Annotated in this window: 90 protein-coding genes and 1 riboswitch (1 of these 91 running past the window's edge); of the genes, 37 read left to right on the top strand and 53 right to left on the bottom strand. The window is 66.4% G+C overall.

Features of this window, described 5'->3' with window-relative positions:
- Window positions 1-2257 (bottom strand): filamentous hemagglutinin N-terminal domain-containing protein (locus C8J45_RS05445; RefSeq protein ID WP_107962293.1); only part of this gene is annotated, 2257 nt, incomplete at its 3' end.
- Between the two features lie 56 nt (window positions 2258-2313).
- On the bottom strand, window positions 2314-3996 hold the full coding sequence (locus C8J45_RS05450; RefSeq protein ID WP_107962294.1) for a ShlB/FhaC/HecB family hemolysin secretion/activation protein: 1683 nt from the start codon (window positions 3994-3996) through the stop codon (window positions 2314-2316).
- Window positions 3997-4590: 594 nt separating this feature from the next.
- Between C8J45_RS05450 and C8J45_RS05455 the strand changes: the two genes are divergently transcribed.
- The 4 genes from C8J45_RS05455 (at window position 4591) to C8J45_RS05475 (ending at window position 10143) form a co-directional block, all read left to right on the top strand.
- Window positions 4591-5271 carry an NAD(P)H-dependent oxidoreductase gene (locus C8J45_RS05455; RefSeq protein ID WP_107962295.1) on the top strand — a complete coding sequence of 227 codons (681 nt, stop codon included), beginning with the start codon at window positions 4591-4593 and terminating at the stop codon, window positions 5269-5271.
- Window positions 5272-5297: 26 nt separating this feature from the next.
- On the top strand, window positions 5298-8714 hold the full coding sequence (locus tag C8J45_RS05465; protein ID WP_258191312.1) for a phosphoketolase: 3417 nt from the start codon (window positions 5298-5300) through the stop codon (window positions 8712-8714).
- A gap of 8 nt (window positions 8715-8722) precedes the next feature.
- On the top strand, window positions 8723-9730 hold the full coding sequence (locus tag C8J45_RS05470; RefSeq protein WP_258191313.1) for an acetate/propionate family kinase: 1008 nt from the start codon (window positions 8723-8725) through the stop codon (window positions 9728-9730).
- 128 nt (window positions 9731-9858) lie between these two features.
- Window positions 9859-10143, top strand: coding sequence for a hypothetical protein (locus tag C8J45_RS05475; RefSeq protein WP_107962298.1), 285 nt, complete (start codon window positions 9859-9861; stop codon window positions 10141-10143).
- Window positions 10144-10165: 22 nt separating this feature from the next.
- On the opposite strand, the gene C8J45_RS05480 is transcribed toward C8J45_RS05475, so the two are convergent.
- From C8J45_RS05480 to C8J45_RS05500, 6 genes are all read right to left on the bottom strand, one after another.
- Window positions 10166-11815, bottom strand: coding sequence for an oleate hydratase (locus tag C8J45_RS05480; RefSeq protein WP_107962299.1), 1650 nt, complete (start codon window positions 11813-11815; stop codon window positions 10166-10168).
- Window positions 11816-11858: 43 nt separating this feature from the next.
- Complete coding sequence (locus C8J45_RS05485) at window positions 11859-12290, bottom strand: response regulator (protein ID WP_107962300.1); 432 nt, start codon at window positions 12288-12290, stop codon at window positions 11859-11861.
- A 68-nt stretch (window positions 12291-12358) separates the two neighbouring features.
- The gene (locus C8J45_RS05490; protein WP_107962301.1) at window positions 12359-12991 is read right to left on the bottom strand and encodes a response regulator transcription factor; all 633 of its coding nucleotides are present in this window, start codon (window positions 12989-12991) and stop codon (window positions 12359-12361) included.
- An 8-nt stretch (window positions 12992-12999) separates the two neighbouring features.
- The gene (locus C8J45_RS05495; protein WP_258191314.1) at window positions 13000-14721 is read right to left on the bottom strand and encodes a PAS domain S-box protein; all 1722 of its coding nucleotides are present in this window, start codon (window positions 14719-14721) and stop codon (window positions 13000-13002) included.
- 1 nt (window position 14722) lies between these two features.
- Window positions 14723-14857 carry a hypothetical protein gene (locus tag C8J45_RS19530; protein ID WP_258191315.1) on the bottom strand — a complete coding sequence of 45 codons (135 nt, stop codon included), beginning with the start codon at window positions 14855-14857 and terminating at the stop codon, window positions 14723-14725.
- 3 nt (window positions 14858-14860) lie between these two features.
- The gene (locus C8J45_RS05500) at window positions 14861-15679 is read right to left on the bottom strand and encodes a universal stress protein (protein WP_107962302.1); all 819 of its coding nucleotides are present in this window, start codon (window positions 15677-15679) and stop codon (window positions 14861-14863) included.
- A 224-nt stretch (window positions 15680-15903) separates the two neighbouring features.
- On the opposite strand from C8J45_RS05500, the gene C8J45_RS05505 reads away from it, so the two are divergent.
- The 4 genes from C8J45_RS05505 (at window position 15904) to C8J45_RS05520 (ending at window position 21035) form a co-directional block, all read left to right on the top strand.
- The gene (locus tag C8J45_RS05505) at window positions 15904-16554 is read left to right on the top strand and encodes a BON domain-containing protein (protein WP_107962303.1); all 651 of its coding nucleotides are present in this window, start codon (window positions 15904-15906) and stop codon (window positions 16552-16554) included.
- Between the two features lie 2 nt (window positions 16555-16556).
- Window positions 16557-17258, top strand: coding sequence for a VIT family protein (locus C8J45_RS05510; protein WP_107962304.1), 702 nt, complete (start codon window positions 16557-16559; stop codon window positions 17256-17258).
- Window positions 17259-17424: 166 nt separating this feature from the next.
- Complete coding sequence (locus C8J45_RS05515) at window positions 17425-18414, top strand: L,D-transpeptidase (protein ID WP_107962598.1); 990 nt, start codon at window positions 17425-17427, stop codon at window positions 18412-18414.
- Complete coding sequence (locus C8J45_RS05520) at window positions 18411-21035, top strand: HAD-IC family P-type ATPase (protein ID WP_107962305.1); 2625 nt, start codon at window positions 18411-18413, stop codon at window positions 21033-21035. The genes C8J45_RS05515 and C8J45_RS05520 overlap by 4 nt, the downstream gene beginning before the upstream one ends.
- Here the strand turns inward: C8J45_RS05520 and lysA are convergent.
- The 12 genes from lysA to C8J45_RS05580 all read right to left on the bottom strand — a co-directional run bounded on the left by lysA (window position 21023) and on the right by C8J45_RS05580 (window position 36505).
- Window positions 21023-22312, bottom strand: a complete 1290-nt coding sequence (gene lysA / locus C8J45_RS05525) for a diaminopimelate decarboxylase (protein ID WP_107962306.1) — start codon at window positions 22310-22312, stop codon at window positions 21023-21025. The genes C8J45_RS05520 and lysA overlap by 13 nt on opposite strands.
- A gap of 93 nt (window positions 22313-22405) precedes the next feature.
- On the bottom strand, window positions 22406-22687 hold the full coding sequence (locus C8J45_RS05530; protein ID WP_107962307.1) for a hypothetical protein: 282 nt from the start codon (window positions 22685-22687) through the stop codon (window positions 22406-22408).
- Window positions 22684-23166, bottom strand: coding sequence for an SAM-dependent methyltransferase (locus tag C8J45_RS05535; protein WP_107962308.1), 483 nt, complete (start codon window positions 23164-23166; stop codon window positions 22684-22686). Before C8J45_RS05535 ends, C8J45_RS05530 begins: the two co-directional genes overlap by 4 nt.
- A gap of 33 nt (window positions 23167-23199) precedes the next feature.
- Window positions 23200-23466 (bottom strand): hypothetical protein, encoded by a 267-nt coding sequence (locus C8J45_RS05540; protein WP_107962309.1) that lies wholly within the window; start codon window positions 23464-23466, stop codon window positions 23200-23202.
- A gap of 98 nt (window positions 23467-23564) precedes the next feature.
- Window positions 23565-24971, bottom strand: coding sequence for a PepSY domain-containing protein (locus tag C8J45_RS05545; protein ID WP_107962310.1), 1407 nt, complete (start codon window positions 24969-24971; stop codon window positions 23565-23567).
- A 14-nt stretch (window positions 24972-24985) separates the two neighbouring features.
- The gene (locus C8J45_RS05550) at window positions 24986-27202 is read right to left on the bottom strand and encodes a TonB-dependent siderophore receptor (protein WP_107962311.1); all 2217 of its coding nucleotides are present in this window, start codon (window positions 27200-27202) and stop codon (window positions 24986-24988) included.
- A 143-nt stretch (window positions 27203-27345) separates the two neighbouring features.
- The gene (locus tag C8J45_RS05555) at window positions 27346-27777 is read right to left on the bottom strand and encodes a DUF2946 family protein (protein ID WP_258191316.1); all 432 of its coding nucleotides are present in this window, start codon (window positions 27775-27777) and stop codon (window positions 27346-27348) included.
- A 70-nt stretch (window positions 27778-27847) separates the two neighbouring features.
- Window positions 27848-29308 (bottom strand): PepSY domain-containing protein, encoded by a 1461-nt coding sequence (locus C8J45_RS05560; protein WP_258191317.1) that lies wholly within the window; start codon window positions 29306-29308, stop codon window positions 27848-27850.
- Entirely contained in the window at window positions 29295-31475 is a 2181-nt protein-coding gene (locus C8J45_RS05565; RefSeq protein ID WP_107962313.1) for a TonB-dependent siderophore receptor, read from the bottom strand. The genes C8J45_RS05560 and C8J45_RS05565 overlap by 14 nt, the downstream gene beginning before the upstream one ends.
- Before the next feature lie 234 nt (window positions 31476-31709).
- Window positions 31710-31944: riboswitch (cobalamin riboswitch) on the bottom strand.
- Window positions 31945-32022: 78 nt separating this feature from the next.
- A complete protein-coding gene (locus C8J45_RS05570; protein WP_107962314.1) occupies window positions 32023-33516 on the bottom strand; it encodes a tryptophan halogenase family protein in 1494 nt (497 codons plus the stop codon).
- Window positions 33513-34985 carry a tryptophan 7-halogenase gene (locus C8J45_RS05575; protein ID WP_107962315.1) on the bottom strand — a complete coding sequence of 491 codons (1473 nt, stop codon included), beginning with the start codon at window positions 34983-34985 and terminating at the stop codon, window positions 33513-33515. The genes C8J45_RS05570 and C8J45_RS05575 overlap by 4 nt, the downstream gene beginning before the upstream one ends.
- Complete coding sequence (locus tag C8J45_RS05580) at window positions 34982-36505, bottom strand: tryptophan halogenase family protein (protein WP_308811332.1); 1524 nt, start codon at window positions 36503-36505, stop codon at window positions 34982-34984. The genes C8J45_RS05575 and C8J45_RS05580 overlap by 4 nt, the downstream gene beginning before the upstream one ends.
- 302 nt (window positions 36506-36807) lie before the next feature.
- Here C8J45_RS05580 and C8J45_RS05585 point away from each other — a divergent pair, with 302 nt between their 5' ends.
- On the top strand, window positions 36808-40146 hold the full coding sequence (locus C8J45_RS05585; protein WP_181321119.1) for a TonB-dependent receptor: 3339 nt from the start codon (window positions 36808-36810) through the stop codon (window positions 40144-40146).
- Window positions 40147-40183: 37 nt separating this feature from the next.
- Window positions 40184-41200 (top strand): cupin-like domain-containing protein, encoded by a 1017-nt coding sequence (locus tag C8J45_RS05590; protein ID WP_107962318.1) that lies wholly within the window; start codon window positions 40184-40186, stop codon window positions 41198-41200.
- Here the strand turns inward: C8J45_RS05590 and C8J45_RS05595 are convergent.
- The 5 genes from C8J45_RS05595 to C8J45_RS05615 form a co-directional block, all read right to left on the bottom strand.
- The gene (locus tag C8J45_RS05595) at window positions 41197-43023 is read right to left on the bottom strand and encodes a glycoside hydrolase family 9 protein (RefSeq protein ID WP_107962319.1); all 1827 of its coding nucleotides are present in this window, start codon (window positions 43021-43023) and stop codon (window positions 41197-41199) included. The two genes, C8J45_RS05590 and C8J45_RS05595, sit on opposite strands and share 4 nt — an antisense overlap.
- On the bottom strand, window positions 43011-45539 hold the full coding sequence (locus tag C8J45_RS05600; protein ID WP_107962600.1) for an exo 1,3/1,4-beta-D-glucan glucohydrolase: 2529 nt from the start codon (window positions 45537-45539) through the stop codon (window positions 43011-43013). Before C8J45_RS05600 ends, C8J45_RS05595 begins: the two co-directional genes overlap by 13 nt.
- An 87-nt stretch (window positions 45540-45626) precedes the next feature.
- Complete coding sequence (locus C8J45_RS05605) at window positions 45627-46721, bottom strand: SGNH/GDSL hydrolase family protein (RefSeq protein ID WP_107962320.1); 1095 nt, start codon at window positions 46719-46721, stop codon at window positions 45627-45629.
- A gap of 13 nt (window positions 46722-46734) precedes the next feature.
- Window positions 46735-47742 carry a glycoside hydrolase family 26 protein gene (locus C8J45_RS05610; RefSeq protein ID WP_258191318.1) on the bottom strand — a complete coding sequence of 336 codons (1008 nt, stop codon included), beginning with the start codon at window positions 47740-47742 and terminating at the stop codon, window positions 46735-46737.
- Window positions 47742-49091 carry a cellulase family glycosylhydrolase gene (locus tag C8J45_RS05615; RefSeq protein ID WP_219907356.1) on the bottom strand — a complete coding sequence of 450 codons (1350 nt, stop codon included), beginning with the start codon at window positions 49089-49091 and terminating at the stop codon, window positions 47742-47744. The genes C8J45_RS05610 and C8J45_RS05615 overlap by 1 nt, the downstream gene beginning before the upstream one ends.
- A 268-nt stretch (window positions 49092-49359) precedes the next feature.
- Between C8J45_RS05615 and poxB the strand changes: the two genes are divergently transcribed.
- Entirely contained in the window at window positions 49360-51108 is a 1749-nt protein-coding gene (gene poxB, locus C8J45_RS05620) for a ubiquinone-dependent pyruvate dehydrogenase (RefSeq protein ID WP_107962321.1), read from the top strand.
- A gap of 30 nt (window positions 51109-51138) precedes the next feature.
- Here the strand turns inward: poxB and C8J45_RS05625 are convergent, their stop codons facing one another.
- Window positions 51139-52098, bottom strand: coding sequence for a nitronate monooxygenase family protein (locus C8J45_RS05625; protein WP_107962322.1), 960 nt, complete (start codon window positions 52096-52098; stop codon window positions 51139-51141).
- Window positions 52099-52213: 115 nt separating this feature from the next.
- Here C8J45_RS05625 and C8J45_RS05630 point away from each other — a divergent pair, with 115 nt between their 5' ends.
- The gene (locus tag C8J45_RS05630) at window positions 52214-52414 is read left to right on the top strand and encodes a hypothetical protein (protein WP_107962323.1); all 201 of its coding nucleotides are present in this window, start codon (window positions 52214-52216) and stop codon (window positions 52412-52414) included.
- Here the strand turns inward: C8J45_RS05630 and C8J45_RS05635 are convergent.
- Window positions 52411-53826, bottom strand: coding sequence for a dihydrolipoyl dehydrogenase (locus C8J45_RS05635; protein ID WP_107962324.1), 1416 nt, complete (start codon window positions 53824-53826; stop codon window positions 52411-52413). The genes C8J45_RS05630 and C8J45_RS05635 overlap by 4 nt on opposite strands.
- A gap of 102 nt (window positions 53827-53928) precedes the next feature.
- Between C8J45_RS05635 and C8J45_RS05640 the strand changes: the two genes are divergently transcribed.
- The gene (locus C8J45_RS05640; protein WP_107962325.1) at window positions 53929-54555 is read left to right on the top strand and encodes a glutathione S-transferase family protein; all 627 of its coding nucleotides are present in this window, start codon (window positions 53929-53931) and stop codon (window positions 54553-54555) included.
- A gap of 27 nt (window positions 54556-54582) precedes the next feature.
- On the opposite strand, the gene C8J45_RS05645 is transcribed toward C8J45_RS05640, so the two are convergent.
- The 3 genes from C8J45_RS05645 to C8J45_RS05655 are packed head-to-tail and all read right to left on the bottom strand — an operon-like array spanning window position 54583 to window position 56251.
- On the bottom strand, window positions 54583-55152 hold the full coding sequence (locus tag C8J45_RS05645) for a DUF1190 domain-containing protein (protein WP_056049223.1): 570 nt from the start codon (window positions 55150-55152) through the stop codon (window positions 54583-54585).
- An 11-nt stretch (window positions 55153-55163) separates the two neighbouring features.
- A complete protein-coding gene (locus C8J45_RS05650) occupies window positions 55164-55577 on the bottom strand; it encodes a DUF350 domain-containing protein (RefSeq protein WP_107962326.1) in 414 nt (137 codons plus the stop codon).
- A 32-nt stretch (window positions 55578-55609) separates the two neighbouring features.
- Complete coding sequence (locus C8J45_RS05655) at window positions 55610-56251, bottom strand: DUF2491 family protein (protein ID WP_056481639.1); 642 nt, start codon at window positions 56249-56251, stop codon at window positions 55610-55612.
- Window positions 56252-56379: 128 nt separating this feature from the next.
- Here C8J45_RS05655 and C8J45_RS05660 point away from each other — a divergent pair, with 128 nt between their 5' ends.
- From C8J45_RS05660 to C8J45_RS05675, 4 genes are read left to right on the top strand one after another with little or no spacing between them, the layout of a single operon-like run.
- A complete protein-coding gene (locus tag C8J45_RS05660) occupies window positions 56380-56814 on the top strand; it encodes a YjfI family protein (RefSeq protein ID WP_107962327.1) in 435 nt (144 codons plus the stop codon).
- A gap of 38 nt (window positions 56815-56852) precedes the next feature.
- The gene (locus C8J45_RS05665; protein WP_107962328.1) at window positions 56853-57602 is read left to right on the top strand and encodes a PspA/IM30 family protein; all 750 of its coding nucleotides are present in this window, start codon (window positions 56853-56855) and stop codon (window positions 57600-57602) included.
- On the top strand, window positions 57602-58771 hold the full coding sequence (locus C8J45_RS05670; protein ID WP_107962329.1) for a glutathionylspermidine synthase family protein: 1170 nt from the start codon (window positions 57602-57604) through the stop codon (window positions 58769-58771). Before C8J45_RS05665 ends, C8J45_RS05670 begins: the two co-directional genes overlap by 1 nt.
- Window positions 58764-59279, top strand: coding sequence for an ankyrin repeat domain-containing protein (locus C8J45_RS05675; protein WP_107962603.1), 516 nt, complete (start codon window positions 58764-58766; stop codon window positions 59277-59279). The genes C8J45_RS05670 and C8J45_RS05675 overlap by 8 nt, the downstream gene beginning before the upstream one ends.
- A 127-nt stretch (window positions 59280-59406) precedes the next feature.
- Here C8J45_RS05675 and C8J45_RS05680 read toward each other — a convergent pair whose 3' ends face one another.
- From C8J45_RS05680 to hppD, 5 genes are all read right to left on the bottom strand, one after another.
- Window positions 59407-60372 (bottom strand): rhodanese-related sulfurtransferase, encoded by a 966-nt coding sequence (locus C8J45_RS05680; RefSeq protein ID WP_107962330.1) that lies wholly within the window; start codon window positions 60370-60372, stop codon window positions 59407-59409.
- Between the two features lie 54 nt (window positions 60373-60426).
- Window positions 60427-60792: a Rieske (2Fe-2S) protein gene (locus C8J45_RS05685; protein WP_107962331.1), complete on the bottom strand. Its 366-nt coding sequence runs from the start codon at window positions 60790-60792 to the stop codon at window positions 60427-60429.
- Window positions 60789-61433, bottom strand: coding sequence for a maleylacetoacetate isomerase (gene maiA / locus C8J45_RS05690; protein WP_107962332.1), 645 nt, complete (start codon window positions 61431-61433; stop codon window positions 60789-60791). The genes C8J45_RS05685 and maiA overlap by 4 nt, the downstream gene beginning before the upstream one ends.
- Entirely contained in the window at window positions 61430-62764 is a 1335-nt protein-coding gene (gene hmgA / locus C8J45_RS05695; RefSeq protein WP_107962333.1) for a homogentisate 1,2-dioxygenase, read from the bottom strand. Before hmgA ends, maiA begins: the two co-directional genes overlap by 4 nt.
- Window positions 62765-62965: 201 nt before the next feature.
- Window positions 62966-64036, bottom strand: coding sequence for a 4-hydroxyphenylpyruvate dioxygenase (gene hppD, locus C8J45_RS05700; protein ID WP_107962334.1), 1071 nt, complete (start codon window positions 64034-64036; stop codon window positions 62966-62968).
- Between the two features lie 78 nt (window positions 64037-64114).
- Here hppD and C8J45_RS05705 point away from each other — a divergent pair, with 78 nt between their 5' ends.
- Window positions 64115-64615 (top strand): MarR family winged helix-turn-helix transcriptional regulator, encoded by a 501-nt coding sequence (locus C8J45_RS05705; protein WP_181321120.1) that lies wholly within the window; start codon window positions 64115-64117, stop codon window positions 64613-64615.
- Here the strand turns inward: C8J45_RS05705 and C8J45_RS05710 are convergent.
- Window positions 64570-65445 (bottom strand): LysR family transcriptional regulator, encoded by an 876-nt coding sequence (locus C8J45_RS05710; RefSeq protein WP_107962335.1) that lies wholly within the window; start codon window positions 65443-65445, stop codon window positions 64570-64572. The two genes, C8J45_RS05705 and C8J45_RS05710, sit on opposite strands and share 46 nt — an antisense overlap.
- A gap of 102 nt (window positions 65446-65547) precedes the next feature.
- Between C8J45_RS05710 and C8J45_RS05715 the strand changes: the two genes are divergently transcribed.
- Both C8J45_RS05715 and C8J45_RS05720 read left to right on the top strand, forming a co-directional pair.
- Window positions 65548-67647, top strand: coding sequence for a malate synthase G (locus C8J45_RS05715; protein ID WP_107962605.1), 2100 nt, complete (start codon window positions 65548-65550; stop codon window positions 67645-67647).
- Window positions 67647-68174, top strand: a complete 528-nt coding sequence (locus tag C8J45_RS05720; RefSeq protein ID WP_107962336.1) for a gamma carbonic anhydrase family protein — start codon at window positions 67647-67649, stop codon at window positions 68172-68174. Before C8J45_RS05715 ends, C8J45_RS05720 begins: the two co-directional genes overlap by 1 nt.
- A 38-nt stretch (window positions 68175-68212) precedes the next feature.
- On the opposite strand, the gene C8J45_RS05725 is transcribed toward C8J45_RS05720, so the two are convergent.
- From C8J45_RS05725 to C8J45_RS05740, 4 genes are all read right to left on the bottom strand, one after another.
- Window positions 68213-69517: an OmpP1/FadL family transporter gene (locus C8J45_RS05725; RefSeq protein ID WP_107962337.1), complete on the bottom strand. Its 1305-nt coding sequence runs from the start codon at window positions 69515-69517 to the stop codon at window positions 68213-68215.
- 50 nt (window positions 69518-69567) lie between these two features.
- Window positions 69568-69978 carry a DUF2147 domain-containing protein gene (locus C8J45_RS05730; RefSeq protein ID WP_107962338.1) on the bottom strand — a complete coding sequence of 137 codons (411 nt, stop codon included), beginning with the start codon at window positions 69976-69978 and terminating at the stop codon, window positions 69568-69570.
- A gap of 289 nt (window positions 69979-70267) precedes the next feature.
- Window positions 70268-72586, bottom strand: coding sequence for a 3-hydroxyacyl-CoA dehydrogenase/enoyl-CoA hydratase family protein (locus C8J45_RS05735; protein WP_107962339.1), 2319 nt, complete (start codon window positions 72584-72586; stop codon window positions 70268-70270).
- Entirely contained in the window at window positions 72586-73722 is a 1137-nt protein-coding gene (locus C8J45_RS05740; RefSeq protein WP_107962340.1) for a thiolase family protein, read from the bottom strand. Before C8J45_RS05740 ends, C8J45_RS05735 begins: the two co-directional genes overlap by 1 nt.
- A 131-nt stretch (window positions 73723-73853) precedes the next feature.
- Between C8J45_RS05740 and C8J45_RS05745 the strand changes: the two genes are divergently transcribed.
- Together C8J45_RS05745 and C8J45_RS05750 are read left to right on the top strand one after the other, a co-directional pair.
- Window positions 73854-75539 carry a long-chain fatty acid--CoA ligase gene (locus tag C8J45_RS05745; RefSeq protein WP_258191319.1) on the top strand — a complete coding sequence of 562 codons (1686 nt, stop codon included), beginning with the start codon at window positions 73854-73856 and terminating at the stop codon, window positions 75537-75539.
- Between the two features lie 44 nt (window positions 75540-75583).
- Window positions 75584-75928, top strand: coding sequence for a MerR family DNA-binding transcriptional regulator (locus C8J45_RS05750; protein WP_374956431.1), 345 nt, complete (start codon window positions 75584-75586; stop codon window positions 75926-75928).
- A gap of 192 nt (window positions 75929-76120) precedes the next feature.
- Here C8J45_RS05750 and C8J45_RS05755 read toward each other — a convergent pair whose 3' ends face one another.
- The gene (locus C8J45_RS05755) at window positions 76121-78595 is read right to left on the bottom strand and encodes a PhoX family phosphatase (protein ID WP_107962342.1); all 2475 of its coding nucleotides are present in this window, start codon (window positions 78593-78595) and stop codon (window positions 76121-76123) included.
- 49 nt (window positions 78596-78644) lie between these two features.
- On the bottom strand, window positions 78645-81032 hold the full coding sequence (locus tag C8J45_RS05760) for a TonB-dependent receptor (protein ID WP_107962343.1): 2388 nt from the start codon (window positions 81030-81032) through the stop codon (window positions 78645-78647).
- Between the two features lie 171 nt (window positions 81033-81203).
- Here C8J45_RS05760 and C8J45_RS05765 point away from each other — a divergent pair, with 171 nt between their 5' ends.
- From C8J45_RS05765 to C8J45_RS05795, 7 genes are all read left to right on the top strand, one after another.
- Entirely contained in the window at window positions 81204-82883 is a 1680-nt protein-coding gene (locus C8J45_RS05765) for an alkaline phosphatase (protein ID WP_107962344.1), read from the top strand.
- Window positions 82884-83131: 248 nt separating this feature from the next.
- Window positions 83132-84025: a fatty acid desaturase gene (locus C8J45_RS05770; RefSeq protein WP_107962345.1), complete on the top strand. Its 894-nt coding sequence runs from the start codon at window positions 83132-83134 to the stop codon at window positions 84023-84025.
- Window positions 84025-84819, top strand: coding sequence for a phosphate/phosphite/phosphonate ABC transporter substrate-binding protein (locus C8J45_RS05775; protein WP_107962346.1), 795 nt, complete (start codon window positions 84025-84027; stop codon window positions 84817-84819). The genes C8J45_RS05770 and C8J45_RS05775 overlap by 1 nt, the downstream gene beginning before the upstream one ends.
- Before the next feature lies 1 nt (window position 84820).
- Entirely contained in the window at window positions 84821-85783 is a 963-nt protein-coding gene (gene epsC / locus C8J45_RS05780) for a serine O-acetyltransferase EpsC (RefSeq protein ID WP_107962347.1), read from the top strand.
- Entirely contained in the window at window positions 85780-86550 is a 771-nt protein-coding gene (locus tag C8J45_RS05785) for a gamma-glutamyl-gamma-aminobutyrate hydrolase family protein (protein ID WP_181321122.1), read from the top strand. Before epsC ends, C8J45_RS05785 begins: the two co-directional genes overlap by 4 nt.
- Window positions 86551-86618: 68 nt before the next feature.
- Complete coding sequence (locus C8J45_RS05790; protein ID WP_107962348.1) at window positions 86619-89078, top strand: TonB-dependent siderophore receptor; 2460 nt, start codon at window positions 86619-86621, stop codon at window positions 89076-89078.
- Window positions 89079-89200: 122 nt separating this feature from the next.
- Window positions 89201-89419, top strand: coding sequence for a hypothetical protein (locus tag C8J45_RS05795; RefSeq protein WP_107962349.1), 219 nt, complete (start codon window positions 89201-89203; stop codon window positions 89417-89419).
- Between the two features lie 403 nt (window positions 89420-89822).
- On the opposite strand, the gene C8J45_RS05800 is transcribed toward C8J45_RS05795, so the two are convergent.
- From C8J45_RS05800 to C8J45_RS05810, 3 genes are read right to left on the bottom strand one after another with little or no spacing between them, the layout of a single operon-like run.
- Window positions 89823-90407, bottom strand: coding sequence for a DedA family protein (locus C8J45_RS05800; protein WP_107962350.1), 585 nt, complete (start codon window positions 90405-90407; stop codon window positions 89823-89825).
- A gap of 42 nt (window positions 90408-90449) precedes the next feature.
- Window positions 90450-90950, bottom strand: a complete 501-nt coding sequence (locus C8J45_RS05805) for a DUF1993 domain-containing protein (protein WP_107962351.1) — start codon at window positions 90948-90950, stop codon at window positions 90450-90452.
- A gap of 10 nt (window positions 90951-90960) precedes the next feature.
- Window positions 90961-91503 (bottom strand): DNA-deoxyinosine glycosylase, encoded by a 543-nt coding sequence (locus tag C8J45_RS05810; RefSeq protein ID WP_258191320.1) that lies wholly within the window; start codon window positions 91501-91503, stop codon window positions 90961-90963.
- 143 nt (window positions 91504-91646) lie between these two features.
- Between C8J45_RS05810 and C8J45_RS05815 the strand changes: the two genes are divergently transcribed.
- Together C8J45_RS05815 and C8J45_RS05820 are read left to right on the top strand one after the other, a co-directional pair.
- Complete coding sequence (locus tag C8J45_RS05815; RefSeq protein ID WP_258191321.1) at window positions 91647-93158, top strand: ATPase domain-containing protein; 1512 nt, start codon at window positions 91647-91649, stop codon at window positions 93156-93158.
- Window position 93159: 1 nt separating this feature from the next.
- On the top strand, window positions 93160-95139 hold the full coding sequence (locus tag C8J45_RS05820) for a hybrid sensor histidine kinase/response regulator (protein ID WP_107962354.1): 1980 nt from the start codon (window positions 93160-93162) through the stop codon (window positions 95137-95139).
- Window positions 95140-95183: 44 nt separating this feature from the next.
- Here C8J45_RS05820 and C8J45_RS05825 read toward each other — a convergent pair whose 3' ends face one another.
- The 7 genes from C8J45_RS05825 to C8J45_RS05855 form a co-directional block, all read right to left on the bottom strand.
- Complete coding sequence (locus C8J45_RS05825) at window positions 95184-97592, bottom strand: TonB-dependent receptor (RefSeq protein ID WP_107962355.1); 2409 nt, start codon at window positions 97590-97592, stop codon at window positions 95184-95186.
- A 142-nt stretch (window positions 97593-97734) separates the two neighbouring features.
- The gene (locus C8J45_RS05830) at window positions 97735-99150 is read right to left on the bottom strand and encodes a coniferyl aldehyde dehydrogenase (RefSeq protein ID WP_107962356.1); all 1416 of its coding nucleotides are present in this window, start codon (window positions 99148-99150) and stop codon (window positions 97735-97737) included.
- Between the two features lie 146 nt (window positions 99151-99296).
- Window positions 99297-99542, bottom strand: a complete 246-nt coding sequence (locus C8J45_RS05835; protein WP_107962357.1) for a hypothetical protein — start codon at window positions 99540-99542, stop codon at window positions 99297-99299.
- Between the two features lie 84 nt (window positions 99543-99626).
- Entirely contained in the window at window positions 99627-100832 is a 1206-nt protein-coding gene (locus C8J45_RS05840; protein ID WP_107962358.1) for an acyl-CoA dehydrogenase family protein, read from the bottom strand.
- A 10-nt stretch (window positions 100833-100842) separates the two neighbouring features.
- On the bottom strand, window positions 100843-101940 hold the full coding sequence (locus tag C8J45_RS05845; RefSeq protein WP_107962359.1) for an acyl-CoA dehydrogenase family protein: 1098 nt from the start codon (window positions 101938-101940) through the stop codon (window positions 100843-100845).
- Window positions 101937-103475: an acyl-CoA synthetase gene (locus tag C8J45_RS05850; RefSeq protein WP_107962360.1), complete on the bottom strand. Its 1539-nt coding sequence runs from the start codon at window positions 103473-103475 to the stop codon at window positions 101937-101939. The genes C8J45_RS05845 and C8J45_RS05850 overlap by 4 nt, the downstream gene beginning before the upstream one ends.
- Entirely contained in the window at window positions 103475-104728 is a 1254-nt protein-coding gene (locus tag C8J45_RS05855) for an acetyl-CoA C-acetyltransferase (RefSeq protein WP_107962608.1), read from the bottom strand. Before C8J45_RS05855 ends, C8J45_RS05850 begins: the two co-directional genes overlap by 1 nt.
- 112 nt (window positions 104729-104840) lie before the next feature.
- On the opposite strand from C8J45_RS05855, the gene C8J45_RS05860 reads away from it, so the two are divergent.
- Together C8J45_RS05860 and C8J45_RS05865 are read left to right on the top strand one after the other, a co-directional pair.
- Window positions 104841-105413 carry a TetR/AcrR family transcriptional regulator gene (locus C8J45_RS05860; protein ID WP_181321123.1) on the top strand — a complete coding sequence of 191 codons (573 nt, stop codon included), beginning with the start codon at window positions 104841-104843 and terminating at the stop codon, window positions 105411-105413.
- 51 nt (window positions 105414-105464) lie between these two features.
- Window positions 105465-107084, top strand: a complete 1620-nt coding sequence (locus C8J45_RS05865) for a choline dehydrogenase (protein ID WP_107962362.1) — start codon at window positions 105465-105467, stop codon at window positions 107082-107084.
- Between the two features lie 154 nt (window positions 107085-107238).
- On the opposite strand, the gene C8J45_RS05870 is transcribed toward C8J45_RS05865, so the two are convergent.
- A complete protein-coding gene (locus C8J45_RS05870) occupies window positions 107239-108018 on the bottom strand; it encodes an SDR family NAD(P)-dependent oxidoreductase (protein ID WP_107962363.1) in 780 nt (259 codons plus the stop codon).
- A gap of 103 nt (window positions 108019-108121) precedes the next feature.
- Between C8J45_RS05870 and C8J45_RS05875 the strand changes: the two genes are divergently transcribed.
- The 4 genes from C8J45_RS05875 to C8J45_RS05890 all read left to right on the top strand — a co-directional run.
- A complete protein-coding gene (locus C8J45_RS05875; protein WP_107962364.1) occupies window positions 108122-109492 on the top strand; it encodes a cytochrome P450 in 1371 nt (456 codons plus the stop codon).
- A 42-nt stretch (window positions 109493-109534) separates the two neighbouring features.
- Entirely contained in the window at window positions 109535-111598 is a 2064-nt protein-coding gene (locus C8J45_RS05880) for a S9 family peptidase (RefSeq protein ID WP_107962365.1), read from the top strand.
- Window positions 111595-113703: a S9 family peptidase gene (locus tag C8J45_RS05885; protein ID WP_219907357.1), complete on the top strand. Its 2109-nt coding sequence runs from the start codon at window positions 111595-111597 to the stop codon at window positions 113701-113703. Before C8J45_RS05880 ends, C8J45_RS05885 begins: the two co-directional genes overlap by 4 nt.
- Window positions 113704-114114: 411 nt before the next feature.
- Window positions 114115-115343 carry the 5' portion of an ROK family transcriptional regulator gene (locus C8J45_RS05890; RefSeq protein WP_107962366.1) on the top strand. The gene runs 16 nt beyond the window's last position, so the window shows 1229 of its 1245 coding nt (coding positions 1-1229); the start codon lies at window positions 114115-114117; the stop codon falls past the right edge of the window.

Below are 115343 nucleotides of genomic sequence, written 5' to 3' on the forward strand. Positions count from 1 at the left end.
GTGCTGGAGCCGGGGCGGGCGCTGGTGCCGGGGCGGGTGCTGGAGCCGGGGCGGGCGCTGGTGCCGGGGCGGGTGCCGGAGCCGGGGCGGGCGCGGGTGCCGGGGCAGGCGCCGGAGCTGGAGCCGGAGCTGGGGCGGGCGCTGGTGCCGGGGCGGGCGCTGGTGCCGGGGCAGGCGCCGGAGCGGGTGCTGGAGCCGGGGCGGGCGCTGGTGCCGGCGCTGGGGCGGGCGCCGGTGCGGGAGCAGGCGCTGGAGCAGGTGCCGCAGCCGTGATCGTCCCGGTCGTCCGGAACCCGGCGACGCAGCACGAGCTTGCCAGCGCGTATTGGTCCGCGTTCGCGCCGGTCAGCGTGTAGCCGCTGAAGCTGACGCCGATGCCGGTGCCTTCGCCGGTGCTGTCGAACGTCGCGGTCGCGTTCGGGCCGGCGACCAGCGATACACCGGTCGGCGTGCCCGAGGTGCCGTTGGTGTTGAACCCGCTCAAGACCGCCGCATTGGTGCCGTCGGCGACCTTCTGCGCGGTCGGGAACAGCAGCATGCGCTGGGTGATCGCTGCGCCTTCGGTCAGGACGAACTCGGTCGAGAAGTCGGTCGGCGTGGTGTACGACACCGGGTTGTAGTTGATCGATACCGGCGCCGCAGTGACCGTGGTCGGCGGCGACAGCGCGGAGAACACGATCGTGCCGCCGTTGACGCCCGGCCCGGTGCCGTCCGACCCCGCGATCAGCGTCAGGCCGACCGGCAGGCCCAGGCTCTGCGCCGGGATCGTCGTGCCGCGGGTCAGCGTGACCGCGGCGTCGATCATCACGTCATGGCCTGCGCACAAGGCGATGTTGCCGTCGGTCGTCGTGATCGCGTGGAACACCTGCACGTTGCGCCCGGCGTTGAGCAGGATGCTGCCGTTGGTCGTGGTCAGCGCCGCGTTGACGTTCACGTCGCGGCCGCAGCAGGCGACGATGTTGCCGTTGGTCGCGGTGATCGGCGCGTTGATGTTGACGTCGCGAAACGCGTTCATCGTCAGCGTCGTCGGCACGCCCGACGCGGTCCACGCGACCGCGTCGTTGACGAAGATGTCGCCGTTCCCTGTTGTCGTGTCGCCCGCCGCAGGGAGCGTGCTGATCGTGATGCTGGTCGTGACGAGCTGGGCCGACAGCGTCGCGCCCGAGATGTTGCCGCCCGCGCCGATCACGTAATCCTGCGGATCGATCAGCCACATGCCCGTCGCGCCGCCCGGTGCGAACGTCGACACCTTGGCACTGTCCGCGACGTTGACGGTCGCCGCCGAGGTCTCGACGAAGCCGCCATTGCCACCGACCGGCGCGCTCGCGTCGAGTTCGCCGCTGACGGTGACCGTGCCGGTCTTCATGTCGCCGAGCAGGAGAATGGTGCCGCCGCGGTTCTGCAACGTGCGCGCCTCGACGATGCCGGTGTTGTTGACAGCGGTGTGGAGCAGGTCGCCGGCCCCCTGCGCGGTCATCACGACCTTGCCGCCGTCGGCGCGGATCAGCCCGCCGTTGCGGACCAGCGCGCCGACCGCGCCCTTGTCGACCGCGACGTTGAGCAGCCCGTCACCGGCGACATCGAGCGTGATCGCCTCGCCGCCCGCGAGCACGACGGTACCGAAATTCGCCTTGATCGTCCCGCTGTTGCCGACGTTTGCGCCCAGCAACGCGACGTAGCCGCCCTTCGCGGTGATCTTGCCATCGTTCTGGACCGAAGCGCCGCTCGTGCCCGCGAAACTGTTCTTGCCCGCGAGGAAATCGGCGTCGGAAATGTTCAGCGTCGATGCCACGAGGCCGCCGACGTTAACGTTGGCGGTCTGGCCGAACAGGATGCCGTTCGCGTTGACCAGGAACACCTTTCCGTTCGCCGACAGATTGCCGAGGATGACCGACGGATCGGTGCCGAGCACGCGGTTCAGCGCGACCGAGCTGCTGGTCGGCTGCTCGAAGACGACGCTCTTGCCCTTGCCGATCGAGAAGGACTGCCAGTTGATCGCCGCGCGATCGCTGGTCTGCGTCACGGTCAGTGACTTGCTGCCGGTCGCGATGCTCGCCTGGCCAGCGACGACCTCACCGCCGGTCGGGAGCGTCTGCGCCTCGACCGGACGTGCCACCACGGTACCCGCAAGGCTGAACCCGATCAGCCACGCGAACCGCGCGAGCCCGGTCGTGCCGAACAAGCCGCCGCGCTTGATGCGCGTGACGGTGGGAGCGGGGCGACTGGTGTTTCTGATCGACGAAGGGATGGGGGTCATGTGCGGTATCCTCGGTGGCGGCGGATGGCCGCTGAATTTTGGGGGTGCTGGTGCGCTCAGAAGGTCTTCGAGAGCTGGAACCAGGCGCGGCCCGACTTGTCGGGGGCGGACGTTGCATCGGCATCGCCGAGTTTCCGCGCGTACGTCGCCCTGGCGGCGATCCCGTACGGTCCCGCCCAGCTCAGGCCGGCGCCGTACGCGCTGCGCTTCGCGTGGTTCGATCCGTCGAAATACGGGTGCTTGACGAAATCGACCTCACCGACGTCGACGAACCCGAACAGCTGGAGCGCACCCGGCACGACCTGCGGCAAGGCCAGCCGCGCCTCGGCGGTCACGACATAGCCCTGGTCGCCGTAAGCCTCGCCCTCTGGGTAGGCGCGGACGGCATAGGCGCCGCCCAGCTCCATCTTCTCGGAGATGTCGAGGTTGCTGAACGCGATCTGCCCGCGCGCGGAGGCGAACAGCGACAGCGGCCCGGCGATCGTCTGTAACCGCGCGAAGCTGAACTGGACCTTCCCATAGCTGCCATCGGTGCGTGCGGTCAGCGCATCGATCGAGCGTTCGAATGCGCCGCGAATGTCGAGATTGCCGACCGAGTAGCTCAGCGAATACGCGCTCCAGCCGCCCCCGAGCAGCGTGTCGTGCTCATCGCCACTGAGCCCTGCGGTGACGACCTGCGCACGGCGATAGGTCGTGACGTCGACGATGCCGATCTTGTCCTCGAACCATTTCACGTCGCCGCCGAGCGTCACGTACAGGTTGTTGTCGCGCGATCGGATCAGCGGATAGCTGGCATAGACGCTGGCCACGTCGGCGTTGCCGCTGCCGTCGAGGCTGTCGAATTCCTTGCCGAGCGAATAGTCGAGATGCGCGAACGCGACGCCGAGCGTGACCTGCCCGATCGGTGCCTGGTACGACGCGCGGCCGTAGGCGAGCCCGGAGAACGAGGTCAGCGCGCGCAGGCTCAGCACGTCGCCCGAGCCCGTCGGGTTGTTCCAGTTGACCACGCCGCCGACGCGGTAGGCGCCGGTGTAGCGATTGCCGGCATTGTCGGCCTCGACGCTGCCGGTGATGCTCTGGCCGGGGGTGATCGCGACCAGCAGGTCCGACGTGCCGACCGCGGTGCCGGGGCTAAGCGTCGATGACACGCGCACGCCGGGCAGGTCCGACAGCATCAGCAGGCGGCGTTCGAGCGGCGCGACCGCGACTGGATCGCCGACGTCGAGCCCGGTGAGGATGCCGTTTGCGACGCTATCCGACAGCCTCGACTCGTTCTTGAGCCCGATCGCGCCGAAACGCCCCTCGATCACCGCGATCGTGACCGCGCCGCTCTGTACGTCCTGCTCGGGGAGGTAGGCGTTCGCGACGAAATAGCCGCGGCTCGTGTAATAGGCGGTGATCCGCGCGGCGAGCGTCTTCAGCTCGGACAGGTCGAGCTCGCTGTTCGGCGTGAACTCGGACGCGGCGATCAGGTCGGCCTCGGGAAACAGCGTCGCACCGGTCACGCGGAGCGACCGGACGAGCGTCTTCGGGCCACCAGCGGCAGGAACGACCACCGGCGCTTTCCGATCGAAGCCGAAGTCGGGCGCGGGCGTCTCGTTCAACGGTACGGGCGGGATCTGCTGGAGCTGTCCACCGGCCCCGACGGGAACCTGCGCCTGCGCCGATTGCGTCGAAATCAGCAGGGCAGCCGGGCTCACAGCCGCAAGCGCGGCCGCCCAAAGGGTCGACTTGTACATGAACACCTCGAAAGTCACCGCGGATGGAAGGCACGGGTCTCCCATCCGCAGCAGCGGGAGCCGTTCGAGTAGAGGGTAGAGCGCCCGAAGCGAGGACGAAGCCTTCGTAAAGATCAGGGCCGCGACATGACCGCGTTGCACTGCATCTCACTACAGATGATGAGGCGTAAGAGCTTGGGACGTGGTCGGCCGCGAGAATCGCGGTGTATGGCTTACCCCAAAGCGTCCTTAACATATGTCTGGAAACTAAGTTTGACACAAGACAATTACGTCATTTGTGCATAAATAAATTACAATTTTTCAGACATGTAGAGAAAAGCCAAGTTTTTCGACAGATTCCCGTGAGTTTTGTCGAAGTTATCCGGATGCGACATCAGACGGTTTCGTGTCAGCGACACTAATTGGCTACCGGCCGAGATAGTCTCGTTAACCTTTCGCCAAGCGCGCCTCGATGCACGAGTGCGTAATTCCCGAGGGTCAACTGCAATCGCTCGATCGCGTAGTTCTGCCTTACCCGGACGCCTTGGATCACCGCGCTGCAAGCTCGTGCGCGATCCCGTGGAGTCCGCTGCGCACTGAAGGGAAAGGCCGACGATGTCCGACGAGCGATCTGCAGCGGGAGGCCGGCACGCGGTGATCCTGTGCCACCCCGATCCGTCGAGCTTCAATCACGCGATCGCGGGCGCCTATTGCGACGCGGTTCGTGCGGCCGGACAGGTGGTCGTACTGCGCGATCTCTACGCGATCGGGTTCGATCCGGTGCTGAAGGCGGCGGAGCGGCCGACGACTGTCGCAGCAGCCTACGGGCAGGATGTGCTCGACGAGGTGGATGCCATTTCCGGTTGCGACGTGTTCGTGCTGGTCTATCCGATCTGGTTCGGGACGCCGCCGGCGATGCTGAAGGGCTATGTCGAGCGCGTGTTCGGTGCGGGCGTGCAACCCGAGGCGCTGCAGGGCCGGGTGCGGACCGATCTGTTGGGAGGCAAGCGGTTGCTCAGCTTCTCGACGTCGGCCGCAAGCAAGATCTGGCTCGACGAACAGGGCCAGGGGCAAGGGCTGAACAGCGTCTTCGACCAGTATATCGTCCACGCGTTCGGGATGCGATCGCAGGAGCATCGCCGGTTCGCGCATATCACGCAGGATCTCCGCAAGCAGTTCGCCGACCAGTATCTCCGTGACGTCGCCGTCCAGGCGCAGCGGACCTGCGCGCAGATCGCATTCGGGGACGAGGCGCTGCTCGCCGATCCCGCGCTCGTCGCCCGGATGGCACGCTGATCCATCCGCATCTTCAAGGAAATTCCATGACCCGTATGATGCACGCCGCCGTCGTCGAGGCGTTCGGCAAACCCCTGACCTTGCGCGAATGGCCGGTACCGGTCGCAGGGCCCGGACAGATCGTCGTCAAGACCGAAGCGTGCGGGGTGTGTCACACCGACCTGCATGCCGCGCATGGTGACTGGCCGGTCAAGCCCACGCCGCCGTTCATTCCAGGGCATGAGGGGATCGGTATCGTCGTCGAAGTCGGCGCGGGGGTTACGATCGTGAAGCTCGGCGACCGGGTTGGTGTGCCGTGGCTGTATTCCGCGTGTGGGCATTGCGAATACTGCCTGTCCGCCTGGGAGACGGTGTGCGCCGAGGCGGAGTTCGGCGGCTACACGCGCAACGGCGGATTCGCGGAGTATATCCTCGCCGACCCGAACTATGTCGCGTATATTCCCGCCGGGCTGTCCGCGGTCGAGGCGGCGCCGATCATCTGCGCGGGCATCACCACCTACAAGGGCATCAAGGAAACGGGCGCTAAGCCGGGCGAGTGGGTCGCGATCTCGGGCGTCGGCGGTCTGGGGCATCTCGCCGTGCAGTACGCCAAGGCGATGGGGTTGCGCGTTGCCGCGGTCGATGTCGACGAAGGCAAGCTCGCCCATGCCAAGGCGCTGGGCGCGGAACTGTTGATCGACGCGCGCAAGCCGGATGCGATCGCGGCGCTGAAGGACGGGACGGGGGGCGGCGCGCACGGCGTGCTGATCACCGCGCCTTCCTTGACCGCGTTCAATCAGGGCGTGGCGATGACGCCTCAAAGGGACCTGCGTGCTCGTCGGACTGCCGCCGGGCGACTTTCCGATGCCGCTGTTCGACGTCGTGGCGCAGTGCATCACGGTGCGCGGGTCGTTCGTCGGGACGCGCAAGGACATGGCCGAGGCGCTCGCCTTTGCCGCGGATGGCAAGGTGAAGGCGGACATCGAAGTGCAGCCCTTGTCGGCGATCAACGACATCTTCGACCGGCTCCAGCACGGGCAGGTCGCGTCGCGCGTCGTCCTCGATTTCGGGAGCTGAACATGGCCGATACTGCAACGCTGGCGCCTGCGAAGACGCACCCGCTGTCCCACGACATGCTGCGCCGGATGGACGCCTATTGGCGGGCGGCGAATTACCTGTCGGTCGGTCAGATCTATCTGCGCGACAATGCGTCGCTCGATCGGCCACTGACGATCGCCGACGTGAAGCCGCGGCTGCTCGGGCATTGGGGGACGACGCCGGGGCTGAACTTCCTGTACGTCCATCTCAACCGCCTGATCGTCGAGCATGACCTCGACATGATCAACATCATCGGACCGGGGCATGGCGGGCCGGGGCTAGTGGCCAACACCTATCTGGAGGGCTCGTACACCGAACGCTATCCGGCGATCGAGCGTAGCCGCAGCGGCATGCACCGGCTGTTCCGGCAATTCTCGTGGCCGGGCGGCATCCCGAGCCATGTCGCACCCGAGACGCCGGGATCGATGCACGAAGGCGGCGAGCTCGGGTACTCGCTTGCGCACGCTTACGGCGCGGCGTTCGACAATCCGGACCTGATCGTCGCGTGCGTGGTCGGCGACGGTGAGGCGGAAACCGGCGCACTGGCGGCGAGCTGGCATTCGAACAAGTTCCTCAATCCCGCGCGCGATGGTGCGGTGCTGCCGATCCTGCACCTCAACGGCTTCAAGATCGCCAATCCGACGATCCTCGCGCGGATCGACGGGCATGAGCTCGACGCGTTGCTGCGCGGCTATGGGCATGAACCCTATTATGTCGGCGGGAGCGATCCGGCGGCGGTTCACCAGCAGCTTGCCGCCGCGCTCGACAAGGCGCTGGCGCGGATCCAGGCGATCCAGGCGGCGGCGCGGGTGGAGGGCGTGACGCCCGAACGACCGCGCTGGCCGATGATCGTGTTCCGTACGCCGAAGGGCTGGACCGGGCCGAAGTTCGTCGATGGCAAGCCGGTCGAGGGTACGTGGCGCGCGCATCAGGTGCCGATCGCGGACTTCAAGGATCCCGAGCATCTGCGCCAGCTCGAGGCGTGGATGCGGAGTTACCGGCCCGAAGAGCTGTTCGATGATACGGGCAAGTTCCTGGAGGAGTATGCGTCGCTCGCGCCGACCGGGCATCGGCGGATGGGATCGAATCCGCACACCAATGGTGGCGAACTGATGGTGCCGTTGTCGCTGCCTGATTTCCGTGAGTTCGCGGTGGCAGTGGACGCGCCGGGGACGGTGAAGGCCGAGGCCACGCGCGTGCTCGGGCGCTATCTGCGTGACGTGATGAAGCTTAATCTCGCGAGCGTGAACTTCCGCCTCTTCGGCCCGGACGAGACCGCGTCGAACCGGCTTGCCGACGTCTACGACGTGTCGGGAAAGGTCTGGATGGCGGAGATCGAGGCGGTCGACGAGCATCTCGGACCCGATGGGCGCGTGATGGAGGTGCTGAGCGAGCATCTCTGCCAGGGCTGGCTGGAGGGGTATCTGCTGACCGGGCGGCACGGGCTGTTCTCGTGCTACGAAGCGTTCGTCCACATCGTCGATTCGATGGTCAACCAGCATGCGAAGTGGCTGAAGACGACCAGGACGATCCCGTGGCGGCGGCCGATCGCGTCGCTCAATTACCTGCTGACGTCGCATGTCTGGCGGCAGGATCACAACGGGCTGTCGCATCAGGATCCGGGGTTCATCGACCACGTCGCGAACAAGACCGCGGACGTCGCGCGGATCTACCTGCCGCCCGATGCGAACTGCCTGTTGTCGGTCGGCGATCACTGCCTGCGCAGTCGCGGCTATGTGAACGTGATCGTCGCGGGGAAGCAGCCCGAGTGGCAATGGCTCGGGATCGACGCGGCGGTGCGGCACTGCACCGCGGGCGCGGGAGTCTGGGCTTGGGCGGGCGACGATGCCGACCCTGATGTGGTGATGGCGTGCGCGGGCGACGTACCGACGCTGGAGACGCTGGCGGCGGTGACGATGTTGCGTGCATACGTGCCCGATATCCGCATCCGGGTGGTCAACGTAGTCGACCTGATGGTGCTGCAACCACGCTCCGAACACTCGCACGGGCTCGACGAGCGCGAGTTCGACGCGATGTTCACGCGCGACAAGCCGGTAATCTTCGCGTTTCACGGCTATCCGGCAATGATCCACAAGCTGACCTATCGGCGCGCGAACCACGCCAATATCCACGTCCGTGGCTACAAGGAGATGGGGACCACGACGACGCCGTTCGACATGGTCGTGCTGAACGATCTCGACCGGTACCGGCTGGCGCTCGACGCGATCGAGCGCGTGCCTCGGCTTCGCGACTGCGTGCCGCGCGAGACCGCACGGTATTGGACGACGATGGAGCGGCACAAGCTCTACATCGCCGAGCAGGGCGACGATCTGCCGGAGGTGCGTGACTGGCAATGGGCACGGTAGAGGGGCGCGTGGTAGTTCTCGCGCTCAACAGCGGGTCGTCGTCACTGAAGTATGGGCTGTACGCGGTTGAGCGCGAACCGGTCGTGCTCGTTGGCGGTACGATCGAGACGGTCGACGACCATGGGCGCTTCTTTAACACGATCGAGACCGCGTTGAAGGGGTGGCCGACGCCTACAGTGATCGGTCACCGTATCGTCCACGGTGGCCCACACCGCAATGCGCATTGCCGGATCGACGATGCGGTGATGGCGGATCTGGAGGTGGCGTGTGCGTTCGCGCCGCTGCACGGACCGGCGTCGCTGGCGCTGATCCGGGCTGCGGAGGCGCGCTATCCGCGCGTGCCGCAGATCGCGTGCTTCGATACCGCGTTCCATGCGGACATGCCCGACATCGCCAGGACGCTGCCGATCCCGCGCGAATACCAGGCGACCGGCGTGCGGCGCTACGGTTTTCACGGCCTGTCCTGCGAGTCGATCGTCCGGCAACTCGCCGGCGATATGCCCGCACGGCTGGTGATCGCGCACCTCGGCAACGGCGCGAGCGTGACTGCCGTGCGCGATGGCCGATCGATCGACACCAGCATGGGGCTGACCCCGTCCGGCGGCGTGATGATGGCGACCCGGACGGGCGATATCGATCCCGGCGTGTTGCTGTACCTGCTGCGAGAAACCGAGCTGGACGCCAAGACGCTGGCGACGCTGGTCGATCATGCTTCCGGGATGACGGGTATCTCGGGGCTGTCCGGCGACATGCGCGTCCTGCGATCCGCGACGACCGGAGACGCCGACCTCGCCATCCGGATGTTCGAGCGATCGGTGTGCAAGCAGATCGCAGCGATGATTGCCTCGCTCGGCGGCGCAGACATACTCGTGCTGACGGGCGGCATCGGCGAGAACGACGGACTCACCGGCCGCGCCGTTCGCGACGGGCTGGCCTGGATACCGGATCTCGGCGTCCGTGTGATCGCGTCGCAGGAAGATGCGCAGATCGCCCTGCATGCCGCCGCGCTCGCGTGAGAACAGCGGCGAGTACGTGCTTTCCGAGTCCCGACGTCGGATACCTCCTGCGCTAAGCTCGGAACAGGATCAGCTCCATCGGAACCCGCATCATGCGGCGGCGATCGCGGGCCAGCGGGGAGTTCGCAATGAACGCTATCCACACCGAAATGCGCTATTTTCAGCGGCGGCTCGACGATACGCTGGCGATGGCGGACGCCGCGGCCGGCCCCTGCGCGCGCAAGGCCCATCAGTTGCTTGCGCGGCTGTACGGCGAGGCGCTGGACGCGCTTCTGGCGCAGGCGTCGACGATATCGGTTCAACGGCGACCGGCGTTCTCTGCTGGCATTCTGCGTGCGGATCGCAACGCGACGGCGCGTGGGCATCGGTCCTCGACACACCGGATGCAACGCACGCTGACGCTCGCCTCGTAGAGCGCCAGTCGCCTGACGGGACCTAGCTGGTCCCGTGGTCGCCGGTCGTCGCGAGATCGTGGAGCGCGACGAATGCCCTGAACAGCACGCGTGGATCGAACACGCCCTTGTACACCGCGGGGGGCGAACGGCGCAGGCCGAGTAACCCGTAGACCGCGGTCTGCGCCGAGCGGACCGAATATTCGACCGTGAACACGCAGTCGTCGGGCATCTCGCAATATTGGCCGATGATCGCGAGGTTGGCGGTGCCGGCGGGGATCACGTCGGGCCGGTCGCCATGCCTGCGCGGCATGAACTGGCTGGTGATGAACGGCATCATGCACGGGATGCAGATCGCGCTCGCGAGGATCGCCTCGGCCTTTGCAGCGAGACCGAGATGGCCGAGGATCTCGGTCATGATCTCGCGGCCGGTACAGTCGCCCATCGGCTTGCGGACGAAATCGCCGATCGCATCGACCGACAGGCCGTATCCCCAGAACACCGCGACGTCGTCAGGCTGGCCGAGAAAATGCGGCTGCGAGGGGATGACGATCGAGGCTAGCCAGCTCGACTCGGTGAACGTGATCAACCCGCCTTCACCGGGGACGTTGCCGGTCGCGTCGCGGATCAGCGTCAGCAGCGCGGCGTCGTGCAGCGTGGTCGTGAACGAGACCCATTTCGAGCGATCGACGTCCTCGGTGAACGCGGCCGGCTGGCCGAATTCCGGGCGATCCTTCGCGAGCCTTTCCCAGAGTTTCCACGCCCCGCCCATGCCTACGCCGTGCAATTCGGGCACGACGTCCATCGACCCGAGGCTGGAGCCTTCGGTCATCGAACCCAGCGTGAGCATCACGTAATCGTCGGTATCGATGCGGATTTCGCTGACCTTGTCGCCGCTCTCGATGCGGATGCCGCGGACGACGGTGATCCCGTCCTCTTCGGCCAGCCGGAGATCGGTGACGGTCGTGTTCATCCGGAACTGTACGCCGCGCGCAACCAGCCAGGCGTGGAGCGGGCGGACCATCGAGTCATACTGGTTCAGCGGCGTGCGCATGATCCCCTCCAGCCGGTTGAAGCCGCCGACCATGTGCGCGAAGCGGAGCAGGTATCGCTTGAACTCCACCGCGCTGTGCCAAGGCTGGAACGCGAAAGTGGTGCACCACATCATCCAGAAATTGGTCTTGAAGAACGCGTCGTCGAACTGATCGGCGATGGTGGAGCGATCGAGGATCGCCTCGGGCGTGATCGCAAGCCGTTCGAGACCGCGGATATGGTGTCCGGTCAGGCCGAATTCGGGCGCGACGTGGCGCTGTCCGCCGGAAAACGGGCGCGAATGCGACGACGTCTTCATCGTCGCGTTCCAGTCGAAGATCTCCTTCGTGACGGTCTTGTCGCCGTCCAGCGTCGGGACCGACGAGAAGAGATCGAACGTGCAGAGGTATTTCGACTCGAGCATCCGCCCGCCGCGCAGCGAATAGCCCTCCGCAGCGGAGCCGCCGCCGTCGAGGCTGCCACCGAGCAACGTGCCTTCGTCGATGATCGTGATATCCGTGCCGCGCATATCGCCGTCGCGGATGAGAAACAGTGCCGCGGCGAGCGAGGCGACCCCGCCGCCGACGAGGAATGCCCGGCCTTCGTCGCGGGGGACGGGGGCGGTGTCGGGGTCGTCCTGGAATGGATCGGTGGCGGTCATGGCAAAGTCCTTGGCGACAGAATGGGCTGATACGTGGGCGAGGTCATCCCGCGGCGTTCCAGCCGGACCAACTGCGATCGATCGACGCGGCGATCGCGGTGAGCAGGGAGGCGTCCCCGGTGCCGCGATCCAGGATGCGGTCGCCCTGGCGCTCGGCGGCATGGATCAGTGCGGGCGGCGGAGCGGTACCGTCGAGCAGGATCGCCTTGCCGCGCCAGCCGGATGCGCGCATCGCCCGCAGCATCTCGGTGCCGTCGTCGTCGGGATCGCGACCGCCATGTCCCTCGATATCGACGACGATGCAGGGAAAGTCCCGCGAGCGAGGGTCGGCAAGCAGCGCCGCACTGGTGGCGTAGGAGCGAACGTCGTAGCGCTCCGACAGCAGCATGATCTGGCGCGCGCGTCGGATCGCCGGATCGCCATCGACCAGCGATATGCCGATGCCGTCATGGGGGGTGGTCGAATGGTCGGTCATCGATGGTCCTTCGAGACATCGGATGACAGGGTCGAACCGCGCCGTCTGTACGTAGAAGACGAGGGGCGTCAGGCGGGTTCGGGCATCTCGCCCAGGCCGGCGGCGAACGCGATGCGCAGGACGTCGGACAGGCTGCGCGCGGACAGTTTCTCCATCAGGTTCGCGCGATGGACTTCGACGGTGCGCGTGGCGATGTCGAGGTCGTAGGCGATCAGCTTGTTCGGGCGCCCCAGCACCATGCCGTCGAGGACGTCGCGTTCGCGCGGCGTGAGCGCGGCGAGGCGGACGACCGCGTCGGCTGCGGCGAGATGCTCGCGGTCGGAGCGCGCCGCCTGCGCCAGCGCGGTCTCGATCGCGGCGAGCAACGCGGTGCGCTCGAACGGCTTTTCGAGGAATTCGACCGCCCCCGCCTTGATCGCGCGGACCGCCAGCGTCACGTCGCCGTGGCCGGTCAGCATGATCACCGGCAGCGCGATGCCGGACTGGGCCAGTCGCGCCTGCACGTCGAGACCGTCGATATCGGGCATGCGGACGTCGAGCAGCACGCAGCCCCGCGTCTCGCGCGTGACGGCCTTGAGGAAATGCGTGCCTGCCGGATACGTCTCGACCGCGTAGCCTGCCTTGCGCAACAGGAAGCCGACCGACTGGCGGATCGCCTCGTCGTCGTCGACGATGTGCACCGTTCGCCCTGGTTCAGTCATGGCTGGTGTCAGTCATCGGGTTCGCTTTCCAGGGGCGCTGCGAGCGGCACGGTGAAATGGAAGGCAGTGCCGCCCGCCGCGGTGCCGCCCGCCGCGATGCCGTCCGCCCAGATCCGGCCGCCATGCGCCTCGACGATCGTCCGGCAGATCGACAGGCCGAGGCCCATGCCGTCCTCCTTGGTGGTCGCGAACGCCTCGAACAGGCGGGCGCGGACCGCCGCGTCGATCCCCGTGCCCGTGTCGGTCACGCTGATTCGCATCCAGCCGTCGCGATCGGGCGCGGTCGCGATCGTGAGTTCCTTGCGCGGCGATGACGCCATCGACTGGATCGCGTTGCGGATCAGGTTGACGAGCACCTGCTGGATCTGGACGCGATCGACGCGAACCGTGGCGGCGTCGGTGTCGGCGTCTGTCGTGTCGGCGATCGTCTTGGTGACGGTGATGCCCGCTTCATGGGCGCCGAGCAGGCCGAGACTGGTCGCCTCCTCGACCAGCACGTCGAGCCGCTCGTCGCGAAACCCGGTATCGCCGCCATCGACGAACGCGCGCAGCCGTCGCACGATCGTTCCCGCACGCAGCGATTGCGCGGCCGCCAGATCCAGTGCCTCGGCGATATCGACGAGCAACGGCGTGTCGTCATCGCCGATCATCGCCCGCGTCGCCTCCAGGTAATTGGCGATCGCGGTCAGCGGCTGGTTGATCTCGTGCGCAAGCGTGGAGGCCATCGTCCCCATCGCGCTGACCCGCGACACATGGACGAGTTCGGACTGAAGCTCCTGCAGGCGCCGTTCGGTCGCGTGGCGGTTGGTGAGGTCGCGGATGAAGCCGGTGAAGATCCGTTCGCCCGCGATCGACGCCTCGCCGACCGCGAGTTCGATCGGAAACGTCTCGCCCCCCTTGCGCATGGCCCGTTCGAGACGGACGGCGCCGATGACATGGCGCTCCCCGGTGTGCCGATACGTCCTCAGATGCGCATCGTGATCGCGCGCCTCGGCCTGCGGCATCAGCATCGCGACGTTCTGGCCGATCACCTCACGGGCCGCATAGCCGAAGACAAGCTCCGCGGCGGCGCTGAACGAGGCGACGATGCCGTTCTCGTTCATCACGATCATCGCATCGGGGACGGTGTTGAGGATCGAGCGAAGGTGATGTTCGCGCCGCACGATCGCCGCCTCGGCAGCCTTTTCGCGCGTGATGTCGCGGATGACCTTGCCGAACCCGCGCAATGCGCCCGCATCGTCGTGCAGCGCCGTTATGGTCACCGCGGCGAGAAATTCGGAGCCGTCCTTGCGGACGCGCCAGCTCTCTTCCTCGATCCGTCCGCAGGCATGCGCCTGGGCGAGATCGGCCTCGGGCTTGCCCGTCGCGATATCGTCGGCCGGATAGAAGATCGCGAAGTCCCGGCCGATGATCTCCGCTTCGGCCCAGCCCTTGATGCGTTCGGCGCCGCGGTTCCAGATCGTCACCCGGCCTTTCGGATCTAACATGTAGATCGCGTAGTTGGTCGCGCCGTCGATCAGGAGCCCCAACTCTTCGGCGAGCGCGGCATCGCCGCGTGCCACCGCGTCGCCGGTCAGGCCGCCGTCCGGAGACTGCGCGGCGATCATGCGCGCGGCACAGACTGTCTTGGCAATGATCTGCAAGTCATTGAGACGAGGGCCTTGTTCGACGAACGGCTCCAGCGTGTCTTCCGCCGAGAGTTCGACGTGCAACGTTGGAACATGACCCATGTTAAGCTAGATATCCGCTATGTGCTAATAGTCCTTCGACGAGGATTATCACCGCCAAAATCGTCCCGCCGATGAATGGTCTTGGATTCATCGCGATCGACGCGGCCAGATACTTGCGGAGCGCCATCGCGATCATGCACTAATGCGATAGTAGCGTGCAGCGTCGGTCGCGCAGCAACAGATCTCGCGTGACCCCGCCGAACGCCCATTCGCGAATTCTGCTATGGCCGTAAGCGCCGGCCACGACGAGGTCGGCGTCGACGTCGTTGGCGATCGAGGCGAGCGTATCGATACTGGTGCCCTTCATCCGCACCACGATCTTGTCCACGTCGACGCTCTGCCGTGCGAGCCACGCGGCGACATCCTCGAGCGGCGCGCGAGCGTCGAGCGCATCGATCGCGACCGCGACGATGATCACGCGGTCTGCGGCGTGTAGTATCGGCAGCGCATCGCTCACCGCACGGCGACATTCGCGCGTGTCGGTCCAGGCGACCATGACCGTCCTGAAGCTTGCCGTGGCGGCACCGTCGGGCACCACCAGCACCGGACGGCCTGCGCGCAGGATAAGCTCGCCGGTATCGGCATGCGTCGACAGGTCGGCGTATCCCGGCCCGGCGCTGGTGATGACGAGATCGGCCGAGCGCGCATTCTCCGCGACGACATGCACGATGTTGATGAGCGTCGGGATCGAGCGCCATTCGAGGACGTGGCCAGCGAGCCGCTCATGCGCGTGGAACTCGGTCTCGGCGCGGGCGAGTTCGTCGGCGACGATATCGCGTTCGATCACGGCATATTCGCCGCCGAGATAGCCGTCGCACGCACCGATCTGGACCGGCTGGCAGGCGGCGATGCCGATCACCGACGCGCCGTGGCGATCGGCGAGCGTCGCCGCGACGTCGAGCAACGCGGCGTTCGGTCGTCCGCCGTCGAGATGCACCAACAGGGTGGAATAGGTCATTGTCGCGTTCCCCGATCCGGCTTCGATCCGGGCGCATATTCGGCGCCCCGATCCGATCAGCGGTTTCGTCGATGACGCGGGGTCGCGAAAGGATCGGGAACTACGCAGGCCGACTGCCAGGACGGTGTGCGTAGTTCCCGACGCTGTCGGCGCCGTGGCCCCTCGATAGGGTGACGCTCGCCGGTTCGGGGCTCTCGTGCCGCGCCATCCTTTAGGAGAGTGTCATGACAGCCGACGCCAGATTGCAGAAAGCCGTGCTCGCCGAACTGAACTGGGATCCAAGCGTACCCGCGGGGCATATCGGCGTCACCGCGAACGGCGGCGTCGTCACGCTCAGCGGCCATGCCGGCAGCTATGCCGCGAAATACGCCGCCGAGCGTGCCGCCGGGCGCGTCGAAGGCGTGAAGGCGGTTGCCGAAGAGATCGAAGTGCGGCTCGAGGAACGCTTCAAGCGCGGCGACGAGGCGATCGCCAGCGCCATCGTCGAGCGGCTGTCCTGGGATACTACCGTGCCGCACGACACGGTCCGGGCGCAGGTCGAGGATGGCTGGGTGAGCCTGCGCGGCGAAGTGCGCTGGCATTTCCAGAAGGACGCCGCTGAGGCCGCGGTACGGCCGCTTGCGGGGGTCATCGGCGTGATGAACCACATCGCGCTCACGCCGCGCGTCGACGTCACCGACGTCAGCAACGATATCCGGACGGCGCTGCACCGTTCCTGGTTCTTCGATGGCGACACGATCAAGGTCACGGTCGATGGCGGCACCGTCAGGCTGACCGGCTCGGTCGACTCGCCGCACGATCGCAAGGTCGCCGAGCGGACGGCCTGGGCAGCACCCGGCGCGGTCATGGTCGAGAACCTGCTCCAGGTCGTGTAATCGTGCGCCGCGTCGTCGTGCACCGCGAACATCATGTCGCGGACCGGATCGGCTGGCTGCGTGCGGCGGTGCTCGGCGCAAACGACGGGATCGTGTCGACCGCAAGCCTGATCCTCGGCGTCGCCGCCGCCGGCGCGCCGTCCGGCGCGATCGTCGTCGCGGGTATTGCGGGGCTGGTTGCAGGCGCGATGTCGATGGCGGCGGGCGAGTATGTCTCGGTCAGCGCCCAGGCCGATACCGAAACCGCCGAACTCGACCGCGAGCGCCACGAACTGGTCGAGGACCCGGTTGGCGAGCTCGCTGAGCTGGCAGGGATCTATGTCGAACGCGGCGTGGACCCCGATACCGCCGCGACGGTTGCGGCCCAGTTGATGGCGAAGGACGCACTTCGCGCGCATGCTCGCGATGAGCTCGCCATCACGGTCGGTGCAGGGGCCAGGCCGGTGCAGGCGGCGCTCGCGTCGGCGGCGAGCTTCATCGTCGGCGCGGCGATGCCGGTGCTGATCGTGTTCGTCGCGTCGCGTTCGTCCCTCATCGTGGCGGTCGCCGGCGGATCGCTGGTCGTCCTCGCACTGCTGGGCGGGATCGGGGCGAAGACTGGCGGCGCAAACATCTGGCGCGGGGTCGTCCGGGTCACGTTCTGGGGCGCGTTCGCCATGGCCGCGACCGCAGCGATCGGCCGGCTGGTCGGCACGGCCGTGTGATCTCCGCCGACGTTGTGGCGGTATAGCGTCGATCGACCTTCATCCCGGCGCTAGGGGACCTCGAAGCGAACCGTGATCCGTCCTGCTGCGTAGTTTCCGACGGTAATGCGCACGCCGATCGCCGGATAGCGACGGTTGGGTAATATTTTCCCGATCGGACCCCATGATGACGATCCGCCGCATGACGTGCAGCCTCGCGCTCGCCTTGAACGTTGCGACGATTTCCGCAGCGCAAATGCCGGCGCAATTACCCGCCCCAATGCCTACCAGCATCGATGGCCGGATCGAGCAGCTCAAGCCCGGCGAGTTCCTCTGGGCGCCGGCGATCGCGCCGGCCGGGCCCGTTACCATCATCGTGAGTCTCGCCACGCAAAAGGCCTATGCCTACCGGAACGGCGTGCCGATCGGTGTCTCGACCGTCTCCACCGGCAGCGACGGCCATGCGACGCCGACGGGAGTGTTCACCGTGTTGCAGAAGGACGCGGACCACGTCTCCAACCTCTACAAGGACGCCGCGATGCCGTTCATGCAGCGGCTGACCTGGGGCGGGATCGCGATGCATGCGGGCAACCTGCCGGGCTATCCCGCGTCGCACGGCTGCATCCGCCTACCACCCGCGTTCGCCAAGCTGCTGTTCGGGATCACGCGTCTGGGGATCACCGTCGTCACCACGCAGGACGCGCGCGTTCCGGTGGTGGCGGCGACGCCGGGCATTCTGGGTGCAGGACGGTCGGGTCGCGAAGACTTCGCGTGGAATCCCGCGCTGTCGCGGACGGGCCCGGTGTCGATCGTCGTCAGCGGCCGCGACAGGCGTGTCGTCGAGCTGCGCAACGGTATCGAGATCGGTTCCAGCGCGATAACGGCCGATGCTCCGATCGAACGGACGTCGGCCTTCACGCTGCAATCGGTCGATGCGTCGGGTGAACACTGGCTGCGGTTGCCGCTGCCGGGCGATACGCGAACCGGCGAGCTGACCGCAGAGGATCGCGCCAAGGGGCAGTTGCCGGACAAGTTCCGCGCTGCGCTGGCGACGGTGCTGACGCCGGGCACGACCCTGTTGGTGACGCGCGAGACGCTGGCGAATGCCGGAACGGGAACGCCGGTGACGATTATCGAAACGGGTGCCCCGGCCGGTGCCGAAGCGGGCGGCCGATGATCGTCGATCGACCGATCGACGCGCCGGTACCCTCGGCAACGATCTGGCACGCGACATCGACCGATCACGTCATGGCGGTGCTGGGAACGCGCGACGCGGGCCTGACCGCGGCAGAAGCCGCCGGGCGGTTGATCCGCGACGGTCTCAACGAGCTCGCGCCGCCGCCGGTGCCGTCGACGCTGCTGCTGTTCCTGCGGCAGTTCAACAGTCCGCTGATCTATCTGCTGGTCGCGGCGGCGTCGATCTCGCTCTCGCTTGGCCATCGGACCGATGCGGGGTTCATCGGCGTCGTCCTGCTCGTCAACGCGGCGATCGGCACGTTTCAGGAGAGCAAGGCGGCGGACAGTCTGGCGGCGCTCGGGCGGATGATCGGCCAGACCGCGATGGTGCGGCGTGGCGGGATGGTATCGGTGATCGATGCCCGCGCGCTGGTCGTCGGGGACGTGGTCGAGCTGGAGAGCGGCATGGCGGTGCCTGCCGACATCCGCCTGTCCTCGAGCAGCGCGCTGCGCGTCGACCAGTCGACGTTCAGCGGGGAATCGATCGCGGTCGCGAAGGATCAGGCGGTCGTCCTGCCCATCCGAACGGCACCTGGCGAACGCGCGACGATGGTCCTGGCGGGGACGATGATCGAGCAGGGACGCGGCGTCGGGATCGTCGTCGCGACCGGGGCGAACACTGCGCTCGGCGCGATCGACGAGTCGTTGCGCGCGACGAAGCCGACCCCGCCGCCGCTCGTGATCCGGCTCGACAGACTGGCGCGCCAGATCAGCATCGCGACGATCGCCCTGATCGTCCCGTTTGCGCTGGTGCTGTGGGTGCAGGGCCGGCCGGGCGATCAGATACTTTTGCTCGCGGTCGCGCTCGCGGTGTCGGCGATCCCAGAGGGGTTGTCGATCGCGGTGACGGTCGCGCTGGCGGCAAGCACCAGGCGGATGGCCGCGCGCAACGTGATCGTTCGCTCGCTGCCCGCGGTCGAAGGGCTCGGCGCCTGCACGATCATCGCCAGCGACAAGACGGGGACGCTGACGCGAAACATCCTGTCGGTCGAGCGCATCCTGCTGGCCGACGGGCGGAGGTTCGTGCGGGCCGATTGGGCGGATGATAGTCTGGCGGCGATGCGGCGGGCGGCAGCGCTCTGCAACGAGGCTTCGGTCGGCCCTGACGGCATGCCGGTCGGGGATTCGGTCGACGTGGCGCTGTTGGGCTTCGCGCGTGACGGCGGCGAGGATCTGGCGGTGCAGCACGCGGTACCCCGGATCGCGGCGCTGCCGTACGAACCCGAGCGCAAGTTTTCGACGGTCTTGGTCGCCGAAGGTAGCGGGGCACGGATGTTCGCCAAGGGGGCGCCCGAAGTGGTCCGGCGGATGTGTCATGCGATCGACCCCGTGGCGCTGGAAGCCGCGACGGCGATGGCGGAAGACGGCTACCGCGTGATCGCGGTCGCTGCCTCGGACGGCCCGACCACGACCGATCCGGACGCGCCTATCGGGCTCGTGCTGCTTGGCTGGATCGGGCTGATCGATCCGGTCCGCCCTGAGGTGCCGGGAGCGATCGCGCGCTGTGCCGAGGCCGGGATCGGCGTGCGAATGGTGACCGGCGATCATCCCGGTACCGCGCTGACGATCGCGCGCGGGCTCGGGCTCGAGGTGGCCACTGATCAGGTGGTCACCGGCACGGAGATGGCCAGCCTGGCCGACCAGCCGGCGCGGCTGGCCGGGCTCGTCCTCGGCGGACGCGTATTCGCGCGGATCGAGCCGGTTCAGAAGCTGGAGATCGTCCGCATCCTTGCCGCCAGCGGTGAACTGGTCGCGGTGACGGGCGATGGCGTCAACGATGCGCCCGCGCTCCAGGCCGCTCATATCGGCGTGGCGATGGGTATCGCGGGCACCGACGTCGCTCGCGGCGCCGCCGATCTGGTGCTCGCCGACGACAATTTCGCCTCGATCGTCGCCGGCGTCGAGGAGGGCCGCGTGACCTACGCCAACGTGCGGCGGATCGTCATCATCCTGCTCGCGACCGGGATCGCCGAGATCGGCATGTTCATCGGCGCGGTGATGCTGGGCCTGCCGATGCCGCTGACCGCGGTGCAGCTGCTGTGGCTCAACCTCGTCACGAACGGCGCGCAGGACGTGATGCTCGGGTTCGGGCGCGGCGAGGGTGACGAACTGCGCCAGCCGCCCCGACCGCCGAGCGCGCCGATCCTCGACCGCAGTGCGATCGCGCTGATGATCCCGCCGGCGCTGTTGATGACCGGGCTGGCGTTGTACCTGGTATCGGGGATGCACCGCGACGGGCGGCCGCTCGCCGAAATCCAGAACGCGGTGCTGCTGATGACGGTGCTGTTCCAGAACGCCTATGTGCTGTGCATGCGCAGCGAGCGACGCTCGATCCTCCGCGAGCCGTTGCTGTCGAACGCGTGGCTGCTGGTCGGCGTCGGCATCGCGATCGCGTTGCAAGTGACCGCGATGCTGTGGCCGCCGCTGGGCCGGGTTCTGGGCACCGCGCCGGTGTCTGCGGCCATCCTGTGGTTCTGCGCGGCGGCAGTCGTCGCGACGATCGTCGTGACGGAGGCGACCAAGCACGGCGTTGCGATATGGCAGCGGCGTTACCGGCGCTGACGGGCGAGCGAAAGGATCGGCCGGCGCCAGGCCGCGACGGGCTGTACATCCAGCGTCGCTTGCGGCGAAATGCGGTCGGCCACCACCGTGAACCGATCGTCGTCGACCAGCACTTCGGGGATCAGTGGGCGACAATTATAGGTCGAGGCCATCGTCGCGCCGTATGCCCCGACGGTGCGGAACACCGCGAGATCGCCGCGGCGGACTTCGTCGATCGCGCGGCCCATCGCGAAGGTATCGCCGCTTTCGCAGACCGGACCGGCGATGTTGGCGACCATCCGGCGACCGTTCGGTTCGACCGCGATGAAATCATGGAACGCGTCGTACAGCGCGGGCCGCGCGAGATCGTTCATGGCTGCGTCGACGATGACATAGGGATGCTTCGCGCCGGGTTTCACCCAAAGTATCTCGGTCAGCAGCACGCCGGCCTCGCCCGCCACGAACCGGCCCGGCTCGAACATCAGCGTCGCGTCCCAGTCGCGCGTGACGCGCGCGACCATCGCGCCGTACGCTGCGGCGGTCGGGTAGATCTCCTCGGGGCGATAGGGGATGCCGAGCCCACCGCCGAGGTCGACATGCGTTATCCGATGCCCTGCCGCACGCAGGTCCGCGATCAGCGTGCCGATGCGCGAGATGGCGGCCTCCAGCGGTGCGAGATCGGCGATCTGGCTGCCGATATGGATCGCGACGCCGCGCAGATCGAGGCCGTCGAGGCGTGCCAGTCGTGCATAGATGCCCGGCGCATCGTCCAGGCCGACGCCGAACTTGTTGTCGCGCCGGCCGGTTGAGATTTTCGCGTGCGTGCCCGCATCGATGTCGGGATTGACGCGCAACACCGCCACCGCGCGCCGCCCGCGCGCCGCCGCCAGCCCCGCCAGCACGACGCCTTCCTCCTCGAACTCCACGTTGAACTGGCCAACCCCCGCATCAAGAGCAGCGATCATCTCCGCATCGGTCTTGCCGACGCCCGAAAAGACGATTGCCCGCGCGGGAATGCCGGCGGCGAGCGCGCGCAGCATCTCGCCGTGCGACACGATGTCGGCGCCATATCCCTCGGCCGCGAGCAATCGCAGTATGGCGAGATTGGGATTGGCCTTCACCGCGAAGGCGACGTGCTGGCGTGCGATCGGCGCGAGTCCGGCCCTGAAGGCGCGAGCGGAGGCGCGAAACGCGGCGGTCGAATAGACATAGGCAGGCGTGCCGATGCTCGCGGCGATCGCGGGCAGGGGCACGCGTTCGGCGTGGAGGACGCCGTCGCGGTAGTGGAAAGGGGACATGATGGATCCTGGAAAAGCCCATGTCGCGCGATCCCGCAGCGAGCGGGACCGCGCGTTACGATAAGGAGGGGTTGCCGGTCGAAAGGCGCGCGTTCAGCGGGTGGGGTGGGTCTTCACGCCCGAGCGCTGCCGTCGCTGGCCACGGATCGCGGCGACGAGGTTGCGGTGGCCGCTGCGTTCGACGCGGAAGGCCATCGGCACGCGCTTGCCCTGCACGATCAGCACGACTCCCGCGACGGCGAGCACGAACGCCGCCAGCCCGAGCAGCGTGTCGATTCCGTGCATCGATGGCAGGTCTCGGCGGCTGCCGATCGTGCAGGCAAGGCCGAAGACCGCGACGCCGGCGATACGCCAGGCGAGATCGCGCGTGGTCATGCCGCCACCGCCCGCGCGATCGTCGCGGGATGATCGATCACGACGCGTCCGGCGGCTGCGATCGCGACCGACAGACCGGCGCGGCCTGCACTGTTGTCGCACAGCAGGATATCGGCGGGAAATTCGGCTTCCTCGGTGAGCGCCGCGCGCAGGTCCGCCATTTCGAACGTCATACCGATGGCGGGATCGTCGAGCGTGGCGGCGGCGGCGCGGGCCAGGCCAATCAGCGCGGGCGCGCCGTCGATGCCGCGACCCTCGATCGCGGTGAACCCGAGCGAGCGCGCATGGCGTACCGCTCGCAAGAGCAGCGTGCCGACGCCGCAATCGGCATCGACGATGCGAACGCTGCGCCGTTTGGCGAGTCGTAGTTCGCCGAGCGCGGCGGCGATGGCGGGCCAGCGATCATCATGCTCGGGACGCGTCGCGGTCGCAGGGGCGTTCGGACGCCTGCGGGACTGAAGGCTATGCGAGACGGACATGTCTGGCGCTCCGGAAAACGAGGGACGGGACGGTCACGCGGCACGCGGCAGCGCGGTTTCCCAAGGGGCGACCGGTTCGAACGAAACCTGCGGCACCAGCGGTGTCGTCACGACCACCACCCTTGCGCCGGGAAAGCCGTGGCGCTCGGCACGCGCGAACGCCATCGCCGCGGGGAACGAGACGAACCGCCCTTCGAGCCGCCCGCCGCTTTCCTGGACCAGCCAATGGCCGGCGGCGTCCTGTCCTACGGTCAGGGTCGAGATGCCTTGGTCGGGCTCCGGATCGGTAACCAGCAACACTTTCGGGCTCCTTCATGCTGTGAGGAGCCGGTAATTATGCGCGCCGACATAGCATCACGAGCCCGATTTCGGCCTGCGCGCATAGGGTTTGCATAGCGTCAGGTCGGTGTCGACGACGTGCGCCCGAACCGGTCGCGGGCGAAGAGGATCGATCGGTCGAGCAGGAAGATCGCAAGTGTCGACACTCCGAGCATCGGGAAGGCGAGGCCGGCTGCGATCAGGATCGCGATCGCGCCCTTGATCCGGGCGGAGGGGACGCGGGCCGGGGCGGCGAGGCGGCCTGCCGGGCGTCGTTTCCACCACATGACGATGCCGCTGACGACGAGCACGACGATCGCGATGCAGATCGACAGCATCACGAGCTGGTTCACGAGGCCGAAATAATTGCCCATGTGAAGCTGGACGCCAAGCTCGATCGCCTTTGCCGCCCAGCCGTAATCGGGATAGCCGACCTCGCTGATCAGGCTACCGGTCCAGCGATCGAAATAGAGCGTGCGCTGGCCCTGCGGTCGGTCGGGGTAGGTGTAGGCGGTGTAGACACCGGTGGGGCCGCTCGGCAGGAACAGGCGGTAGGCGCCGGTCATGCCGTGTTGGCGGGCGACCGAGTTGGCGATCCGGTCTATCCCAGACACGGCCACGTCGTCGCGGACGGCCATCGCCATCTCGTGTCCGGCATGCCCTGCATGTTCGGACGAGGGCGCCGAGCTTGGCATCGGCGCGAGTTCCATCGTCCACGGAGCCTCGCCGAGCGCCGTCTTCATCGGCACGCTCGTCGGCGCGTTGTGCGTGCGGTTCGAGGCGGGGTAGCCGATGCCGATCGCCGCGGTGCCTCGGTTGAGGAGGTCGCCTTCGATCCCCGCCCAGGGGAGTCCGGTCAGCAGCAGGAAGGCGATGAACGCGACCGACCAGACACCGATCACCGCGTGCAGGTCTCGCCAGAACAGCCGTCCGCCGGCGCGCAGCCGGGGATAGAGGATGCCGGCGAACCCGCGCCGGTTGCGCGGCCACCAGAGGTAGAGGCCGGTGGCGATCAGGACCAGCGCCCAGCAGGCCGCCAGCTCGACAACGCGATCACCGATCGTCCCGAGCGTCAGCGACCCATGCATCGCGTCGGCGAACCCGACCAGCGTGCGGGCGTAGATCGTCGATCCCAGAACGCGACCGGTGCCGGGATCCACTGCCACGCGCCGTGGATCGCCTCGGTCGGGCGTTACGTAGACGACGGCCGACCGGTCGGCCGAGCCCGGAAGGTCGATCCGGGTCGCGGCGCCTGGATATGCGGTCAGCGCGGCGCGGATCATGCGGGACGGCGGCACGGTCGTCGTATGCAGCGCGACGAAGCGTTGCGAAGGATAGAGCGCGTCGTCGATCTCGTCGTTGAAGAGATAGATCGCACCGGTGATGCTGAGGATCAGCAGGAACGGCGCGACGATAAGGCCGGCGTAGAAATGCCACCGCCAGATCGCGCGGTAGGCCTTCGGATCGATCGAACTGGCGGACGCCATTGGGAAACCCCTGCTCAGAAATGCGTGGAAAGGGCGATTTCGACGCTGCGAGGCGCGCCGATATAGACGTTGGTCGTCGGGTAGCCCGAATACTCGCCGTAGAATGCGTTGGTCAGGTTGCGACCGCGGACCGAAACGGAGGCTTGCGGCGCGACCTGATAGCTGACCGACGCCTCGACAACGGTATGGCCGCGGACGAAATAGGTGTTGGCGGTGTCGGTGTAGAAACCCGAGACGTGGCGGACGAAACCGCCGAGCGTCACCGGGAGCGCCTTGATCGTGTAGAGTGCGGACCCGCTGACGGTGGTCGAAGGCGTGTTGATCGGGCGATTGCCGGCGCGATCGATGCGGGCGCCCGCGATGAGTTCGCTGAGCTGATCGTAATTGGCGTCGGTATATGCGGCGCCCGCCGACAGCGAGAGCGCGTCGGTGACGGCTGCACCGATGCTGAGTTCGACGCCCTGCGAGGACTGCTCGCCGCCCTGCACTGTCTGTTGCGGATTGGTCGGATCGCGGGTGAGGATGTTACTCTGCTCGATGCGGTAGGCGGCACCGGTCATCGTCAGCCGCTTGGCGAAGGCGGAGGCCTTGAAGCCGACTTCGTAGGCGCGGCCCTTGGTGAGCTTGTAGCCGGTGTTGACGATCGACTGGAGCAGGATCGAGGACACGGGCGTGACCGCGGTCGTGTATTGGCCGTAGACGGTGATGTCGGGCGTGAGGTCGTAGGTGGTGCCGATCCGCCACGAGAACGGATCGTAGGTCGGCGTACCGCGTGTGACGGCGCCGTTGGCGTTCAGGTTGACGATGACGCGGGTGAGATCGATGTGATCGTAGCGTGCGCCGCCGACCAGCAGCCATCCGGGGGTGAGGTTCAGCGCATCCTCGGCGAAGACGGAGGCGGTCTTCAGCTTCGACTGGTAGATGACGTTGGTGGTGGAATAGGCGGCGGCGTCGGTCGGGAAGATGCCGACGACAGGCGCGTACGGATCGACGTTGGTGATCCGTGCGGCTGCGTTACCGCCGATCGGGCCTTGCTGGCGCGGGTTGGTAAAGTTGGTGTCGTTATATTCGCCGCCGAGGCTGAAGCGGTTGCGCAGGCCCGCGATCTTGCCGTCGTTGGCAATCACTACACGTTCGTTCCAGAAGCGGTGATCATGGTAGATTCGCTGGATCGATCGCGCGAAGCTGCCGTTCGGGAATGTAGGCGTGGGGGCGGTGAAGACCTGATCGCCGCTCAGTACGAAATCGCGTTTGGCATGATACCAGGTGAAGTCGTTGGCGACCGACCAGCCGCTGCCGATCGCATAGTCGATCCGCGAGCGCAGCGTCGTGTCGCGCGCGCCGGAATAGGCGCCGGCAGGGTTGTAGTTGCGGCGGCGTAGCGCCTTGTCGAGGACCATGCCGTTGGGGCTGCGAAGCGCGTCGCTTGGGTCGCGCGCGACCGCGGCGGAAACGAACGGGAGGCCCTGATAGCTGCTGTCGTAGCGATCCTCGTAGTGATCGACCGCGAGCAGGACGGACAAATCGGGCGCGGGCTTGAGGAGGATGCTGGCGGTGAGACCGGTGGAACGCGTCGCGTTGTCGTCGACGTCGTAGAGGCTGTCGGAATGCAAATAGCTGGCGTCCGCGCGGATCGCGACGGTGTCGGACAGCTTGAGGTTGACGCCGCTCGCCGCGGTCACGGTGGCGAAGCTGCCGATGCTGAGCAGTCCGTCGAGATGGTCGCCGTCGAGGGTGGGTTTGCGCGTGATCTTGTTGATGACGCCGGCCAGCGCGCCTTCGCCGTAGAGGACCGAGGCGGGACCCTTGATGACGTCGATCCGGTCGTAATGCCAGACGTTGGTGTCGCGCTGGACGACGGTCGAGGTGGAGACGCGGACGCCGTCCTGAAGGATCGATACGGCGCCGCCCGAAAAGCCGCGCAACGTCACGACGGCAGGGTTGCCGGGGACGTTGCCGGCGATCGCGCCGACCACCGAATTGAACGCCTCGCGCGCGGTGCGCAGGCCCTGGACCTGCATGTCGGCCTGGGTCAGCGTCTCGACCGTGGCGGGCGTTTCGCGCACCGACAGGCCGAGGCGGCTGCCGGTGTCGGACGTGCGATCGAGCTTCAGCTTATCGCGCTGGCCGTTGACGACGATTTCGGTCTGCGGATCGTCCGTATCGGTTGCGTGGGCGGGGGAGGCGAGTGCGACGATGGACGCCGAGGCGGCCAGGAATGTTCTGAACATGCGAGTCCCTGTTCGTCATGGCGACGCACGAAGGCGCCGGCATGGATGCCGTGGTCCGCGCGGCGACATCGCGCGCGGAGGCTGTTCCGTCCGGTGTGCGGACGGTCGAAGCGGTGTGATCGGCGGGTTTTAAGGTCGTCAGATCACGCGGAGACGCGTGGGGGACCTCGCAAGGGTGGCCTGAGATAGGCGGGCGCGGCGACGGGGGTGGTCGATGTCCGACGAAACCCCATGGCGACGATGAACGCGATCGCGATCGCGAGCAGCAGCGGATCGACCGCGGCGAGCGAAGGTGCGGACAGCCCGGAGAACGCGCAGGGCATCTCGCGACCTTGGTGATCGCTCTTGTCCTGGTGATGCATCATGCCGGGCATTGTCTTGGCCATCGTCGTGGCCTTGGCCATCATCGTTGCCATCGTGGGCGCGGTGCCGCCGCAGATCTGGATCGTCACCGTGCCCCCGGAGACGACCGGCATGAAGCCTGCGGGGACGAGGATCTTCATCGCCAGCGCACACGTGATCAGCCACGCCGACAGCGTGCGGTGATCGAGGAAAAGGCGACGGAACCCGGCCAAGCGTACCGCCTACGCCGAGCGCGCGGCGGTGTCACTTGGGCAAACGGTCCGCTCCGCCGCGATATCGAAATCAGCCTCGCCGGAGCCGTTTCCAGCCGAGCCAGATGCCGCTGACCGACGTGACGAGACCGACGATCGAGAACAGCCAGAGCAGCAGATCCCAGAGCGGGCGATGCAGCGTCAGCACGTTCAGATCCCATTTGTGGAGCAGATCGAATGCCCAGCGATAGGCCCGGCGGCGGCGGTCGATAGTCGCGAGTACCTCGCCGGTCTGGGGGTCGATGTAGAGCCAGGTCGCTGGCGGGTCGTCGAACCGTAGCCGGAGGACCGGCAGGCGCGGCTTGCCACCCGGCTCGTACCAATAGGCATCGGGCGCGGTTAGCCGGTCGAGCGCGATCAGCGTCGCGCCGTGCTGGAGTCGCCGTGCGGCGGCGACGATTGCCGGCGTGCTGGGGCGGGCCGGTGCGAGGGTCGCTGCACCGAGGGTCGTCCGTTTTCCATCGGCGTATTCGAGCAGGACGAGCGGCTTATGCGCGTTGTCGATCAGCCGGGCGCGGACGGCGCCCGATCCGGCGGCGCGCAGTCGATCGAGATCGACGAGAGGCATCGCGTCGGACGCGGCATAGGCGCGTACGGCCGCGGCGTCGGGTTCGGCACTGCGGAACAGGTGCCAGGGATCGACCGACAGCCAGCCGCTGAAGATCCATGCGATCAGGAAGCCTCCGCCGACCAGACCGGCGACGTGATGCCACAGCATCCAGCCGCGATAGGGCGTCATCCGGCCGCCCTTGAACCGGCGGGATCCCGTCCGCGTGCGCAGGATGCCGATCCACATTCCTGCCACCGCTGCGGCGATGCAGGGGCCGGAAACCCACATCACGACCTGACGCCAGGCGGAATTGTCCTGCCGTAATATCGTCGGATACAGCCAGTGCGGCACCGAGCCGAGCCAGTTCCAGACGCGTTCGCTGCGTGTCGTCGACTGGACGATGCCGCCTGTCGAGGAGGACACGTACAACTGCGTGCCGCTCGGATCTGCGAGTGTCACTTTCGAGAGCGGACGATGCCGGTCGAAGCCGCCGGAGACCGTCCATTGATCGCGAACGATGCGCTCGACCTGCGCTGTAGGTGCCCGACCAAAGCGGCGTGCCACGCGCGTGGCGTAGGCGGCGTCGACTGGCGCAAGCAGGGCGCCAGCGTCAGCGGCAACGGTTCGCCGGTCGCCTTCCCAGCGTCCGATCCGCCAGACGGGGACGCCGTCGCGCATCTCGAGCAACAGCTCCTGCGGCAGGTGTCCGCCGTCGATGGGCGGCGGCACGTTCACAGCGCGCCAGTCGATCGGCTCAACTTGCGCGAGCGTCTCGGCCAGTGTGAGCGACGGATAGGGGACGTACAGCATCACCAGCCCCGACACGAACCACATCGCGAAGAACAGGCAGCTGGCGATGCCGACCCACCGATGGACGAGATACAGCCAGCGCCGGCCGACCCTGCCGAACGACGCTGCGCGGCGGACGTCAGAACCCGGCACGAAGCGACACGTCCACCGCGCGAGGCCGTCCGAGGATCCACTGCTGCACACCGTAGCTGTTGATCGCATAATCCTTGTCGAGCAGATTATAGACGTGGAGATCGACCGCGACCCGCGGCGTCAGTGCGTAGGACAGCGTGGCGTCGACGGTCACGTAACCGGGTATGCGGAAGTCGTTCGCGTTATCCGAATAGCGGCGTCCGACATACCGGAGTCCCGCGCGCGCCTGGAACGCCCGCGTCGCGGTCCAGCGCAGCCACAGGTTCGCCATCGTCTCGGGTACGTCGGGCGGCGTGTTGCCGGCGTAACTCCTGCCGCCCGAGACGAAATCGTCGAACCTCGCGTTCAATACGCTGCCGTTCGCGTCGACCCCGAACCCCTTGGGCAAGTCCAGCGAGACGGCAGCCTCGATACCCTTGGCGGATCGCTGGCCGACCTGCTCGATCGGACTGGTCGGCGTCAGCTGCGACAGCAGACCTTTCTTGACGATGCGATAGGCCGCGATCGTCGCGGTGCCGCGTCCGCCCAGGAACACCGCCTTGGCGCCGATCTCGACCTGATCGCCTTTTGCGTTGCTGAACTGCACCTGCCCGGTCGAATAGGTCGTCAGCGTGCCGAGCGGATCGACCCCGGTCGCGTATTGCGCATAGAGCGAGACGGTAGGAATTGGTTGATAGACGCTGCCGACGCGCCACGTCGTGTTGTCGAGTCGCTTGTCGAGCGCCAAGGTTTCCGTGGGGACGGCGACCGTGGAGTCGATCGTCCGGCGCTGGATCCGATCGCGTTCGTACCGGATGCCGCCGACGATCGAGACGTGATCGCCGAGCTTCAGCCGGTCCTCCGCGAAGATCGCATATTCGTTGGTCCGCGTACGATAGCGCGGTGCGATCCCCTGCGTGTCGACGATCAGGCCGGGGTCGAAGTCATACGGGTCGACTGGGGAAATCTGCGGGTCGGCGCCGAAATTATGCGAGTATGCGAGCTTGATCAGGTTCACGTCGAACCCCAGCACGACATCGTTCGAGATGCCGTCGGCGATCGGCGTTTTCAGCGTCATGCTGGCCTGATCGCCCCATTGCGTCTGTTCGTGGACGATCCCGGTCATGTCGGTGCGGTAGATTTGGCCGGGCGCGCCCGGATCGCCATTGGCACCGTTCGGGCAGAAACCGTCCGCCGCGATCCAGCAATAGCTTTCGAGATTGAGCCACGATCGCTTCGAGGTCAGGCGGTACGCCTGGTTGCTGAACGTGAGCGCGTCGGTCGGCGTCCAATCGACCTGCAGGCTGGTGCGGTTGTCGCGGTACCGGACATGCCCGTCGCGCGTGTTGTAGTTGCGATCGCGGTTGTCGTCGTCGAGACGTCCGTCGATCAGCGGCGTGCCGAAATAGCGCATCGGGTTCTGGTTGCCGTAATCGTCGCGCGCGGTGACGACGAGCGTGTCGGTCGGTGCCCAGCGCAGCGTGGCGGACAGCGCGTAACTGCGCGATTGCCCGCGATCGACATAGCCGTCGGACCGCCGATAGCTGCCGTCGACGCGGTACGACAGGCGGTTGCCGATCGGTCCGCCTGCGCCGGCCGCGACGTGGAAACTGTCCTGCGATCCATAGCCGATCTCGCCGTCGACCCGCGTCCGTACGGTATTCGGCTGGCGCATCAGCACGTTGACCGCGCCACCGAGCGCTCCCTGGCCGTAAAGTACGGAGGCGGGGCCGCTGAGGATGTCGATGCGGTCGATCATCCAGGGGTCGGTCGGGAAAGTGATCGTGCCGGCCGCGGGAAACAGCCGGACGCCGTCGACCAGCTGGAGCACCGAGCCCTGGCCGCTGAACCCGCGCGCGGCGAGCGCGGTGCCGCCATTGCCGAGATTGCCGACGCTGGTGATGCCGGGCGCGCGGCTGGTCGCGTCGATCACCGTCATGTGGCCGCGTGCCCGGATCGTGTCGCCGTCTATGACCGACAGCGTCGCTGGCGTTTCGAGCGGCGTCAGTTCGAGCCGGCTGCCGGTCGTGTTCGGGACGGTGAGGTCCGCTTGATGACGACCGGTGACGAGGATGTCGTCGGTCGTATCGCCGGATCGGTCCTCCGCGATCTGTGCGTAGGCTGTGGACGGCAGTATCGAAACAAGAAAGGACGCGGCGATCGTGGCGCGCGAAATCGAAAAGACCATTGGTGGTAACCCCCGGGGCGTCGGACGAACCGGCAGGGGACGCTCTCGAGCATGGCGCGCGAGCCCACGCCTCGGCCCGCGTCACGAGCGATCGGCCCGAGCACGCGCCTAAGCGAACGGGAGCAGTCGTACCTGCCGGACGCCGTCGCGGCCGGCACGTCTGCCCATGCGGTCCCCACCCCACACATCGTCGCTCAGACGGAGTACCGTGCCTCGGCCATCCCCTGGACCAGGCAAGAGCGACCACACGCCGGCAGGTCTCCTGGCTCACGGGTCACCGCTTGGTGCACAACCTTCCCAGACCGATCGGTCCAGTGGCTGGCGGCTCGGGGCATTCGCCCGGCCACGCACATGCATCACGCTCGCCGCTTACAGTTGCAGGGACAGCCTCGGCATCGGACGGCTGAAGCCACCCTCACCGCGTTCCCTTTTAAGCTCCTTGCGGAGCACCGGTGCGATCATGCCGGCCCGTCCGAAGAACGAGCCAACGGGGAAGGTGTAGCTCGGGCGGGAAGCGCGGGCAATCGGCGATCGTCTCGGACCCGTTCTAAACGCCGACGAAGGCTGCGTAGCGGGCGACGAAGTCCGCATGGGATGGCAGGGCTTCGGCGGCGCGCAGGGTGGCCGCCCGCGTCTGACGGAGGGCGTCCGCAACGCGGTCGGCATCGAGCGCATCGACAACCGGGTCGTAGCCTACCGGTATGACGTTCTGGCCGAGCAGAACCTGAACCCAGCTCGGAATGCCGAACAGTTCGTCGTCGTAGCGGAAGATGCGCCCCTTCTCGCGGAACAGCGCGAGCTTGCGCGTCAGGCTGTCGGGCACCGGCATGGTGCGGACGTGCTGCCAGAATGCGGAATCGTCGCGGCGGGTCGCGTGATAGTGCAGGATGATGAAATCGCGGATCGACGTGTAGGCGTCGCCCATCAGCCGGTTGTATTCGTCGCGCTCGACGGCGGAAAAGCCGCGGTCGGGGAACAGCGCGAACAGCTTCGAGATGCCGGTCTGGATCAGGTGGATGCTGGTCGATTCGAGTGGTTCGAGGAAGCCGCCGGCAAGGCCGAGCGCGACGACGTTGCCCTCCCACATCTTGGCGCGGCGGCCTGCCTTGAAGCGAAGCTGGCGCGGATCGGCGGTCGGGGCGCTGTCGAGGTTCGCGAGCAGCAGCGCGGTCGCCTCGTCGTCGGACATGTGCGTGCTGGCATAGACATGGCCGTTGCCCGTGCGGTGCTGAAGCGGGATCCGCCATTGCCAGCCCGCCGGGCGTGCGGTGGCACGGGTGTAGGGCAGTACAGGCGTGGTCGGTTCGGTCGGAACCGCGATCGCGCGGTCGCACGGGAGCCAGTGCGACCAGTCCTCGAATTCGACCCCCATCGTCTCGCCGAGCAACAGGCTGCGGAAGCCCGAGCAATCGATGAACAGGTCGCCGTCTACCGCGGTGCCATCCTCGAGCCGAACTGCGCGGACATGGCCGTTCTCCGGATCGCGGTCGGCGCCGATGATGCGGCCTTCGATGCGGGTGACACCGCCGGCCTCGGCGTGGCGACGCAGGAAGGCGGCGTAGAGGCTGGCGTCGAAATGATAGGCATAGGCGAGTGGCGCCGTTCCGCTCGGCTGGCCGAAGCGGCCGAGACGCGCGGCAACCGCGGACGGTGAATAGGCGTCGAGCCCGCCGATGCCCGGGCGATCCCGCAGCTTCAGCCAGAGCTGATGGAACGCCAGGCCCTGGATATCGCGGCCGTGCCCGCCGAATGCGTGCATGTAGCGATCGGCGCCAGTGTCCCAGCCGACGAACTCGATCCCGAGCTTGAACGTGGCGCCGGTCGCACGGACGAAATCGCGTTCGTCGACGCCGATCAACTGGTTGAAGCCCAGGATAGGCGGGATCGTCGCCTCGCCGACACCGACCGTGCCGATCGCATCGGACTCGACCAGCACGACCTGGCGTTGGCCGTCGTCGAGGAACCGTGCCGCGGCGGCTGCGGCCATCCAGCCGGCGGTGCCGCCCCCGACGATCACGACTTTGCGGATGGGATCGGTCATCGTCTGCGTTCCAGTTGCGCGAGATAGGCGGGGTAGGGCGGCAGGCGCGAGGGCAGGGCGGCATTGGCCTCTGCGATCCGGGTCAGCGCCGTGCGGACCGTCTCCAGCGGCGTCGTCGAAGCGATCGGATCGGGAGTGCGCGGGATCATGCCAAGGCTTAGAAGCAGGCCACGCCACTCGTCCGGCTCGAAGCTTTCGTCTTCGTAGAACGGCAGGCGACCGCGGTGGGCGAACTGATCGAGCGTGTGATCGAGGCTGTCCGGGCGAGGGAGGCGGCGGACGTGCTTCCAGAAGTCGCCGCCGGTTCGGGTCGCGGCGTGATAGTGCGCAGCCTGAAAATCGCGGATGCGCGATGCCTGGCGGTAGGCGCGGGCGTTGTACTCGGCGAGTTCGCCAGCCGCGCAGTCACGGCCGGGCAGGAGGTCGATCGCGCGCAGGATCCCTGCTTGCGCGAGGTGGAGATTGGCGTCGGCCAGCGGATCGAGCGTCACAGTGGCGTCACCGAGCGCGAGAACGTTGTGGAGCCAGGGTTCCGGGCGGACGCCGGGGGCGATGTCCACGACCTCTTCGCCTGCGGGGAGAATGCGGCGCGCGCTGGAGTCCGGTGTCTGGGCGGCGGCATAGGCAAGGCCGACCAGCGTGCGATCCCGCAAAGGCTTCTCGAACCGCCACCCCGCTGGGACCGCGATCAGATCGTCGGTCGGGGAGGGCGCGCGGGTCGGCCCCGTACCGAGGAGCAGGCGGTCGACAGGCAGGTATCTGCCCCAATCTTCCCACCGCGTGTCGATCGCCGAGCGAAGCGGGGCGGCGGGGCCGGCGCAATCGAGATACAGGTCCGCTACGATCCGACGACCATCCGCCAACATCAGCGCCTCGACGCCGCCATCCGCACGGCGTTCGACGCCCGCGAACGCACCTGGAACGGGCGCCAAGCCAAGATGCCGCGCCAACGCGCGAAGCAGGTCCCGGTAGCGCGGCGGATCGAGCCGGAGCGCGTAGGCGAGGCCTGAAAGCGGTGAAGCCGAATCGTCCGCTGGGTGCACGAACCGGTCTGCTGCCGCGAGAGCAGCGGCTGGCGAGAACGCGTCGAACGCAGCGACCTTGCCGGCGCGGCGGGCGTTCAGCCAGTGCTGGTGGAACGCCCCCGTCCCGATCGGACCGCCGCGGTCGCCTCGTGCCAGGACGACGCGCCCGCCGTCGGACCGCCAGTCGGACAACCGCGTGCCGATATGATGCAGCGTACCGGCCGCCAGGAGATCGCGTTCGCCGAGGCCTATGCGGTCGTGGAACGCGGCGATCGACGGCAGCGTGCTGGGCATGCGATCCGCCAGCGCGGCGGGGTCTGCCGGAGTTTTGATCAGCGTGATCGCGAGCCCCGGCAGCGCACGGGCGAAGGCAATCGCGGCAGACAGGCCGACGATGCCGGCGCCCAACACCGCAATGCTCCGAACGGGTGTGCGTTCGGTCATGCCGGGATCGTCGCGTTGCGCTGGGCGAGGAACGCGGCGTGGTCCGGCATCGCTCCGGCAGTGGCGGCGACCTGTGCGCGGAGGTTGGCGACGGCGCGGTCGAGTCCGTCGAGCGCGGGGCCGTTCGCGCGCTGGTCCCAGCCCCGGGGGACAATGCCTTGCCCGAGATATACGGCCAGCCAGCTCGGCTCGAGGAACAGGCCCTCGCTATACTGCGCGACGCGGCCGGCGCGGCGGAACAGGTCCATTTTCTCCGCGAGCGTGTCCGGCACGTCCATCGTCCGGACGTGGTTCCAGAAGTCGGAATCGTCGCGGATGGTGGCGTGGTAATGGAGGATCAGGAAATCGCGGATGCGGTCATATTCCATGTCGACCATGCGATTGAACTCGGTCCGGTCCGTCGGCGAGATGCCCTCCGATCCGGCGCGTTGCGGGAACAGTTCGATCAACTGCGTGATCGCCATCTGCGCGAGGTAAATGCTCGTCGATTCGAGCGGTTCGAGGAAGCCCGAGGCGAGCCCGATGCCCACGACGTTGCCCACCCAGCTATTGCGGCGGCGGCCTGCGCGGAACTTTAGGAAGCGCGGATCGGCGAGAGGCTTGCCCTCGACCGAGGCGACCAGCGAGTCCGCCGCGGCCTGGTCGTCCAGATGCGCGCTGGAATAGACATAGCCGTTGCCGACGCGGTGCTGGAGCGGAATGCGCCATTGCCAGCCGGCCGACTTCGCGGTGGCCCGGGTATAGGGCTCGATCGGCCCCTGGGGTGACGCGCAGGGCATTGCCACCGCGCGGTCGCAAGGTAGCCAATTTGACCAATCCTCCCACGGCTCCGCCATCGCATCGCCGAGCAGCAGGCTGCGGAATCCCGAGCAATCGACGAACAGGTCGCCTTCGATCGTCTCGCCCGAATCGAGACGTACGGCGCGGACGTTGCCGGTCTCGGCGTGCTGGTCGACGGCGACGATCCGGCCTTCGGTGCGTCGCGCACCCTGCGCCTCGGCAAAGCGGCGCAGATAGGGTCCGAAGAGCGTCGCATCGAACTGATAGGCATAGCCGAAGCTGGCCGCGAGATCGTCCGTGGGGCCGTCGGGGATGGCGAAGCGATCCGCGGTGGCGGCAGCGACCGCGACCGAATAGTCGCCGATCGGCCCTGTGCGTCCGGCAGCGGTCAACCGCAGCCAGTAATGATGGAAGCCGACGTCGCCGAGCGGACGCCCGAACGTGCCGAACGGGTGAATATAGCTGTCGCCGATCGCGCCGAAGTCTCGAAAGTCGATGCCGAGCTTGAACGTCGCATGCGTCGCCCGCATGAAATCCGCCTCGTCCAGCCCCAGCCGTTCGACGAACGCGCGGATGTGCGGCAGCGTCGCCTCGCCGACGCCGACGATGCCGATCTCCGCCGACTCGATCAGGTGCACGGTGCAGGCGCTCGGCAGCAGCCGGACGAGCGCCGCGGCCGTCATCCATCCCGCCGTGCCGCCGCCCACGATCACGACCCGCGTTCGCTCGATTTCCGTCATCATCCCCTCGCGTCGATTAGGACCGTTACGAGACTGTTACCCTGGGGCAACACTGGAACGGCATCCTTTCGAATCTGTCTACCAAATTTCATTATTCAACTTGTGACGGAAAACATAGCTGAGTAATGGTTGGTTCGGCGACCGATTTATCGTTCGTTCCTAGGGAGAAAGCGCGGTTTGTACGCCTGCTTCAGAAGCGGCGGCAAGGGTGCTGGTGGATGTATAAGGGGTCAATAATGCCAAGTGCTGGTGCGTCTGTGACGGTTCGTCTCGCTTCCCGTTTATTCGGTGGAAGCGTCTCCGTGCTTGCGATCGCGTTCGCTGCAACGCCGTCGTTCGCGCAGGTCGCCGATCCTGCCGCTGCGGATGCGCAAACCGTTCCAGCGCCTGCGGGTTCGGGTGTCGCAAGCACGACGTCGGGTGCGACCAGCCTCGATTCTGCGACCGCAGGGACAGCGCCGGGTTCGGCCAGCAACACGACCGGTACGTCGGGCGCGTCGCAGGATGCCGGTAACCCGACCCCCGATCCCGAGCGCGAAGAGATCGTCGTCACGGGCATCCGGCAGAGCCTGGCCAACGCACAGAACATCAAGCGCAATTCGGACACCGTGGTCGACGCGATCACCGCTGAAGACATTGGCGCACTGCCCGATCGTTCGGTCAACGAAGCGTTGCAGCGCGTTCCCGGCGTATCGATCAGCCGCTTTGCCGCCCCCAGCGACTCCGCCCATTACTCTGCGCAGGGCTCGGGTGTCGTGATCCGCGGGCTCAGCTATGTCCGCGGCGAATTCAACGGCCGCGACGCGTTCGCAGCCGGTGGCGGTCGCGAGATCGGCTTCAACGACATCCCGGCGGAAATCGTCGGCTCGGTCGAGGTGTTCAAGAACCTGACGGCCGACCTAGTCGAAGGCGGCATCGCCGGCACCGTCAACATCAACACGCGCAAGCCGTTCGATTCGAAGAAGGACCTGTTGTTCCTCTCGGCCGGCATGAACCTCGGCGATCTCGAAAAGCGTGGCGCGCCGCAGTTCGTCGGTCTCGTCTCGAAGCAGTTCGACCTGGGCAGCGCAGGCCGTTTCGGCATCCTCGCCAGCGGCACCTACCAGAAGCTCTACAGCCGCTCGGACTCGGTGTTCGTCTCGTCGATGCTGCCGCGTTACAATGATGACAAGAACGGCAACGGCGTCCAGGATGCCGGCGAAGGCCGCGTGCTGAACGCAGGTACGCCGTTCCAGTCGACACTGTTCGATACCTTCCCGCTGCCGGCCGGTCGCAACGTCGTATACGCACCGCTGGGAGCAGGCTCGCGTTCGCAGGATTTCAACCGCACGCGTATCGGCTATTCCGGCGCCGCGCAGTATGAGACTGCATCGGGCAATCTGCTGATCACCGGTCAGTTCGTACGGGCCGAGTCGACCGATGATTGGCTTGAGCATACGGTCGAACCGAACGTCTATTACGGCGATGCCAACACGGTCTTCCCGGTTGGTGGCTCGGACTTCACCTACGATGACAACGGCGTCTTCACGAGCGGCACGCTCGGCAAGCGCACCGGGCAGGTATTCGGCAACAATCCCGCCGGCTGCGGCAGAGACGCCAAAGGTGTGCTGATAACCTATTGCCCGTTGACGCAATTCTCGCCCAACGGCGTGTTCACGACCCAGTCGAACCGTCACTTCTTCTCCAAGTCGACGACGCAGGATCAGTCGCTCAACATCAAGTTCGAGCCGGTCGATCGCCTGCACCTCAACTTCGACGGTCAGTATGTGACGTCCAAGGTGAAGGTGCGCGACGATATCCTCGACACCGCAACCTTCAGTCAGACGTCGATCGACCTGCGCGGCAAGATTCCGCAGATCACCTCGCTGACGCCGGGCTTCGATACCGCCAGCTATTTCGCCAACCCGAACTCGGTCTATTTCCGCGACGCCTTCAACGGTCGTCAGGACAACAAGGGCCACGAATGGGCCTTCCGCGGGGACGCGCAGTTCGATGTCAGCGACGATGCGTTCCTGCGCAACGTCCGGGTTGGCGGTCGCTATACCGACCGCAAGCAGACGGTGAAGGCGGTCGACTACAACAACTGGGGCAATGTTTCCGAGACCTGGGCGGCTGCAGGGCCGGTCAGCTATACCGCGCTGAGCCAGCAGGAGCAGGGTCTCCACAACTTCACCAATTTCTTCCGCGGCGGGACGAACACGCCGCCGAGCACGACGTTCGTCTCCGACGATATTCTGCGCGATCACGACGCATTCACCGATCTGTTGCGCAAGGTGACCGCGCTCGGCGGCGGTAGTTATCAGCCAGCCGAGGATCGGTCCGGCGTAACGGTCGATGGCGCGTACCGGCCGAGCGAGGTTTATCGCAATCGCGAGCGTACCTTCGGAGCCTATGCCCGTGCCGATTTCGGCGTCGAGGATTTCGGCAACGGGATGAGCCTGACCGGTAACGTCGGTGTGCGTTTCGTCCGTACCAAGGATGATTCGGCTGGCGCGATCACGTTCGCGCAGCGGAACACGATCTTCGATCCCACCAACCTGGGCAATAACTCTGCCGGCGTACCGTATCCAGCAACGCTCGGCGGTTTCTGCCAGCGCGCGTTCGATCAGCCGAATGGGCAGGGCACCGTTCCCGTGATCTGTACGGTGTCGTCCGCGCAGCAAGCGGCGATCGTAGCCTACTCCAACGGCGCCTCGACGCCGGACATCGCCAAGCAAAAGTTCAACTTCTGGTTGCCGAGCGCGAACGTCAAGCTGCAGGTTACACCGACGCTGCTGTTCCGTGCGGCTGGATCCAAGGCTATCTCCCGCCCGAATTTCGGCGACCTTCGCAACTATGTCGGGGTCGGGGCATCGGGTGGTAACACGACGGGTAATTTCCAGTTCGCTGCGCAGTCGCGGAACCCGTTCCTTCGCCCCGTCGAGGCGTTGCAGTTCGACCTGACCAGCGAGTGGTATTTCTCGAAGGTCGGCTCGCTGACAGCAACGGTGTTCCACAAGACGCTGTCGAACATCATCGTCGACAACCTCGGCTACACGCGCACGCTGACCAACAACGGCCAGACGTTCGACGTGCAGGTGAGTGGTCCCGCCAACGTCAACGGCAAGTCGCGGATCAAGGGTGCGGAAATCGCGTACCAGCAGACCTTCGACTTCTTGCCCGGCGCGCTGAGCGGCCTTGGCATGCAGGCGAACTATACGTACGTGAAGGCTGGCAAGATCCCCAATCCGGTGCCCGCCAACGGCGCCGCGGATGGCAGCCGTCCGCCGCAGGACGTCGCCGGTCTCTACGACAATCTCCCGTTGCAGGGTTTGTCGAAGCATACCGTCAACGTCGCGGGCTTCTACGACAAGGGTCCCTTCTATGCCCGTGTCGCGTACAGCTGGCGCTCGAAGTTCCTGCTGACCAACCGCGATTGCTGCTTCCCGTTCCTGCCGGTCTACGCCCTGCCGACCGGACAGCTTGACGCATCGGCGTTCGTGACGGTGAACGAGCACTTCAAGCTTGGCGTGACCGCGTCGAACTTGCTCGACGAGACGACCAAGACCAACTTCCTGCTGAACGGCGCAGGGCTCGAGGCGCCGCGCAGCTTCTTCAAGAACGACCGCTCGTACACGCTGTCGGCGCGTATGACCTTCTGAGGTAGCGGGAGACAAGGCCAGGGATTACACGCGCGCGATGAGTGAGCTCCCTGGCCTTCCGGTTGCCGAAATCGGTGCGATCGACGCGACGCGGTTTGAAGCGGAGGTCGCACACGGATACCGTCCTGTCGTCATGCGTGGGCTTGCGGCGGATTGGCCTGCGGTTCGCGCCGGGCTGACCTCCGACCGCGCGATCGGCGATCATATCGTGTCGTTCGACGGGGGACGTTCGGCCGATGTCATGGTCGCGCCGAGCGACGTGCGTGGACGGTTCTTTTACAACGACGATCTGAGCGGCTTCAACTTCGAGCACGCCAAGGCACCGATCCCGACGCTGGTTGACCAGTTGATCGCGTTGCAGGGCGTGGCGGGTGCGCCTGCGATCTATGCCGGCGCCGCGGCAGCGGGCGAGTTCCTGCCGGGTTGGGCGGAAGCGAACGTCCTGCCGCTGCCGACGCCCGAAGCAGTGCCGCGGGTTTGGATCGGCAACGAGAGCCGCGTTTCGACGCATTACGACGTATCGAGCAACGTCGCGGTCGTGGTCGCGGGTCGGCGACGGTTCTGCCTGTTCCCGCCTGAGCAGGGCCCGAACCTGTATGTTGGCCCGCTTGACGTGACGATCGCCGGCCAACCGGTCAGCCTGGTCGATCTCGAAGCGCCCGATCTCGACCGCTTTCCCCGCTTTGCCGAGGCACGCGCCCAGATGCAGGTGACGGTGCTGGAGCCGGGCGATGCCATCTTCATCCCATCGCTGTGGTGGCATGACGTGAAGGCACTCGGGCGGTTCAACGTGCTGGTCAATTACTGGTGGGGCCAGGTGGGGGCGGCGTCTCCGTTCCCGGCACTGATCCACGCGATCCTGGCAATCCGCGACTTGCCCGCTGGCGAGCGTGCGGCCGTCCGCGGCTGGTTCGATCAATATGTGTTCGGTGACGACGCGGCGCAGGCGGCGGCGCACCTGCCGGAAGACGCGCACGGGGTGTTAGGCCCGCCTTCGCCGGAACGCACCGACGCGATCCGCGGGTATCTCGCGCGGACGCTGGAGCGGCTCTAGCGCGCTCGGGTCGCATCGAGGAACGCCGCGGTCCAGACCAGCGGCGCGTTCCAGTTGATCGTGACTTCGTTGACGGTGAAGGCGCGGTAGTCGTCGATCCAGCAGGTTTGCGGTGCGCAACCTTGCATCGGGCCGGGGTTTCGCGCTTCGTCCGAATTGGGTCCGCCGGACAGGACGCCCGATGGGGGCGCCGGATAGCGCTGGTCCGCAGCGGCTGCCCAGAAACGGTGGTGCGGGTGCTGCATCGGACGCGTGCCGAAGCCGGTGACGTAGGAGCGGTCGAGCGGGTTGCGGCCGAGGATGTAGTCGAGGCTGGCAACGACCGCGTCGCGGTAGGCGGGCTTCTGGTCGATCTGCCACGCGACGCCGAGTATGATCGCGCGGTTCAGGACGGCGCTGTTCGACCCCCAAGGGTAATTGATGCCGGCGAACGGGATGCCGTAGCCGCAGCGCTTGCCGTCCTCGACAAAGCCGTCGGCGAGTGCGGTGATGCTGGCTTGGAGCCTGGCGCGATCTGCAGCCGGGAGCGGACTGGGGACTGTGGCCAGCGTAAGCGCGGCAGGCAACCGCAACGAACCCCAGTCGATGCTGGTGCCGGGATCGACGAGAAGGCCAGCGCGGCGGACCCGGTCGAGGAACGCGGGCTCCCCCGTCGTGACGTAGAGTTGCGCGGCGGCGAAGGTGAATTCGTCACGGACGTCCGGGTCGCCGTAACCGCCGCTGCCGGTGAAGTCGGAGCTGGTGAGCAGGTTCGGGTGGCGGAGTGCGGCCGCCCAGCCGCGCCGTGCTGCGGTCAGGCAACGGGTTGCGAAGGCCGGCTCGATAGTGCGCCAGATCCGCGCGCATTGTGCCGCGACGCCGACCATGTTGAGCGTCGCCGCGGTCGAGGGTGGATACAGGAAGCGCGTCTGGTGGTCGTCAGCGGGCGCGGTCGGGATGCCCGTCCAGTTCTCGTCGGCGATCTTCGTGTGGACCAGGCCGCTTGCGTCGATCGTCTCGAACCGCGTGATCGCCTTGCCGGCGACCCCTGCGTCGGGGGCGATGGCGAGCGTCGTTCCGTCGGGGATCTGCATCGCGAGCAGGAAGGCGACTTCGACGCGGGCTTCGTCGAGCAGGTCGTCCTTGCCGTTGGCGCGTTCGGGCAGCGCGAGGCGACCGTCGGCGAAGGCGTTGGCGTCACCGAACCCGGCTAGTCGCTCGTAGAGGTCGAGCAACGTCCAGGTCGAGACGCCGCCGTTGACGACGTATTTGCCCTGGTCGCCGGCATCGTACCAGCCGCCGGTCGCGTCGAGCTCGTAGCTGCAGCCGGGCCATTTGACGCCCTTCTGGTCCCGCCCGGCAAAGCAGGTGGCGATGTCCGGGGCGTGGCCGGCGGGGCGGCCAAGGTCCTTGCGCTCGACGAACGCGGGAACGATCGGCACGCCGCTGCGCTGCTGATAGAAGAACGCCATCGCCGCGGTTGCGACCGGTGCGAACGGGCGGTCGGCGATCGCGAAGGCGTGGCTGGCGGTCGCGCCGACGTGGAGGCGGTAGCCGGTGCCGGGCGTCCGGAACGTGGCGAAGTCTATCCGGTGGACGCTTTCGCCCGAGGCTGCATCCGGCCCGACCGGTATCGTCTGACCCGACGCGACGGTCTTACCGCTCGCATCGACGAGTGTCCACGCGAGCGGCTTGGCCTGCGACGACGGCAGGACGGCGATCTTGGGACCGCTCGTCTCGAACCCCGCTTGGTCGATCCGGATCGGCGCGGGCGGGGGCTGCGTAGCGGCGGTCGTCAGCAGGACGGCCGCCGCGCCGAGCAGCACGGGGATCAGTCGCCGCATTTGGTCATTGGCACCGGGGCGGAGTCGATCTTCACGTCGGAGATCGACAGGCCGAGCTTGCCGTCGGTGGCGATCACGAACGGCGCGGTGACGTGCGCCATGTCGATGCCGCGCTTGGCGAAGCATTGCAGCGGCACGATCACCTGCTGCCAGTCGCCGGGCTTGCCCGTGGCGAGCATCTTGGTGATCGGCACCGTCACAGCCTTGCCGTCGTTGCTGACCATGCCGAGGTTTACCGGGCCGCTGCCGGCGCGGTCGACGCGAACGTCGACGACGAGGCTGAGCTCGCCGTTGCTCTCGCGCGTCAGGTCGAGCGGACCGGACGCCTCCACCCGCGCATCGGCAGGCCCGCCGGCCCACACCAGCGCACGCGCATCCTCCTGGCGGCGACGGTCGACCGCGGAGGCGGTGAGGCGCTTGGTCGCGGTCGTCGCGTTGACGCCGAGCAGGCGGACCTTCGACTGATCCTGTTCGACCAAGGTCAAAGACCAGCCCTCGGGAACGCGGCCCTTGCCGAAGATCGTCCCGTTCGCCGACGCAGCCATGCCGGCGGGGCGGGTTTCGTCGAGCTTGGGGACCGAACCGGGCTTGGCGTAGCTGAGGCCGTAGCCGAACGCGAACAGCGGATCGTAGCCGGGGTCGGAGCGGTTCAGGACATACTGGTTGGGACGCTTGGGCCAGGAGAAGCTCAACTTGCCGCGGAAATCGTTGGCGACGCTGCCGTCCTTCTTGCGTAGCAGCACGTCGGCCACGCCGCCGCCTTCGCTGCCCGGCAGGAACGCCGCGACGAACGCATCGGAAGCGTTCAGTTCGGCGTTCACCCAAAGCGGGCGGCCCGACAGGAACACCGCGACGACCGGCACGCCCGCCGCCTTCAGTTTCCGCAAGAGTTCGAGGTCGGACTTGTCCTCGGCGCTGTATTCGAGGTTCGGGCGATCGCCCTTGAACTCGGCATAGGGCTGTTCGCCGAACACGACGATCGCCGCGTCCGGCTTCTTGGCGAAGCTGCCGTCCGCGGACAGCGTCGCGGTGCCACCCGCAGCCTTGACGGCCGTGGCGATGCCCGACCAGATCGTCTGGGCATTGGGGAAGTTCGCGTTGGTGGTGCCGCCGCCCTGCCATGTCAGCGACCAGCCGCCGGCCTGCTGCGGAATGTTGTCCGCCCCGCCACCGGCGACGAGGATGTTGGCGGATGGCTTCAGCGGGAGCAGCCCGCCCTCGTTCTTGAGCAGCACCATCGATTCGGCCGCCGCCCGGCGCGCGATCGCGCGGTGATCCGCGGCACCGATGAGGTTCATCTTGCCGGCAAGCGCGCGCGACGAGGGACGACCTCGATCGAACGTGCCCGCGCGGATCTTCACGCGCAGGATGCGGCGGACTGCGTCGTCGACGCGTGCGGCGGGGATCTCGCCCGACTGCGCCTGCTTCAACGTGTTGTCGTAGAGCGTCTTCCACCCCGTGCCCGAATACATGAACATGTCGAGTCCGGCGTTGATCGCGGCGGCGCAGCTTTCGTTGCTGCACCCATCGACTTGGCCGTGGCCGTTCCAGTCGCCGACCACGAAGCCGTCGAAGTGGAGACGGTCCTTGAGCACACCGGTCAGCAAGCTCTTGTTGCCGTGCATCTTCGCGCCGTTCCAGCTCGAGAAACTCGCCATCACCGACTGCGTGCCCGCCTCGATCGCGGCGGGATAACCGCCGAGGTGGATGTCGCGCAACGCGGTTTCCGGGATCAGCGCATCACCCTGGTCGCGACCGCCGGTGCCGCCGTCACCGAGGAAATGCTTGGTCGTCGCGATCACGCGGTCGGGCGCGAGGAACTCCTTGGTGCCGACCTTGCCCTGGACGCCTTCGATCACCGCGCCGGCGTAATCGGCCTGGATCGTCGGCTCTTCGGAATAGCTCTCGTACGTCCGACCCCAGCGGTCGTCGCGGACGACGGCGAGCGTCGGCGCGAAGGTCCAGTCGATGCCGGCAGCCGCAGTCTCGATCGCGGTGACGTGGCCGATCTCGCGCATCAGGTCCCGGTCGCGCGCGGCGCCGAGTCCGATATTGTGCGGGAAGAGCGTGGCGCCGGGGATGTTGTTGTTGCCGTGGACCGCATCGGTGCCCCAGATCACGGGAATTGCGGGGCGACCGTCGGTACGCGCCATCGACGCGTCGTAGAACGCGTCGGCTAGCTTCAGCCATTCGACCGGGGGAGCGAGGTCGTTGCCGCCGGGGCCTGCATTGCCACCGTTGAGGATCGAACCGAGCTTGTAGGTGCGCAGATCCGAAGGTTCGATGCTGGCGATGTCGACCTGGATCAGCTGGCCGATCTTGTCCGCGACCGACATGCGCTTCATGATCGCGTCGATCCGTGCCTCGACCTTCGGATCGCGCAGGGGCCGCGCGTTGGCGGTCGGCCAGATTTCCGGATGCGCGACGGCGGACATCGGCGGGGTCGGTGCCGCTACGGGCGTGGCCGCCGATTGCAGCAGAAGCGCGATCGTGAAGGTTGAAAAACTCGCCGACATCATACTCTCCCTGGGTGGTACGCGACCGTGATCCGTACCTTTGCACGCGTGCTACCGGGTGACGGCAGCATTGCGCAAATCATTTGGTTATTTCCGCGCCCACATCTCGGCATGCGCGTCGATGTAGGTGGACAGCGCGGTGGTGATCCGGCCGTCGTCGGCCGTCGATGGGTGTGCGTGGCAGCCCGTGAAGGCGAGCCCGGTCACCGGAACGAACGTCACGTTGCGCTCGCCTGCTGCCTTTAGACGCGCAGCGACCTTCGCGACTTCCGAGGCGATCTCGCCATCGGCCATGTCGGTCGCCCAAAGGACGACATGTGCGTTCGGATCGCGCGCCCGCAGGCGTTTGACGAACGCGACATAATGCTGCTCGTAGTCGGCGTGGAGCGCGTCGCGCGTCTTCCAGGGCTCGTTCGGGTGAAGCGGCGTGGTGAAGTCGTTGGTGCCGAGCGCAATGACGTACAGGCTCGGGTGCCACGCCGGATCGGCGTAGCGCTTCGCCTTGTCGAACAGCGTGAACGGGTAGGCGGCGGGGACCGTATCGCCCGGCATGCCGTCATAGTTGCGGACGATGCCGCGACCCGAGATCGCGTTGACCTGGTAATCCGCGCCGTAGCGGCGGGCGGTCAGCGCGGGCATGGCCTGCGAGGTGTCGGTGGTCGCCCAGACTTCGTCCTGCGTGCAATCGCGCTTCGCCGAAATGTTGCCGTAGCCGACGGTGTGCGAGTCGCCGATGAATTCGATCTGACGGGTGCGGGCTGGGGAGGGCAGTGCGCGCGTGCCGGCGGTGGCGTAGAAGCCGCCGAATACCGTCGATGCCGCCTGACTTTCGCTGGCGACGTCGACGCGGATGGTATGGCGACCGTTCGCCAGACCGTCCACGCGGTAGAGGCCGGGCTTGGGCTTCACCAGCGTTGCGGCGGAGGTGGCATCTACGGAGATGCGCAGGATGACGTCGCCTTCGCCGATCTTGAGCAGAACGCCTTCGCCGCGAAAGCTCGCCTCGAAATACGTGCCGGGCCATTGGCGCCGATAGCCGTCCGCTGTCGGCTCGACACGGCCACCGATATGGATCGGGAGCGGTGCACCCGCCTTGGTCGATACCGGCGTGACGGTGAGCGGCGCGGAAAGGGCGGACGTCGACAGCCACGCGGCGCCGATCAGGCCCAATACCCTCTTCATGCCAAGACTCTCTTCATGCTTGTACCTTCAGCCATGCGGGAAGCTCGTCCCGGGTGACGTAGCGCTTCGACGTGAAATCGCGGCGGAGTTGATCGGGCGTGTTCTGGTCGGCGCCGGTGAGCCAGCGGGTGTGCCACGTCATGAACCACAGCCAGTCTGCCGAAGGGCCGAGCGAGGCAGGATCGGGGACCGGACCGTTCTCGTGCAGGCAGATCGGCAGCGTGTCGCCGACGATCGCCTTCACCTGCGCGAACATGGGCGCGAGGTTGCCGTGGTCGTTCGCGTAGATGTCCGCGCCGGCGACGTCGACGGTCGCACGGCCCGGATACCAGGCGGGATCGACGTTCTGCCCCGCCCAGCCGAGGACCCAGATCAGGTTGTCAAGGCCGTGGACGCGCGTGAACTGGTCGTACATCAGCGCCCAGAGCGCCTTGAACGCGTCGGGGCCGTGCTTGCCCCACCAAAACCAGTCGCCGGTGAATTCGTGGAAAGGGCGCCACAACACCGCGACGCCGCGGTCTTGCAGGACCTTCAGCAGCCGCGCCACCTCGGTCATGTCGCGCATCATCGCGACGTTCTGCGGCGTGCCGGGCTTTAGCGCGGCGGCGACGTCGAAATCCTTCTTGGAATTCTCGTAGCCGGTGCCGATGTCGGGGGCGCCCCAATGCCAGCACAGCGTGACGATCCCCCCGGACCGAGCCCAGGCGGTCGCCCGGTCGTTGACGGCATCGTTGTCGCGCGGATCGATGTAGTCGAGGCCGAGGATCGCGGGCAGCTTGCCGGTCACGCGCTGGAGATACTCGAGTTCGCCATTCGGGTTCGGCTGCGCGGAACCCTGCTCCTGCTGGCCGGTCAGCGTTTTCCGCCCGTACTGGCTCCACAGATACGCGTAGAGTTTTCGTGCGGCCGGAGATGCCTTCGGGTTGCTCAGCGTACGGTTCGGGACCGCCGCCAGCGCGGGCACGCCGTGAAGCAGGCCGAGCGCGGCGGTCATCCCCAGCGTTTCGCGACGGCTCAGCATCAGAGTGCGGCCATCGCCGATGCGTGCGCGCGGATCACGGCCTGCGTCGATGCGTCGCTGTCGAAGACGCCGTACCAGCCCTGCGGTTCGTGCGGGGGATCGCCCATGTAGCCGAGGTCGCCGCGCTGGAACCGGTGATCGGCATGCGGCGTCCGTGCCTCGCCGTTCCACGCCCAGAAGTTCGAGCCTGTGAGCGGCCCGCCGGCCTTCGCGTTCGCCTCGATCGCCGCGTAGATCTGGCGGTAGAAGCGATCCTTGTAGACCGTCGTGATGGTCGGATCATAGGCGGTCTTGCCATCGCGCGGATAGCCGAACTCCTCGATCACCAGCGGCTTGCCGAGCGTCGTTGCGAGCCGGATATGCGCGTCGATATACTCTGCGACCTTGGCCGCACCGGCGTCGTAGGTGCCGGCGAGATTGCCCGCGTCCATCCACGTCCAGTTGTTCGGCCAGATATGCGTCGTCAGATAGTCGATCGACGGCGAACGATGCGCGGCGAGCACGACGTCCTCGCGCTCGACCGAGCCCTTCAGCCCTTCGGAGCCGGTCGAGACGAGGTGGTTGGGATCGAGCGTCTTGATGTAGCGCGCGGCCTCATCGATCCAGCGATAGAAGTTCGGCAGGTTGGGAACGGCAACCGTAGCCCCGCCCGCCGGACGCGGTTCGTTCGCGAGCTGCCACGCCATGATCGTCGGGTCGGCGGCGTAGGCGACACCCGTCACGCTGTTGGTGCGCGAGACGACCGCGCGGATATAGTCGCGGTACATCGCCTGTGCCTGGCCGTTCGTATAGAATGCGGCGTTCCAGTCGGCGAACTCGGGCCACGGATGCGCGGGGTCGTTCATGTTGATGAACTTGCCGCCATTGACCCACGACAGATACGTCATCATCCCGCCCGACCATTCCCAGAAGTTGGTCAGGTAGATCACGCCGGTCATGTCGCGCTTCGCCATTTCTGCGAGCGTCCAGTCGAGCCCCTTGAGCAGATCCTCGTTGTACGTCGCGCTCTTGTCGCGGAACCCCGGCGTGATCGAGTTCTTGAGCGGCGACAGTTCGGCCGAGCCGAGGATGCGGAGGTTGCGGACGCCGAGCGCCTTCAGCCGGTCGAGTTCGCGTCCGAGCCTCGCACGGTTGCCATAGGCGGTGTCTGCGCCAAGCCATGCACCGTACCAGATGTTCGCGCCGGCATAGCGATACGGCTTGCCGCCACGCCGAAAGCCGGTGCCGTCGACGGTCACGAATCCCGAGGGAGCACGCGCTTCGCCAAGATGCCCACCAGCCGTACAGGCCGCGACGAGCCCGACGCCTCCCAACAGCGCCGCACGCCGACCGATCATCGCTTTGTCCACGTCATCCCCCTCTATCGATTGCCTCGCAGGGCGTTTCCGTCGGACACTCCGCCGATCGGTCACGGCCCGCCCGCTTCATGCCATCATCTCTAGATTTGCTTGCGGCGTCGCGCCACCGCGATTTGTCATACTTCGGTCGAAAGCCGCGGTTCGGGGCCGGCTGGCGACGAGCAACCTGCATTCCTTGCATCCCGAGCGTACCAGAATGCGTTTGTGCACTACCGCCTCGCTGGTCGAGGCAGGTCACCATCACTGCCGGAGTTGCCTCATGTCCAAGACCCTCATCGCCGATCTGTTCGCCGAGACGCTGCATCTGGCGGGCGTCGAGCGGATCTACGGCGTCGTCGGCGATAGCCTCAACGGCCTGACCGACAGTTTGCGGCGGCAGGGCAAGATCGAATGGATCCATGTCCGCAACGAGGAGGCCGCGGCGTTCGCGGCGGGCGCGGAGGCGCAACTGACCGGCAAGCTCGCGGTGTGTGCCGGGTCGTGCGGCCCCGGCAACATGCACCTGATCAATGGCCTGTACGACTGTAACCGGACGCGCGTACCGGTGCTGGCGATCGCCGCGCAGGTACCGAGCGGCGAGGTGGGTTCGAACTATTTCCAGGAGACCCGCCCGGAAGCGCTGTTCCGCGAATGCAGCGTGTATTGCGAGACGATCTCCGACGTCGACCAGATGCCGCGCACGCTGGAAACCGCGATCCGGGCGGCGGTCGGTCACCGCGGCGTCTCGGTCGTATCGATGCCCGGCGACGTGGCGTTGCGCTCGACCACGGGAACGCTGGCACGGTCGGCGGGCGCGCTCCTGCCGCCGCGTTCGGTGACGATCCCCGCAGAGGCGGACATCGCCGAACTTGCCGCCCTGCTGAACGGCGCGAAGAAGGTGACGATCCTGGCGGGACGTGGGTGCCGCACCGCGCATGCCGAACTCGTCACGCTCGCCGGCGTGCTCCAGGCGCCGATCGTCCACGCGCTCGGCGGCAAAGAGTTCGTCGAATACGACAACCCCTACGACGTCGGCATGACCGGCCTAATCGGCTTTTCGAGCGGCTACGACGCGATGATGGCGTGCGACGTGTTGCTGATGCTCGGCACGGATTTCCCCTATCGGCAATTTTACCCCGAGAAGGCGAAGGTCGCGCAGATCGACCTGATCCCCGAAAATCTCGGACGGCGGACGGCGATCGATATCGGGCTGGTCGGCGATGTCGGCGCTACGCTCGCGGCGTTGATCCCGCGGGTCACGACGGGGCGCGATGGCAGTTTCCTCAAGTCCGCGATCGAGAACTACGCCGGGTCCCGCAAGGGGCTCGATGATCTCGCCGACGGCAAGCCCGGCAGCGGCGTGATCCATCCCCAGCATGTCGCGCGCGTCCTCAGCGAGCAGGCGGCGGACGATGCGGTGTTCGCCTGCGACGTCGGGACGCCGACCGTGTGGGCGGCGCGCTATCTGAAGATGAACGGACGGCGGCGCCTGATCGGGTCGTTCAACCACGGATCGATGGCGAACGCCCTGCCACAGGCGATCGGCGTGCAGTCGACCTATCCGACGCGGCAGGTCGTGACGATGTCGGGCGACGGCGGGCTGGCGATGCTGATGGGCGAGTTGCTGACGGTGCGTCAGCTTGGCCTGCCGGTGAAGATCATCGTCTTCAACAACGGGACGCTCGGGTTCGTCGAGATGGAGATGAAGGCAGCCGGGCTGATCGAGACCGGCGTGACGCTCGACAACCCCGATTTCGCGGCGATGGCGCGCGCGATCGGGTTGCACGGCGTGCGGGTGACCGATCCAGGCGAACTCGAGGCAGGGATGCGCGACGTGCTGGCGCATCCCGGGCCTGCGCTGCTCGATGCGGTCACCGCACGGACCGAATTGTCGATGCCGCCGAAGATCACGCTGGAGCAGATGAAGGGCTTCACGCTCTACATGGCGAAGGCGATCATCAGCGGGCGTGGCGACGAGGTGGTCGAGCTTGGCAAGACCAATGTCGGCTTGCTCAAGCGTCTGTTCTGAGTCAGCCGAGATCGGTTGGTGTGGGGTCCGTCAGAGCGAAAGACGGACCCGCGCCGCGCGATATTCGCGTTCGAGGCGATCGACACGGTCGGCGACGCTTTCCACTTCGGTGACTGCCCCGATGCCTTGGCCGGAGCCCCAGATATCGCGCCAGGCCTTTGGCTTCGAACCGTTTCCGCCGCCGAAGTCCATCGTCTTCAAATCCCCTTCGGGCAGCGCGTCGGGGTCCATGCCCGCAGCGACGATCGACGCGCGCAGGTAGTTGCCGTGGACGCCGGTGAACAGGTTCGAATAGACGATGTCGGACGCCTTGCCGGCGACGATTCCGTCCTTGTACGCCTGGTCGGCATTCGCCTCGGTGGTGGCGATGAACGGCGAGCCGATATAGCCGAAATCAGCGCCCATTGCCTGCGCGGCGAGCACCGCGTCGCCGGTCGCGATCGAGCCCGACAGCGCGAGCGGGCCGTCGAACCATTGACGGATTTCCTGGATGATCGCGAACGGCGACAGGCGGCCCGCATGGCCACCGGCGCCGGCAGCGACCGCGATCAGCCCATCCGCGCCCTTCTCGACGGCTTTGCGCGCGAACCGGTCGTCGATCACGTCGTGCAGCGTGATGCCGCCCCAAGCGTGGACCGCCGTGTTCAGGTCTTCGCGGGCGCCGAGCGAGGTGATCACGATCGGCACCTGCCACTTCGCGCACGTCGCGAGGTCGCTCTCCAGACGATCGTTGGACTTGTGGACGATCTGGTTGACCGCGAACGGCGCCGCCGGACGGCCGGGGTTGGCACGGTTATGCGCGCTCAACTCCTCGGTGATCCGGTGCAGCCACTCGTCGAGCATCGCCTGCGGGCGGGCATTGAGGGCGGGGAATGATCCGACGATCCCCGCCTTGCACTGCGCGATCACCAGTTCGGGCCCGGAAATGATGAACAGCGGCGAGCCGATGACGGGCAGGCGCAGGTTTTTTAGAATAGCGGGTACGGTCATGTCGGTTTTCTAGCGCAACCTATTCGCGTGCGCCAGAGCCGGTTTTCGCAGGGGCATTCCGAGGAAATCCGTCAGGTCGATTGTCGTGCGGCGGCGCTTCGTTCAAAGCGTCTGAATGCGTACGATTTCTTCCAGCGTTTCGGTTCGGCTCTATCATCTCGACCACAGCGGCGAGGGCGGGGCGGCGACGACGTTGTTCTACGGGCCGCTCGGCGAGGCGATGATGCTCGCCGCACAGGAGCCGGAGGAGGTGCAGGCGGGGCTGTACCTTGCCACGGAGAACGACGTCGTCGCGTATCTCGATCTGGACGATTAGGTCCCCGGCGTGAAACCATCGTCGCGGTCGGGCGGCGTAGGGGCGTGGACTTCGCTGCAGATCGAACGAAGCGCACCCTTCATCCCTTCCTCGAAGGTCGGATGGTAGATCGGCAAGTCAAGCACTTCAGTCGCGGTCCAGCCGCTCTGGATCGCCCACGCGATCAAGTGCGAGCTATGCTCGACCGCCGGCCCCGCCATCGTCGCACCGGTCAGGCGCCCGTCGCGGCGATCCGCATAGAACCGCACCAGCCCGGCATTGCACGCCTCGACCTTCGCGCGGCCCTGGTCATCATACGATGCGGTGCCGATAACGCTCTCCGCATCGTCGTCCTTGGCGATCTTGCCGATCACGGCGACGTTGGGATGGGTGAAGGTGATCGCGAACGGCACGGTGCGCTTTCCCGGCGTCACTTCGGGGTAGCTCGCCGCGTTCCGCCCCGCGATCATGCCCTCTGCCGATGCCTCGTGCAGCACCGCGCGGTCATGGTCCGCGTCGCCGGCGATGAAGATCGGCGCGCTGCCGCACTGCATCGTCTCGGGGTCGTAATCCGGCATACCGTGGTCATCGAGCGCAAGTCCGGTCGTTTCCAGTCCGATGCCCTTGATCCGCGGCGGCCGCCCGGTGGCGACGAGCAGATAGTCGAAGCGCTGCTTGCCGGACGCCGAACCGGTCCACGCCAGTTCGACCCCATCGCCGTCGGGCTCCACTGTCAACTCGACACCTAGCAGGATCGGCATCTCGCGCGACAGGATCGCATGATAGGCCTCGGCGACGTGGGAGTCCTTCAACCCGCCGATCGTCTCGCCGGTGTCGAACACCATCGTCTCGACGCCGAGCCGCGCCATTGCCTGTGCCAGTTCCAGGCCCAGCGCGCCCGCGCCGATGACGCCGAGCGACTTCGGAAGGTCCTTTAGTTCGAAGATGCTCTCGTTGGTCAGCACGCGGTCGCGCACCGCGTCGAACATCTCGGGGATCGCAGGGCTCGAGCCGGTGGCGATCACCACGGACTTCGCGTGGACCTCGCGGCCGTCACTCAGTGAGAGGATCGTCGCACCCGCAAATTTCGCGCGTGCTTCGATCTTCACCTCCTCCGGGAGCTTGTCGATCGAGGTCTCGACGCCCGCGACGAACGCATCGCGCTCCTTCCGAACCCGCGCCATCACCGCGATGCCGTCGACCTTGCCCGACGCCTCGACCCCGAACACCGACGCGTGCTTCACCGCGTGCATCGCATTTCCGGCCGCGATCAACAGCTTGGAGGGCATACATCCTACACTAGCGCAGGTCGTACCGCCGAAGCCTTCGTCGATCAGCAGCGTCCTGGCGCCGTTGCGTCGTGCGCTGCGCTCGGCGGCGAGGCCGGCGGTTCCGGCACCGATAATCGCCACGTCGCAGGTCAGCTTGGTCATAAGTCTCTCCGTTGCCGGAGAATTCCGGGGCCGCGACCGAAGAAACCTTCCACGCCGCCCAGCCGTTCCGCGGTGCAGCACATTCCTAGTCGAAGGACGCTTATGTTAACGCTCCACCATCTGAACTACTCGCGCTCGATCCGCGTGCTCTGGCTGCTCGAAGAGCTCGGCATCGAATACGACCTCGTCAAATACGAGCGTGACGAGAATTTCCGCGCACCGTCCGCACTGAAAGCGATCCATCCGCTCGGCAAGGCGCCGGTGCTGGTCGACGATGCACTGACGCTCGCCGAGAGCGCGCCGATCCTGTCGTATATCGACGAGCGTTATGGCGACCGCCGATTCTCGCCGCCGATCGACAGCGATCCGGCCGCCGTGCACGACGAGTGGCTGCACTATGTCGAGAGCTCGGCGTCGTTGCCGATCATGATGACCTCGCTCGGCAAGCGGATGGGTGGCCTGCCCGACGCCCTCAGCAAGTTCACCGGGCCCGAGGTGACCAAGACGCTTGACTATATCGGCGCGGGCGTCGGCGATGGCCCTTATCTAATGGGCGAACAACTGATGCTCGCCGATATCCAGATGTGCTACATCCTCGCGATCGCCGAGAGCGCCGGATTGCTCAAGGAGCACCCCGACGTCGCGGCGTATCTGGATCGCCTACGCGCCCGTCCCGCGTTCATCGCCGCGACCGAAATCGGTGGGCCGCTGATGCCGGCCCGCCGCTAAGCCTGCCCCGAGGGGGTAACGGCCGCGTTACCCCCCGAAGCTGCGTCCGCCAAAGCCGCCGCCGAAGCCACCGCGCGAGATCACCGAACTGCGCGACTGGACGCGGGCAGGAGCACGCGCCGTGGTCGGCGTGAAGGCGTCGGAGCCCACGCGGGTGCGGCCGGTCACATAGTCCCGGTTGATCCGGCCGCCTGCGCCACCGTAATAATTGCCGTCGCGGTCGCGGTACATCGGCGCGCCGCGGTTGCCGAAGCCACCGTTGAGCGCCTGCCCAACGAGGAAGCCCGTCAGCAGGGGCGTGAAGAAGCTCCCGCCGCTGCCGTTGTTGCGCGGCTCGCACTGCGCGGCGCCGTATTGCTCTTCGCAAGTCTGTCGGTCCTGAAACCGCGGCGCGGTCTTCGCCGCATCGGCCTTGGCCTGCTCGAACGCGGTGTCGCACTGGACCGCCGACAACGCACCCGCCGCGCGGCACTCCTGCACCGACGCATAGCTCTGCGCCTCGACGGGCTTGCCGCCGACATCGCCGTCGCACGCGGTCAGCGAGATGCCCGAGCCTGCGATCAGGCTGGTGAGGACGATCGATCTGGAACGCTTCATCGCTATGCCCTTCAGTTCGTCATGCAGGCGGCGTTGAGGATGCCGACGCACAGCGAGATGCTGCCCATATAGGTCGCCGCGGCGACTTCACCGCGGACGATCCGATCGTTGAAGTCGCGCATCACGAAATGCTGAACCACCAGGAACGTCACGATCTGGATCACGCCCGCGAGCAACGCCCACACCGCGAATTCAAGCAGCGAGACGGTATGCGTCAGCGCGGATGCGAGTGGCAGGACATAGCCGAGCAGCGCTGCCCCCAGCGTGATCGCCGCGGCGGTATTGCCCTCCCGGATCAGCGACTTCTCATGATACGGCGTCGCGACCTGATAGACGATATTGAAGACGATCGTGAACGCCCCCGCCGCGACGAACGCGATCAGGAAGGCGAGCGCGCTGGCGCCGAAGCTGTATTGGTCGATCATGGCATTTCCCCCGGAGCCGTTCGTCGCGGATGCTAGGCCCTGAACTCGCCAAGTTCCAGTGCCACGCCCAGCATGATCTCGAACGAGACGTCGCCGGACTCGGTCTCCATGTCGATCGCGAGCAGCAATTCGCGCCCATCGTCGCCCGGCAGGTCGCGGCTGAACAGCATGCAGGTCTGGAAGATGCGGCGGTCGACGATCCCGTCACGGTCGTCGTGCAGTTCCTCCCAGAACGTCACGGGCTCCTGCTCGCTCGCTTCGGGGCCGAACCATGCGCGGCTGTATTCGGGCAGCCCTTCGGCGGTGAAGGTGCGCGCCTTGAGGCGGCTTTTCCAAGCCGGGCGCTCGGCGGCGCTCGACGGATAGCTGCTGTCCCACGGCGCGAACAGCGTGACATCCGTCACGTCCTGCCCGTCGCGGTCGTTCGACACCGCCTGGAACATGATGTCGTCGTCGGTGTAGAAGCGGTGGACGAAGCCGCCTTCGTTGAGGTCGATCAAGCCCTGCGCGACGATCACCAGCGTATCGCGGTCGAACGGAAACAGCAGCTCCGAGCCGAACCGGCGCCACGCCAGCGGATCAACCGTCACGGTGCGCCCCAGCGTGACGTTGCGGACGACGGGCAGGGCGTTACCGTCAAGCGCTGGCTTGCGGCCGAACAGGCGATCGAACATGCAATCCTCGCGTCTCTGTGGTTGGCCTGCCTCTTAGGCCAAAGCGCGAGCCGTCGCAAAGCGCCATTGGCGTGCCTCTCGCCTGCGCCTATGTGTCTGCGCGAGCGACAAGCACGGGAGTTCTTGCATTGACCGACATCTGGACCGTCCGCAGCCTCAAGGCCGCGCTCGACACGTCCGAGCCTGCGAAAGCCGGCGAGTTTTCCTCGCGCATCCTGGAGGGCGCGGACCCGGTGCTGCTAGTGACGATGCACCACCACGGCGACCTCGAACTGTTCGTCAACGTCAGCGAGGCGCAGATTGCGTGCTCGACGCTGCTGTGGCCGTGCGACGAGCAGGAGGACCAGCTGGCGTTCAACACCTTCCTGCTGAAGTCGCAGAAGCTTGTGCCGCTGTCGAACTTTGGCATCGGCACGGTCGATGGCCGCGATTATTACGAGCTGTTCGGCGAACTCGCGACGTCGAGCCGGCTCGATACCGTGATCATCGAACTGCGCACGCTTGCCGAGAATGCGATCGATGCGGCCACCGACCTGCGCCACGCGCAGATCCCGGCTGCCTGACATCATCGCCTGATTTAGATACAAACGGAGAGACTGGCATGGCCATCTGGAGCAAGCTTTTCACCCTCGGTCGCGCCGGTGCGCACGAAGCGGGCGCGGCGGTCGTCGACGCGAACGCGCTGCGTATCCTCGACCAGGAAATTCGCGATGCCGACAAGGCGCAGGGCAAGGCGCGCGACGATCTCGCCGGGCTGGTCGCGCGTCGCCGCATCCTCGAAACCGAGGTCGAGAGCTTCCGCGCTCAGGCAACCAAGTACGAGGCCTCCGCGCGCATCGCGGTCGAGAAGGGCAACATGGACCTCGCGCGCCAGGTCGCGCAGCGGATCGCCGACCTCGAGCAGGACATCGCGCTGAAGTCCCCTCAGGTCGAGGACATGCGCGCCGCCGAGGAGCAGATCCACACCGCCGTCGCGCAGACCGATCGGAAAATCGAACAGCTCCGCCGCGAGGTCGAGGTCGTCAAGGTCAACGAGTCGGTGCAGAAGGCGCAGGCTTCGGTCGCGTCGGGCAGCATGGGTGCGGGCAACAAGCTCGGCTCGGCGGCGGACAGCCTCGCGCGCATTCGCGAACGCCAGGCGATCCGCGGCGAGCGGATCAAGGCGGCGGGCGAACTGGAAGACCGTCGTACCGGCGCCGACCTCGATGAGAAGCTCCGGCTCGCTGGCATCGGACCGGGCCAGTCGTCCGCGGACGACGTGCTCGCGCGCCTGACCGCACCGAAGACGCCGCAAGTCGGCCAGACGCTGCAGATCGAGCAGCGCGACGACTCCAAGAATTCGGACTCCTGATGCGCCGGATCGCGGTCGACCCGCGCGGCGACTGGCGCGAGCGGGCCGACGCGATCGGGTTCGTCTATCATGACACGGATGGCGAGCCCTATTGGGACGAGGGCGCGGCCTACGCCTTCACGCTGGCGGAGATCGAGGACGACCTCGAACCCGCCGCGGAACAGCTGCACGCGATGTGCCTCGATCTGGTCGACGAGGTGGTCCGCGATCAGCAGCTGATGGAACGCCTCGCGATCCCGCGCGAGCAATGGAACTACGTCGCGGAGACGCGGCGGACGCGCCAGCCGTCGCTCTATGGGCGGTTCGATTTCGCCTATGACGGGACCGGGCCGGCCAAGCTCTACGAGTATAACGCGGACACGCCGACATCGGTGTTCGAATGCGCGACGTTCCAGTGGATGTGGCTTGAGGATCTGCTCGCGAGCGGTGCGTTGCCGGCCGGGACGGACCAGTTCAACAGCCTGTTCGACAAACTCCGTGAACGCTTCCGCGCGCTGTTCCCGAGCGGCGGCTTCGTCCACTTCGCGGCGGACGCGTCGGCGATCGAGGACCGCCAGACGGTGCGGTTCTTCGAGGACCTCGCGAGCCAGGTTGGGATCGAGCCGAAGTTCGTCGAGATGAAGGATATCGGCCTCGCTGCGGACGGGCACTTCATCGACACCGATGGTTTCGAGGTGCAGGCCGCGTTCAAGCTGTACCCGTGGGAGTTCATGCTCCGCGAGCCCTATGCGCCGAACCTGTCGCGCGCCGACGTGCGCTGGATCGAGCCGGCGTGGAAGTCGATCCTGTCGAACAAGGGCATCCTGCCGCTTTTGTGGGAACGCCACCCCGAGCATCCGAACCTGCTCCCCGCGTTCTTCGACGACGACCCCACGGCTAAGATCCTCGGGCCGAAATATGTGCGGAAGCCACTGTTCTCGCGTGAGGGCGCGAATGTCGAGGTGGTGGGCGAGAGCGGCCACGCAGTGCTCGACCAGGGTTACGGTGCCGAGGGCGCGATCCGCCAAGCTTACGCACCACCACCGGTGTTCGACGGCCGCCATCCCGTGATCGGTGCGTGGATGGTCGGCAACGAAGCCGCGGGGATCGGCGTTCGGGAAGATGAAACGGTCGTGACGCGCAATCTCGCGCGGTTCGTGCCGCATATCATCGAGGCGAATGATGACTGACGCGCGAGACCTGCCCCCGTTGCCGCCTATGGAGCGGCTGATCGAACTGATGTTCGACGCCGCACGGACGGGGCGGGACGAGATGATCCCGGCGCTATTGCAGGCTGGTGTCGACATCGAGGTGACTGACGCCAAGGGCTACACGCCGCTGGTGATCGCCAGCTACAACGGCCAGGCCGAGGCCACCGCGGCCCTCCTTGCGGCAGGCGCGAAGGTTGATGGCGCGGCGGACGCGCGCGGCAACACCGCCCTGATGGGTGTCTGCTTCAAAGGCTACGAGGAGATCGCGCAGATCCTGCTCGATGCCGGGGTCGACGTGAACCGGCGTAACGGCGTCGGCCAGACCGCGCTGATGATGGCCGCGCTGGTAAACAAGACGGCGATCATCGATCTGTTGTTAGAACACGGTGCGAACCCGGAGATCGTCGATGCGGCAGGGAACAGCGTTCACTCGCTCGCGCTGTCGCAGGGTAACACGGCGTTAGCGGCGCGGTTTTCAGGCTGGTAACCGAGTGTTCCCACCCCGGCGAAGGCCGGGGCCCAATTGGGAGGTCGCAGTAACGGAGGACGGCGCATTGTTATTGCCGTCCCCCAATTGGGCCCCGGCCTTCGCCGGGGTGGACGCCAACCGGTCGCTAGGGGGTGTCATCCACCCCATGCGTCTTCGGCAATACCGCCCCGACATGCGCCTCGCCCCGAGCCTCAGCCAGCCGAACCTGCCGCTCGCGCTCGGCATAACCCGCGCGCTGCACCTCGTCCCGCGCATCATGACACGCCGGGCAACTCACCCCCTCGACATACAGCGGCGAGCCACGGTCTTCGACACTCACCGGCATCCGGCACGCATGGCACAGCACATGGCTTCCCAGCGCTAGACCATGTCCAACCGCAACCCGCTGATCGAACACGAAACACTCCCCCTCCCAGAGACTCTCTGCCTCGGGCACGGTCTCCAGATACTTCAGAATGCCGCCCTTGAGGTGATACACCTCGTCCAGCCCCTCGGCCTTCAGGAACGCGGTCGACTTCTCGCACCGTATCCCCCCGGTGCAGAACATCGCGATCTTTGGCGGCGGGCCGTCCCCTACCAGTTCGTCACGATGCTCGCGAAACCACGCCGGAAAATCCCGGAACGTCCGCGTCTGCGGATCGACCGCGCCGGCAAACGTCCCGACCGCGACCTCGTAGTCGTTGCGCGTGTCGATCACGATCGTCCCCGGCTCGGCGATCAGCGCGTTCCAGTCTTCCGGCTCGACATAATGGCCAACGCCCTCCAGCGGATCGATCGTCGGTTCGCCCATCGTCACGATCTCGCGCTTCAGCCGAACCTTCATCCGATGAAACGGCATCGTTTCCGCGCGCGATTCCTTGACGTCGAGGTCGGCGCATCCCGGCAGAGCGCGGATATGCGCGAGCACCGCGTCGATCCCCTCTTCGGACCCGGCGATCGTCCCGTTGATCCCCTCGGCGGCAAGCAGCAGCGTCCCCTTCACTCCGTTCGAACAGCACGCGAGCGCGAGCGGCGGCTGGATCGCGGCGATGTCGGCGAACGGCGTGAAGCGGTACAGCGCCACGACGCGGATGGGCAGGGTTTCGGTCATCGGTCTATCATGCTGGGGTGGGGCGCCGCTCAATAGCGCAAGTCGCCTCCCACGTCAGCCTGCGGTGACGATCATCCCATCGACCACGGCGACCGGCCAAGGCGTCAGCCGCGTTCCCCCGCACGGTCCGCCAACGCAGGCGCCGCTGTCGATCTCGAACAGTGCGGAATGCCAGCTACACGCGATCAGGTCGCCGCGCGGCGTGAGATACTCGTCGAGCACCTGCGCGAGCGGCAGGCCCATATGCGGGCAGCGATCGACATAACCGAACACCGCGTCGTCCTTGCGCACGACGAACCCGTGGAAGCGACCCGCGCGCATCTGGAGCACAAAGTTCCGCGCCTTGCCGTCCGCGATCGCGTCGAGCGGCGCGAGCTTGATCCCGCCCGGTGTCGCGCTCAGCCGTTCGCCGTCGCTCATGCGCGGTCGGCGTCCGGCTGGCGATCCGGATGCGCGGCGGCGAAGGCGGGGAGGGCGCGGGCGTTCTCTGCCGCCGCCTTGAGCTTCGGGTAAGGTGAGAGATCGACCGCAAACCGTTCCGCGGAGTAGACCTGCGGGACGAGGTGACAATCGGCGATCGTCGGTGTCGCGCCGAACGCGAAGCCGTCACCATAGTGCGCGATCTGCGTCTCGAGCGCGGCGAAACCTTCACCGATCCAGCGCGCGATCCAGCGGTTCACCGCGGCCTCGTCCGCCCCGAACTCGGCACGCAAGGCGTTCAGGATGCGAAGGTTGTTCACCGGATGGATGTCGCAGGCAACCGTCGCCGCCATAGCGCGGACGATCGCCCGGCCCTTCGCGTCGGCAGGAAGCAGCGGTGGATTAGGATAGGTCTCTTCGATCCATTCGAGAATCGCGGGGCTCTGCGTCAGGACCGCGCCGTCGGTCTCCAGTGCGGGCACAAGTCCCTGCGGATTGAGCGCGCGATACCCCGCCTCGCGTTCGGCACTTTTGCGAAGGTCGTGCGTAACCTGCGCATACGCCACGCCCTTCAAGGCCAGCGCGATGCGGACGCGGTAGGCGGTGGTCGAGCGCCAATAGCCGTGCAGCGTCAGGCTCACTTCGGCAGGATCGCCTTGGGGAAATCCGACCAGACCGCGTCGTAATCGAGCTGCGAATGTTCCAGCGCATAGGCGGTCGGCTTGTACGGCCAGCAGCTCTCCAGCATGAACGCCATCGTCCCGTCGATCTTGTGCGGCTTCAGGTCCGCCGCACTCGCACCCTGCCAGCTCGCCAGATCCGGCCCGTGGCCCGACATGAGGTTGTGCAGCGAGATACCACCCGGCGCGAACCCCTCCGCCTTTGCATCATACGCGCCGGTGATCAGCCCCATCGCCTCCGACATCACGTTGCGGTGGAACCAAGGTGGGCGGAACGTCCCCTCGGCGACCATCCAGCGCGGCGGGAAGATCACGAAATCGGCGTTCGCGCGGCCGGGCACGTCGCTCGGCGAGGTAAGCAACGTGAAGATCGACGGATCGGGATGATCGAAGCTGACCGTGTTGATCGTGTTGAACCGCGACAAATCGTAGCGCCACGGCGCGATGTTGCCGTGCCATGCGACGACGTCGAGCGGCGAGTGATCGAGCGTAGTCGTCCACAACGAACCCATGAACTTCTGCACCACCTCGACCGGTTCGTCGCGATCTTCGAACCAAGCGACCGGCGTCTCGAAGTCGCGCGGGTTGGCAAGGCCATTGGCGCCGATCGGGCCGAGATCGGGCAGGCGGAACAGCGCGCCGTGGTTCTCCGCGACATAGCCGCGCGCTTCGCCATCGGGGAGTTCGGCGCGGAAGCGGACGCCGCGGGGGATCAGCGCAATCTGGCCGGGGGCGATGTCGATTAGGCCGAGTTCGGTCAGCAACCGGAGCCGTCCGGCCTGCGGCACGAAAAGCAGCTCGCCGTCCGCATCCATGAACACGCGGTCGGTCATGTCTGCGTTTGCGGCATAAACGTGCAGCGCGACGCCTTCGAGATCGGCGGGATCGCGGTTGGCGAGCATCGTCGTCATGCCGTCGATCAGGTCGGTATTCGGGGCGGGGGCGGCGATAGGATCCCAGCGCAGGCGGTTGGGCGAGAGCGGCGCGTCGGTGGTGCCGGGCGCGAACCGCTGAGCGCCGGTATAGCGCTCGAACGGCGGATGCTCCGCGGTCGGGCGCATCCGGTAGAGCCAGCTGCGGCGGTTCTCGTGGCGGGGCGCGGTGAACGCGGTACCGGAAAGCTGCTCGGTGTAGAGGCCGAACGCGGGGCGCTGCGGCGAATTGCGGCCGATCGGGAGCGCACCGGGGATCGCCTCGGTCGATACGTGGTTGCCGAAGCCGGGCTGATACGCCGTTTCTTCGGTCTGGCCGGCGATCTCGCCTGCGGCATTGGTCGGCTGGTGGATTGTCATGGCTTCCTCTCCGTCACCTGTTCCGATCAACGCCCGAACCGCCGGCCGTTCAAACTTTTTCCTTCCCCTCGCCCCTGGGGAGAGGGAGGGAGCCACGCGCTTGCGCGGCGGAAGGGTGAGGGCACGTGCTGGCGTCGCGCGTGCCCTCACCCTCGGCGCTGGCGCGCCTTTCCCTCTCCCCGAGGGAGAGGGTTTAAGAAATTATGCGTCGACCGTTATGACCCCGCGACGGATCTGGTCCAACTCGATGCTCTCATACAACGCCTGGAAATTGCCGTTGCCGAAGCCCTCGTTACCCTTGCGCTGGATGATCTCGAAGAAGATCGGCCCGAACATGTTCTCGGTAAAGATCTGCAGCAACAGCCCCTCTTCGCCGACATTGCCGTCGATCAGGATCCGGTTGCGGCGCAGGCGCTCCAGGTCGTGGCCGTGGTTCGGCACGCGCTTGTCGACCAGTTCGTAATAGGTCTCGATCGTGTCCTGCAGCTTGACGCCGCGCGCACGCAGCTTCTCGACCGTTTCGAAGATATCGTCGGTGGTCAGCGCGAGATGCTGGATGCCCTCGCCGTTGTAATCCTTGATGAATTCCTCGATCTGGCTCTTGTCGTCCTGGCTTTCGTTGAGCGGAATGCGGATCGCGCGGTCGGGCGCGATCATCGCCTGGCTGAACAGACCGGTCGCCTTGCCCTTGATGTCGAAATACTTCTGCTCCTCGAAGCCGAAGATCTGGCCGTAGAACTCGGCCCAGGTCCGCATTTGCCCCCGCTTCACATTGTGCGTGAGGTGATCGAGCAGGTCGAGGCCAACGTTGTTCTCGGCTTCCGCTTCGGCCGCGCCCGGAACCGCATTCCAGTCGTCGTACAGGCTGCCGGCAGCACCATGCTTGTCGACCAGATACAGCAGCGAACCGCCGATCCCTTCGAGCACATAGCTGTCCTCGCCGAGCGCGCCCATGCTGGCATCGGCTGCCTTGGCGCCGCGAGCGAGCGCCGCGTCGAACGCTTCCTTGGCGTCATGGACGCGGAACGCCATGCCGCTCGCCGACGGGCCATGATCCGCGCGGAATGCCGCCGCGTGGCCACCGTCTTCGCGGTTGAGCAGCAGGTTGATACGGCCCTGCTTGTAGCGTGTGACGGCCTTGGTGGGGTGGGTCGAGGCGGCGACGAACCCGAACTGCTCGAACTGCGCGGCCATCCGGTCGGGATCGGGCGAGGTGAATTCGGCGAACTCGAACCCGTCGAGACCCATCGGGTTTACGTCCATATGGTCCATGATCACATCCTGACAGTTGGTATCCGTTGTTACAATCTGGCGGGTTGAACAACTGGTGTCAATCGTTACGATTTTGACATGCCCAACTCCGATGCCACCCGCGCACTCGTCCTGGACGATTTCATCCCGTATCGCCTGTCGATCACCTCGAACCTTGTCAGCGAGGCGGTGGCGGACACGTACGAAGCGCTGTTCGGACTGACGATCCCGGAGTGGCGGCTGGTGGCGGTGGTAGCCGAAGCGGACGGAATTACGCAGCAGCAGGTCGGCCAGCAGACGCGGATGGACAAGGTCACGGTCAGTCGCGCGGCGATCGCCTTGGTCGAGCGCGGGCTGATGCAGCGGCATGCGAACCCGGAGGATCGTCGCTCGCACCTGCTGAGGCTGACCGACGACGGTCACACGCTCTATGCGTCAGTCGCACCGAAGGCGCTCGATCTGGAGCGCCGGATCTTCGCCGGGTTCTCAAGCGCGGAGGTCGAACAGTTCGTGGCGATGCTACGCCGGATCGACGCGGTGACGATCGACCTAGTTCAGGACACCCACGGCGGCGTTGGCGACCAGAGACCGCGCAGGTAATCGAGCAGCGCGGTGGTACCGGACGACACCGGCCCGCGCGCATGCACGACGTAAATCCCGACATCCGCCGAACCAGCCAGTTCCGGGAACAGACGCACGAGCCTGCCGCTCGCCAGATCCGCGCTGACGTCCCATAGCGAGCGTAGCGCGATGCCGACGCCGGCCAGCGTGAGTTCGCGCACGACCTCGCTCGAGTTAGTCGCGACATAGCTGGGGCGATCGATCGTGACGTCGCCACCGGGGCCGGTAAGCCGCCACGGCATCTGGCCCTTCGCTGCGAGCAGGCGGTGTTCCGCAAGATCGGCTGCGTCGCGCGGCGCACTGTAGGTTGGTGCGGCGCAGAGGACGCGACGGCTGTCGGCGAGGCGATGGCCGGTCAGGCTTGGCGGCACGGCTGGGGCGATCCGGATCGCGAGATCAAGCCGGTCCCCGATCACATCCGAGAAGCCGTCCGACAGATCGAGGTCGAGTTCGATCCCCGGATATGCGTCGAGGAACGGCTTCAGGTGCGGCGCGATGTGGAGGCGGCCGAACGACGTGGGCGCGCTGACCCGCAATGGCCCGGCCGGCGTATCCGTGCGGTCCGACACCCGCGCCTCAGCGTCGCGGATCGCCGCGAGGATCTCCACCATGTCGCGGTGATACGCGGCGCCGCGTGCGGTGAGGTCGAGGCGGCGCGTCGTTCTGTTGAGCAATCGCACACCGAGCCGTGCCTCCAGCCGCGCGATCCGCTTTGACACCATTGCCGGCGAGATACCCATCGAACGCCCCGCCGCACTGAGGCTGGCGGTGCGGACGACTTCGGCGAAGAGGACGACGTCGGGGTCCATTCGTTCTCCAGGCGATCAACAGCTTTCGGTTTATGATGTCTAGTGGCGAAGGTGGCGGGCGTCTATCGTCCCGACAGAGCATAGGAGAGCAGCATGGCCGAGATGATCGAAAAGGCAGGCCTGAAGGTCGCCGCATCGTTGGTGGACTTCATCGAAACGCAGGCGTTGCCGGGGACTGGTCTCGATGCCGCCGCGTTCTGGCAAGGCGTGTTCGATATCTACGCCCGGTTCGCGCCGGAGAACGCCGCGCTGCTAGAGGTTCGCGACGACCTTCAGGCAAAGATCGATGCCTGGCACGAAGCCCGCGCCGGCAAGCCGATCGACCAGGCCGAGTATCAGGCGTTCCTGCGCGAGATCGGCTATCTCGTCGACGAGCCTGCGCCGTTCTCGGTTGCACCGGCCAACGTCGATGCGGAAGTCGCCTCGCTCGCCGGCGCGCAGTTAGTGGTGCCGATCCTCAACGCCCGCTTCCTGCTGAACGCGGCGAACGCGCGGTGGGGGAGCCTGTACGACGCGCTCTACGGCACCGACGCGATCCCGGGTGCTGCTGCTGGCAAGGGGTATGACGCGGCACGAGGCGCACAAGTGATCGCGTGGGCGAAGGCCTTTCTCGACGATGCCGTGCCCTTGGCGAGCGGGTCGTGGACCGACTGGACGGGTGGTGCGCCCGAATTAGCCGATCCGAGCCAGCTGGTCGGACATGCAGGCGACAACATTCTGTTGCGTCACAATGGCCTGTACATCGAGCTTGTGATCGATCCTCAGCACCCGATCGGGCGTGAAGATCCCGCGAACCTCGCCGACGTCGTCCTCGAATCCGCACTCAGCACGATCGCCGATCTCGAGGACTCGATCGCCGCGGTCGACGCCGAGGACAAGGTCGCCGCCTACGCCAATTGGCTAGGGCTGATGAAGGGCGACCTTACCGCGAGCTTCGAAAAGGGCGGCCGCACGGTTACGCGCTCGCTCGATCCGGATCGCCGCTACACCGCACCCGACGGCAGCGCGTTCACGCTCCCCGGTCGCAGCCTGATGTTCGTCCGCAACGTCGGCCATCTCATGACGACGCCCGCAATCCTGCTCGCTGACGGCCAACAGGCGCCCGAAGGCATCCTCGACGGCATCGTCACGTCGCTGATCGCGCTCCACGACCTGAAGGGCACGGGCCCGATCCGCAACAGCCGCGCGGGCTCGATCTACATCGTCAAGCCGAAGATGCACGGTCCCGACGAAGCCGCCTTCACCAATCGCCTGTTCGATGCGATCGAGGATTTGCTCGGCCTCGCACGCCACACGATCAAGGTCGGCGTGATGGACGAGGAGCGGCGCACCTCGGCCAATCTCGCCTCCTGCATCGCCGCGGTGAAGGACCGGGTCGTATTCATCAACACCGGCTTCCTCGATCGCACTGGCGACGAGATGCACACCTCAATGCGCGCCGGGCCGATGATCCGCAAGGGCGAGATGAAGGCCTCGTCGTGGATCAAGGCGTATGAGGATCGCAACGTCCAGATCGGGCTCGCCTGCGGGCTCAGCGGCAAGGCGCAGATCGGCAAGGGAATGTGGGCCGCGCCCGACCGGATGGCGGATATGCTCGACCAGAAGATCGCGCATCCGATGACCGGCGCGAACACCGCCTGGGTGCCGTCACCGACCGCGGCCACGCTGCACGCGACGCATTACCACCGCGTCGACGTGTTCGTGCGGCAGGCGGAGCGGAAAGCCGAGCCGGTCGCCTCGCTCGATGCGCTGCTGACGATCCCGGTCGCGACCGGGCACAACTTGCAGCCCGACGAGGTGCGCGAGGAACTGGAGAACAACGCGCAGGGTATCCTCGGCTATGTCGTGCGCTGGGTCGACCAGGGGGTCGGCTGTTCGAAGGTGCCCGACATCCACGACATCGGCCTGATGGAGGATCGCGCGACGCTCCGGATCAGTTCGCAGCACATGGCGAACTGGCTGCTCCACGGTGTCGCAACGCCCGATGAGGCAGACGCCGCGCTGCGGCGGATGGCGGCGAAGGTCGATGCGCAGAATGCGGGCGATCCGCTGTATCGGCCGATGGCGGGGCATGAGGAGGACAGCCTCGCATTCCAGGCCGCCCGCGCGCTCGTGTTCGATGGCCTGACGCAGCCGAGCGGCTATACCGAGCCGCTGCTCCACGCGTTCCGCGCGCGGGCAAAGGAAAGGGACGCTGCCTGATGCCACTCTACGCGATCGAGGGTAAACGCCCGACGCTGGCCGACGACGTCTGGGTCGCGCCTTCCGCCGACGTGATCGGCGACGCGCGGCTGGGGGAGGGGGCAAGCGTCTGGTTCGGCGCAGTGATCCGCGCGGACAACACGCCGATACTGGTCGGTGCGCGGACCAATATCCAGGAAGGCGCGATGCTGCACTCCGATCCCGGCGCGCCGCTGACCGTCGGCCAAGGCTGCACGATCGGCCATCACGCGATCCTCCACGGCTGCACGATCGGCGACAATGTCTTGGTCGGGATGGGCGCGACGATCCTCAATAACGCGGTGATCGGTGAGAATTGCCTGATCGGCGCGAACGCTCTGGTGACGGAGGGAAAGGTGTTCCCGGCCGGCAGCCTGATCGTCGGTTCGCCGGCCAAGGCGGTCCGTGAACTGACTCCAGAAGCGATTGCCGGCCTGAAGATGTCCGCGGCCGGTTATGCAGCCAAGCAGCGCGTTTTCGCCGAGGCCTTGAGACTGGTCGAGGTATGAAATCCTCCCCCGCGAGGGGGAGGATCGTGACGGCGGTGTTAGAAGCTCACCCGCCCGCCGAGCGAGAGCACGACTGCCGACGCGTTGCGCAGCGCACCCGAGGTTAGGATGTTGGTCTGTGCGGCCGTGCCGACATAGGCCGCCGTGATACGGTCGATCGTCGTATTTTCGAAGTCGACATATTGCGCGGCAGCGTCGAGCGCGATGCGCGAGGACAGCTGGTACGAGCCACCGGCTGCGTAGGTCCAGCGATCGGCATCGGGCACGCGCGCGTCGCGCTGACCGTCCTGCGTCGGCGACTTGGTCCGCTGCAAGCCGGCGCGCACGGTCAGTTTCGGCGTGACGTCGTAATCGAACCCGCCGGCGAGGCTCCAGCTGTCCATATAGTTCTCGGGGATCGCGGTGTTCAGCGGTGCGCCGAGGTCGATCGTGTCGAACTTGCTCCAGCTGTACGCCACGACCTGCGCGTTCAGCGTCAGTTTGTCGGTGCCGCGGAAGCGCCCTGCGACGATGACCTGGCCCGGCGTGTTGAAGGCAGCCTTCGCACCCGACACGGTCGTGTTCGATCCGGCGAGCGGACCGACGAGACCGCTGACGGTCAGATCGCCCTTCAAATTGTGGCGGATGCTGGACTTGTAGCTGATGCCGACCGTCGCGAAGTCGTTATGGAGCTGTACGCCCGCGGTCCAGCCGAAGTCCCAGCCATCGCCCTTCAGTTCCTGCTGGCCATCGGGCAGCGCCGCGGACAGGTTGGGCAGCGCATTGCTGAGCGATGCGTCGGTATATTCGACGTTGAGCGCACCACCTACGCGGAGCCAGTCCGTCACGACGATACCAACCGAAGGCTGGATGTCGATCGTACGCAGCCGGGTCTTGTCGGCGCTGTACCGCGCCCAGCTGTTCGCGTCGTAGTTGGTCGTGAAGCTGAACGGCGAGGTCACCGCGAGGCCCACCGCGATCCGATCGGTCAGCGGATACGCGACCGCACCCGATGGCACGACGCCCTTGTTGATCGGATCGCGCGAGTTCGCCTGGCCGCTGATCCCCGTGCAGGGCTGGCCCGGGCGGCAGATGCGGGTGCCGGTATCGATGACATCGCCCTTTGGCAGGATCGCGGAGGCGGCGAGCGTCGCGCTGCCGTCACGGATGCCGGCGATCGCTGCGGGGTTCCACCACAGCGAGTCAGGACCGGTATCGGCGCCTTCGCCCGAGAATGCGCGACCAGCGCCACGCGCGGACTGCGCCTGGAGATAGAAGGCGTCGGCATACGCGGTGCTGGCGAATCCGAAAGCGGACACGAGCGCGGATACCGCGAGAAGTGGAGCCTTGGTGCGAAACATCATGGATAAAGTCCTGAAAGCTGTACTGATAATGAAGAGGCGGAGGCGTCGCCTCAGCGCACGCGCGTCCAGGTCTGGGTCTTGCAGAGCGGGAAGAAGACGCAGCCGCGCAGCTTCAGCTGGTTCGCACCGAGCGGCGTGATCTTGCCGCTATAGGTCTTGCCGTCCTCGGCATTGTAGACCTGACCGCTGCTCCAGACGCCGTTCGAATCGGGCTTGAACCCGCTCAGCATCTGCATCCCCTGGATCGGGCGGTTGCGCAATGCGGTGTTCGAGTTGTTCGCGTCCTTCATCGAAGGATTGGCGCGCAACGCGTCGGAGGTGAGGATCTTGCCGCAGATCGACGGGCCACAGCGGGCGATCTCGACGATGGCGTTGTGCGTCTCGGTCTTCCAGCGGCCGATAACGGTCTCGGGCGTGGCGGACGCGCCGGCGAGCAGGGCGGTGGCGATCAACAGGGACATCTTCTATCCTCTCCTAGTGTCGTTGGTGACGCCGCATGCGTGCGGTCATCGAATGTTTCGTCAGGCCGTCGACGTTATCGCGACCTTGTTGCCGTATACGGCAGCTATCGATCCCGACTAGAATTGTACGAAGACAAGTCAAGTCTTCTTACTGATTCCGGTCGGTGAAAAAGTGTTCACATGCCTTTCCTGTCATTCCCGCGGAGGCGGGAACCCATAAGGGCTAACGTTGCGATCATGCCGCGAAGTCAGCCAATATGGGTCCCCGCCTGCGCGGGGATGACGAAAGTTAGTTGCGCAGTGGCTTGCCGGTCTGGAGCATATGCACGACTCGCGCCTGAGTCCGCGGATCCTTGACACTCGCCATGAACGCCGCGCGTTCCAGGTCGAGCATCTGGTCCTCGGTCACCGTGTCGACCAGATCCGCCTCACCACCCGTCAGCACTTCCGCAAGACGATCCGCGACGACGAGGTCGTAGTCGGTCGCCATGCCCTTCTTGTGGAAGTCCGCCACCGCCATGTTCAGCCCTGTACGGCCACTCGCACCCGCCAGACGAAACGTCGGCTTCTCGGGCGGCGTGTAGCCCTCGACCAGCGAAAGCGCCTTGGCCTTCGCATCCGCCAGCAACCGATCGCGGTTCATCGTGATGCCGTCGTCCTTGCGCAGGATCATCATCTCCTTCGCCTCCGCCGCCGACTTGGCGACCTGTGCGGTGGAAACCGCCTGGAACACCTTGGTCAACACCGGCATCGGCCCGTTCGGCAGCGTGCGCGACTTGGTCCAGCGGTCGAGCATCTCGCCATTGCCGCCCCAGCCGGGAACGAGGCCGACGCCGCACTCGACAAGACCTGCATAGGTCTCGGCGTGCGCCTGCACCGCGTCCGAATGGAGCAGGATCTCGCATCCACCACCCAGCGCCAGCCCGGCCGGTGCGCTGACGACCGGGAAAGGCGCGTATTTGAGCGCTTTGTACGCCTGCTGCCCACCCGCGACGCTGGCCTCGACCATGTCCCAAAGGCCCGCGCCGACCGCGAACATCGCTGCGCCGAGGTTCGCACCCGCCGAGAAGTTCGACGCCTCGTTATACACCACCAGCGCCTTGAAGCGCTCGCGCACGACCGGGATAGTTTCGTTGATGAGCGCCACGACCTGATCGTCGAGCGCGTTCATCTTGGTGTGGAACTCGAGCGCCGCGACGCCGTCGCCGACGTCCCAGAGCGACGCCGACAGGTTTGTGAGGATCGGCTGCGAGCGGAGCTTGATGTCCTCCAGCAGTTCGACGCCGTCAGCGCGCGGCACGTCGGCATACGCGCCGCCAGCCGTGAGATACTGACGCTGGCCGTTCTCCACGCGGTAGAACGAACGATCGCCCGCGGTCGTCAGGATCGCAGGAACGTCGCGACCTTCCTCGGCAAGGCGCGCGGCGAGCACGCCGGGACCCATCCGGTCGATCAACTCGAACGGCCCGTATTTCCAATTGTAGCCGAGCTTCATCGCGTCATCGATCGCGACGATATCGTCCGCCGCCTCGCCGACGAGCATCGCCGCGTACGACAGCACGCTGCCGAGGATCGTCCAGGCATAGGTGCCAATCTTGCCCGGCTCCGCGATCAGCGCCGCGAGGTCCTTGCCGGTCTTGCCCGGCAACTCCGCGGGCTTGGCTTCAGCACGGTACTCGCCGGTCGCGAGGTCGAGAGACAGCTTGGTGCGCGTCGCCTTGTCGAAGCGATAGAACCCACCCTTGCCCTTGCGGCCGGTGAAGCCTTCCGCGATCATCTTGTCGACCAGCGGCAGCGGACGGACCGTATCGAAATACGGATCGCCGGCCGGCAGCGTGGACGACAGGCTCTTCGACAGCAACGGCATCAGATCGACGCCGACGAGATCGACGAGCCCGAAGATACCCGTCTTCGGCACGCCCATCGGACGGCCACCGATCTGATCGGCTTCCTCGACGGTCAGCCCCTGATCCATCGCCGCGTTGATCGCGATCGCCAGCCAGTAGGTGCCGATGCGGTTGGCGATGAAGCCCGGCGTGTCCTTCGCGCGGACGATGCGCTTGCCCATGAAACGGTCGACGAAATCCTCGACCTTCTCCGCGACCGCGACGTCGGTTGCCACGCCGCGGACGATCTCGACCAGCCGCATGTAGCGCGGCGGGTTGAAGAAGTGCGTGATGAGGAAGTCGGCCTTGAACTGATCCGAACGCCCCTCGACGAGATTGGCGAGCGGGATCGTCGAGGTGTTCGACGAGACCGCCGTGCCGGGACGCTTCAACGCCTCGAGCTTGGCGTAAAGCGCCTGCTTGATGTCGAGCCGTTCGACGATCGCCTCGACGATCCAGTCGCACTCGGCGACCCGACCCAGATGATCGTCGATGTTGCCCGTCTCGACCAGCTTGGCCGCGCGCTTCGACATGAAGGGGGCGGGGTCGGTCTTGAGCATCTTGGCGACCGCGCCCTTCGCCACTGCGTCGCGATCATCACCCTCGCGGGGGACGATGTCGAGCAGCAGCACCGGGATCCCGGCATTGGCGATCTGCGCGGCGATGCCCGCACCCATCACGCCCGCGCCGATGACGCAGACCTTTTTCACAGCGTCGACCATCATGCGCGCTCCAGCACCGTAGCGATGCCCTGACCGCCGCCGATGCACTGGGTCGCCAGCGCATAGCGGCCGCCCTCGCGCGCCAGCAGCGACGCCGCCTTGCCGACGATCCGCGCGCCGGTCGCGCCTAGCGGATGACCGATCGCGATCGCGCCGCCATCGAGGTTGATAGTCTCGTCCTTCAGCCCGAGGTCGCGAATGCAGGCGATCGCCTGGCTCGCGAACGCCTCGTTGATCTCGACCACGTCGAGGTCGGCAACGGTGATCCCGGCACGCTCCAACGCCTTCTTCGACGCACCGATCGGGCCGAGCCCCATCGTCTCGGGCGCGCAACCCGACACGCCGATCGACTTGATCCGCGCGAGGATCGTCAGGCCGTGCTTCTTCGCGAATTCCTCGGAAGTCACCAGCACCGCGGACGCGCCATCCGTCAGCGGCGACGACGTGCCGGCGGTCACCGAACCGTCCGCGCTGAACGCAGGCTTCAGGCCGGCGAGCGCTTCGGTGGTCGTGCCGGCGCGGATCGTGCCGTCCTGGCTGACCGGGCCCGCCTTGGTCTGGATCGTCACGATCTCGTCGGACAAGCGGCCATCGGCGCGCGCCGCGGCGGCTTTGTCCTGGCTCTTCACCGCGAAGGCGTCCTGCTCGGCGCGGGTGATCTGATACTGCCGCGCGACGTTCTCTGCGGTTTCGCCCATGCCCATGTACGCGCCAGCGCTCTTCTTCGCGAGCTCGGGGTTGGGGAGGGGGTTGTAGCCGCCCATCGGCACGCGGCTCATCGATTCGAGCCCCGCGCAGATGAACGCCTCGCCCGCGCCGACCGCGATCTGGCCGTAAGCGATATGGATCGCGCTCATCGACGAGCCGCAGAACCGGTTGACCGTCATGCCGCCGACCGAGATCGGCAGGTCGGCGATCTGCGCGATCAGCTTGGCGACGTTAAGGCCCTGCTCGCCCTCTGGGAAGGCGCAACCGAGGATGATGTCCTCGATCTCGGCCGGATCCACGCCGGTCTTGTCGAGCAACCCGCGAATCGTCTGCGCGGCGAGATCGTCCGGACGGACGCGCGCGAGCTCGCCCTTGCCGGCGAGGTGGAACGGCGAACGGGCGTACCCGGCGATGACGACGTTGGTCACGATGATCCTCTCATATTGCGGTCGACCCGGTTAACGCTTGCGGGTTACCCTTAAGGTGCGATACCTCCCCTTTACGTCAAGGTGAAGCGGCCGACAATATGGCTTACGCACACCATGTTATGGAGAGCGAGATGCAGGACACTTCCGTGGGCAAGGCGATCGGCGTACCGTTGCTGGGCGAGCCGCGGCTGCTGGGCGACATGCTCGACCTTTCGGTGCGTCGGTTCGGGTCGCGCAACGTGCTCGATTTCATGGGTCGGACGCTGACCTATGCCGAGCTCGGCGAGCAGGTCGACCGGGCAGCGCGGGGGCTCCAGGACATGGGCGTCGTGAAGGGCACGCGCGTCGCGCTCTGCCTACCGAACACGCCCTATTATCCGATCCTGTTCTTCGCGATCCTCAAGGCCGGCGGCGTCGTCGTCAACGTCAACCCGCTCTACGTCGAGCGCGAGCTGGCGCATTTGCTCGAGGATTCGGGCGCGACGATCATCGCGACCTGCGACATCGCCGAGATCCACGCGCGCGTGCTGAAGGTCGCGGGGCAGATGGGCGTGAAGCACGTCATCACCTGCCCGATCGCCGGCGCGTTGCCGACGCTGAAGTCGATTGCCTACCGGATCTTCAAGCGCGCCGAGATTGGCCATGCGCCGAGCGATGCGCGCCATTCCACGTTCGACGCACTGCTCAAGGCGAAGGGGGCGCCGTCCCCCGTTACCGTTTCCCCGGACGAGGTCGCGGTGCTGCAATATACCGGCGGGACGACCGGCGAGCCCAAGGCGGCGATGCTCAGCCACGCCAACCTCGTCGCGAACGCCGACGCGATGGTGGTGTTCGTCGGCGGCGAGCAACCGAACCAGGACCGCGTGCTCGGCGCGCTGCCGCTGTTCCACGTCTTCGCGCTGACCACCGTGCTGACCTACTCGATCCGCACCGGTGCGGAGATGATACTGCTGCCGCGCTTCGAACTGCAGCAACTACTCAAGACGATCGACCGCACCAAGCCGAGCTATTTCCCCGCAGTGCCGACGATCTATGCGGCGATCACCACGGCTGCCGAGACGCAGAAGATCGACCTCTCCTCGATCCACGCCTGCATCTCGGGCGGCGCACCGCTGCCAGCGGAGGTGCGGATCGCGTTCGAGGCAGCGACCGGCGCCAAATTGTGCGAAGGGTATGGCCTGTCGGAAGCCTCGCCGATCATCACCTGCAACCCGATCGATGGCCTCAACAAGCCAGGCTCCGCGGGGCTGCCCTTTCCCGGCACGACGATCGAGATCCGCGACCGTGAGGATCCGACCCGGTTGCTGCCCGTCGGCGAAAATGGCGAGATCTGCGCACGCGGGCCCCAGATCACGCAGGGCTATTGGCACAAGCCCGCCGCCACCGCCGAGCTGTTCGCGGACGGCGCGCTGCGCACGGGCGACGTAGGCCACCTCGACGCGGACGGCTATCTGTTCATCGTCGACCGGATCAAGGATTTGATCCTCGCCGGCGGCTACAACGTCTATCCGCGCGTGATCGAGGAGGCGCTGTACGAACACCCCGCGGTGCTCGAAGCGGTGGTGATCGGCGTACCCGACAAATATCGCGGCCAGGCTCCCAAGGCGTTCGTCGTGCTGGCCGAAGGTTTGGTCGCTACCCCGCTAGAACTGCGCGATTTTCTGCGCGACAAGATCAGCAAGATCGAGCTTCCCCGCGAAGTCGAAATCCGCGACACTCTTCCCAAGACGTTGATCGGCAAGCTATCCAAAAAGGAACTTGTCGCCGAAGAGAACGCGAAAGCGGCGGCGTCGGAGGCGAGGGGAGTGGACGCGTGAACGACCGACAGGACGATCTTACCGGTATACAAGAGGTCTCGCGCATGCTCGGCGTGAGCGCGCGGACGCTCCGCTTCTACGAGGACAAGGGCCTGATCGAGCCCTGCCGGATCGGCACGACGCGGGTCTACACGCGGCGCGAAGTGGCCCGGATGCAGCTGATCCTGCGCGGCAAACGCCTCGGTTTCACGCTACGCGACATCGAGGAGTTCCTCGACCTCTACGACGCCGACCCGCAGCATGTGGAGCAGATGCGCGCGCTGGCCGAACGCTGCCGCCAGCGGATCGACCTGCTCGACGCGCAACGCGAGGCGATCGTCCAGACGCGCGACGAGCTGGAGAAGATCGAGCAGGAGGCTCTCGCGCGGATTCCGAACGGGTCGATCTGACACCTGAGGTTGCTCGTGAGAAATGAGCGCCAACCAATTGAAAACGATACCGCCCGGGGGCACCACCCCGGCGAAGGCCGGGGCCTAATTGGCAAGGTCGAGGTAACGACGCGCAGCGCCAATCCGTGACGTCTCCCAATTGGACCCCGTCCTCCCCCCGGCGGGGGGAGGACCGCAAGTCCGCTGTGAAGCTTAAAGCCCCACCACACCCCCGTCGGTCTTCGTGATCACGATCGTCGAGGACCGCGGCCGCGACGGCGTCGTCACCGCGCCCGCCTGGTTGGCTGGCCAGCTGCTGGTGATGTTGGTCGGCCCGCCATTCTCGCCCGGATGCTGGATGTTGACGAACAGCGACCGGCCGTCCGGCGTCGTGTGGATACCGGTGATCTCGCACTCCTTCGGCCCGACCAGGAAGCGGCGCAGTGCCGTCCCCGGTGCCTTGCCGACCCGCGTCGTTACCGAGCCGGTTGCCGCACCGATCGTGTTGGTCACCGTCCGCGTGCCCCCATCGTTGACGATCCCCGGTACCGACGCGAGCAGCATGCAGTTGGTGACGTCGGTGTACGCGCCGTCATCCGTCTCGATCCACATCACCGGTGCGATCGTCCCCGACGCATTGCTCGGCAGACCGAACCACAGGCCGTCCGGCGACGAGAAGTCGTTGGTCGCATCGAGGCCCGACAGGTTGATGTTGGTCGCATCGAGATCGCTACCCGCACCGAACGCATAGATGTCCCAGGCGAATGTCAGCGCCTCGGACGTATCGCCGGTCTCGCGCAGGCGGATGATGTGCCCGTTGGCGTTACCCGTGGTCTGCCCGCCGGTGGTCTTCGGATCGACATAGGCGCGGGGGTTCGGCGCGTCGGCGGTAGCGACCGTCCGCGACGAGTTGTTGGTGAGCGTGCAATACATCTCGCCGGTCGCCGGGTTCACTGCCGTCCACTCCGGACGATCCATCCGCGTCGCACCCAGCGCATCGGCGGCCAGACGCGTGTTGATCAGCACATCGACCTGGCTCGAAAACGGATAGGCTGCGTTCGCCGAGGTCAGCGGGCCGACATTGTAGATCAGTGGGAGCCACTGGCCGCTGCCATCCGCTGCGAGTTTCGCCACGTAAAGCGTTCCGGCATCGAGATACTTGTCACCGATCGCGAGACGGTTCGCGGCCGTCGCATCCGCAGCCGACCACGGCGTGGCCGACACGAACTTGTAGATATACTCGTTCTGCGCGTCGTCGCCCATGTAGAAGGCCGGCTTCACGCCCGCGATCGTCCGGCCGATCTCGCAGCCTTCATGGTTCATGCGGCCAAGTGCGGTCCGCTTGCGCGGCGTCGAGGCTGCGTCGAACGGATCGATCTCGACAACCCAGCCGTACTGGAAGATCTCGTTGCGGAAATCGCCCGTGCCGTCGGCAGGCGCGCTGGCCTGTGCGGTGATGTTCCAGCGCGAATAGATCGTGCTGGTCGTGTCGGCTGGCGTGACCGTCGACCACCCATAGTTACCGCCGGTGTTGCTCTCGCCCTTGCCGTAACGGGTGAGTGAAGTGTTCGCCTTCACGCCGACGGGGCCGGAGGCCGCACGTCGTGCCGCGTCGCCGACCTCGCGGCGGAAATAGCCGACCCAGTTCTCTTCATTCGTCAGGTACGTGTGCCAAGGCATTGTACCATTTGCACAATTGTTGATCGTGCCGCGGCCCGTGGTGGCGTCCGGCGAGTAGCGCGTCTTGAGGCTGTCGGCCCCGCGCACCGGGCCCGAGAAGCTCATCGGCGTCAGCGGTGTGACGCGACGGTTGAAGGACGAGGCGGGCGCGTAGCTCCAGGCGGCGGCGCGGTTGACCTCGATGACCGAAACGCCGTGGCACTCCATCTCCTTCAGCGCCTCGGCCTCGGGACGGATGCCGCCGGTGGTGGTCGGGCCGTTCGCATGCAGATAGGCCTGGGTGATGTTCTCATGGTTGAGCACGAGCAGGCCGCGCGTGTTGCCGTTCGAATCCGGCGTTCCGGTGGCGGACATGCCGAAATAGCTCATGCCGTCATGATGATCGCCCGCGCGCTTCGAGAAGGTCGCGTCGGTGCCGTCATTGGCATAGGCGCCGACGCCGCTGCCGATCGGATCGCCGAGCCGGTACAGCACCGTCACCGCGTAACCCGCAGGTACGGCAACGACATCCGCAAGGCTCTTCGCAACGGCCGTGAAGCCGAGCGAGGCCGCGCCGACGGTCACGCTGGTGGTCGCGCTGACCGAACCGCTGGCCGATACCGCCGTAAACTGGAAGCTGAGCACGGTCCCGGCAGCAGCACCCGGTACGACGAAAGTCGCGGTGGCGGTCGAGGCACCGGCTAGCGTGACGGCGGGACCAGCGGTCTGCGTCCAGGTCACGCTGTCGACTTGGCCGATCGCTGCGCCGGTCAGCGTCGCGACGCGGCCCGCGGTCGAGCTGCCGCCGGCGGTCGCCGTCACCGTGACGGGGCTCGAGCCGTTGCCGTCATTGTCGTCGTCGCAGCCGGTCAGCAACATACCGCCGAACACTGCCGCGGCGGTTGCGGACATGCCGCCCATCAAGGTCTGGCGACGCGAATAGCGCGACTCGATCAGGTCGTTGAAGTGCGGGTTGGCGGTCGGGTTGGTATCGATATCGCCGTCGGTATAGATGGTCTCGAACGTCATGCTTGGTCCCCCCGGGGATGGTTGCGCGGTGTGTAACGATGCGTGAGAGTTAAAACTTCGCGCCCAGCTCGACGCCGTAGAAGCGTGGCTCGCCGGCGATGTAGGTCGGGATGCCGAAGCCGCCGCCGGTGTTGCCCGCATCGATCAGATAGCGCTTGTTGGTGACGTTCCGGGCGAACCCCCCGACGCTGTACCGACCTTGCGCGAACGCGACGCCAGCGCGCAGGTTGACCAGTGTGTAGCCTCCCTGACTGATCGCATCGTTGTTCGGCAGCTCGAAGAACACCTTCGAACGGTAGGTGACGCTGGGTGTCGCGTAGAGGCTGGTGCTGCCGACGGGAACGCGAAGCATCGCGCCCGCCGAGGCCGATGTCGACGGCTGCAGGCGGAACTTGTTGCCCGCGAACGAGCCGATCGGCTTGTCCGCGATGCCACCGTCGATATACGCGAATGCACCGAATACAGAGAGATAGTCGGCGAGCTTGAGATTTCCTTCGAGCTCCACGCCGATGTTCTTCGCGGACCCGGCGCTCTGTGTCAGCGCGGAGCCGTTCGGTTGCGTCACGGAGACCTGGAACCCGTCATAGACTTGATAGAAGACGGAGGCGGCGCCGGTGAACGGACCGACCCGCCCCTTTATGCCGCCCTCGTAGTTCCAGACGTTCTCCTCGGGCACGTTCTGGAGATTGGGGCCAACGCCGAACGGTGTGGACTGTGCCGTCAGTTGGACGACCGGCGAGCGGCGGCCTTTGCTGATTGTGCCGTAAAGATTGACGTCGTCGTTGAGCTTCAGCAGCGCGTTGAAGCGCGGCAGGATCGCGGTGAAGCTCTTCTCCGCGACGAACTTGTTGCCGTTGGTGTTGGCCGTTCCGAGCAGGCTCGACCGGATACCGAGCGCCGCCAGGATCACCGAGTTCGGCTGAACCGACGAATAGCCCGACTGGCGATCCTCGATCAGGATGCGCGCGCCCGCGGTCAGTTCGAGCGCGGGTACCGGAATGTACGTTGCGTCGGCGAACACCGAGTAGGTGTTGTTTCTGCCATAGTTCGTGAACTCCGCCGCGTAAGGTATTGCCGTCGCACGGCCACCGGTAAGCGCTGCGGTTGCGCGCGTCGCGGGAACCGTGCCGTTCGGTGCGACGCATCCGGTCCCGGTCGGGATGCCGGCGCCGTTCAGTGCCGCGCGGATCGGGGCGTAAGCGGCGGCAACCGAGCAGGAGAGGTACGTGCCTTCCTCGGTCGCGAACGGGACGCGCTGGAAGCCGTTCTCGAAGAACGCGTTCCAGCCTACCGAGGCGCGGTACTTGGGTCCCTCGAAGGCGAAACGGCTCTCATGGCTCCACTGGTCGCCCTTCGCGTCTTCGGCGAACTCCAGATACGCGGCGGGGCCACCATCGGCGTCGAACACTTCCAGCGCGTCGAACCGGCGATAGCCGTTGACGGTGGTGAAGGTGATCCCCGGTGACAGGTCCGCGGTGATCGTCAAATTGGCGTCATAGACGTTGCGGTCGAGACCGAGCTTGCGCGCGCCGAGAACCGCGGCGCTGTACGGGGAGCCGGAGAGTTCCGCATAGCCATAGTCGCCGGTCTGGCCGCCCGTCGGCGCATGCGCGCGGCTCTTGAATGCGGTGCCGGGGTTCCGCTGTCCGTCATAGGTGAGGACGAGGTCGGCGGTGATGCTGTCGCTCGGGCGATAGCGGAGCGAGCCGCGGATGCCGCGCTGGTCCTGGCCGTTCAGGTCGTCCTGGTCGACGCCGCCCTGGTTCTGGTTGGGGACGTTCGCATCGCCGGCGATGTTCCGGACATAGCCGTCACGGTATTTATAGGCGAACGCGATGCGTCCGGCGAGCACGTCGTTGCCGGCGTTGAGGAAGCCCGACACCTGCGTACGGTTGAAATTGCCATAGGTCCCGTTGATCGCCCCCGACACGCCCGGTTCGGGTTTGGCCGAAACCAGGCTGATCGCGCCGACTGCGGCGGCGGTGCCGAACAAGGTGGCCTGTGGACCCTTCACGACTTCGATCCGCTCGAGATCGTACAGATCCTGATACGCGCCACGTGACCGGCTGATGTCGATGCCGTTGTAATAGAGCGTGACGCGGGCGCCCTGCTGCGACGAGCCGTTGTCCGAGGTGATGCCACGGATCACGAAGCCGGGGTTGTTGGCGCTCTGTTCCTGGATCTGCAGGCCCGGAATGTAGGCGGCGACTTCGGAAAGCGAATTGACGCCGATCGAGGCCATCTTGGCGCCGGTTACCGCGGTGACGGTGACGGGAACGTCGGCGATCCGCTGCTCGCGCTTTTGCGCGGTGACCAGGATTTCGTCGTTATCGGTGCCCGCCTGGAGTTCGGTCTGGGTATCTGCCTGCGCGAGTGCCGCGGTCGAGCAGGTCGTGGCGAGCGTCGCAAGCGCGAGCCGCGTGAAGATACGTGTCATTAAGTCCCCCGTTTTCGTTGCCGTGGCATTACGGGGACGAGGTGACGTTTCGATGGCGTCTTCATGAAAGCAAAATGACTATTCCGTAACGACGCTGTCACATCGTTGCCGCCGGGGTGTCTTCGATCGTGGCTAGCAGGCGGGCAACACCCGTTACGAAAGCCTGAGCCGATGACGATCAACCGCCGCGATGCCCTGAAGAACGTCCTCAAACTTGCCGGGTCCGGCGCAACGCTCGCGCTCCCCGCAGCAGCGTCACACGCGGCAGGTACGGCGAAAGCTCGCTTCGATCACGGGGTAGCGAGCGGCGATCCTTCGGTCGACGGCGCCATCCTGTGGACGCGGGCGACGCCGGTCGATGCGGTGCAGGCCGGCGACATCGCGCTGACCTGGCACGTCGCGGAGACCGAAGGCGGCAAGCCGATCCGCTCGGGCACCGTCAAGGCCCGTGCGGCGCGCGACTTTACCGCGAAGGTGGAGGCGACCGGGCTCCAGCCGGGCCACGAATATCGCTATTGGTTCGATGCCGCGGACGGCACGCGCTCGCCGGTCGGCCGGCTCCGGACGCTGCCCAAGGGCAAGGTCGCCGATGTCGTCATGGCCGTCGTCTCGTGCCAGCTCTACGCGGGCGGGCTGTTCAATGCGTATGACGCGATCGCCAAGCTCGACCGGCTCGACGCCGTCCTGCACCTCGGCGACTATATCTACGAATACGGCGCCGACGGGTATGGCGCGGACATCGCCAAGAAGATCGGCCGCCTGGTCGAGCCGCGCCACGAGATCGTCAGCCTCGCCGACTACCGCATGCGCCACGCGCAGGTGAAGCGCGACGTCGACATGCAGGCCGCGCACGCCCGCGCCGCGTTCATCTGCGTGTGGGACGATCACGAGGTCGCTAACGACGACTGGATGCACGGTGCCGAGAACCACGATCCCAAGACCGAGGGCGACTGGGATGCGCGCAAGGCCGCCGCGATGCAGGCGTATTTCGAATGGATGCCGATCCGCGATCCCAAGCCCGGCCAGCCCTGGGCGGCGATCAACCGTAGTTTCGACTTCGGCGATCTCGCCACGCTGGTGATGGTCGAAACGCGGTTGCTCGCGCGCAGTCATCAGGTCGTGTCCAAGGGCGAGGCGATCACACCCGCCGAATACGCACCGATGCTGGCGGAGCGCGCGCGGTCCGACCGCGAACTGCTCGGGCCGGTACAGCTTGCCTGGGTCGAGAAGACGATGGCGGCATCGGTGACGGCGGGAAAGCCGTGGCAGGTGCTGGGCAACCAGATCGTGATGGCGAAGGTCGCGGGGCCCGACATGGAGCGGCAACTCGGACCGGTGAAATTCGGCGAGACGATGGCGAAGCTGCCGGCGATGTGGCGCGAGCGACTGGCGGCAGGCATCGCTTCGTACCGTGCCGGCATGCCGTTCGGCCTCGACAGCTGGGACGGCTATCCGCCCGCCCGCGAGCGCCTGTACGCGGCGTTCCGGCGTGCGAAGTCGCGGCCGATCGTGCTGTCGGGCGACAGTCATGCCGCCTGGGCGAACGATCTGCACGACGACGCGGGCAAGCTGGTCGCAGTCGAATTCGGCTGCACCGCGATCACCAGTCCGTCCTACGGTTCGTTGTTGCCGGGTATCGGCACGTTGATCGCCGACGCCAACAAGGGCGAAGTGCGGTTCTGCGATCAGGACGCCAAGGGCTTCACGCTACTGACGCTGACGCCCGAGCACGCGACCGCCGACTTCCGGACCGTGTCGACAGTATTCGCCAAGCCGTTCACGGAAGGAACGGCGAAGCGGTTTCGTGCGCTGGCGGCGCGGCCCGAACTGCCGCTGGAAGAGATCGCCTGAAACGATCTTCTCCCGCCAAGTGGAAGTGTCGCCGAAGGTGACGGGGGAGAAACACGGAACATCGGTTATCGCTTGCCGCCCCCTCCGTCAGGCAAACGCCTGCCACCTCCCCCTGGCGGGGGAGGATTGGATCGCCATCGATGCCTTGGGCTAGCGCCTGACAATCAAAGTTTTTCCGCCGCAAAGTTCAATCGACTGTCAATTCCCATTCGCTCGGGGGATATTCATTCCAGCTGACGGAGATGGGAATGCAGCGAGAGGCTTCGAGTTCGACGGTAGGATGGCCGACCGTCCTTCTGGCAGGTATCGTGTACGGCGGATGGATGGTCGCGACGGCGTGGCATGCGGTCATTCCGACGCCGTTGCTGGTGCTGATCGGCGGGTGGCTGCTCGCCTGGCAGGGATCGCTGCAGCACGAAGTCATTCACGGGCATCCGACGCGGATCCGGTGGATCAACGATGCGATCGGGTTTGCGCCGCTGTCGTTGTGGCTGCCGTACCGCCTATACCGCCGCAGCCATGTCGCGCATCACCGCGCGGAGGTCATCACCGATCCTCGGCATGACCCCGAGTCCCGCTACCGCGTGCAGGCGCGTGGTTTCGCCGCAGTCCTCGGCCAGCTTCAATCGACGCTTCTCGGTCAGATGGTCTTCGGACCTGCGATCTCGGTCGGCCGCTTCTTCCTGCAAGAGGCCCGACGACTGGCGCGCGAACCGGCGCGCGTCGCGCGCGACTGGGCGCCACACCTCATCGCGGTCGCGCTGGTGCTCTGGTGGCTCGATCATGTCGGTCTTGGCGTCGGCCGTTACGTGCTCTGCTTCGTCTATCCTGGCATGGCGCTGACCATGGTGCGCTCCTATGCCGAGCACCGCGCCGATCTTGCGAGCCCCGGTCGCGCCGCCAGCGTCGAGCATGGCGGGCTGCTCGGGCTGCTGTATCTCAACAACAATTTGCACGCCGCGCATCACGAGCGGCCGTCGCTCGCCTGGTATGACCTGCCAGCGTACCACCGACATAACAGAGCGCGGTTCGCGGAGGCGGGGGCGCCGATCTATCAGGGGTATGGCGAGATCGTGCGGCGCTTCGCCTTCAGCGCGCATGACGACATGGTCCACCCCCTCCACCGCGAGCCCGTGTCTTGATGAGCCGGATCGCCTCGCTTGGGATGTACGATCACCCCGCGCAGTATGATGCCAACGACCGGCTGTGGTTGGCGATTGCCGCCGTCCTGCGCGAACGCGGTGTCGCGCAGGTGCCCGATCGGCTCGATCGACCACGCGACGTCCATGCTATCTGGCGCGATCCGGCTCTGCTGTTCGGCCAGGCCTGTGGCTATCCGTTGATCGCCGATCCGACGCTGGATCTGCAAGTGATCGCGTTCCCGATCTACGCCGGGCGAGAAAGCGGCAGTGTGATCGTGGCGAGGGCGGACGATTCCCGCGGGTCGGTCGAGGCGTTTCGCGGTAGCCGCGCGGCCATCAACGATCGCCAGTCGAACACCGGCATGAACCTGTTCCGCGCGACGGTAGCGCCGTTTGCGGGGCAGGGGGCGTTTTTTGCCGAGGTGGTGGAAACCGGCGCGCATCGAGCCAGCATCGTCGCGGTCGGGACGGGCAAGGCGGATCTCGCGGCGATCGACCGCGTGACCTATGCGACCATCGCACGGTTCGAGCCGGCGTTGGTCGCGGACCTGAAGATCGTCGCGTCGAGCCCTGCATCGCCGAGCCTGCCGTTCGTGACCGCGGCCGGGACCGACGCCGAGACGGTGGCGGCATTGCGAAGTGCGCTCGATCATGTCGCCGCCGATCCCGCGCTCGCGGCGGTACGCGAGACGCTGTTCCTCGCCGGGATCATACCCGCCGAGCCAGACGCGCTGACGCCGATATCGACGCTGGAAGCCGAGGCCGTCCGGGCCGGCTATCCCACGCTCCGCTGACATGAAGGACAACGCCGTGTCATCAGCATCCGACCCGATCGACCTCGCCGCGACGATCGACGAACTCCGCAGCGCGCGTCGCGCCTGGCGGCAGGAGCAGGACGGCCGACATAGCGTCGCGCGGTTTCCGTCGCTGGACGAGACCGGTCGCGCGCTCGACGATCTCGTCGCGGCGCTGTTTCCCGGGCGGCTCGGCATGTTCACAGGTCCGGTCGAGCGCGAGGATGCGTTCGTCGAGACGCGGCTCCGACAGGCGCTGGAACGGCTGCAACGGCAGGTCGAACGCGAATTCGCCTATTGGCAGGAAGAGGCGGTGCTGTCGTTCGACGTCAGCCATGCGAGCATGATCATCGGCCTGTTCTGCGCCGAACTGGGGCCGATCCGCGAACTGGTGGACGACGACGTCCGCGCGGCATTCCTCGGCGATCCGGCGGCCCGCAGCGCGGACGAGATCCTGATCTGCTACCCCGGCATCGTCGCGATCCTGTATCACCGGATCGCGCACGCGCTCTACGGTCTCGGCGCGCCGATCGTCGCACGGATCATCTCCGAACTCGCCAACAACCGCACCGGCATCGACATCCACCCGGGCGCGACGATCGGCCGCAGCTTCTTCATCGATCACGGCACGGGAGTCGTGATCGGCGAGACCGCGATCATCGGCGACCGGGTGCAGATCTACCAGCACGTCACGCTCGGCGCGCGCAGTCCGCTCGGCGTGACCGACGTGTCGGCGCGCGAACGGCTGGCGCGGCATCCGATCGTCGAGGACGACGTGGTGATCTATGCCGGCGCGACGATCCTTGGTCGCGTGACGATCGGGCAGGGCGCGACGATCGGCGGCAATGTCTGGCTGCTCGAGGACGTTCCCGCCGGCAGCGTCGTCGCACAGCCGACCGCGGTGATCCTGGCGGGCGATGCCGCGGATCAGCTGCACGAGACGCTCAGGGGGCGGGGGGCATGAGGCGGTTCGCCTGCTGCCGCGACGAGGACGGCCCGGTCAAGCCGGTGATCGGCGTGCTGTGCTGCAACGAGATCGCCGATCGACCCATCCAGGCAGTCGCGACGCGCTTCGTCGAGCCGCTGGTCCGCTATGCCGGCGCCACCGTGCTGCTGGTGCCGGCGGTGGCGGACGCGATGGACACGCGCGCGTTGGCGGGGCGGCTCGACGGGCTGTTGCTGACCGGGTCGCGCTCGAACGTCGCGGGCGCGCGGTACGGCAAGACGGATGCCGCGGACGATGCGCTCGACCTCGACCGCGACATGGTCGCTCTCGAACTCGCCGGTCGGATGATCGAGGCGGGGCGACCGGTGTTCGGCATCTGTCGCGGCCTGCAGGAGCTGAACGTGCTGTTCGGGGGCACGCTGACCGAAACGCTGGAGGAGGGGCACCATCGCTGGACCGACGACGAGACGGCGTATGAATCGCTGTTCGATCATGTCCATGACGTCGCGTTGCAATCGGGTGGCCTGCTGGCGACGGCCACGGCTCGGGAGAGCATCTCGGTCACCTCGGTGCACCGGCAGGGGATCGATCGTCTCGGCGCCGGCCTTCAGGTCGAGGCGCATGCCGTCAGCGACGGTCTGGTCGAGGCGTTCTCGGCCCGGCCATGCGGCGGCGACGTGCTCGCGGTACAGTGGCATCCCGAATGGGACGTTGCGGCCAGCGCATCCAGCCGCGCATTCTTTTCACTTATCGGCCAGTCGCTCGGAACCTATCGGGACCATTGAACGCGTCTGATCGTTTCACGCCTACCGCAAAGATCGTCACAGAACGATCCACCTACAGGGACACTAGAATGACTGCTTATCGTACCGCGTTGGCGCTTGCCGCCTCGACTTTCGCCTTTGCGAGCGCGCATGCCGCATACGCCCAGGACGTGCCCGCCGATGCCCCGGCTCAGGCTGCGGCGGTGCCCGACACGCAGGACGACATCATCGTCACGGGCACGCGGACGGCGGGTCGGTCGCGGCTCGACAGCGCGGCGCCGGTCGACGTGCTGAGCTCGGCGGCACTCCAGCGGCAGGGGACGACCGAGCTTGGCGCAGCGCTGTCGGCGATCGCGCCGTCGATCGACTTCCCGCGGCCGTCCGCGGTCGACGGGACCGATGCGATCCGCCCGGCGACGCTGCGTGGCCTTTCGCCCGACCAGACTTTGGTCCTGATCAACGGCGTGCGCGGCCATACCGCGGCTTTGCTCAACCTCGGTGGCTCGGTCGGGCGCGGCTCGGCGGCGGTAGACCTGAACACGATCCCGACCGTCGCACTCGACCGGATCGAAGTGCTGCGTGACGGCGCGTCGGCGCAATATGGCTCGGACGCGATCGCCGGCGTCGTCAATCTCCGTCTGCGGGAAGCACGCTCGGGCGGCGCGGCATCGGTCACCTACGGCTTCTACAACACCGATATCGACACCGCGCGCGGCAGTCGCAGCAGGACGGGCGAGCCGACCGTGTCGGTATCCGGCTGGCAGGGGCTCGGTTTCGGCGAGGACGGGTTCCTGACCCTCTCGGGCGAATATCTGAACCGCCAGGCGACCAATCGCGCCGATTTCGACACCCGCGCCCTGGTCCGGGTTCCCGGCACACCCGCCCGGGTGACCGGTCGCTTCGGCGATCCCAAGGTCGAGCAGTACAGCATCTTCGCCAATGCCGGCACGACGCTGAGCGGCACGTGGAAGCTGTACGGCTGGCTCGGCTATCAGGACCGCGACACGCGCAGCGCGGCCTTCCCGCGGCTGCCGCTGGCGTCGGACCCGGTAGCCGTCGCGCGACTGGAACTCGCAGGGCTTTCCGACGGCTTCCTGCCGCTGATCAATACCAAGTCGCGCGACCTCAACTCGGCGCTCGGGATCAAGGGCGAACTCGCCGACTGGAACGTCGACCTGAACGTCAGCTATGGCCGCAACAAGATCGGTTTCCGCACGCTGGACTCGGCGAACTACGCCTATGGCCGAACTACCCAGAGGGATTTCTCGGACGGCGCGCTGATCTATGACCAGTACATCGTCGGGCTCGACGTCGATCGCAAGTTCGACGTGTTGCAGGGCGTCAACGTCGCGTTCGGGCTCGAAGGGCGCCGCGAAGGGTTCAAGATCCAGTCGGGCGAACTCGCATCCTATGGCTATCCCACCACCGGCACGGTGACCGGCGCATTGCCGACCGCACCCCCGGGTGCGCAGGGCTTTGGCGGTTTCTCGCCCGACAACGCGATCGAGCGGAGCCGCCGCAACGGCAGCGTCTATCTCGATATCGAAGCACAGGTGACGGACAAGTTCCTCGTCGGCCTGGCCGGCCGCGCCGAGGATTATTCGGATTTCGGCTCGACCGCGACCGGCAAGGTTTCCGCACGCTATGACTTTGCGCGTTGGTTCGCCTTGCGCGGTACGGCCTCGACCGGTTTCCGTGCGCCGGCGCTTCAGCAGCAATACTTCACCTCGGTCGCCACCGTGATCCAGAACGGAAACCCGATCCAGACCGGCACGTACCCATCGATCAGCCCCATCGCCAGCAGGCTCGGCGGCCTTCCGCTCGAGCCCGAGAAGTCGACCAACCTTTCGGTCGGCACGGTCTTCCGCTTTGGCGGGTTCGACCTGACCGTGGACGCCTACCGCATCCGCATCCGCAACCAGATCGGGCTGTCGGAGAACCTCGCCGCCGCCGGCAATGCACAGGTTGCGGCATTGCTGGCGCCGTTCAACGTTAGCGCCGCACGGTTCTTCATCAACGGGCTCGCCTCGACCACCAAGGGGATCGACGCCGTCGCGCATTACCGGCTGCCGACCGATGCCGTCGGCACATTCGACCTCACCATCGCGGGCAACGTCAACGACGTGAACGTGACGCGCGTGCCGACCTCGACCTCGGCGCTCAACCCCGCACCGACGCTGTTCGCGCGCAGCCGTATCGAGTCGCTCGAAAACGGCACGCCGGGCGAGAAGGTGACGGGTTCGATCGACTGGTCGCTGGCCGATTTCGGCGCGACTGCGCGCGTCACCTATTATGGCGACGTCAACCAGCCGGGTACGACCGAAGCAGGCGACGTGCACAGCGGCAAGCACGTCATCACCGATCTCGAACTCCGCTATCAGGCGAAGAGAGGCGCACAGTTCGGGCTGGGCGTCAGCAACCTGTTCGACGTCTATCCCGATGCGACGATCGCCGCGAACAATTCGACCGGCGTGATCGGCTTCCCCTATTACTCGCCGTTCGGGTTCAACGGCCGCTACATCTATGCGCGCGCCGGCTTGAGCTGGTGATTAAATCATAGCGTCATGATAGGGTATTGCGTTCGACCGCATCGCTCGGTAGCTTTCGGTTCCAGAATCGATGTTGCGCAATGCGGTCGTAATTCTGAATTAGTCATTACGGAGACCATTCGATGAAGAAGATCACGATCGTGCCGATGATTGCAGTCATGGCACTCAGCCTTGCCGCATGCTCCAAGCCGGCCGACACGTCGAATGTCACCGACATCGAGACGAACACGGTCGTCGAGGATACGGATTCGAACCTGTCGGCAGTCGACGGCATCGAAACCAGCAACTCGGCCGATCTCGAGAACTCCGCCGATCTGAACAGCAGCGGCAACGCTCTCTGATCGTCTGAGACCTGATCTGACGGCAGGCAGGGGCCGATCTTCAGCGATCGGTTTCTTGCCTGCAAACAACAAGGCGATGCGTTCCATTTCAGGATGGGGCGTGTCGCCTTTTTTTGTATTTAATCGTTTGTATTCGGATCGTTACGACTAAATTTAACTGGTCGCATTTAGTACTCGATCCGCCGCTGATACTGACGAATCCTATTCCCTATGCAATCGGTGTGTATTACGAGGGGATCACGTCAAGGCGAAGTGAAGCTCCCTAGACGGAACCTCGTGGTCCAGCAGAACCCCTCTGCTGGGCCACCGTTTTTTCGTGGCCCGATCGATCCGGCCACGCGCATGCCGTCGGCTCGCACCGGCCGACGGCATCGCTGCGACAGTCGAGACGTGGGGTGGATCGTCAGCGCGGCGACGCGACGGCGTTCGATCGTCGTCCGCGCCAGTACCGGATCACCGCCATCACCGATGCGATCACGATTGCCAGGATCGCGACTCCGACCAGCTTGTGCTTCGGCATGATGCTGTGGACCGCGTCCAGCAACGTGTCGCCGAACAGATAGCCGATCCCGGTGAACATTACGCCCCAGACCGCAGCCGAGATCGCGTTGAGCGCCATGAACGTGCGCGCCGGGACATGCGACGTGCCGATCGCGATCGGGCTGATCGTCCGCAGGCCGTAGAGGAAGCGGAAGCCGAGGATGAAGATCGTCGGATGCCGTTCGAGCGTGTCGAGTGCCTTGGCGAATGCGGGTTTCGCCGCGATCCTGCGGACCCGTGCCGTATCGCGGTAGCGCCGCCCGGCGAGGAAGAAGAGCTGGTCCGCGGCGAACGAGCCCGCGACCGCCGCTGCTGCGCTGCCCCAGAGCGGCAGCAGGTCCTGATGCGCGAGCAGACCGCCGGTAACGACGGCGGTCTCGCCCTCTATCCCTGCACCCAGGAAGATCGCGGCGAGGCCGTATTGGGCGATGAGCGTTTCGATCGACATCCACCGTCCTTGCCGCAGCGCCGCGCGGTTCGCCAGCGTTGCTTAGCGGCCGAGATAATCCATCTTGCCGATCGGTACGCCGCGCATCCTCAGCAGGGCATAGGCTGTCGTGATGTGGAAATAGAAATTGGGCAGCACGAACCCGAGCACATAGCTTTGCGCCGTGAATTCAAACGTCTGGCTGCGCGTGACGAGTGTGACGGGTGTGCTTTCCTTGCCGTCGATCGCATCGCGCGGCACGGTGTCGAGAAAGGCGAGCGTTGCCGCGATACGCTGCTGGAGCGCGGCGAAGGTCGTTTCGTCGTCGGCCATCGCCACCGTCGGGACGCCGCCGATCCGGACCATCGCGCCCTTCGCGGTGTCGCTCGCGCGCTGCACCTGCGCCGTCAGCGGCGCCATGTCCGCGATCAGGCGGGTATCGAGCATCTCGGACTCGGCGACGCCGGTGTCGCGCGCGAACGCCTCGCCGGTCGTGAGGATCGCCGAGAGGCTGGCGAACCCGCGCCGAAAGGCGGGGACGGTGAGATCATGGAGACTGGTCATGGACACTGGCCTAGGCGCGCGAACCCGGCGGGTCGAGCAGGAACGCGGCGAGCTGGCTCCAGGCGGGTTGCTTGGCGGCGAGCCCGATCGTGTGGAGCGGGCTGCTCGATGGCAGCGCGACGATCGCCGGCCCCTCATGGTGGGGGCCCAGCAGTTTCAGTCCCTGCTTGAGCGCGGTGCCACCATTGAATGCGATCGCGCAAAGTCGGGGCAGGCGGGCGACCAGCCCCGCGATATCGTTGCCTGCGATGTCGACGATCGCGGCATCGCTGCTGCCCGGCCGTCGCGCCGATCCGACCACGTCCCACAACGCGACGCCGCGCGCGCGCAGCGCGGCGAGCCGATCGTCATAGTCCATCGCGACCAGATCCACCCCGACGACCGGCCCCATCAACTGCCAGAATTGGTTCTGCGGATGCGCATAATAGCGCTGGGCCGCGAGCGATCGGTCGCCAGGCAGGCTGCCCAGTACCAGCACGCGCGCATCTGCCGCCGCAACGGGCGGGAACGAATGCTTCAGCGGCATGGAGAGCGGCATGGGGGTCTTTCGCATCACGGGCCCGTGCCGTGTCACGACTGGCACGGTAACCGCAAGCCCGGCGGTGCGAGACTAGTCGGTGACCGGGTTAGTCCCTATGATCGCAGTAATTCGTCGCGTCCGGCATGGGCGTCGATCGACAGGGGAGGATTGCCGGTTTGGCACAGGACGGACAATTGCCGGCGCTCGCGCGGACTGGGATCGCGGGTCTGGACGACATCCTCAACGGTGGATTGACGCCCGACCGGATGTATCTGATCGAAGGCACGCCGGGTACGGGCAAGACCACGCTGGGGCTGGGTTTTCTGCTGGCCGGCGCGGCGGTCGGCGAGACGGGGCTATATATCACGCTGGCGGAAACCGAGATCGAACTCCGCGCGGTCGCGACGACGCATGGCTGGTCGCTCGATTCGCTCAACCTGTTCGAGATGGTCCCGGCCGACGGCTTGGGCGAGGATCACGAACAGACGCTGCTGCATCCGAGCGAAGTCGAGCTGGGCGAGACGATCCGCGACGTGATGGCCAAGGTCGACGAGCTTCGCCCGAAGCGCGTGGTGATCGACAGCCTGTCCGAACTGCGGCTGCTCGCGCAGAGCCCGATCCGCTATCGTCGCCAGATCCTCGCGCTCAAGCACTTCTTCTCGACGCGCGCCTGCACGGTGCTGTTCCTCGACGACAAGAGCGGCTCGGGCAGCGACCTTCAGTTGCACAGCATCGCGCACGGCGTCGTCTCGCTCGAACAGACCCTGTCCGGGTTCGGCGCGCAACGTCGTCGCCTGCACGTCGTGAAGATGCGCGGTGTGCGGTATCGCGGCGGTTATCACGACTTCGAGATCGAGCGGGGCGGGCTGTGCGTCTATCCGCGTCTCGTCGCGTCCGAACACGTCATGAAATATTCGGACGAAGCCGTGTCGACCGGGTCGACCGAACTCGACACGCTGCTGGGCGGTGGCCTCATCCCCGGCACTGCGACGCTGCTGACGGGGCCGGCGGGTGTCGGCAAGACGACCGCATCGGTCCAGTCTATGGTCGCGGCGTTGAAACGGGGCGAGCGGGCGGCGTATTTCCTGTTCGACGAGCGGCTTCCGACGTTGCTGAAGCGCAGTGCATCGCTCGGCATGGACCTGTTGCCGTTCGTCGAGAACGGGCAGCTCGAGCTGCGCGCGATCGATCCGGCCGAAATGTCGCCCGGCGAGTTCTCCGGCGCGGTGCGGGCCGCGGTCGAGGAGCACGGCGCCAAGATCGTCGTGATCGACAGCCTCAACGCCTATTTGCAGGCGATGCCGAACGAGCAGTTCTTGATCCTGCAAATGCACGAGATGCTGACCTATCTCGGCCAGAAGGGGATCGTCAGCCTGCTGATCCTCGGCCTGCACGGGATCACCGGTGACGTCCGGTCCGATGTCGACCTGAGCTATCTCTCCGACACCATCGTCCAGCTTCGTTATTTCGAGGCACACGGTGAGGTACGCCAGGCGATTTCGGTCATCAAGACGCGTACCGCACGGCACGAACGGACGATCCGGGAGTTTCAGATCGGTAGCAACGGATTGCTGGTCGGCGAGCCCCTTCGCGAATTCCAGGGCGTGCTGACCGGTGTTCCGACATTCTCGGGCGAAGGAAAGACGTTGATGGCCAGCCGGTTAGGATTGCGTGACGGGCGCGGCTGACATGGATGACCGTGTCCTGATCCTGGCGCCGAGAGGGCGCGACGCCGTCATCGCGGCGGATCTGCTCGGTCGGAACGAGATCGTCGCCGTCGTTTGCGCGGATCAGGCCGTGTTGCTGTCCGAGCTGGATGCGGGTGCCGCGGTCGTGATGTTGACCGAGGAAGCGCTGACGATGGCGGACAATACGCTCCTCGCCGACTGGGTCGCGGCACAACCCAAATGGGCGGACATCCCGTTCGTCGTGCTGACGAACGGCAACAAGGCCCCGCGGACCGAACGCGCGACGCAACGCCTCGGCGATCTCGGCAACGTGATCTTGCTGGAACGTCCCCTGCATGCCGAGGCGATGCTGGGGGCGATCCGGTCCGCGCTGACCGCGCGCCGACGGCAATATGAGCTGCGCGACGTCGCCGTGACGCTCGAACGCGCGGTGCTGGACCGTACGAGCGAGCTGCGATCCGCGCGCGAAAGCCTCGAGATCGCGCTCGAGGCGGCGGGCATGGGTAGCTGGGACATCGATCTCCAGACCGGCGAATCCCGGCGGACGTTGCGACACGATGCGATCTACGGCTATCCCGAGGGGAGGCCCGACTGGAACATGGAAACGTTCCTGAGCCATGTCGATCCGAAGCAGCGCGGCACCGTCACGCGCGCGATGACCGAGGCTACGCGGACCGGCAACATCGACGTCGAATACCGGATCGATGCCGCCGACGGCCAGTCGCGGTGGCTCGTCGCCAAGGGCCGGGTCCGGTATGACGAGAACGGCAAGGCATCGCGGATGACCGGCGTCGTCTCGGATGTCACCGATCGCAAGGAAGCCGATCAGCAACTCGCGCAGGCGCAGAAGATGGACGCGATCGGCCAGCTCACGGGCGGCGTCGCGCATGATTTCAACAACCTCCTCACCCCGATCGTCGGCAGCCTCGACCTGCTGCGCCGGCGGCACAAGGACGACGAGCGTACGCAGCGGATGATCGGCGGGGCGTTGCAGGCCGCCGAGCGCGCGGCGACGTTGACACAGCGCTTGCTGGCGTTCGCGCGGCGACAGGCATTGCAGCCCAAGGCGGTCGATATCGGCGCACTGATCGACGGTCTGGTCGATCTGATGCGTCGCTCGCTCGGCCCGTCGATCGCGGTCACGATCGAGATCCCGCGGCATCTGTCGTCGGCGCGCGTCGATCCCAACCAGCTCGAACTCGCGCTGCTCAACCTCGCGATCAACGCGCGCGACGCGATGCCGGGGGGCGGCAAGCTGCTGCTGTCGGTCAGCGAGACGGTGGTCGACGACCGCAACACGGTCGGCCTCGCGCCCGATCGGTACGTCCGCATCGCCGCGATCGACACCGGCACCGGCATGGACCGCGCGACGCTGGCGCGCGCGACCGAACCGTTCTTCTCCACCAAGGGCGTCGGCAAGGGCACCGGGCTCGGCCTGTCGATGGTGCACGGGCTCGCGGCGCAATCGGGCGGCACGCTCCGCCTGACGAGCGAGCCGGGCGCCGGGACCACGGTCGAGCTGTGGCTCCCCGCGACCGACGAAGCCGCGGTCGACACCGTCGAGAATGCCGCCGAACCCGTCGCTGCGCGCCGCGCTGCCAAGGTGCTGCTGGTCGACGACGAGGATCTGGTCCGGACCGCCACCGCCGACATGCTGCGCGACATCGGGTATTCGGTGGTCGAAGTCTCGTCCGCCAGCCAGGCGCTGTCGGCGATCCGATCGGGCGTCGACGCCGATATCCTGGTCAGCGACTACCTCATGCCGGGCATGACCGGCGGGCAATTGATCACCGAACTGCGCGCATCCGGAAACCGTATTCCCGCGCTTCTCGTCACCGGATATGCGGCGGCCGGCGAAGACGTCCCCAGCGACGTCATCCGCCTCTCCAAGCCGTTCCGCCAGACCGACCTTGCGGCGCGGGTCGACGAACTGCTCCGGCAATCACCACCGGGACGTCCGAAACTCCGCGCGGTAGAATGAGTGGGTCCGGCGTTTTACCGCCGGACCCGCTTCAATAGCGAGGATCAGAAGCCCTTCTTCAACGAGACGAAGAACTGGCGTGGCGCGCCGGCCAGCAACGTCTGGTTGTCGCCGCTGGCCGTGAAGCCGTTCGACCCGATCGTCGCGATGTACTTCTTGTCGGTAAGGTTGGTGACGCTACCCTCGATCGCCACGCCGTGCAGCGCGTCGTCACCCTCGAAGCGGTAGCCGATGCTGGCGTCGACCAGCACGCGGCTCGGTACTGACTGGTCATTGAGGTAGGTGAAGTAGCGCTTGCTCATGTAGTCCGCGCCGACCCGGCCGGTGAAGCCCGACTGTTCGAGCACGATCTCGCCCTTGACCATGTGCTTGGGCGTATCGACGACGGTGTCGCCCTTGCGGACCTGGACCGAGCCGGAAGCGTCGGTGACCGTGTCCTGATATTCCGCGTTGGTGTAGGAATAGCTCGCGAACAGCGAGAGTGGACGGAACACGCGGTAATTGGCCGAGACTTCGGCGCCGTAGGTCCGCACGCTTCCCGCGTTGTTAAGCGTCGGGGCGTTGCCGAGGATGCCGACACCGTTCGCAAAGGCGAGCAGGCGGTTCGAGAAGTCGACATAATAGCCGACCGCCGATGCCTGGAACGGCCCGCTTTGCAGGCGAACGCCGCCCTCAGCGGTCTTGGAACGCTCGGGCTTGAGGCGGCCGCGGACGGCGTTGAAGCCGGCTTGCGTCGCCGCGAACGGTCCGGTGGTCGCCGACGAGACGAACGCACGCATGTTCTCGGTATAGTCCGCGAACACTTCCGCCGCGGGGGTCAGCTTGAACAGGATACCGGCCTGCGGCTGGAACCAGTCCTTGGCGGAGATACGGCCGACCGAGAGCGGCGAGCTCGTATCGGGCAGCATCGTCGCACTGTTGACGACATAGGCGCCCTTCCACCCGGCGTTGACGATCAGGCGGTCGTTGATGAGCTTCAGCGTGTCCTCGACATGATACTGCATCGTGTCGGTGCCGTATTTGCCGTCCCACTGCGTCGCGTACGAGTTCTTCTGGAATTTCAGCACGTCGCGGTTGGGCGTCGCGCTGTCGGTCATGCCGTAGAAGCGTCGTGCCTGCGTGAAGGTGTTGGTCTCGAGCCAGCCACCAATCTCGAAGGTGTTCGCACCCGTCTCGTACGCGATGTTGCTGAGCGCACCGCCGCGCTTGATGCTGTATTCCGTCGTGCGGAAGCCGAGCGGGCTGGTCGCGGTGATCGCACTGCCGTCCTGGTTCAGCGCGCCGGCCGGGGTAGGCGAATAGGGCGTGATCCAAGATCCTTGCCCCTTGTTGTTGTGATAATAGCCGGTCGTGGTCATCGTCAACTCGGGCGTCAGGTTCGCGTTCAGCGTGACCCCACCAAGATAATCCTGCCGCACGCCGCCGGCATCGAAATAGGCATCGTCGACGGTGCCGAACCCGCTCGGGAAGGTCGTGCCGGTACCCGCCCATGGCGCGACGAAGCCGACCGACGAGCCGTTGTTCGCCTTGGTGTAGCTCGCGAGCGCCACCTGGTTCTGGTAGGTCTTGCCGATCTGCAGCGCGAGCGGATAGTTGCCGGCGATGTTGTCGTTGCGCAGGCCACGGCGGCGGATGATGTCGTAGCTGAGATCCTGATAATCCTGCTCGCGGCGATCGGAGAAGTTCACGAACGCGGACAGGCTGCCGAAGCTGCCCAGATCCTTGACGATCTTGCCGTTCGCCTGGTGCTGGCGCTGGACGCCGTCGCCCTTCCACTTGTCGGTGGTGAGGTAGCCATAGCTCAGATAGCCCTTCAGACCGCCGCCGAGATCACCGCTGTCGATACGCGCATAGCCGCGGTACGTGCTGTCGGAGCCATAGGTGCCGCCGCCGGTGACGTTGGCGGTATCGCGCGGCTTGTCGCTGAAGAACTGGATCGTGCCGCCGAGGTTGCTGGTCGATGCGGTGCCGAGCGCGCCGGCGCCCTGTGCGACCTCGGTGCGGGCGACGTTCTCGGAGATGATCGCGCGGCTGATGTGCAGGCCGTTGACGTTGCCGTAGCTCATGTCGCCGAGCGGCACGCCGTCGAGCGTGAAGCCGAGCTGGTTCTGGTTGAACCCGCGCAGCGAGATGCGGACCGCCCATTCATACGCGCCGAACGGGTCGGACGCCTGGAAATTGACGCCGGGAAGCTTCTCGATCGCCTTGAGCGGGCTCGAACCGGGGGTGAGCCGCGCGAGGTCGACGGCGCTGACGCTCTGGACCTGGCGGCTCTGGCCGAAACCGAGCACGACGATGTCGGATCCCGCCCCGGCATCGTCCGGTGCTGCATCGACCGGTCCTGCGTCGACCGATGGTGCGACTGGCGCTGCGTCGGGCAGCGTCTGGGCGGCGGCGGGCACTGCGAGCGCGGTTAGCGCGACGCCGGTCAGCAGCGACGAGATGATGTGCATGGAGCCCCTTTGCAGCGCGCGATTGCGCTGCAGTGCACATTGCCGCTCGACGTTACGGTGCGGCGTCAGTTCGAAGACGATTGTGAGACGCTCGTCCTAATTGGCCGCTAGCGTATCCCGTGCGCCACACTGTCGGCGTTCGTCAGCGGATCATCCGCGCGATCGTCTTGGCAGCGGCCGCCCCGTAAGGCGGTTTGAGCCCGGCGAGCTTGGCGACGTCGAGCCGCGATTGCTTGAAGACCGCGCGCGCGTGGCTGAAGGTGCGGAAGCCGTCGATCCCGTGATACGCGCCCATCCCCGACGGACCGCTGCCACCGAACGGAAGGTCTTCCATCGAGATGTGAAAGATCACGTCGTCGAGCGTCACGCCACCCGAAATCGTCCGGTCGAGCACGCGGCGGCGCTCCGCCTCGTCGCTGCCGAAATAATACAGCCCGAGCGGTCGGTCGCGGCGGTTCACCTGCGCGATCGCATCGTCGATGCCGTCGTAGCGGCGGACCGGCAGGACCGGGCCGAAGATCTCTTCCTGCATGACGATCATGTCGTCGGTGACGTCGCGGACGATATGCAACGGCATTTTCCGCGAGTTGGCGCTGGCAAAATCCTCGTCCGCGGGGTTCACGACCTCGACGGTTGCGCCCTTTGCCTTGGCGTCGGCGATCCACTCGGTGAGGCGCTGGTGATGGCGATCGTTGATCACCGACGTATAGTCGGCGTTGGCGAGCAACGTCGGGTACATCGCGCTCGCCGCCGCCTTGATGCCGTCGACGACCTCGGCTTCGTCTGCGGAAGGAACGAGGAGATAGTCGGGTGCGAGGCAGATTTGCCCTGCATTCATCATCTTGCCGAGCGTGACGCGTTCGGTCGCGCGCGCGATGTCCGCCGATGCGCCAAGGATCACGGGCGACTTGCCGCCGAGTTCGAGCGTGACGGGCGTCAGATTGTCGGCGGCGGCGTGGAGGATGTGACGGCCGATCGCGGTTGCACCGGTGAAGATCAGGTGATCGAACGGCAGCGCGGCGAAGTCCTTCCCCACATCCGCACCGCCGGTGACGATCGCGAGTTCGTCCTGCGCGAAATATTTCGGCGCGACCTCTTCGAACAGCGCGGCGGTGGCAGGCGTGTACTCGCTCGTCTTCGCCATCGCGCGGTTGCCCGCGGCGAGCACGCCTGCGAGTGGCGCCATCAACAGATTGACCGGAAAATTCCACGGCGCGATGATGCCGATCACGCCCTTGGGCTGGTATTCGACCCAAGCCTTCGCGCCCAGCAGTCCCAAGGGAAACTGCACCGGGCGGCGGTCGCGGCGCATCCAGCGATCGAGATGCTTCGCAGCGTGCGCGATCGGCGCGAGCGAAGCGCCGATGTCGGTGATCATCGTCTGCTCGCGGCTGCGATGTCCGAAATCCTCCGACATCGCGTCGCAGAACCGCGCGGCGTTATCCCGCACCATCGCCGCCGCACGCTTGAGACGATCGAGGCGAACGGCCTTGGTGACCGGAAGCTCGGCCATGAATGCGTCCCGTTGCGCGGCGAGGATGGTGTGCATGTCGGTCATTCGTGAATCCTTGGCAGATCGATACTCGACGGAAGCAACTTACATTCTCGTACGGACGGGTAGTGCCGACACTCGACGGCGACGCTCAGCTCAGCTCGCGAGCACGAACTTAATTGGGGGCGCCCATCCCTTAGGAAAACCGGCTCTTATGCATCGAAGGTGTGCCTAATCGCACTCCATTCGGCCCAAACATCATCCTGGTCTATGTCGTCGTAACCCCGTTCTTCGGCCATGTGCGCGGCCACGTCTCGCGGCAACGCTATCGATACGGCATTATCCCGAATAGCCAGAACCTCGCTCTCGGTCAGAGGCCCGCCCTTCGCCCGCTCGCGGTTGAGCAGGATTGCCACCAAGGCCGGTATGGGCACGATTACAAGCGGTTCGCTGTTCATTCCGGTACTTTCGCAACTTTCATCAGGGGCTGCAATTTGGCATGCTCCTACCGCAGATAATTCGCGTCAAACCTAGCACTGTCTTCAAGCCCCCACCGGTAAATTTCGGAACGCCTGATCCTTGTCCACGCGGATCTCGCCGGGAAGGCCGAGGACGCGTTCGGCGATGATGTTCTTGAGGATCTCGTCGGTGCCGCCGGCGATGCGCAGGCCCGGCGCCCACATCGTCGCGGCGTGGAATGCGCCTTTGAGCGGGGTGAGCGCGGGGTCGGAAATGATGCCGTATTGATCGCCTGCCTCGACCGCGGTGTTGCCGATCGCCTGCAACTGGTTGGCGGCAACGATCTTGCCGATCGAGCTTTCGGGGCCGGGCACCTGACCCTTCGACAGCGCGGTGATCGTCCGCATCCGGGTGTTGCGCAGGCCCTCAGATTGCACCCACCAGTCGGCGAGCGTCTGGCGGAACGCGGCATCCTTCAGCAGCGGGCCGTCTGCGCCGTTGGCTTGGGCGGCGAAGGCGAGGATGTCCTCGGGCCCGACGCCACCGCCCGTACCGATCGCGAGACGTTCGTTCATCAGCGTGAACAGCGCGACCTTCCAGCCGCCGTCGACCGGGCCGAGGCGCTGTGCGTCGGATATGCGGACGTCCTCGAACCAGACTTCGTTGAAGCTCGATCCGCCGGACATCTGGTGGATCGGGCAGATCTCGATCCCCGGCGCCTTCAGGTCGAGCCAGAACATCGTCAGGCCCTGGTGCTTCGGGACGTCGGGATTGGTGCGGACCAGGACGATGCCATAGTCGCTGTAATGCGCGCCCGAGGTCCAGACCTTCTGGCCGTTGATGATCCAGTCGTCGCCCTTGCGGACGGCTCGCGTACGGATCGCAGCGACATCTGACCCGCCGGCAGGTTCGGAGAAGAGCTGCGACCAGATCTCTTCGCCGCATACCGCGGGGCCGACGAAGCGCCGCTTGGTCGCGTCGTCGGCATAGGCCATCACGGTCGGCACGCACATGCCGAGCCCGATCGTGAAATAGCTGCCGTCGACCGCATGGCGCGCTTCTTCCTGCCCGAAGATCACGCTTTCGATCGGCGTGCCGCCGCCGCCACCCCATTCCTGCGGCCATGTGATGCAAGCATAGCCACCAGCAGCTTTGCGCGCCTGCCACGCCTTCGCCTTGGCCATGTCGTCGGCGTATTGTCCCGCGTCATGCTCAACGATGTTCGCGTCGAGCCACGCGCGTGCGGCGGCCCGATAAGTGGCTTCGGCGTCGCTGTCCTTGAAGTCCATGCTCGTCCTTTCAGGCGGCGTTGCGCATTTCGAGTTGGCCGACGAGGCGTTCGCGCCACGCCGCGGGGCTGCCTGCGACGAGCGCGAGCTGGCGCGAGCGGCGGTAATAGAGGTGGCAGTCGGACTCCCAGGTGAAGCCCATCCCGCCATGCGTCTGGATATTCTCCTTCGACGCGAACCAATACGCGTCCGACGCGGCAACGCGCGCGGTGGCGGCGGCGAGCGGGAGTTCGGCGGCGCCCGCGTTCAGCGCCCACGCGCCGTAATAGGCGTTCGAGCGCGCAAGTTCGTTCTTCACGTACATATCGGCGAGCTTGTGCTTGATCGCCTGGTAACCGCCGATCTGCCGGCCGAACGCGTAGCGATCGAGCGCGTAGCCCTTCGCCATATCGAGGCAGCGATCTGCACCGCCGAGCTGCTCGAACGCGAGGAGCACGGCGGCGCGGTCGAACACGGCCTGCATCGCGGCGATGCCGTCGTCGCTGCCGAGCCTCTCGCAGGGCGCGTCGGTGAAGGTGAGGCGGGCGGCGCTGCGGGTCGGGTCGAGGGTTTCGAGCACTTCCGCAGTGACGCCTGCGCCTTGCTCGACGAGGTAGAGGCCGTCGCGGGCTAGGACGACAATCAGGTCGGCGACGTCGCCATCGGTGACGGGGATTTTCTCGCCGGTGAGCTTGCCGCCGGAAACGGCGGTGCGGATCGAGCGTGCGGTGACCGGGCCGGCGCCTTCGGAGGTAGCGAACGCGCCGATGACGTCACCAGCCGCGATCCTGGGAAGCCATCGGACTTTCTGGGTGTCGCTACCGTACAGCATCAGCGCTTCGGCGACGAAATAGACGGTCGAGGCGAACGGGATCGGCGCGCAGGCCCGCCCAAGCTCCTCGGCGATCGCGCAGAGTTCGATATGGCCGAGGCCCAGCCCGCCGAACTCCTCGGGGATCGCTGCGCCGAGCCAGCCTTGGGCGCCGACGGCTTTCCATAAGCCCGCGTCATATGCTTTGGTGGAGTCGTTGAGGACAGCGCGGATCCGGTCGCTGCCGCAGTGCGCCGCCAGGAATTTGCGCGCCTCGTCTTTGAGAAATTTCTGGTCGTCGGAATAATCGAAGTTCATGCGGACTCCTTAGGCTTCGCCCAATATTCGTCGCGGAGCAGGCGCTTGTAGAGCTTGCCCGTCTCGTGCCGCGGCAGCGTCCCGCGGAAGTCGATCCGGCGTGGCGCTTTCACATGGCTGAGGTTCGCGCGGGCGAAGGCGCTAAGTTCGGCGGCGAGATGCACGCGGTCCTCGGATGGATCGACGGGGCAGACGATCGCCACCACCTGCTCGCCCATCTCGTCATCCGGCGCGCCGATCACCGCGACGTCGGCGACCTTCGGGTGGGTGACGAGCAAATTCTCGATCTCGGCGGGGTAGATGTTCACGCCGCCCGAGATGATCATGAAGCTCTTGCGGTCGGTGAGGTAGAGATAGCCCTCCTCGTCAAGCCAGCCGACATCGCCGAGCGTCGTCCATCCGTGCGCGTTGGCGGCCTCCGCGGTCTTGGCGGGATCGTTGTGGTATTCGAACGCGCCGCCCCCCGCGAAATAGACGTCGCCTTCGGAGCGCGCGGGGAGTGCGTTGCCGTCCTCGTCGCAGATCATCGTCTGCGCGGTCAGGTTACGGCCGACCGAGCCCTTGTGCGTCAGCCATTCCGCGCTGGAGATCGCGCAGAACCCGTTGCCTTCGGTGCCGGCATAATATTCGCCGATGATCGGGCCCCACCAGTCGATCATCGCCTGCTTGACCGGCAGCGGGCAGGGGGCGGCGGCGTGCCACACCGCCTTCAGCGACGACACATCGTAGCGCGCGCGGACTTCGGGCGGCAGTTTGAGCAGGCGGATGAAATGCGTCGGCACCCATTGCGCGTGCGTGACATGGAACCGTTCGATCGCCGCGAGCGCGGCTTCGGGATCGAAATGCTCCATGACGACGACGGTGCCACCGACCTGATGCACCGCCATCGACCAGCGTAGCGGCGCGGCATGATAAAGCGGCGCAGGCGAGAGATAGACCATCTCGGGCGTGAACCCGTACAGCCCCTTGCCGAGCATCACGAGCGGCGAGACGTTGGTCCCGAATGGCTCGTCCGACAGCGCGTGTTTTACCCCCTTCGGCTTGCCGGTGGTGCCCGACGAATAGAGCAGAATTCCGCCAGGAGTCGGGTCGGCAATTCGTGTGCCGGGCTTCGCATCGCGCGCGGCTTCGTAAGACGCGTACCCGTCGATCGCGCCGTCGACGACGTAGCGGCGCACGTCGTCGAGCATCGGCGCCAGCGCGGCCGCAACCTCGCCGCACCCCTTGCTCGCGATCAGCACGCGGCAATTGCCGTCGCGGATGATGTACGCTGCCTCACTCGCGGTGAGTTTCGAGGACAGGCAGGTGCAGTAGACGCCGGTGCGCTCCGCCGCCCACATCACTTCGAGATAGCGCGGCGAATTGTCCATCAGCACCGCGATCCCGTCACCGCGCTTCATCCCGAGCGAGCGGAGCAGATGCGCCCCTTGGTTCGCCCGTTCGTCCAAGTCGCGATACGTCACCGTCTCGCCCGTCGCCGCCATGATGTAGGCGGGTTTGTCGGGTGTCGTCAGCGCGTGCGCGACTGGGTGCATCAGACGCGCTCGATGATTATTGCCGGCGCCATCCCGCCGCCCGCGCACATCGTCACGAGCCCGCGCTTCAGGTCGCGGCGTTCGAGCTCGTCCAAAATCGTGCCGATCAGGATCGCGCCGGTTGCGCCGATCGGATGGCCGAGCGCGATCGAGCCGCCATTGACGTTCACCTTGTCGCGGTCGAGTTTCAGGTCACGGATGAACTTCTCGGCGACCACCGCGAACGCCTCGTTGATCTCCCACAGGTCGATGTCGTCGACCGTCAGCCCGGCCTTCGCGAGCACTTTCCGCGCGGCGGGGACGGGGGCGTTGAGCATCAGCGTCGGGTCGTCGCCCATGTTCGCCATCGCGACGATCCGCGCGCGGGGCTTAAGGCCGTGCTTGGCCGCATAGTCGGCGCTGGCGAGCAGCACAGCAGCAGCGCCATCGACCACGCCCGACGAAGTGCCGGCATGATGGACGTGCTTGATATCCACGTCGGGATAGCGGCGGTTGATCTGCTTGCGATACGTCGTGCCCCTGTCGTCGAGCGGAATGTCGGCAATCCCGGCAAACGAAGGACGCAGCGCGGCGAGCCCCTCTGCGGTCGTATCGGGCCGTGGATATTCGTCTTTTTCGAGCACGAGCGCACCGGTGTCGTCGGTGACCGGCACGAGGCTGCGGTCGAAGCGTCCTTCGGCGATCGCCACCGCGGCGCGGCGCTGGCTCTCGAGCCCAAGCGCTTCGAGCGTTTCGCGGTCGATCCCCTCGATACTGGCGATGGCGTCGGCACAGATGCCCTGGTTCGATTGCGGATGCGCCGCGTCGAGCCTGGCGTTGCCCGAGCCGATCCCGAGCGGCCGCTTCCCCGCCGCCATGTCGTCCTGCATCATGGTGGTAGTCAGCGACATCATCTCGGTCCCGCCGGCGATGACGAGGTCCTCCATCCCGCTCATGATCTGCGCCGCGGCGAAGTTTACCGCGGTGATCCCGCCGCCGCAGAACCGGTCGAGCGTCGTCCCGCTCGCCCTCACGTCATAGCCCGCGTCGAGCGCCGCCATCCGCCCGAGATCGCCGCTCTGTTCGCCGCGCTGAGTCGAAGTCGACCAGATGATGTCGTCGACATCGGCGGTTTCGAGGTGGTTGCGCTCGGCAATCGCTTTCAGCACGGTCGCGGCGAGGTGTTGGGGATGCATATGGGCTAGGGCGCCCTTGCCCGTCTTGCCGATACCGCGCGGGGTACGGACGGCGTCGATGATCAATGCCTCGGCCAACATCGCTCTCCTGTCGCATCCGCCGGTCTGGTCCGATCGTGATGCCTAATGCTAGGTGAAGCCGGATTGCGCCCGGCCTCGTTCCGACGTAACATTCGTTATGGAGAGTGGCTTGTCAAGCACGGTATCGATCGAAGACGCGGCGGCAACCCGGGCGGATCTGGCGCCGCGCGACTGGCTCGAGATCGGGCAGGCGCTGCTGAAAAGCGGCGGCCTGCGTGCGCTGAAACTCCGCGGCCTGGCGCAGGCGGCGGGCGCGTCGACCGGCAGCTTTTATCATCATTTCAAGGATTTCGACGGCTATCACGCGGCGCTCGCCGAGTATTTCGCAGAGGCACAGATCGATCCGTTGCTAGCGTCGCTGACCGCGTCCGACTTGGCGCCGGTCGAGCGGATCCGCGCGTTCGCCGAGCATGTCCGCGAGCACGACATGTCGCAACTGGCGCTCGCTATGCGTGCCTGGGCGAAGAGCGACGCACGGGCGGCGGCGGCGATCCGCGAGCATGACGACAAGGTCATGGCGTTCCTCGTCGCGCAGTTGACCGCGCACGGGTTCGACTCCGTCGAGGCGGGTATTCGTGGCTATGCGCTGCTCGCGGTCGGGTTGAGCGAAGTGCATCCCGTCGAGGGTCTCGATCGCGGCGTGCTACGCAACGGGTTGCTAACGCTGCTGTGCGAGCGCTAGCCTGATACCGCGACTCCGTAAAAAGCGGAGCGCGAACAAGAGGATGCGGGCATGCAGACGTATGACTACGTAATTATCGGCGCGGGCTCGGCCGGCTGTGTGCTCGCCGCGCGATTGACCGAGGACCCGGCGGTGACCGTGCTGCTGCTCGAGGCGGGCGGGCGCAACGACGGCGTGCTGGTGCGGATGCCCGCAGGCGTGGGCGAGCTCATCAAGAGCAAGAACGCGAGCAACTGGGGCTTTTCGACCGAGCCCGAGCCGCATCTCGACAACCGTCGCCTGTGGTGGCCGCGCGGCAAGGGGCTGGGCGGCAGCTCGTCGATCAACGGCATGATCTATACGCGGGGCCATCCGCAGGACTATGACGAGTGGCGGCAGATGGGCCTGCCCGGTTGGTCGTTCGACGACGTGCTGCCGTATTTCAAGCGGCTCGAAGGCCATCATGGCGGTGAGTGCGACCTACACGGCGGCGGCGGGCCGCTGACGATCTCGGGCGGCGAGTCCGACAGCCCGTTCTACGACGCGCTGGTTGAGGCCGGGCGGCAGGCTGGCTATCCGGTGACCGAGGATTTCAATGGCGCGAGCCAGGAAGGGTTCGGGCGCTACGACCTGACCGTTGCGGACGGGAAGCGTTGGAGCACGGCAGCGGCGTATCTGCGGCCGGTACTGTCGCGGCGCAACCTGACCTGCGTCACGGGCGCACGGACGACGCGGATCCGGATCGACAAGGGACGTGCGACCGGCGTCGATTACGTGCTCGACAAGGGCGCGCGCGGGGAGAGTGTGACGGCGACGCGCGAGGTGCTGTTGTGTGCGGGGGCGGTGCAGTCGCCGCATATCCTCCAGCTGTCGGGGATCGGCGATCCCGATCGGCTGACCGCGGCGGGGGTGGGCGTGGTCCACGCGCTGCCGGGCGTCGGCGAGAATTTGCAGGACCATCTCGATGTCGTGATGAACTGGAAATCGCGCGGGCTGCGGACCGGGTACGCGATGACCAAGGGCGTGGGGATGATCGGCGTCGGGCTCAATTACCTGTTGCGCGGCAAGGGAGCGGGGCGGCAGCAGTTCCTCGAGGCAGGCGCGTTCGTGTCGTCGCGCGAGGGGCTGTCGCGGCCCGACGTGCAGATCCACGCGGTGCTCGCGATCATGCAGGATCACGGCAAGGTGAAGGCGACCGAGGACGGCTTCACGCTGCATCTCTGCCAGTTGCGGCCGCAGAGTCGCGGACGGATCGGGCTGCGCTCTGCCGACCCGTTCGCCGATCCGACGATCGTCGCGAACTATCTCGCGACCGCGGAGGATCGTCGGGTGATGCGGGCCTGCGTCGGGATCGGTCGCGATGTCGCGCGGCAGGCGGCGCTGGATCCGTACCGTGCGGGAGAATTGTCGCCGGGCGAGGATGTCCGCACCGACGACGAGATCGACGCCTGGGTAAGGCGGACGGCGGAGACGATCTACCACCCCGTCGGGACGTGCAAGATGGGCGCCGCGGACGACGCGCTGGCGGTGGTCGATGCGACCTTGGCCGTGCACGGACTTCAGGGGTTGCGGGTGGTGGACGCCTCGGTGATGCCGACGCTGATCGGGTCCAACACCAACGCGCCGACGATCATGATCGCGGAGAAGGCGGCGGACATGATCAAGGGGCAGCAACTGGCGCGGGCGGCCTGAAGGTTCGCCCTTCACAATGCACCACCCCGGCGAAGGCCGGGGCCCAGTTGGAAAGGTCGCAGTAACGGAGCGCAGCTCCTCGTTAGCAACGTTCCCCAACTGGGCCCCGGCCTCCGCCGGGGTGGTGTTTCTTATGAACCAATGTTCAGACGCGTTACCGCGGCGCCATCCGGATCGCGCCGTCCAGCCGCACATCCTCACCGTTAAAATACCCGCATTCGATCATCGTCAGCGCCAGCGCCGCAAACTCCTCCGGCCGGCCGAGCCGCTTCGGAAACGGCACAGAAGCCGCCAGCGCATCGCGCACCTGCTGCGGGGCGGCCGCCAGCAACGGCGTGTCGAAGATCCCCGGCAGGATCGTATTCACCCGGATCCCCTCGCTCATCAGGTCGCGCGCGATCGGCAAAGTCATCCCAACCACGCCTGCCTTCGACGCCGAATACGCGGCTTGCCCCATCTGGCCGTCCTCCGCCGCCGCGCTAGCCGTATTAACGATAGCGCCTCGCTCTCCGTCCTCGCCCGGCTCCAACGTCAACATCCCAGCCGCCGATTTCGCGAGGCAGCGGAACGTGCCGACCAGGTTGATCTGGATGATCCGATCGAACGCATCGAGCGGGAAATGCTTGATCGAGCCATCCTGCTTCGACCGCCCCGCGGTCTTCGCCGCGTTCCCCGTCCCCGCGCAATTGACCAGGATCCGCTCCTGGCCGTGCGCCGCACGCGCCGCCGCGAACCCCGCATCGACGCTGTCGTCCGAGGTCACATCGACCTTGCAGAACACCCCGCCGATCTCCCCGGCAAGCGCTTCGCCCTTGTCCGCCTGAAGGTCGAAGATCGCCACTTTCACGCCCTTGGCAGCCAGCGCGCGCGCAGTCGCGGCGCCCAATCCAGACGCCCCGCCGGTCACCACGGCAGCACTGTTTGCGAGGTCCATGCATCTCTCCTGTCAAAGCCCCGAAGTCCGCGCCCGGTTGCAGAACAATAGTTATGCCGGTATTCGGGACTTGCCAAGCCGGCATGTCGCTGAGGATTTGTCGATGAGCCACGCCATGTTGCAGAACGCCAGTCCGCACTGGCTCCCGCGTCAGCCAAAAGGCGCGCTCGATCACATTCCCGGCAGCTATGGCCTGCCGTTCTTCGGCAACACCTTCAAATTGCTGGCGGATCCGATCGCATTTTCGGAAAGTATGGCGGCACGCTACGGCCCGATCTATCGCAATCGCGCGCTCGGCGGCACCGGCATCAACCTGCTCGGCCCCGACGCGAACGAGCTGGTGCTGTTCGATCGCGACAAGATCTTCTCGTCCGAACAGGGCTGGGGCCCGCTGCTCAACATGCTGTTCCCGCGCGGCCTGATGCTGATGGATTTCGACAAGCATCGCGCCGACCGGAAGGCGCTGTCGGTCGCGTTCAAGCCCGAGCCGATGCGGCATTACGCGACCGAACTCGACGCGGGAATCGCGGCCGCGATCGGTGGCTGGGCCGGGCAGACCTTGCGCTTCTACGACGCGGTCAAGAAGCTCACGCTCGATCTCGCCGCGACCAGCTTTCTCGGCGTGCCGCTCGGCGCCGAAGCGGATCGGATCAACCAGGCGTTCGTCGACGAGGTCCAGGCGAGCGTCTCGCCGATCCGCAAACCCTGGCCCGGCACGCAGATGCGCAAAGGCGTCCGCGCCCGCGCGTATCTGGTCGACTTTTTCGAGCGCGAGATCCCCGCACGACGCACCGGAAACGGCCAGGATTTCTTCTCGCAATTCTGCCGCGCGACCGATGACGACGGCGCGCCGCTGAGCGCGCTGGCGATCGCCGACCACATGAATTTCTTGATGATGGCGGCGCACGACACGATCACCTCGTCCGCGACCAGCCTCGTCATGCTGCTCGCGCGCAACCCGAAGTGGCAGGAGCGGCTACGCGAAGAGGTAGCCGCGCTCGACCCGGACGTGCCGCTGACCGAGCAGCTCGATCGGCTCGTCCTCACCGAATACGCGTTCAAGGAATCGTTGCGGATGATGCCGCCGGTCCCGTCTATCCCGCGGCGCGCGCTCAAGGATTTCAGCTTCGGCGGGTATGACATTCCCGCGGGGACGAGCGTCGGCACGGGTATCACCTATACGCACCGGATGGCCGAGCATTGGCCCGATCCCAACAAGTTCGACCCGCTCCGCTTCACGCCCGAGGCGTCGAAGGGCCGCCACCGGTTCGCGTGGGTGCCGTTCGGCGGCGGTGCGCATATGTGCATCGGGCTGCATTTCGCGACGATGCAGATGCGGCTGCTGATCGCGCATCTGCTCCTGCGCTACCGGATCGAGGCGGCGGCGGGCAGCGGTGACGCGTGGCAGGTGTTCCCGATCCCGCGGCCGAAGGATGGTTTGCCGGTCACCTTCGTACCGCTTGCCACCACGTGATAATGTGTCATCGTACCGCGGTTCAATCGAAGGAGCCGTTCGTTGCGCTTGACCCTTGCCCTCCTCCTGCTCGCGGCGACGCCGGCCTTCGCCCAGCAACAGCCGGCCGCTCCGGTGCCGGACGCACTGACGCGCAGCTTCACCGGTAGCGACCTATTCGGCCTGACGATCGCCGCCGATCCGCAAATCAGCCCAGACGGCAAGACGATCGTCTACGTCCGCCGCACCGGCGACGTGATGACCGACACGATGCAATCGTCGCTTTGGCTGATCGACGTAGCGAGCGGGCGCCAGACGCCATTCGCCACCGACGGCAGCAGCCCGCGCTGGTCGCCCGACGGGGCAAGGATCGCCTATGCCGCGCGCGACGGCGAGGGATCGCAGCTCTTCGTCCGATGGATCGGCGGCGCCCAGAGCGCGCGCGTGACGAGCTTCCCCGGCGATCCGCAGGCGCTCGCGTGGTCGCCCGACGGCACCAAGCTCGCCTATATCGCCACGGTAGCAGGCGAGGGCACCAAGCTCGGCACGCAGCCGCCCAAGCCCGAGGGCGCGAAATGGGCCGAGCCGCTGACGATCATCGACCGGGTCAACTACCGCAACGATGGACCGGGCTATGTGAAGCCGGGCTACGACCATCTCTTCGTGGTCGGTGCCGACGGCGGTGCCGCGCGGCAACTGACATACGGCAAGTTCGACGATGGCGGCCCGCTATCGTGGACGCCAGACGGCCGCAGCATCGTCTTCGCCGCGATCCGCGGACCAGCCGCCGACCGCCAGGTGATGAACTCCGACGTGATCGCGGTCGATACGAACAGCGGCACGATGCGGACGTTGACCACGCGCGACGGCCCCGACGCGCAGCCGCGCGTATCGCCAGACGGCAGCAAGATCGCGTGGCTCGGCTTCGACGACAAGCGCCGCAGCTACGAGAACACGCAGCTCTATGTCGGCGACCGCGACGCCGCCTCGCCGCGCTCGCTGACCGCGACACTCGACCGCGCGATCGAGGACGCGGTGTGGTCCACCGACGGCCGCAGCCTCTATGCGAGCTATGACGACCACGGCCAGCGTCGCGTCGCCCGCATCGGTGTCGATGGCCGCGTCACGCCGCTGATCGACAACGTCGCGGGCGGCGGGCTCGACCGGCCCTATACCGGCGGCGAGTTCTCGGTCTCGAAGGGCGGGACGATCGCCTATACCGGCGGCGATGCGAGCGCCCCCGCAGACGTCTGGGTGCTGGCGGGCGGCAAACCGCGCCGCCTGACGACGCTCAACGCCGTGCTGACCGGATCGAAGGCGCTCGCACAGGTCCGGAAGATCGCGGTGACCGCACCCGATGGTCGCCCGATCGACGCGTGGCTCGCGACCCCGCCGGGCCGTGTCGCAGGCCAGCGCATGCCGTTGATCCTCGAGATCCACGGCGGTCCGAACTCCGCGTACGGCCCCGGTTTCGCGACCGATATGCAGCTCTACGCCGCCGCCGGTTACGCGGTGCTCTGGACCAACCCGCGCGGCTCGACCTCCTACGGCGCCGAGTTCGCCAACCTGATCGACAAGACCTACCCTGCCGCCGATTACGACGACCTGATCGCCTCGGTCGACGCGGCGATCAAGGACGGGACCGCCGATCCGGACAATCTGTTCGTGACCGGCGGCTCTGGTGGCGGGCTGCTGACCGCGTGGATCGTCGGCAAGACCGACCGGTTCAAGGCCGCCGCGACGCAGAAGCCGGTCATCAACTGGATCAGCGAGGCGCTGACGATGGACAACACGCTGTTCACCTCGCGCTACTGGTTCACCAAGCTGCCGTGGGAGGATCCGATGAGTTATTGGAACCGCTCGCCGCTGAGCCTGGTCGGCAACGTAAAGACGCCGACGCTGGTGGTGGTCGGCGGCGACGATTACCGGACGCCGGTGAGCGAATCCGAGCAATATTACGCGGCGCTCCAGATCCGCGGCGTGCCGACCGCGCTGGTGAAGGTACCGGGCGCGAGCCACGGTGGCCTCGCCGCTCGCCCGTCGCAATCCGCAGCCAAGGCGTCGGCGATCATCGCCTGGTTCGATCGATACCGGAAGCCGGCAACGGCGCAGGGAGCAGCACAATGACGATACGATACATGATGCTCGCCGGCGTGGCGCTGGTCTCGACCGCGGCGGTCGCGCAGGTCCAGCCGCCGCGCGTCGCGAAGAAGCCGTTCCAGGTGACGTCGCCCAACGGCGCGCGCGAGGACGACTATTACTGGCTGCGCGACGACACGCGGAAGAACCCGCAGATGCTGTCGTATCTCGCCGCGGAGAACGCCTACGCGGATGCTCAGCTCGCCTCGCTGAAGCCGCTCCAGGCCAAGCTCTACGAAGAGACTGTATCGCACATCAAGCAGGACGACAGCTCGGTCCCCTATGCGAAAAACGGCTATTATTACGGCTCGCGGTTCCAGACCGGGGCGGATTATCCGATCTTCGAACGCCGCAAGGGCAGCGCTACCGCGCCCGCCGAAACGCTGTTCGACGAGCCGGCAATGGCGAAGGGCCACAGCTTCTTCGCGCTGAGTGACTGGGCGGTGAGCCCCGACAACGCCCGCGTCGCCTGGGCGGAAGATACCGTCGGCCGTCGCCAATACGTGCTCAAGGTCAAGGACCTTGCGACCGGCGCGACGATCGCCGACACGCTCTCGAACATCGAGCCGAACGTCGTCTGGGCAGACGACAACAAGACCATCCTCTATGTCGAGAAGGACCCGGTCACGCTCCGGGGCTACCGCGTGAAGGCGCACGTCCTCGGCACGCCCGTCGTCAGCGATCGGCTGCTGTACGAGGAGAAGGACGACACCTATTCGATGGGCGTCTCGCGCACCGCCGACGACAAGTTCGTCTGCATCGGCGTGAGCAGCACGGTCAGCGACGAGCAACGCTGCGCGCCGGCCGCGGCCCCGAGCAACTTCACGATCGTCGCACCACGCGCGCGCGAGTTCCGCTACAGCGCGGATCACATCGGCAACCGCTGGATCATCCGCACGAACAAGGCCGCGAAGAACTACAAGCTGGTGACCGTCGCCGACGCCGATCTGGCCAAGGGAACCGCCGCATGGCGCGACCTGACTCCGGCCAGCGGCACCGTCTTCATCGAGGGGTTCAAGCCGTTCGATGGCTTCGTCGCGATCGACCAGCGCGAGGGCGGCAACCGCATGATCCGCGTGCTGAACGACGCAGGCAAGTCGACCCCGGTGACCGCCGACGAGCCCGCCTATCGGATGTCGCTCGACGTCAACGAAGAGACCGCGACGCCGTGGGTGCGCTACACCTACGGCTCGCTCGTGACGCCGACCACGACCTACGAGGTCAACGCGAAGACCGGCGAGCGCCGCGTGCTGAAGGTCGCGCCGGTGCCGGGCTACGACCCCGCGAAATACGTCACCGAACGCGTCTGGGCGCCGGCGCGTGACGGCACGCGGATCCCGGTGTCGCTGGTCTACGCCAAGGGCACCAAGCGCGACGGCACCGCACCGCTCTTCCAATATGCTTACGGCAGCTACGGCATTTCGAGCGACCCGGCGGTCGATCCGGGCCGGATAGGGCTGCTCGATCGCGGCGTGATCTACGCGATCGCGCATATCCGCGGCGGGCAGGAGATGGGGCGCGGCTGGTACGACGACGGCCATCTGCTCAACAAGAAGAACAGCTTCACCGACTTCATCGACGTCACCCGCTATCTCGTCGCGCAGAAATACGCGGCGAGGGACCGCGTCGCGGCGATGGGCGGCAGTGCTGGCGGGCTACTGATGGGCGGCGTCGCGAACATGGCGCCGGCCGACTACAAGCTGATCATCGCGCAGGTGCCTTTCGTCGACGTGGTGACGACGATGCTCGACGCGTCGATCCCGCTGACCACGTTCGAGTATGACGAGTGGGGCAACCCCGCGCAAAAGGCGTCGTACGATTACATGTTGAGCTATTCGCCGTACGACAACGTCAAGGCGAAGGCCTATCCGGCGCTCTATGTCGGCACCGGGCTGTGGGACAGCCAGGTGCAATATTACGAGCCGACCAAATGGGTGGCGAAGCTCCGCGAACTCAAGACCGACACAAACCCGCTGCTGTTCCGCGTCAACATGGAGGCAGGGCATGGCGGCAAGTCCGGCCGGTTTGAACGCTATCGTCAGAACTCCGAATGGCAGGCGTTCATGCTGCAACAACTGCAGATCGTTCGCTGATCGCCGTCCTCTGACATCGGTGCGACCGGTTTGAACCGGGATTTGGAGGTATCGGCATCGGACAAGAGGCGATGCCGATACCCACCGACTAGGACCAATCTAGTATAAGAAAATTGATTTCTTTATTGACCGTCCCGCGTGATTACTCGAAACTCGCGCAAGTTCGAGACGGTGAAAAGCTGCGATCGGCGTACATCAGCGGACCGGTGTCGTGTGACGGCGGCGTCGGGGTGGGCATTCCGGATACGAGCGACGCGGTCGCCGATCGGGATTGCGCACGAAGTCGGGAGGGAATGTCGTGACCTATCGCGCGAAAGCATATGCCGTGGCGGCGGTTGGTACCTCCATGTCGACGTTCCAGCCCGCATTCGATCAGGTCGAGACGATCGCGCCGTTCGCTCACGCCGGGGCATGAGCAAGCCGATGGATTTCTCGGATTTCGAGCCGTCGAGCTACGGTGGCGTCACCGCGGACGAGCGCGCGGTAAGGCTTGGCCCCAGTCTGTCCGGCACCAATCTGGCGCGCGCCGGCGATTACAACCAGCGGGTCGTGCTGCAGGTCATTCGCCGCCATCCGGACATCACGCGAACCGAGATCGCGGCGATGACCAACCTCACCGCGCCGACCATCGCCAACATCACCGGGCGGCTCTTCGACTCCGATCTCATCATCGATGCGGGTCGCCGCACGGGCGGCCGCGGCCAGCCTGCGGTACGCTTGCGGATCAATCCCGATGGCTGCTTTGCGATCGGGCTGAACATCGACCGGGATCACGTGACTTTGGTCTCGCTGGACCTCGCGGGCGTCGTCCGCTCGCGCTTCACGCGACAGGTGCCGTTCGCCATGCCAGGCGACGTGGTGGAGGTCATCCGCGCGGGGATCGCCGCGATCCGCGAGACCGGGGTCATCGGCATGGACCGGGTGCTCGGCGTCGGCATCGCGTTGCCCGACGATCTCGGCAGGGTCGCGTTGCCGCACCGTCCGGCGGGCTACGAGGCGTGGGGCGCGGTCGACCTGCCGACGCTGCTCGCCGACGTCGTGCCGTGGTCGATCCACGTCGACAACGATGCGGCCGCCGCGGCGATCGGCGAAGCGCAGTTCGGCGATGGTCACGATCATGCGAGCTTCTTCTACGTCCTGGTCAGCGCAGGACTGGGCGGCGGCCTGGTGATCGACGGCGCCTATTATCGCGGCGCCAACGCACGGAGTGGCGAGATCGGTTTTCTCCCGCTGGCGGACGATGCGACGCGCGTGCTTCAGGATGTCGTGTCGCTGTCGGCGCTGACCACGCGCCTCGAAAAGGCCGGCGTGATGCAGCCCGGGATCGATCCGACGCAGCCATTCCCCGATGCCTTCGCGCCGCATGTCGATGCATGGCTCGACGATGCATCGAGTGCGCTGGTGCCTGCAATCACCGCGGTGAACTGTCTCATCAATCCCGCCGCGGTGCTGTTCGGCGGGCGGCTGCCGGCGGACGTGCTCGATCGGCTGGCGGCGGACACCCATCGCAAGCTTCGCGCCGCAGCGCCCAACATGCCGGCGACCGCACCGATGCAGCGCGCCAGCCTGTCGCTGGACGCGCCCGCGGTGGGCGCCGCGATCCTGCCGTTCCTCGATCGCATCCTGCCGTCGGATGCGAT

It is taken from the genome of Sphingomonas sp. PP-CE-3G-477, assembly GCF_003050745.1.
Lineage (GTDB): Bacteria > Pseudomonadota > Alphaproteobacteria > Sphingomonadales > Sphingomonadaceae > Sphingomonas.

Bases quoted from the DNA above. Each gene is read 5' to 3' on its own strand.
- C8J45_RS05450 (WP_107962294.1), bottom strand. From the start codon at position 3,996: ATGTACAAGTCGACCCTTTGGGCGGCCGCGCTTGCGGCTGTGAGCCCG.
- C8J45_RS05455 (WP_107962295.1), top strand. From the start codon at position 4,591: ATGTCCGACGAGCGATCTGCAGCGGGAGGCCGGCACGCGGTGATCCTG.
- C8J45_RS05465 (WP_258191312.1), top strand. From the start codon at position 5,298: ATGACCCGTATGATGCACGCCGCCGTCGTCGAGGCGTTCGGCAAACCC.
- C8J45_RS05475 (WP_107962298.1), top strand. From the start codon at position 9,859: ATGAACGCTATCCACACCGAAATGCGCTATTTTCAGCGGCGGCTCGAC.
- C8J45_RS05480 (WP_107962299.1), bottom strand. From the start codon at position 11,815: ATGACCGCCACCGATCCATTCCAGGACGACCCCGACACCGCCCCCGTC.
- C8J45_RS05485 (WP_107962300.1), bottom strand. From the start codon at position 12,290: ATGACCGACCATTCGACCACCCCCCATGACGGCATCGGCATATCGCTG.
- C8J45_RS05490 (WP_107962301.1), bottom strand. From the start codon at position 12,991: ATGACTGAACCAGGGCGAACGGTGCACATCGTCGACGACGACGAGGCG.
- C8J45_RS05495 (WP_258191314.1), bottom strand. From the start codon at position 14,721: ATGGGTCATGTTCCAACGTTGCACGTCGAACTCTCGGCGGAAGACACG.
- C8J45_RS19530 (WP_258191315.1), bottom strand. From the start codon at position 14,857: ATGATCGCGATGGCGCTCCGCAAGTATCTGGCCGCGTCGATCGCGATG.
- C8J45_RS05500 (WP_107962302.1), bottom strand. From the start codon at position 15,679: ATGACCTATTCCACCCTGTTGGTGCATCTCGACGGCGGACGACCGAAC.
- C8J45_RS05505 (WP_107962303.1), top strand. From the start codon at position 15,904: ATGACAGCCGACGCCAGATTGCAGAAAGCCGTGCTCGCCGAACTGAAC.
- C8J45_RS05515 (WP_107962598.1), top strand. From the start codon at position 17,425: ATGACGATCCGCCGCATGACGTGCAGCCTCGCGCTCGCCTTGAACGTT.
- C8J45_RS05520 (WP_107962305.1), top strand. From the start codon at position 18,411: ATGATCGTCGATCGACCGATCGACGCGCCGGTACCCTCGGCAACGATC.
- lysA (WP_107962306.1), bottom strand. From the start codon at position 22,312: ATGTCCCCTTTCCACTACCGCGACGGCGTCCTCCACGCCGAACGCGTG.
- C8J45_RS05530 (WP_107962307.1), bottom strand. From the start codon at position 22,687: ATGACCACGCGCGATCTCGCCTGGCGTATCGCCGGCGTCGCGGTCTTC.
- C8J45_RS05535 (WP_107962308.1), bottom strand. From the start codon at position 23,166: ATGTCCGTCTCGCATAGCCTTCAGTCCCGCAGGCGTCCGAACGCCCCT.
- C8J45_RS05545 (WP_107962310.1), bottom strand. From the start codon at position 24,971: ATGGCGTCCGCCAGTTCGATCGATCCGAAGGCCTACCGCGCGATCTGG.
- C8J45_RS05550 (WP_107962311.1), bottom strand. From the start codon at position 27,202: ATGTTCAGAACATTCCTGGCCGCCTCGGCGTCCATCGTCGCACTCGCC.
- C8J45_RS05565 (WP_107962313.1), bottom strand. From the start codon at position 31,475: ATGGTCTTTTCGATTTCGCGCGCCACGATCGCCGCGTCCTTTCTTGTT.
- C8J45_RS05570 (WP_107962314.1), bottom strand. From the start codon at position 33,516: ATGACCGATCCCATCCGCAAAGTCGTGATCGTCGGGGGCGGCACCGCC.
- C8J45_RS05575 (WP_107962315.1), bottom strand. From the start codon at position 34,985: ATGACCGAACGCACACCCGTTCGGAGCATTGCGGTGTTGGGCGCCGGC.
- C8J45_RS05580 (WP_308811332.1), bottom strand. From the start codon at position 36,505: ATGACGGAAATCGAGCGAACGCGGGTCGTGATCGTGGGCGGCGGCACG.
- C8J45_RS05590 (WP_107962318.1), top strand. From the start codon at position 40,184: ATGAGTGAGCTCCCTGGCCTTCCGGTTGCCGAAATCGGTGCGATCGAC.
- C8J45_RS05595 (WP_107962319.1), bottom strand. From the start codon at position 43,023: ATGCGGCGACTGATCCCCGTGCTGCTCGGCGCGGCGGCCGTCCTGCTG.
- C8J45_RS05600 (WP_107962600.1), bottom strand. From the start codon at position 45,539: ATGTCGGCGAGTTTTTCAACCTTCACGATCGCGCTTCTGCTGCAATCG.
- C8J45_RS05605 (WP_107962320.1), bottom strand. From the start codon at position 46,721: ATGAAGAGGGTATTGGGCCTGATCGGCGCCGCGTGGCTGTCGACGTCC.
- C8J45_RS05610 (WP_258191318.1), bottom strand. From the start codon at position 47,742: ATGCTGAGCCGTCGCGAAACGCTGGGGATGACCGCCGCGCTCGGCCTG.
- poxB (WP_107962321.1), top strand. From the start codon at position 49,360: ATGTCCAAGACCCTCATCGCCGATCTGTTCGCCGAGACGCTGCATCTG.
- C8J45_RS05625 (WP_107962322.1), bottom strand. From the start codon at position 52,098: ATGACCGTACCCGCTATTCTAAAAAACCTGCGCCTGCCCGTCATCGGC.
- C8J45_RS05630 (WP_107962323.1), top strand. From the start codon at position 52,214: ATGCGTACGATTTCTTCCAGCGTTTCGGTTCGGCTCTATCATCTCGAC.
- C8J45_RS05635 (WP_107962324.1), bottom strand. From the start codon at position 53,826: ATGACCAAGCTGACCTGCGACGTGGCGATTATCGGTGCCGGAACCGCC.
- C8J45_RS05640 (WP_107962325.1), top strand. From the start codon at position 53,929: ATGTTAACGCTCCACCATCTGAACTACTCGCGCTCGATCCGCGTGCTC.
- C8J45_RS05645 (WP_056049223.1), bottom strand. From the start codon at position 55,152: ATGAAGCGTTCCAGATCGATCGTCCTCACCAGCCTGATCGCAGGCTCG.
- C8J45_RS05650 (WP_107962326.1), bottom strand. From the start codon at position 55,577: ATGATCGACCAATACAGCTTCGGCGCCAGCGCGCTCGCCTTCCTGATC.
- C8J45_RS05655 (WP_056481639.1), bottom strand. From the start codon at position 56,251: ATGTTCGATCGCCTGTTCGGCCGCAAGCCAGCGCTTGACGGTAACGCC.
- C8J45_RS05665 (WP_107962328.1), top strand. From the start codon at position 56,853: ATGGCCATCTGGAGCAAGCTTTTCACCCTCGGTCGCGCCGGTGCGCAC.
- C8J45_RS05670 (WP_107962329.1), top strand. From the start codon at position 57,602: ATGCGCCGGATCGCGGTCGACCCGCGCGGCGACTGGCGCGAGCGGGCC.
- C8J45_RS05675 (WP_107962603.1), top strand. From the start codon at position 58,764: ATGACTGACGCGCGAGACCTGCCCCCGTTGCCGCCTATGGAGCGGCTG.
- C8J45_RS05680 (WP_107962330.1), bottom strand. From the start codon at position 60,372: ATGACCGAAACCCTGCCCATCCGCGTCGTGGCGCTGTACCGCTTCACG.
- C8J45_RS05685 (WP_107962331.1), bottom strand. From the start codon at position 60,792: ATGAGCGACGGCGAACGGCTGAGCGCGACACCGGGCGGGATCAAGCTC.
- hmgA (WP_107962333.1), bottom strand. From the start codon at position 62,764: ATGACAATCCACCAGCCGACCAATGCCGCAGGCGAGATCGCCGGCCAG.
- hppD (WP_107962334.1), bottom strand. From the start codon at position 64,036: ATGGACCATATGGACGTAAACCCGATGGGTCTCGACGGGTTCGAGTTC.
- C8J45_RS05705 (WP_181321120.1), top strand. From the start codon at position 64,115: ATGCCCAACTCCGATGCCACCCGCGCACTCGTCCTGGACGATTTCATC.
- C8J45_RS05710 (WP_107962335.1), bottom strand. From the start codon at position 65,445: ATGGACCCCGACGTCGTCCTCTTCGCCGAAGTCGTCCGCACCGCCAGC.
- C8J45_RS05715 (WP_107962605.1), top strand. From the start codon at position 65,548: ATGATCGAAAAGGCAGGCCTGAAGGTCGCCGCATCGTTGGTGGACTTC.
- C8J45_RS05720 (WP_107962336.1), top strand. From the start codon at position 67,647: ATGCCACTCTACGCGATCGAGGGTAAACGCCCGACGCTGGCCGACGAC.
- C8J45_RS05725 (WP_107962337.1), bottom strand. From the start codon at position 69,517: ATGATGTTTCGCACCAAGGCTCCACTTCTCGCGGTATCCGCGCTCGTG.
- C8J45_RS05730 (WP_107962338.1), bottom strand. From the start codon at position 69,978: ATGTCCCTGTTGATCGCCACCGCCCTGCTCGCCGGCGCGTCCGCCACG.
- C8J45_RS05735 (WP_107962339.1), bottom strand. From the start codon at position 72,586: ATGGTCGACGCTGTGAAAAAGGTCTGCGTCATCGGCGCGGGCGTGATG.
- C8J45_RS05745 (WP_258191319.1), top strand. From the start codon at position 73,854: ATGCAGGACACTTCCGTGGGCAAGGCGATCGGCGTACCGTTGCTGGGC.
- C8J45_RS05750 (WP_374956431.1), top strand. From the start codon at position 75,584: ATGCTCGGCGTGAGCGCGCGGACGCTCCGCTTCTACGAGGACAAGGGC.
- C8J45_RS05755 (WP_107962342.1), bottom strand. From the start codon at position 78,595: ATGACGTTCGAGACCATCTATACCGACGGCGATATCGATACCAACCCG.
- C8J45_RS05760 (WP_107962343.1), bottom strand. From the start codon at position 81,032: ATGACACGTATCTTCACGCGGCTCGCGCTTGCGACGCTCGCCACGACC.
- C8J45_RS05765 (WP_107962344.1), top strand. From the start codon at position 81,204: ATGACGATCAACCGCCGCGATGCCCTGAAGAACGTCCTCAAACTTGCC.
- C8J45_RS05770 (WP_107962345.1), top strand. From the start codon at position 83,132: ATGCAGCGAGAGGCTTCGAGTTCGACGGTAGGATGGCCGACCGTCCTT.
- C8J45_RS05775 (WP_107962346.1), top strand. From the start codon at position 84,025: ATGAGCCGGATCGCCTCGCTTGGGATGTACGATCACCCCGCGCAGTAT.
- epsC (WP_107962347.1), top strand. From the start codon at position 84,821: ATGAAGGACAACGCCGTGTCATCAGCATCCGACCCGATCGACCTCGCC.
- C8J45_RS05785 (WP_181321122.1), top strand. From the start codon at position 85,780: ATGAGGCGGTTCGCCTGCTGCCGCGACGAGGACGGCCCGGTCAAGCCG.
- C8J45_RS05790 (WP_107962348.1), top strand. From the start codon at position 86,619: ATGACTGCTTATCGTACCGCGTTGGCGCTTGCCGCCTCGACTTTCGCC.
- C8J45_RS05795 (WP_107962349.1), top strand. From the start codon at position 89,201: ATGAAGAAGATCACGATCGTGCCGATGATTGCAGTCATGGCACTCAGC.
- C8J45_RS05800 (WP_107962350.1), bottom strand. From the start codon at position 90,407: ATGTCGATCGAAACGCTCATCGCCCAATACGGCCTCGCCGCGATCTTC.
- C8J45_RS05805 (WP_107962351.1), bottom strand. From the start codon at position 90,950: ATGACCAGTCTCCATGATCTCACCGTCCCCGCCTTTCGGCGCGGGTTC.
- C8J45_RS05810 (WP_258191320.1), bottom strand. From the start codon at position 91,503: ATGCGAAAGACCCCCATGCCGCTCTCCATGCCGCTGAAGCATTCGTTC.
- C8J45_RS05820 (WP_107962354.1), top strand. From the start codon at position 93,160: ATGGATGACCGTGTCCTGATCCTGGCGCCGAGAGGGCGCGACGCCGTC.
- C8J45_RS05825 (WP_107962355.1), bottom strand. From the start codon at position 97,592: ATGCACATCATCTCGTCGCTGCTGACCGGCGTCGCGCTAACCGCGCTC.
- C8J45_RS05830 (WP_107962356.1), bottom strand. From the start codon at position 99,150: ATGACCGACATGCACACCATCCTCGCCGCGCAACGGGACGCATTCATG.
- C8J45_RS05835 (WP_107962357.1), bottom strand. From the start codon at position 99,542: ATGAACAGCGAACCGCTTGTAATCGTGCCCATACCGGCCTTGGTGGCA.
- C8J45_RS05840 (WP_107962358.1), bottom strand. From the start codon at position 100,832: ATGGACTTCAAGGACAGCGACGCCGAAGCCACTTATCGGGCCGCCGCA.
- C8J45_RS05845 (WP_107962359.1), bottom strand. From the start codon at position 101,940: ATGAACTTCGATTATTCCGACGACCAGAAATTTCTCAAAGACGAGGCG.
- C8J45_RS05850 (WP_107962360.1), bottom strand. From the start codon at position 103,475: ATGCACCCAGTCGCGCACGCGCTGACGACACCCGACAAACCCGCCTAC.
- C8J45_RS05865 (WP_107962362.1), top strand. From the start codon at position 105,465: ATGCAGACGTATGACTACGTAATTATCGGCGCGGGCTCGGCCGGCTGT.
- C8J45_RS05870 (WP_107962363.1), bottom strand. From the start codon at position 108,018: ATGGACCTCGCAAACAGTGCTGCCGTGGTGACCGGCGGGGCGTCTGGA.
- C8J45_RS05875 (WP_107962364.1), top strand. From the start codon at position 108,122: ATGAGCCACGCCATGTTGCAGAACGCCAGTCCGCACTGGCTCCCGCGT.
- C8J45_RS05885 (WP_219907357.1), top strand. From the start codon at position 111,595: ATGACGATACGATACATGATGCTCGCCGGCGTGGCGCTGGTCTCGACC.